Genomic DNA, 113,199 nt, shown 5'->3' with positions numbered 1-113,199 from the left:
CACCGATGCCCTGTGCGGCGCGCGCCGACAGCCGGGCCGCCAGATCCTGCGACATCCAGTCCATCCCCACCTCGCGCACCAGTTCGCTGGCGCCAGCGAAAGCGATATTCAGCAACACCAGGCGAAACAGTCGCAGACGACTGTAATACCCGAGCTCAATGCCGTACAACGTGGCAATTCGGTTGATCAGCCGCAGGTTACGCCAGGCGATAAACGCCATATCCACCAGCGCCAGCGGGCTGACGGCAATCATCAGCGTCGACTCCGCCGCCGAACGGCTGATTTCCCGCCGCGCCTGGGCATCGAGCACCGGCTGCACCAGCTGCGCATAAAGGCTCACCACTTCGCGATCGCTTTGCGTTTCGTGGATCGCGGCATACCAGCGCTGCAGCGCCGGATGCGATTGATCCAGCCCGGCCTGCTGCGCCAGCTTCTCACAAAAGGCTTTCGCTTTGCCGACCGCGTGACTGTGCAGCATATCGCGCGCTTCATCGCGTTCGTGGGCGCGCTGGCGCAGTCGCCACAGACGGCGCCACTCGGTGGCTACCGATCCGACGCCGGCCCCGACGATCAGCGCCCCGGCGACGCAGCCGCCCAGCGCAATCCAGTCCTGGGTCTGCCAGGCGTTAGCCGTCCACTGCACGCCTTGCGCCACGACGCTGACGCCGAAGATCGCCAGTCCGGCGCTGACCATCCGCCGCCACAGGCTGCGTTTGGGTCGCAGGACCGACTCCACCACCGCTTCCGCCGCCCCCTCTTCCTCTTCGCCGGTCACCAGCCGCGCTGGCGCGAAGTTGTCCGCCTCCAGGGTGTCGAAGGCGCGGGCGCTTTTCAGCGGCGGAATTTTTTCCGCTTGCAGCGGACCATCAAAATCAATCCGCGGTTTTAACGGTTCGCTCATCGCAGTTTATCTCCAATCAAAAATTCCAGCGCCGCGTCGAGGCGAATGTGCGGTAAAGGCCGATCGACATCCATGACCTGCGGACGAAAGTTTTCAAACTGAAATCCCTGCTGCTGCCAGAAGGCCTGGCCCGGCAGACGCGCCGGCACCTCGCCGGGATAGATGGTCAACGGCTGGCCGTCGCTCAGCCGATCGCCGCGCAGGGCGGGAATTTTCTCGCCATTCACCTCAATCAGCCCGCTCTGGGTCGCCTGAATGGACGCCAGCCCCAGGCAATCCATACTGATCCCCTCAAAGGCGGCGTTCTGCCACGCGTCCTGAATCAGTTGCTGCAGGAGCGACACCATATTGCTGTGCTGATCGACCGTGACGTGGTCAGCTTTGGTGGCGGCAAACAGCAGCTTGTCGATAACCGGCGAAAACAACCGGCGGAACAAGGTGCGCTGCCCGTAATGGAAACTTTGCATCAGCTGGGTCAATGCCAGACGCATATCGTTAAAAGCCTGCGGCCCGCTGTTGAGCGGCTGCAGACAGTCCACCAGCACAATCTGCCGGTCGAAGCGCAGGAAGTGCTCTTTGTAGAACCCCTTCACCACCCTTTCGCAATAGTATTTGTAGCGTTCGCGCAGCATGCCGGCGTTGCTGTGTTTATCGGCCTGCGCCAGCTTGGCTTCGCCGATGGCGTCGACGTCAGGCCACGGGAAAAACTGCAGCGCCGGCGCACCCGCCATTTCACCGGGCAGGACAAAGCGCCCGGGCTGGATAAAGTGCAGCCCTTCGCGCTTACAGGCGTGCAGATAGTCCGTCCAGGCGGCAGCGATATCTGCCAGACGGGCCTCATCGGCAGGGGCCAGCGGATCCAGCCCGGCGCACAGCTGCCGCCAGCGGGCCGACCACTCCGCACGCTGTCCCTGCAGGAGCCCGGTCATCTGTCGTGACCAGCTCAGATAATCCTGTGCCAGCATCGGCAGGTCGAGCAGCCACTCGCCCGGATAGTCGACGATCTCCAGATACAGCGTGGAGGTATCTTTAAAATGGCGCAGCAGGGAGTCATTCGAACGGTAGCGCAGCGCGAGACGGATCTCGCTCACCCCGCGCGTCGGGGTTGGCCACATGGGGGGCTGGCCGTACAGCTGGGCCAGCCCTTCGTCGTAGGTGAATCGGGGAATGCCAAAGTCCCGCTGCGGCACGCGCTTGACGCCGAGCAGCCGCTCTTCGCGTGCGGCGCTCAGCAGGGGCAGGCGGGCGCCCGTGTGGATATTCAATAGTTGATTGACCAGCGCGGTGATAAACGCCGTTTTACCGCTCCGGCTCAGGCCGGTCACCGCCAGACGTAAATGCCGGTCAACCCCGCGGTTGACCAGCGCATTCAATTCAGTTTTCAGTCGCTTCATCGCCAGTCCGTTATGCCCTGAAGGTATGTCTCGTCATCATAAGCTATCTGCCGGGGATAAGCAGGACAACGTTAATCCTTTTGCGCCTTCCCCACGGCGGCATTATTTCATCCCGCGCGTGACGCGGTTGGCCAGCCGGCTGAGCAGCGGCTCCAGCGCCACCGCCAGCAGCATTTTCAGCGGCCGACGCGCGACCGATTTAACCGCCCAGCCGGCAACGCCCGCCGGGCCGTAACGCAGCGCGGTCAGCAGCGCCAGCTTACCGACGATTTTCAGACCGGGCTTCACCTGCTGCCCGGCGCGTTGCCATTTGCTATTCATGCGTTGCCTCACTCGTTAAAAACAGGATTTACAGCTGGCGAAAGCGGCTGCGCAGCGTAAAGGTGTCGGAGGTCACATACCGCTCCATTTCACGCAGGCGCTGTTCACCGGAGGCCAGTTCGGCATCCACGGCGGCCAGCAGATCGCCATTGCTCGGCGCCTTGTGACCGTACAGTTCACTGTCCGGCATCGGATCCAGAGCAAAAGTCAAAATGATGTAGGCCACCAGGACAAAGAAAAAGAGGCCGAAAATCATCGCCAGCACGGTAATCAGACGCACCAGCTTCACCGGGACATCAAGATGCTGAGCAATGCCCGCGCAAACGCCCTTCACCATCCCGCGCTGCGGGATACGCCACAGTTTTTTATTCAGATCCAGTCCGGCCATTATTTGTCTCTCCAGTTCGGATGTTCAGCATCCAGGATCGCTTCCAGCGCCTGAATACGTTCGCGCATCCGCTTCGCGTCATCGGTCAACTGCAGCAGCCGTTGCTGCTCATTTTGCGTCAGACTGCCGTTGGCGCCGCGATTGTTGTAGTGCAGCCACAGCCAGACCGGCAGAACAAACAGCACAAACAGCGTCAGCGGAATGGCGAGAAAAAGCATGCTCATGTGTACTCCTTACAGGGGGTGAGCCGCGGCGCAACGCCGCGCCGCGCAATCATACTTACTGGTTGGACTGATTCATTTTGGCTTTCAACGCCGCCAGCTGCTCGCTGATTTCATCGTCCGCTTTCAGTTCGGCAAACTGCTGATCCAGCGTCTGCTGCTTGCCAAAGCGGTGGCTCTCCGCTTCCGCTTCCATCTGATCGATGCGACGCTCAAAGGATTCAAAGCGGGCCATCGCCTCATCCAGTTTACCGCTGTCCAGCTGGCGACGCACATCGCGGGACGAACTCGCCGCCTGATGGCGCAGCGCCAGCGCCTGCTGACGAGCGCGGGTTTCGCTGAGTTTGTTCTCCAGCTCGCCAATCTCTTTCTTCATGCGCGCCAGCGTTTCATCCACCAGCTGCACTTCATGATCAAGTTGAGCGATAAGGTCGGTCAGCTTCTGCTTTTCGATCAGCGCCGCCCGGGCCAGATCCTCTTTCTCTTTACGCAGCGCCAGCTCGGCTTTTTCCTGCCATTCCGCCTGCTGGGCGACCGCCTGCTCAATACGACGGGTCAGCTGTTTCTTTTCCGCCAGCGTGCGGGCCGACGTGGAACGCACTTCCACCAGCGTGTCTTCCATCTCCTGGATCATCAGACGCACCAGCTTTTGCGGGTCCTCCGCTTTCTCCAGCAGGGAGTTGATGTTGGCGTTCACGATGTCGGCAAAACGAGAAAAAATACCCATAATTTCAATCCTCATAGTTCTGGTTTCAGGCATTCACCTGTGGCTTAGCTAATACAAATGACGTGCCAACTTTTTATCTTATTGATTTTAAACAGAGTGGTTGCGAATTGTGCAGGGCATTGCTACAGTCACCTGGTTAATCACACTACTTAATGGCGAAATTCATCATGGCGCAGTACAAGGATAATCTGCTGGGCGAGGCCAACAGCTTTCTCGAGGTGCTGGAACAGGTTTCCCGGCTGGCCCCGCTGGATAAACCGGTGCTGGTCATCGGCGAGCGCGGCACCGGGAAAGAGCTTATCGCTAACCGTCTCCACTACCTCTCCAGCCGCTGGCAGGGACCGTTTATCTCGCTGAACTGCGCGGCGCTGAACGACAATTTGCTCGATTCGGAACTATTCGGCCACGAAGCCGGGGCCTTCACCGGGGCCAGCAAGCGCCATCCTGGGCGCTTCGAGCGCGCCGACGGCGGGACGTTATTTCTTGATGAGCTGGCGACGGCGCCGATGCTGGTGCAGGAGAAGCTGTTAAGAGTGATTGAATATGGCGAGCTGGAGCGCGTGGGCGGCAGCCAGCCGCTGCAGGTCAACGTCCGGCTGGTGTGCGCCACCAACGCTGACCTGCCGCGGATGGTGGAAGAAGGCCATTTTCGCGCCGACCTGCTCGACCGTCTGGCCTTCGACGTGGTGCAGCTTCCGCCGCTACGTGAACGGCAGAGCGACATCATGCTGCTCGCCAACCAGTTTGCCATTCAGATGTGCCGCGAGCTCGGTTTGCCGCTGTTTCCCGGCTTCAGCGAACGTGCCACCGCAACGCTGCTCGGCTACCGCTGGCCGGGGAATATTCGTGAACTGAAGAACGTCGTTGAGCGCTCGGTCTATCGCCACGGCGACAGCGAGCACGAGCTGGACGCCATTATCCTTAACCCTTTCCGTCAGACCGCGGCCTCCGTGCCGGAGGCCGCGTCCGGGGACGAGCTGCCCGCTCTGCCGCTGGATTTGCGCGATTTTCAGCTCCAGCAGGAAAAACGCCTGCTGCTGCGGAGTCTGCAGCAGGCGAAGTATCATCAGAAGCAGGCGGCGGAGCTGCTGGGGTTAACCTATCACCAGCTCCGCGCGCTGCTGAAAAAACATCAGCTGTGAGAGGCGCGCGGCAGCAGCAGCGCGCTCACCGCCATCGCCCCCAGGCATAAGACGGCGTTGAACCACAGGGCATACTGGGCGGCATGGGCCATGCCCAGCGGCAAAAACAGCGCGAAAAGTGACGCCGTCACGGCAATACCCATCGCCCCGCCCAGCGAGCTGCCCATCTTGTAGATCCCCGAGGCGACGCCGATTTTGTTCTCCGGCGCGTTGGCCACCGCCGTATCCGTTGAGGGTGTGGCGTAGCAGCCCAGCCCGAGGCCAAACAGCACGTTGCTGGCGAACACCACCCCGATATACAGCGCCTTATCGAGAAAAGTGCAGGATATCAGGCCGATGGCAATGGCGGTCAGCACCGGCCCGGCCATCATCGGCAGCCGGGCGCCATAGCGCTGCAGCAGCTTCTCGCCCACCCGGATCATCGCCAGGACGGTCACCAGATAGCCGAGGGTCATCATCCCGCTCTCCAGCGGCGTCAGGTGGTGCCCCTGCTGCAGCCAGATGCTGGCGATCATCATGGTGCCAATCGCCCCATTGAGCAGAAAGTTCGACAGCACTGCCGCGCCGTAGGCCCGGTTACGAAACAGCGCAAAATCAATCAGCGCCGCCTCGCCTTTGCGCATGCCGTTGCGGATAAATACCGCCCCCGCCGCCAGCGCCCCGACCAGCATGGTCAACGACAGCGGACTGCTCCATCCCCAGCCATGGCCCTTGCTGATAAACAAATTCACCAGCACCAGAGCGGCAATCAGGCTCAGCAGACCGCCGACGTCCAGCTTATGCTGGCTGGCGCTGGCGCTGCGGCTCTCCGGCGTGCCGCGCAGCAAAAACAGCGCCAGCAGAGCGACGGCAATGGAGAAGACGAAGATCCAGCGCCAGCCGAGCCCGGTGGCGATGGCCCCGCCAACGAAGGAACAGAGACCGCTGCCGCCCCACGAGCCGATGACCCAGAAGCTGACCGCCCGCTGCCGCGCACGCCCTTCATACCAGGTCTTAATCAGCGCCAGCGTCGCCGGCATAATGCAGGCCGCCGACAGCCCCTGCAGCACCCGGCCGGCCAGGAACAACCCCGGTCCCTGAGCGACCACCAGCATGGCGCTGCCGACGATACTCAGCCCCAGCCCGAGGGTGGTCATCCGCATCCGGCCAAACTTGTCCGCCAGGCCGCCGCTGGCAACCACGAAACAGCCGCTGAACAGCGCGCTGAGACTGACGGCCAGGGTTAAGGTTTCAAGGGAGATATCAAGACTGCTTTTCATCGCCGGCACCACGTTAATCACCGACTGGGCAAACAGCCAGAAGGTTAAAACGCTTAGCACAATCCCCACCAGCAGGCGATCGTTGCCGACAAAGGGGGTGTCGCTCACGGTGACAGTGCTCATCGCATGGCCCTCCTGTTTCCGGTGATTAACGCAAATAGTGTTCCGCCAGACCGCACCACAGCGCCGCCCCGGTCAGCAACAGCGCGTCGTTGAAGTCATAGCCCGGGTTATGGACCATGCAGCGATCCGGCTCATCGCCAGCGCCGATGGTGAAATAGCTGCCATGCGGGTGCTGTTCCAGCATGAAGGCAAAATCTTCACTGCCCATAAACGGCTTCACCTCGCCCACCTGCTCTGCGCCAAACAGCGATGTCGCCACCTCCCGCACCATCGCGTTGGCCGCCGGATCGTTACGCAATACCGGGCTGCCGTTGACGTGCGTCAGCGTGGCCGTGGCGTTGAAGCTCTCCGCCTGAGCCACGGCGATATCATGGATCCGCTGCAGCACGGTCTCGCGCACCTGCTCATTGAGGGTGCGCACCGTGAGCTTCATCAGCACGTGATCGTTAATGATATTGGGCGCGTGTCCGGCCTGGATGCTGCCGACGGTGACCACCGCCGGTTCGAACGGGGTGATATTCCGCGAGACGATCGACTGCAGCGCGAGGGTGATATGGCAGGCGACCAGCGTGGCATCCACGGTATGCTCCGGTACCGCGCCGTGGCCGCCAACGCCTTTCACCTCAATATGCAGCGTATCGGAGGAGGCCATCATCGCCCCGTCGCGCAGGCCGATCTTGCCCAGCGGCTGACCCGGCATATTGTGCAAGCCGAAGATGGCATCGCAGGGGAACCGGTCAAACAGACCGTCCTCGACCATCACTCGCCCGCCGTACAACAGCTCTTCCGCGGGCTGGAAAATCAGCTGCAGCGTCCCGGTAAACTGGCGGGTGCGCGCCAGATATTCAGCCGCGTAGAGCAGCGTGGTGGTGTGCCCGTCATGGCCGCAGCCGTGGAAACGCCCGTCAACCTGGCTTGCCCACGGCTTCCCGCTCCGCTCCTGCATCGGCAGGGCATCCATATCCGCCCGCAGGCCGAGGCGTTTTTTTCCGTGGCCGACGCGCAGCGTGCCCACCACTCCGGTGCCCGCCAGGCCGCGGTGAACCTCGTATCCCCACTCGCCAAGCAGTCGGGCGACCTCGCTGCTGGTCTGATGCTCTTCAAAGCCGATCTCCGGCTGCTGGTGGAACCGGCGACGTAAGGCAATAAATTGCGCCTCGTTGACCTGCAAGGCTTCAAGCAACGGATGTGTCATTTTTTTTATTCCTGTGTTGTGTTTGCACGACACTTTCGAGTTTATGCGGGTGAAACAGCTTTCAGGCGCGGTTTTTTGTTTTATATTGACGAGAAATCAATGAGTGTTTTTCATACATATCGGTTATGACAAAAAACAACCGGTTGCTTTTTGTCGACAGAGGAGAGCCATGTGGAGCAGCATTCAGGCGACTTTAGCGTCACCGTGCGCGATGTGCGTCAGCTGAGCCAGCCGGAAAGCGATCTGCTGACGCTGCTGTGGGTGCTGGAAGGGAGCGTAAATCTAACGGAGGCGGAAGGTGCGCCGCAGCAGCTTGCCGTCGACGAGCTGGCGATCGTTAACCGCAACCGTCGCTGGAGCCTGCGCAGCGCCGGGGGCAACGCGGTGATGATCCTGACCCTCGCCGCCAGCTGGCTGGCCCGCCTCGACACCACTTTTTTTGCCGTCGACTACCAGATATCGCCGCGCACCCGGGATGCCGATGACGGCCTGCGCCGCCTGATGCGCCAGCTGCTGGTGAGCGGTCTGGTCAATCATCCCGGCCATTACCGGCTGGAGGCCAACCGCTGGTTGAGCGAGATAGCGCTGCTGCTGGCCACGCGCTTCAGCCAGCCCATCGTCTCCACGCCGCGGCGCGATTCAGAAAAATGGAGCCGGAGGATAGCCAGCGTGGTGGCGCGGATCGACGCCAACTATCAGCGCCGTCTCTCTTTACAGGAGGTGGCGGCCGCAGAGTTTGTCTCCGAGGCCTGGCTGTCACGCCTGTTTCACAAGGAGGTTGGGGTCAGTTTTGTTCAGTACCTCACCGCGCTGCGCCTGCGCCACGCCGCCGACCAGCTGTTAACCACCCGCAAACCCGTTCAGCAAATTGCCCGCGAACAGGGGTTCGCCAGCACGCGAATGATGAGCGATCTGTTTAAGCGCCACCATGGCGTGACGCCGCGCCAGTATCGCGAGCAGTCCCCCCGGGAGCCTGGCCGACCGCGCCCGCCGCAGGGAGATCGCTGGCAGCCGGTGGCCGTGGACCGGCTCTACGCCCGCCTTAATGAGCCGGAACCACCCGACAGGGAGAGCCAGCCGCTGCTGATCAATCCGCCGCAAACCCGGGAGATCAACCTGCACCAGCGACCGGCGCGCGCCGCAGTGCTGCGCCATACCCGGATGGTGGTGACCGTGCGCGAGCTGGACGATCTGCTGCGGGAGGACGTGCGCCGGGAACTGGAGCAGTTGCACCGCGTCCTGCCTGTGTATGCCATCGATATCAACGACGCCTTTCTCAGCAGCCGCCTGTTCGGCACCGGCTGGGACGATCCGCAGATGGCCGGCTACGCCTGCTGGTACAACCTGCAGCAGATCTTCAGCTGGCTGGCGGTGATGGGCTGGCAGGTGATCCTGCATACCGGGGTCACCACTCGCAGCGACCTGCTGCAGCGCTTCCTGCAACTGGCTGCCAACCATTTTCCGCCGGCGACGCTCAGCAGTTGGCGCTTTGTCTGGCACTGGTCGCCGCAGGCGAGCGAAGCGGCTCGCCAGGCCGCCTGGCGCCAGCAGCGCGAGGTTCTTCACCGCCTGCTGCCGCAGCCGCAGCTGGGGATCTGGCACCGCTTTGCTCCCAGCGATCCCGGTAACGATCCGTTGTTTCACTCACCGCTGCTGGCGGAGGCGGATTTTCTCGCCTGCCAGGCAGATGCCAACGAACAACTGGATCTGGCGCAGGCAGACAGCAGCCGCCTGGCCTCCAGCGAACATTATCCGCTGCACAAGCTGCGGCAGATCCACAGCGCCCTGCGCCAGCGACAGCTTAACCTGCCGCTGTGGCTGCTCTCCTGGAATACCCTGACCGGCGATACGCGGGATACCAACGGCCGCTTTTTTCGCGGCGCGCTGTTGATGGATAATCTGCTGGGGGTGGCGGACCAGGTCTGGCTGGCGGGCTTCTGGTTAAATTCAGGCCTCCAGGGCGAAGCCCGCGCTAACGGGAAGCTCGATACCTCCAGCCTGGCGCTGCACTATCTGCACGGGCTGCCTCGCCCGGTTTACTGGGTACTGTGGCTCTGGCGGCGGCTGCGCGGCGAGATCCTGTTTCAGGATAAAAACCTGCTGTTGCTTCACCACCAGGGGCACTACCAGCTGCTGCTGCGCAATACGGTGGTCTACAATCCCTGGCTCTCCAGCGAAGCGGCCTTTATCCAGCGTTTCAGCCAGCCCTACAGCGTGCGGCTGCAGGGCCTGGAGGGCGGCTGGCGCGTCAAACAGCACCTGTTCGATCAGCATCATGGCGCGTTATTCCCGCTGGTCGACGCCTTTCGCAGCCGCAGCGGCCCCGACGCTGAGGATTACCAGTGGTTGATGCATCGGGCTCGTCCGGCGCTCAGTGTGGAAGATGCCCGGCTTGACGGACACTGGCTGCGGGTCGACTCGCTGGAAAGCAACGCTTTGGCGCTGTACGAATTTACGCCTCAGCGCGCTCCCGGCGAGGATCCCGTCCCCGCAAGCAATCCGTGAATTTTGCGCTGGCTCTCCGTCGTCGCCGGGTTGAAAACCAGCAGCGACAGATCGGGGCGGCCTTCCACGGCAAAAGAGGTGAACTCCAGATCGAGCGGGCCCATCTGCGGATGGTGAATGCGCTTATAGCCTTCTCCGTGGCCGGCGACGTCATGGCTTTGCCAGAAACGGGTGAACTCAACGCTCTGCTGCGTGAGTTCAGCGATCAACTGGTCAGTTTCCGTCGTCGCCCCCATCCGGGTGACGTCGGCGCGAAAAGCGTTGACGATAAGCTGCCCCACCGTCTGCCAGTCCTCCAGCGTGCAGCGGGCTTCAGGTCGGGTAAACAGGCGACGCAGTACGTTGCGCTCCGCCAGCGGTAGCTGGCTGTAGTCGGTCAGCACCCTGGCCGCCGCCGCGTTCCAGGCGATGACGTCCCAGCTGGCGGTGCGGATAATCGCCGGAATGGTAAAAGCGTCAAGCACCCGTTGCAGCCGCGGCGTCATATCATCTGTCACCGTCAGACGCGTCTGCGGCGGATGGCCAAAGGCGAGAATAAACAGATGCTCGCGCTCCGGGGTGGTCAGCCGCAGACCGCAGGCGATCCGCTCCAGCACCTCGCGGGAGGGCGCCCCGCCGCGCCCCTGTTCAAGCCAGGTATACCAGGTCGGGCTGATACTGGCGAGCTGCGCGACCTCTTCGCGGCGCAGCCCCGGCGTGCGCCGACGTCCCGGCGGGAAGCCAAACGTCGCCGGATCGAGGCGCTGGCGCCGGGCGCGGAGAAAATCGCCTAAAGCATGGTTGTCAGAAGTGTTCATCATCTGCCTGTGGGTTCTGCCTGTTAGAATTTATACCCCGATAATGTCTCTACTTTTATAGTATGACATCGCAGGTAGGATACGCCTGAAACCCGTTCAGGAGATCCATGATGCGTATATTTCTTACCGGCGCGAGCGGATTTATCGGCTCACGTATTCTTCCGGCCCTGCAGGCGTCGGGCCATCAGGTTATCGGCCTCGCGCGCAGCGACACCGCAGCGCAGACCCTGAAGGCGCTTGGCGTCGAGGTGCACCGCGGCACGCTGGACGCTCCGGACTCGCTACTGGCTGGCGTCGAGGGCGCTGACGCGGTGATCCATACCGCCTTCGACCACGACTTCAGCCGCTTTGCCGCCAACTGCGAGAAAGACCGCCAGGCGATCCTGACCATGGGTCGGGCGTTGCAAGGCAGCGCGCGGCCGCTGGTCATCACCTCCGGCACATTGATGGGCGACGACGGGAGCGGCGTCCCGGCCCGGGAGTCGTTCTTCAACTCAGGGCACCCCAGCCCGCGCACCGCCTCTGAGCTCGCCGGTCAGCAACTGCTGGAGGCGGGAGTGGATGTTCGGGTGGTTCGCCTGCCGCAGGTGCATGACACCGTGCGCCAGGGGCTACTGACCAGCTATATCGAACGCGCGGTCGCCAACGGGGCGGTGGCCCTGCGCGGCGAGGGAAGCAACCGCTGGTCCGCCGCCCATGTCAATGACGTCGCGCGACTGTACGTTAGCGCCCTGCTGCAGGGCGCGGCCGGCGAGCGCTACCATGCGGTGGACGAAGAGGGGATCGCGTTACGCGATATTGCTACGGTAATTGCTCAGGGATTAAACCTGCCGCTGACCCACCTGGATGAGTCGCAGGTCGACGCCTGGTTCGGCTGGTTTGCGCCGTTTACCGCCCTTGACCTGCGCGCCAGCTCAGCATGGACCCGTGAGCGATTGCAGTGGCAGCCGGTTGGCCCCGGGCTGCTGGAGGACCTGCGGAATATGGATTACCAAAAAGTGACGTTGTCACGATAAGCGAGCGAAACCCTCTGTTTAATTTTCTGACGGGCTCGCCCTCTGCCCGTCAGTCCCTCTGCTTTCTCCCCGCTATACTGAATATATCTCCCCGGCGTCAGCGTCTGTTTCATCGTCTGGCAAACCGTGGCCAAACAGACCTGACTGGCGATATCGGCGATAAAAAGTTACCATGTTTCAATATACAGACTCGGTTCCGCTACTATTTTAATCAATTGACTGAATACTATACGCTCCCGGTAACCGCATTATCCCTCAGGCTTGTTGAAGGCGGTGGTGAATGTCTATAAATCTTAATAAGATAGAGTTCAACTCTATAATCAAACAGAAAATATGCGCCTGAAATTGTCATCTCTCCTGGCAGCCGTTTCCCTGCTGTGTGGGCAGGCCTTTGCCGCCCCTGTGCTCCCTGACCGCGCCGATATCCGCGACAGCGGTTTCGTCTATTGCGTCAGCGGCCAGGTGAATACCTTTAATCCGCAGAAAGTCAGCAGCGGCCTGATTGTCGATACGCTGGCCGCTCAGATCTACGATCGTCTGCTTGACGTCGATCCCTATACCTACCGGCTGGTCCCCGAGCTGGCGGAGAGCTGGGAAGTCCTTGATAACGGCGCCACCTACCGCTTCCACCTGCGCCGCCATGTCCCGTTTCAACGCACGGCATGGTTTACCCCGACGCGGGACTTCAACGCGGATGATGTGATTTTTACCTTTGGCCGTATTTTTAACCGCGACCATCCGTGGCACAACGTCAACGGCAGCAGCTTCCCTTACTTCGACAGTCTGCAGTTTGCTGACAGCGTGGAGAGTGTGCGTAAGCTGGATAATCAGACCGTGGAGTTTCGCCTCAAGCGGCCGGACGCCTCGTTCCTCTGGCATCTGGCCACTCACTATGCGTCAATTACCTCTGCCGAATATGCCGCCCGCTTAACGCAAGACGACCGCCAGGAGCAGCTGGATCGCCAGCCGGTCGGTACCGGTCCGTTCCAGTTGTCCGAGTACCGCTCCGGGCAATATATCCGCCTGCAGCGTCACCCCGACTACTGGCGCGGCAAACCGTTGATGCCGCAGGTGGTGGTGGACCTCGGCTCCGGTGGTACCGGCCGACTGTCGAAACTGCTCACCGGGGAATGCGACGTGCTGGCCTGGCCCGCCGCCAGCCAGCTGACGATCCTGCGCGACGATCCGCGCCTGCGCCTGACGCTGCGCCCGGGAATGAACATTGCCTGGCTGGCCTTCAACACCGCCAAGCCGCCGCTGGACAACCCTGAGGTGCGGCATGCGCTGGCGCTGGCTATTAACAACCAGCGCCTGATGCAGTCCATCTACTACGGCACCGCAGAGACGGCGGCATCCATGCTACCGCGCGCCTCGTGGGCCTACGATAACGACGCTAAAATTACTGAGTACAATCCCCAGGAAGCCCGCGCCCGCCTGAAGGCCCTGGGGCTGGAAAATCTGACCCTCAAGCTGTGGGTGCCCACCAGCTCTCAGGCATGGAACCCCAGCCCGCTGAAAACGGCGGAGCTGATCCAGGCGGATATGGCGCAGATTGGCGTCAAGGTGATCATCATGCCGGTGGAGGGGCGCTTCCAGGAGGCGCGGCTGATGGACATGAACCATGACCTGACGCTCTCCGGCTGGGCAACGGACAGTAACGATCCGGACAGTTTTTTCCGGCCGCTGCTGAGCTGCGCGGCGATCGCCTCACAAACCAACTTTGCCCACTGGTGTAACCGGGAATTTGATGACGTGCTGCAAAAAGCGCTGCTTTCGCAACAGCTCTCCTCGCGGATGGACGCTTACAAAGAGGCACAGCGGATCCTCGCCCGCGAACTGCCGGTCCTGCCGCTGGCCTCCTCGCTGCGTTTGCAGGCCTATCGCTATGATATGAAAGGCCTCGTGCTGAGCCCCTTCGGTAACGCTTCGTTCGCTGGCGTATCGCGGGAGAAAACCGAAGAGGTGAAAAAACCATGATTATTTTTACCCTGCGTCGTCTGCTGTTGCTGCTGGTCACCCTCTTTTTTCTGACCTTTATCGGCTTCAGCCTGAGTTATTTCACCCCTCATGCGCCGCTACAGGGCGCCTCCCTGTGGAATGCGTGGCTGTTCTGGTTTCAAGGGGTGCTGCACTGGGATTTTGGCGTCTCCAGCATTAACGGCCAGTTGATTTCTGAGCAGCTGCGCGAGGTGTTCCCGGCGACCATGGAGCTGTGCATCCTCGCCTTCGGCTTTGCCCTGCTGATTGGCATTCCGGTGGGCATGATCGCTGGCGTAATGCGCAACAAATGGCCTGATACCCTGATCAGCGCCGTCGCGCTGGTCGGTTTCTCGATCCCGGTGTTCTGGCTGGCGCTGCTCCTGACCCTCTTCTTCTCGCTGACTCTTGGCTGGTTTCCGGTCTCTGGCCGCTTCGATCTGCTGTATGAGGTGAAAACCGTCACCGGTTTTGCGCTGATTGACGCATGGATCTCGGACTCGCCATGGCGCCATGAGATGATCGTCAGCGCCGCACGGCATATGGTGCTGCCGGTGCTGACCCTGGCGGTGGCGCCCACCACCGAGGTGATCCGCCTGATGCGCATCAGCACCAGCGAGGTGTATGACACCAACTATGTCAAAGCGGCTGCCACCCGCGGCGTGTCGCGACGCAAAATTTTACTGCGCCATGTACTGCACAACGCCCTGCCGCCGGTGATCCCGCGCCTCGGCCTGCAGTTTTCCACCATGCTCACCCTGGCGATGATCACCGAGATGGTGTTCAGCTGGCCCGGACTGGGACGCTGGCTGATCAACGCGATCCGCCAGCAGGACTATGCGGCGATTTCCGCCGGCGTCATGGTGATTGGCGCACTGGTTATTATCGTCAACGTGATTTCCGATATTCTCGGTGCCATGGCTAACCCGCTGAAACATAAGGAATGGTATGCCCTACGATAGCGTTTATCTGGAAAAGCGTCCGCCCGGCGCGCTACGCACCGTATGGCGTAAATTCTATGGTGACACCACGGCGATGATCGGCCTGTACGGCTGCGCGGGCCTGCTCCTGCTCTGCGTCTTCGGCGGCTGGTTCGCCCCCTATGGCATCGATCAGCAGTTCCTTGGCTATCAGTTGCTGCCGCCGTCGTGGTCGCGCTATGGCGAAGTCTCCTTCTTCCTGGGGACCGATGACCTGGGCCGCGATGTGCTGAGCCGGCTGCTGAGCGGCGCGGCGCCAACCGTCGGTGGCGCTTTTGTCGTCACCCTCGGCGCGACGCTGTTTGGCCTGGTGCTGGGCGTGATTGCCGGGTCGACTCACGGCCTGCGCTCGGCAGTGATGAACCATATTCTCGATACCCTGCTCTCTATTCCCTCGCTGCTGCTGGCGATTATCGTCGTCGCCTTTGCCGGGCCGCACCTCAGCCATGCGATGTTCGCCGTCTGGCTGGCGCTGCTCCCGCGCATGGTACGTTCAGTCTACAGCCTGGTCCACGATGAGCTGGAGAAAGAGTACATCATCGCCGCCCGCCTCGATGGAGCCTCGACGCTGAACATTCTGCTGTTCGCCATCCTGCCCAATATCGCCTCCGGTCTGGTGACCGAGATCACCCGCGCCCTGTCGATGGCCATTCTGGATATTGCCGCGCTGGGCTTTCTTGATCTCGGCGCCCAGCTGCCTTCGCCGGAATGGGGAGCCATGCTGGGCGATGCGCTGGAGCTTATCTATGTCGCGCCGTGGACCGTGATGCTCCCCGGGGCGGCGATTATGCTCAGCGTACTGCTGGTCAACCTGCTGGGCGACGGTATTCGCCGGGCGATCATTGCCGGGGTACAATAATGCCGTTACTCGATATTCGTCACTTAACTATCGAATTTAGAACCAACGAAGGCTGGGTGAAAGCCGTCGATCGCGTCAGTCTGACCCTGACTGAAGGCGAGATCCGCGGCCTGGTGGGCGAATCCGGTTCCGGGAAAAGCCTTATTGCCAAAGCTATCTGCGGGGTGACCAAAGACAACTGGCGGGTCACCGCCGACCGCATGCGTTTCGATGACATCGACCTGCTGCGACTGTCGAACCGCGAGCGGCGGAAACTGATCGGCCATAACGTGTCGATGATTTTTCAGGAGCCGCAGTCCTGTCTTGATCCCTCTGAGCGCATCGGCCAGCAGCTGATTCAGAGTATCCCCGGCTGGACCTATAAGGGCCGCTGGTGGCAACGGCTGGGCTGGCGTAAGCGCCGGGCCATCGAGCTGTTGCACCGCGTCGGCATTAAAGATCACAAAGATGCCATGCGCAGCTTCCCCTATCAGTTGACCGAAGGCGAGTGCCAGAAGGTGATGATTGCCATCGCCCTGGCCAACCAGCCGCGCCTACTGATCGCCGATGAACCGACCAACGCCATGGAGCCAACGACTCAGGCGCAGATTATCCGCCTGCTGACGCGGCTCAATCAGAACAACAACACCACCATTTTGCTGATCAGCCACGATCTGCAGATGCTCAGCAAATGGGCGGATAAAATCAACGTCATGTACTGCGGGCAGACGGTGGAGAGCGGGCCCAGCGAAGAGCTGGTCACCCTGCCGCATCACCCCTATACCCAGGCGTTAATCCGCGCGATCCCGGATTTTGGCAGCGCCATGCCGCATAAAAGCCGCCTCAACACCCTGCCAGGGGCGATCCCTCTGCTGGAGCAGCTGCCCATCGGCTGCCGTCTGGGGCCGCGCTGCCCTTACGCCCAGCGCGAGTGTATCGAAACGCCGCGTCTTACCGGGGCGCGCAACCATCTGTACGCCTGTCATTTCCCGCTGAACATGGAGAAAGAGTGAAATGGTCGAAACATTGCTGGAAGTTCGCCAACTCAGTAAGACCTTTCGCTACCGCACCGGCTGGTTTCACCGCCAGACGGTGGAGGCCGTCAAGCCGCTGAGTTTTACCCTGCGTGAACGGCAGACGCTGGCGATTATCGGCGAGAACGGCTCCGGGAAATCCACCCTCGCCAAGATGCTGGCGGGCATGGTGGAACCCACCAGCGGCGAGCTGCTGATCGACGACCATCCGCTGACCTTCGGGGATTACTCCTACCGCAGCCAGAAGATTCGTATGATCTTTCAGGATCCGTCGACCTCACTGAACCCGCGCCAGCGCATCTCGCAGATCCTCGATTTTCCACTGCGGCTGAATACCGACCTCGACGCCGAGGCGCGGCAGAAGCAGATTATCGACACGTTGCGCATGGTCGGTCTGCTGCCGGACCACGTCAGCTATTACCCCCATATGTTGGCGCCCGGGCAGAAGCAGCGTCTCGGCCTCGCCAGGGCGCTGATCCTGCGCCCGAAGGTCATCGTCTGCGATGAGGCGTTGGCCTCGCTGGATATGTCGATGCGCTCCCAGCTCATCAACCTGATGCTGGAGCTGCAGGAGAAACAGGGCATCTCCTATATCTATGTCACTCAGCACCTGGGAATGATGAAGCACATCAGCGATCAAGTGCTGGTGATGCATAACGGCGAAGTGGTCGAGCGCGGCAGCACTGCCGATGTGCTGGCCTCACCGCTGCACGACCTGACCCGACGCCTGATCGCCGGCCACTTCGGTGAAGCTCTCACCGCCGATGCCTGGCGCAAAGACGGGAAATAGCCCCGTCTCACTTATCTCGCTGGTGACGTCATGCCGGCGCGTGGCCAGCGTTCCGCTTGAGGATAGCCACTGCGCTGGCGATGTCCGGTGCCAGCCAGCGATCCTCCTCCCAGCCAGGCACGCTTTGGCGCAGCAGATCGCGCGCCCGACGCGTACCCGCCGCCAGCGTCTGCGGCTCGTGAAAATCGAGCCCCTGGGCCGCGAGTAAATATTCGATACCCAGGATCTGATAGAGGTTGCCGAGCAGGCGCTGCAATTTCAGCGCAGCACTGGTACCCAGGCTTAAATGATCCTCCTGCAAAGCGGAGGTAACAAAATTATCCAGCACCGCCGGCTGCGCCAGCTGCTTATTTTCCGCGCACAGCGACGCGGCGACGTACTGGGCAATCATCATGCCTGAATTCACCCCGGGTCGGGCGACCAGAAACGCTGGCAAGCCGCTCACCAGAGGATTCACCAGCCGGTCAAGGCGTCGTTCGGCGATAGCGCCCAGCTCAGCCATGGCAATAGCCAGCAAATCGCAGGCCATTGCCACCGATTCACCATGGGGATGCGCCTGGGACACCACCCGCCACTGCTCAAGGGTGCCCAGGATTAGAGGATTATCGGTACAGGCGTTAAGTTCGATATTTATCTGCGTCTGCGCATGGCTAAACTGATCGCGGCAGGCGCCATGCACCTGAGGCATCGAGCGGAGACTCAGCGCATCCTGGGTGCGAAGACCTTCGCTTTCGGCCAGCAGACGGCTGCCCGCCAGCAGCTCACGCAGCCGCTGGCCGCTGGTCTGGATCCCGGGACTGGCTTTCAGCGCCAGGATCTCGGCATCAAACGCCACAAGCTGGCCGCGCAGCGCTTCAAAGCTCATCGCCCCGGTCACATCGGCCCAGTTCATTAAGCGCTCGGCGTCGTCTAAGGCCAGGCAGGCCAGGCCGGTCATGCACGGCGTACCGTTGACCAGACTGAGCCCCTCTTTCGCTCCCGGCGCGATGGGCTGCAGATTCAACTGCGACAGGACCTCTGCCGCAGACCACGTTCGTCCTTGCCATAGCACATCGCCGACTCCCATCAGGGCCAGGCCAATGTGAGCCATATGCGTTAAATAGCCAACCGACCCCTGAGAGGGCACCTGGGGGGTGACGCCATGCTGCAAGAACATCAGCAGTTGCTGCACTATCCTGGCGGAAATACCGGATTTACCGTGGCTGAAATTGGCCACCGCGGCGCACATAATGGCCCGGGTTGGGGCGACCTCCAGCAGCGGCCCCACCCCGCAGGCATGACTGAGCAGCGTATTGCGCGACAACTGGTGTAACTGCGCTTCCGGCAGCGTAATGTTGCACAGCGCCCCCAGCCCGGTGTTGATCCCATAGGCCACCTGACCGGCGCTAACGATATGCTGGACAATCGCCCGCCCCTGCTCGATACGCGCCCAGGCGCTTTCGCTGAGGCTCAAGATCGCCTCGCCCCGGGCGACACAAGCCACCTCCTGCCAGCGTATCGGTGCATCGCCCCACTGGATTATATTCATACGACCTGTCCTGGCTGTTGATGGCTGGAGATAAATTGCTTAAAGCGCGCGGAACCCTGAGTGCCAAATAGCGCCTCAGGCGCACCGTCGCAGTCAATCGTCCCCTGGTGCATAAATACCACCCGGTTGGAGACATGGCGGGCGAATCCCAGCTCGTGGGTGACCACCAGCATCGTCCGCCCCTCTTCCGCCAGGCTGCGCATGACCTTTAACACCTCGCCGACCAGTTCGGGATCCAGCGCTGAGGTGGGTTCATCAAAGAGCATGACGTCTGGCTCCATCGCCAGCGCGCGGGCTATTGCCACGCGCTGCTGTTGGCCGCCGGAGAGCTGTGCCGGATAGAAATCCTTTCGGTTCAACATCCCCACCCGCTCCAGAAGCTGCTCCGCCTGTTCAATGCAGGTCCGTTTATCCCGTTTGAGCACATAATGCGGCCCCTCAATGACATTCTGCAGGACCGTCATATGCGACCACAGGTTAAAACTTTGAAAGACCATCCCCAGCCGCGAACGCAGGCGCTCTATCTGCCGGGGATTCGCCGCCAGCCGATGCCCGCGGGCGTGGTGCTTCATTTCAATCGTCTCGCCACCGACGCTGACCACCCCGGCATCGGGCGTTTCCAGCAGATTAATGCAGCGCAGCAGCGTACTTTTACCGGAGCCGCTGGCGCCGAGGATCGAAATGACATCGCCCTGCCGGGCCTGGATGGTGATCCCCTTCAGGACATCCAGGGAGCCAAAGGACTTATGAATATCGCTGACCGATAAGGTCACCGGACGTGAATCGAGCATCTTACTCTCCTTTGGTTATCGGCTTGAGCGACACGGTCGCCGGGTTTTGCCGGGTATGCGGCGTTAATCGCCGTTCTAGCAGGGCGTACAGCTGCACAATGATGAAATTAAGCAGCAAATAGATGGCCGCCGCGCAGAGGAATACCTCCATCGTCCGGTAGGTACGCTGAATAATCTGTTGCGCCACCCCGGTGACGTCCCAGACGGTCACCAGGCTTGCCAGCGCCGTCGACTTGACCAGCAGAATGGCCTCCGTGGAGTAGGCTGGCAGTGCATAACGTAGCATCACCGGGGCAATGATCCGCCGCAACAACAGCCAGCGCGACATGCCGCAAGCCTGACCGGCTTCAATCTGACCCGGCGGTATCGCCAGCAACCCGCCGCGAAGAATTTCCGCGGTGTAGGCCGCTGTACAGAGCGCCAGCGCCAGAACGGCGCAGATAAAGGGTTCGCGCAGCAGCGGCCACAGGAAACTGTGACGGATCACCCCAAACTGACCCAGCCCGTAATAAATGAGAAACAGCTGGATCAGCAATGGCGAACCGCGAAAGATCAGGATATAGCCTTTGGCGAAACCGCTAGCCAGCGGCCAGTGGCTCATTCGCAGCGCTAAAACGCCGAGGGCCAGTACGCCGCCGAGGATAAAAGAGCAAATAAAGAGCCCCAGCGTCACCGGCAGCGCCGCGCCGAGCTTCAATAACGTCTCACCGAGGAAGGCAAAATCGATAAACATACGGGCTCCTTACGCCTGCGCGGCGCTGCGACGCAGCCAGGCGCGGTTGAGATGGCTCTCCGCCCGGGTAAACGCGCGGTTAGAGAGCAGCGTCAGGATCAGATAACAGCCGCCGCCGATCAGATAGAACAGGAAATAATCGCGGGTCGAGCCAGCGGCAATCTGGCTGGCGCGCATCAGCTCAACGATGCCGGTCACCGATACCAGCGCCGAATCTTTGAGGCTCATTTGCCACACGTTGGATAACCCAGGCAGCGAATAACGGATAATCTGCGGCAACAGAATGCGCTGCAGGATCCGCCAGTGCGGCATGCCGATAGCGGTAGCCGCCTCCACTTCACCGGGCATCAGCGCCAGGCGAGCAGCACGGTAGACTTCCGCCTGATACGAGGAGGAGATCAAACCAATCGCCAGGGCGCCAATCAGAAAGGGCGGAACCTCAATAAAACCGTCAGCGCCAAACAGTCGCCCCACCCATGAAATCATCCCTGAGCCGCCAAAATAGAACAGGTAGATCACCAGTAACTCAGGGATACCGCGGAATACTACCGACCAGGCGGCGCCAAACCAGCGCGCTGGCGCATGCCGGGACAGCTTTGCGGCGGCAATGACGCCGCCTACCCCGGCACCGACGGCCAGCGCGGCGAGCGACAGCAGCAACGTGGTCAGCGTGGCACTGAGGATCAGCGTCCCCCACCCGTTTTCACCAAAACTCAGAAGATTCAACATGAGAGCCTCACTCAGGGGGTAACGTCGCTTTTAAACCATTTCTCGCTCAGTTTTTTTACCGTCCCATCGGCCAGCGCCGCCTGAATGGCGCTATCCAGTTTCGCTTTGAGATCGGTATCGATGAGGCGCACGCCCATCGCCTCACCGCCTCCCCAGATCGGCCCGCTCATCAGCGGACCGCTCAATGCCAGATTGTTATTCTCCGGTCGCGACAGGGTGGTGTTGGCAAAGGTAATATCATCAAACACCGCATCGATGCGCTCAGCCTGCAGGTCGAGGATCGCATCCGCTGAGTTGTTATATTCCCTGATGTCAGCGATATCCTTGAAATACTTATCAATAAACGGGGTGTACACGGTGCCGGAAGCGATGCCGATAGTTTTCCCTTTCAACGCCGCGCGCAGAGGCGCAATCGCCGCCTGAATCTCTTTCTCATCATCATGAAGCTTGACCGTCGGAGACGGAGGGAGCAGCGACCCTTTTACCGCAATGAAAGAGGCCGGCGTGGCAGCGTAGGCCTGGGTAAACGCCACGACCTTCGATCGCTCCGGGGTGACGACAATAGCGTCCATGATCACGTCATATTTTCCGGCGTTAAGTCCGGCAATCATGCCATCCCAGTTCTGTACCACCAGCTTGCATTCGATCTGCATCCGCTGGCATAAATTCGCCATGAGCTCAGGTTCGAAGCCGCTCAACTTCCCTCCGGGAAGCGTCAGGTTCCAGGGTTCATAGCCGCCTTCCGTAGCGATGGTGATTGATTTCCACTCTTTAGCGTATGTTGAGCCACCAGACAGCAGTAGCCCCGAAAACAGGGTGACCAGGCAGGCCTGGCGGAAAGTAATACGCTGTTGCATTTTCATTCTCCCGATCGCGTTTTGTCATGATGGCTCTGGTCACTGCGATAAGATAATTCGTAGATGACTGCTCATGTATATACAAGCATTGACAAACCCACACACGCGCTCGATGATGGATTTGTGAGCCCTGTTGTAAATAATTTGTAAGCATGTTGCGACACGCTTGTAACAAAAACCATCCACCCTCTGAATTCCGCCGAGCAGACCATGATCTTTTTTTTTGATATCGCCACCTTACCCATCACGCCGTGGAAGAACGGTGCCGGTGCCACCCGGGAAATTATCGCTGTTCCTTCCACAGACGCCCCCTTTCTCTGGCGAGCCAGCATCGCCACTTTGCAGGCGGATGGTCCTTTTTCCCCCTTCCCCGGCGTCGACCGGGTGATCATCCTGCTGGCGGGACAACCGCTACGACTGTGCGGCGGGGACATCGACCATCCGCTGACGCTCTGGCAGCCGTGGGCGTTCCCCGGCGAATGGGCGCTGTCCAGCGTCGGGATCGTTGAGCCAGGGCTGGACTTCAATATCATGACCCAGCGCGGACGTGCCTCGGCGAGAGTAAAGGTGATAAACGACCAGCAACGCCCTGCTACTGAGGGAGTCGCTTATGTTCTTCAGGGCGAGTGGGATCTGGCCGGGCAGCGAAGCGCGGCCGGCAGCGGTCTCTGCTGGCGCGGTGAATCCCCTGGCGAGCTGCAGCCCCTCAGTGCCAACGGGTGTCTGCTGCTGGCGGAGGTCGCGCTCAAATAATCATCAGAAGAGAGAGTATACTGGAGCTATCGCGATACGCTTTTGCTCCGCACGCCGCGGGCGCGGCTGAAAAATATCGTGACACAAGGGGTCGTCAGTGGGATATAATTCCCGGCTAAATTTGAGTTATTTTGAAATAACAATGTTAACGTTATGATTGTTAAAGTAAAAATAAGCAATAACGATAAGGATTAAAGCTATGGGTTTTCTTTCCGGTAAGCGCATTTTGATCACTGGCGTCGCCAGCAAACTGTCCATCGCCTACGGTATTGCGCAAGCAATGCACCGCGAAGGCGCGGAACTGGCATTCACCTATCAGAATGAAAAACTGAAAGGTCGCGTAGAAGAATTTGCTGCCGCGCTGGGTTCTGACATTGTGCTGCCGTGCGACGTTGCTGAAGATGAGAGCATCACCGCGCTGTTCACCGAGCTGGAAAAAGTCTGGCCGAAATTCGATGGTTTCGTCCACTCTATCGGTTTTGCCCCGGCTGACCAGTTAGACGGCGACTACGTTGACGTTGTCACCCGCGACGGTTTTAAAATCGCGCACGACATCAGCGCCTACAGCTTCGTGGCGATGGCCAAAGCCTGCCGCAGCATGCTGAACCCGGGCTCTGCTCTGCTGACGCTCTCCTACCTGGGCGCAGAGCGCGCGATCCCGAACTACAACGTAATGGGTCTGGCCAAAGCCTCTCTGGAAGCTAACGTCCGCTATATGGCTAACGCCATGGGTCCGGAAGGCGTTCGCGTTAACGCCATCTCTGCCGGTCCGATCCGTACGCTGGCTGCTTCTGGCATTAAAGATTTCCGTAAAATGCTGGCGCACTGCGAAGCGGTCACCCCGATCCGTCGCACCGTCACCATTGAAGATGTGGGCAACAGCGCAGCCTTCCTGTGCTCTAACCTGTCCGCGGGTATCTCCGGTGAAGTCGTTCACGTTGACGGCGGGTTCAATATCGCCGCCATGAACGAGCTGGAACTGAAGTAAGTTCTTTCCCTCCTCACCCCGGTGAGGAGGGTACTTCCTTCCCCCCATCCCTTACGCTCCCCCTGTTATTCCAATCGGCTATTTGTTAGCACGTATCAATATTTTCTCCTGCTTCCGGGTTACGCCAGGATAGTTCTGCATAAACGATCCGCGGAACGGCGGTTCGCCACATACCGAACAAGGAAAGCCCATGGAGCCACACCGCGTGAATGGCAAAAACCACTGGTATCACGAAACCCAGTCAACAATCTGCCCGGTGGATGTTCTACCGCTTGTCCCTGAAGCCGCCCATGTTGAAGACCGCTTTTTGCTGGACCTGACGCTGCCGGAAGCCTGGCTACACATCCACGCAGGCTGGCTGCACCCCGCTCGCCAGCTGGCAGAGCGGTTGTTTCCCGACCAGGTGGCGGTGAGTCGCCTGCAGACCTTTACCGCCTACGATCGCCTGAGCACCGCGCTGACTGTCGCCCAGGTTTATGGTGTCCAGCGGTTGTGTAACCACTATGCCGCCCGCCTGGCTCCCCTCCCTGGCCCTGACTCTTCGCGCGAGAGCAACCGTCGCCTGGCGCAGATCACTCAGTATGCTCGTCAGCTCGCCAGTTCGCCCTCCGTCATTAACGCCCTCTCGCGCAGCCAGCTGGACGAAGTGGGTTTAACCAGCCGGGATATTATCCTGATCAACCAGATTATCGGTTTCGTGGGCTTCCAGGCCCGGGCGATTGCCGTCCTGCAGGCGGCGCTGGGCTATCCGGTGCGCTGGATCCCCGGCATGCCTCAGCAAGAGGAGGCCCCTGCCGAACTGTTCACCGCGCCACCAGGAGAGTGGCAGAGCGACCTTGAGGATCCCGATCTGCAGTATGCCGATGATGAGCGCCAGCGGCGCATCGCCGGCTGGCAGTCGCTGCCCGGTCTGGGTGAGCTGGCCCCACTGCTGGCCTGCGACCCACCGTTGTTCACGCCTCTGGAGACCTTGATCCGCCAGCTCAGCACGGATGATACCTTTGGCCCGCAGGTCGCCTTACTCGCGGCGCGCACCAATGGCAGCCCCACCTGTTTTGACGCCTGGCTCCCCCACTGGCAGGGTGAAGAGGAGTTCGCCAGCCATCTGCGGGAGGGCGACCAGGCCCTCCATCACTGGCTCCAGCAGCATCCTCAGTCCCGGTCTCTCGTGACCGCGGTGCAGCTGTTAACCCGCTCGCCGGACCGGTTTAGCGCCGCCCAGTTAACGCCCCTCGCGGAATATGGACTCTCTGCGGAACAAGCGATCGATCTGTTGACCTGGAGCGGGCTGTGCGGATGGATGAATCGTCTGAAAATCGCCCTCGGCAATGTGCGTCAGCAGACGTAAATTGCTGAAACAGCGCTTGCTGCGGCAGGCATATTCGCGTAAAAATGTCAGCCGCTCTTTTAGCCACGAAAATACCTAATTATGTTTCAGGATAACCCGCTGCTAGCGCAGCTTAAACAGCAACTGCATTCCCAGACGCCGCGCGCGGAAGGGGTCGTTAAGGGCACGGAAAAGGGCTTTGGCTTCCTCGAAGTGGACGCTCAGAAGAGCTACTTCATTCCGCCGCCGCAGATGAAAAAAGTGATGCATGGCGACCGTATCGTCGCGGTGATCCATTCTGAAAAAGATCGCGAAAGCGCCGAACCAGAAACCCTGGTTGAGCCGTTCCTGACCCGTTTCGTCGGTAAAGTCCAGAAGAAAGACGATCGCCTCGCTATCGTTCCTGACCATCCGCTGCTGAAAGATGCCATTCCCTGCCGCGCCGCCCGTGGCGTTGAGCATGATTTCAAACAGGGTGACTGGGCCGTCGCCGAGATGCGCCGTCATCCGTTAAAAGGCGACCGCGGGTTTTACGCGGAGCTGACCCAGTTCATCACCTTCAGCGACGATCACTTCGTCCCCTGGTGGGTAACCCTGGCGCGCCATAACCTCGAAAAAGAAGCGCCGGACGGCGTGGCCACGGAAATGCTCGATGAAGGGCTGACGCGCCGCGATTTAACCGCTCTCGACTTCGTCACTATCGACAGCGCCAGCACTGAAGATATGGACGATGCGCTGTATGCCGAATCCACTGCTGATGGCAAACTGCTGCTGACGGTCGCCATTGCTGACCCGACCGCCTGGATTGCCGAAGGTAGCAAGCTGGATAAGGCCGCAAAAGTGCGCGCCTTTACCAACTATCTGCCGGGCTTCAATATTCCGATGCTGCCCCGCGAGCTGTCAGACGACCTGTGCTCCCTGCGCGCTAACGAAGTGCGCCCGGTGCTGGCCTGCCAGATGACTCTGGCGGCCGATGGCACCATCGAAGACAACATCGAATTCTTTGCCGCCACCATCGAGTCGAAAGCCAAGCTGGCCTATGACGATGTCTCTGACTGGCTGGAAGGCCGCGGCAGCTGGCAGCCGGGCAGCGACGCGATCGCGCAGCAAATTACACTGTTGAAGGACGTGTGCCAGCGTCGTAGCGAATGGCGTCAGACCCATGCGCTGGTGTTCAAAGACCGTCCGGACTACCGTTTCGTTCTTGGCGAAAAAGGCGAAGTGCTGGATATCGTCGCGGAACCACGTCGCATTGCCAACCGTATTGTCGAAGAGTCGATGATCGCCGCCAACATCTGTGCCGCCCGCGTTCTGCGCGACAAGCTCGGCTTCGGCGTTTATAACGTCCATACCGGCTTCGACCCGGCGAATACCGAACAGCTGGCGGCGCTGCTGAAAACCCACGACGTGCACATCGACCCGACGGAGGTGCTGACGCTGGAAGGGTTCTGCAAGCTGCGCCGGGAACTGGACGCCCAGCCGACCGGATTCCTCGACAGCCGCATCCGCCGCTTCCAGTCGTTTGCGGAAATCAGCACCGAGCCAGGCCCGCACTTTGGCCTCGGCCTTGAGGCCTATGCCACCTGGACCTCGCCGATCCGTAAATATGGCGACATGATCAACCACCGTCTGCTGAAGGCCATCATCAAAGGCGAGACCATTGCGCGCCCACAGGATGATGCCACCGTACAGATGGCGGAGCGCCGTCGTCTTAACCGGATGGCAGAGCGCGACGTCGCCGACTGGCTGTATGCCCGTTTCCTCAACGATAAAGCCGGGACCGATACCCGTTTTGCGGCGGAGATCATCGACATCAGCCGCGGCGGGATGCGCGTGCGCCTGGTGGACAATGGCGCGGTCGCCTTTATTCCGGCCCCCTTCCTCCACGCCGTTCGCGACGAACTGGTGTGCAGCCAGGAGAACGGCACCGTGCAGATCAAGGGCGAGGTGGTCTACAAAGTGACTGACGTTATCGATGTCACCATCGCCGAAGTCCGCATGGAAACCCGCAGCATTATTGCGCGTCCGGCAGTCTGACGCCTCTTCACAGCGGTTCCTCCGGGAACCGCTGCTTCTTTCCTCTCCATCCTGCTATTTCCGTCGCACCGATTAAGGTTGTGCGTTTTTTTCGCTTCTCTTTTTCATCCATTTTTAGCATCATTGATTTCATTCGTTTTTGTTACCAGGATAATGCCATGTCAGATGTGAATGCCCACCTGCTCGCCCAACGTATCGATACCGTGCTGGATATTCTGGTTGCCGGTGATTACCACTCTGCGATCCATAATCTGGAAATCCTCAAAGCGGAGCTGCTGGCACTGGCGGCGGACGACGCTGAGCAAAAAAACCAGCCCAAGGCTCCCTGGGAAATCTGATTATCGCCCATGCCGCAACCGGTGACTCATACCGGTTGCTCGCCATATAGCCCCCTAACAGTGATGTTGCTATGAACGCCCGACAACAAAGTATTTTGCAAGTGGTCATTGATAAAGGCCGGATGAGCGTCGCCGATCTGGCGAAGATGACCGGTGTCTCAGAGGTCACCATTCGCCAGGATCTGAATCTGCTGGAAAAGCAGAGCTATTTGCGCCGCACCCATGGCTATGCAGTCCCACTGGACAGTGAAGATGTTGAAACCCGCATGATGACCCATTTCGCCATTAAACGTGAACTGGCCAGCCGGGCGGCGGCGCTGGTGAGCGCCGGCGAAACGGTATTCATCGAAAACGGCAGCAGCAACGCCCTGCTGGCGCGCACCCTCGCCGAACGCGGCGATATCACCATCATAACCGTCAGCAGCTATATCGCCCATCTACTGAAAGAGACGCCGGGAGAGGTGATCCTGCTGGGCGGGATTTACCAGAAACGCAGTGAAAGCATGGTGGGCCCGCTGACCCGCCAGTTCATCCAGCAGGTGCATTTCAGCAAAGCCTTCATCGGGATCGATGGCTGGCAGGCAGAAACCGGCTTTACCGGTCGCGATATGATGCGTGCGGATGTGGTTAACGCCGTGCTGGAAAAGCACTGTGAAGCGATTATTCTCAGCGACAGCTCGAAATTCAGCGCAGTTCATCCCTATCCCCTCGGTCCCGCCGGGCGCTTTAACCGCGTTATTACCGACGATCGCCTGCCGGCCGCCTGCCGCGACCAGTTACTGCACAGCGGCCTGACCGTCGATATCGTGCCATACGTCTGATCTTTACCCGCCCCGAGCCATGCCAATGCGCCATTCGGGGCGATATTACGCTCTGAGAGTATTCCGAGCCGCTAATTAAGATTTTTTACCTGACGATACATTTAAAAAAAAGTAAAATTATTATTAGCGATATAACAGGAAGTGACTATCACCTGCGTGATTTTCGTGACACCTGCGCACCCTAACTTCATGGAATTGCCCTAAAGCTGCTATTTCAGGCTATGCTTAAAGGAGCGTAGTATCCATGAATAGATTATTCAGGAGAAAAAAATGATGACTTCAACGAGCAAAAAAATGGCTGCCGTCGTTCTGGCTGTCACTGTAGCAATGTCTCTGAGCGCTTGTTCTAACATGTCTAAACGTGACCGTAACACCGCTATCGGTGCTGGCGCCGGCGCCATCGGTGGTGCGGTGTTAACTGACGGTAGCGCACTCGGAACCCTGGGTGGCGCGGCGGTCGGTGGTATTATTGGTCACCAGGTTGGCAAATAATATAATTACCTGACGAAATAAAAGAATAATTCACACGAATTGACTTACGCACGTTAAATCATTCAAGGCCGCGGCATTCACCGCGGCCTTGTTATTTCAGCATTACTTTAATTATTGCCGAAATAGCACTCAGCCACCGGCTAACTTAACCTTCATTCCTTTCGCCTCGAGCAGCGATTTGAGCAAATCCCGTTTGTCACCCTGGATCTCGATCACGCCATCTTTCACCGCGCCGCCGCAGCCACATTTCTTTTTCAGCTCTGCAGCCAGGGCGTTCAGCGCGGCATCGTCAGCATCGATGCCGCTAATCAGGCACACGCCTTTGCCCTTGCGACCGCTGGTCTGGCGCTGAATACGGACAATACCATCGCCTTTAGGCCGCACCGGCGCCGGTTTCGCTTCGTCGATACGCCCGGTTTCCGTGGAGTAGACCAGGCGGCTATTGGAATCGCTCATTATGCCTCCTTTGACAACGAGACGTTGATTGCCCGCAGCGTTGCGGCAGGATCGGCCGACTGAGTGACCGGGCGACCAATAACCATATAATCCACCCCCGCCGCCTGGGCCTGCTCGGGGGTCATAATCCGCCGCTGATCCCCGGCCTCGCTCCCCTGCGGACGGATCCCCGGGGTCACCAGCTTAAACGCCTGCCCCAGCGCCTGTTTGAAGCGCACCGCCTCCTGAGCTGAGCACACGACCCCGTCAAGACCACAGCGTTGGGTCAGCGCTGCCAGCTTCGCCGCGTAATCAGCCGGGGATAAGGTAATGCCCAGATCCTGCAGGTCGCTGGCCTCCATGCTGGTGAGTACGGTGACAGCGATCAGCAGCGGAGCCTCTTTACCAAACGGCAGCAGCGCTTCACGCGCGGCGGTCATCATCCGCGCGCCGCCGGAGGCATGGACATTCACCATCCATACGCCGAGTTCGGCCGCCGCCGCCACCGCGCGGGCCGTGGTATTGGGGATATCGTGAAACTTAAGGTCAAGGAACACCTCAAACCCGCGCTGGTGCAGATCGCGAACAAACTGCGGGCCCAACAGGGTGAACATCTCTTTGCCCACCTTCAGGCGGCAGTCTCGCGGGTCGATGCGGTCGACAAATGCCAGCGCTTTATCGCGATTATCATAGTCGAGCGCAACCACAACGGGAGAGGATGTGACAGCGCGGGAAGATGTGATAGCTGTAGACGTCATGACCAGACCTTAGTGTTGATGGGCGCCAGGGCGGCGCAAAAAAGGTAAACGGGCAGCATTCTACCTGTGATGCTAACAAAATAACAGACTGCTGTAGTAGCGCTGGCCGGACGATGGCGCTGCCGGGGCCGCGTCTGGAGAGGAGAAAAACGATGAGTATGTTGTAACTAATGGAGGGATTTTTTTTTGACTTTATTGGCCGTCGAGACCGCGAATGGGTTTGATGGTGGCCCACGAGCGGCAGGATGGGCAGTGCCAGTAGAGCGTATGAGCAGTAAAGCCGCATTTCTGGCAGCGATAGCGCGGTTTGCTGCGCACCTGCTCGCCGACCATGTTTCTTAGCACCCCGAGGCTTTCTTTCGCGCGCCCTTCTTCCGCTTCGTTGAGATGGTAGTCCATCAGCTTATGGAAGACGCGCATGGTCGGGTGACGTTCCAGCTGCCGGGTAACGTAGTTTTGCGCGGCTTCGACCCCTTCCCGTTGCTCGAGGATCTGCGCCAGCATCAGTTCAGCGGTGGCCCCGGTGTTCTCATCCACACAACGGCGCAGGAAAACCTCCCACTCTTCGGCTTTACCCAGTTGCTGGTAGCAGGTCTGCAGCATCTCCAGCGTCTCACCGACCAGCTCTTTATCCTGATCGATAACCCGCTCAAGGCTCTCTACCGCTTTGGCGTAATCACCCTTTTCCATCCACACCCGGCCCATCATTATTGAGACCCGGGCGCTGTTGCGGTCTGCTGCGGCGCCTTTCTTCAGCAGCGCCATCGCTTTATCCAGATCGTTGGCCGCCATCTGCTGCAGGGCCAGCTCACACCAAAAGTTGGCGATTTCGCCACGATGTTTCTCTTTACCCAGCTTCACCAGCCGTTCAGCGACTTCGATCGCTGACTGCCAGTCGCTGGTCGCCTGGTAGATCTGCAGCAGCTGCTGCAGAGCGCTCAGGCGGAAATCGGTCTCATCCACCAGCTGTTTGAACATATCTTCCGCACGATCGTACAACCCGGCGGCCATATAGTCGCGCCCCAGCTGCTGGACGGCCAGCAGGCGCTGATCGTAGGTTAACGATGCGCTTTCCATCAGGCTCTGATGAATACGGATCGCGCGGTCAACCTCGCCGCGCGAGCGGAACAGGTTACCGAGCGTCAGGTGGGCCTCAACGGTGCCGGTATCCTCTTTCAACATATCAAGGAACAGATCGACGGCTTTATCCTGCTGGTTGCTGAGCAGGAAGTTAACCCCCGCCACGTAATCCCGTGACAGGCGGTTCGCATCGTCCTGTTTGGACTGTTGTGCACTTCTGCGCCCCATGTACCAGCCGTAGGCGGCGGCAACGGGTAAAAGCAGAAACAACAACTCCAGCATAAGAGGTTATTCCTTCACGGCAGGCACGCCTGCGTCGACAGCGACCGGGCTGACGGGGGCAATCTGGTGCTCAAGGCGCTTAATTTTCCGCTCCGCGCGCGCCAGCGAGACACGCACCCGCAGCCAGAACAAGCCGCAGATCAGCCAGCCAATGGCAAAGCCTGCGGCGAACAGCACCGCCAGCAGTGTCGAAATGCGGAATTCACCCTGCGCGAGTAAATAGTTGAACGTGACCTGTTGGTCATTCTGCGCCCCCAGCGTCACTGAAATGACGAAGATTGCTAGCACCAGTAAGAAAATGAGTAAATATTTCACATGACTTCCCGTTATGTGGGTTGCGCGAAAAAAAGCCCGCTTTCAGCCCTATAAAGTATCATTTTCGCCGCAGCGGTGGAATGAAAAAGCATGGCAACTGTACAGGATATGCGGTCGGATGCCGCTAAAATCAACATTATTCTGCTTCGGGCATCCGTTTTTTAATATCCTGCGCCTCTTCTCCCGGCGGCGAGAGCGGCCCGCACAGGCGCTGCGTCAACCAGCAGGCCACCGTGACCAACAGCCAGGAGATCAGCGTGGCGACAATGAGATCCAGCGGCCAGTGCATGCCCAGCGCCAGGCGACTGCCCATCACCGCCGTCGCCCATACCAGCAGCACGGCGACCGTGCCCCAACGCCGACGCGGCCACAGCAGCCCGGCGGCCAGCAGCGCCCAGCTGGCGGCGAACATCGTGTGACCCGACGGGAAAGCAAAGCCTGTCTCTTTCTGCCAGTGCTTGCGTAAAAACGGCGGAATGTCCTGCGCCTGCGCCAGCTGGGCATGCACCAGTTTAGCGCGTTCTTTACGCTTCAACGCATAGAATTGCGTCACCGGCACCTGTCTTGAGTTTTCCAGCCAGATGACAAAGGGTCTCGGCTCCTGAACCCGCGCTTTGACCCAGGATTTAACCCCCTGTCCCACCAGGATGGCGGCGGCAAGAATCAGGAACAGGATCAGTGCCGCGCGCAGCCGGTAGCGAAGACACCAGAGAAACCAGCCGCACAGAGCAACATGCGTGATAATTCCCCACGGCTGCGTCACCGTTTCCGTCACCCACCAGAGGGTTTTCAACATAGCAACCGGCAGTCCTGGCTGCCACAGCCAACCAGACAGCCAGACCGTAACAGGCATAACAAGCAGCAGCGCCGCCGCGAGAGCGGTTCGTCGGGCAATCAACAGCATTTTCTCTCCTTCTCCTTGTAGATGAACATCATAGCGGAAAGTAGTTCGTTTGTGCGCTTTCCACGCGGCTAACCGTTCGCGATTAGGAGAACGTCCCGGCCTTGTGGCAAAATAGCGGCAAACAGAAAGCACATTCAGGTGCTGACAGAATCTGGAGAATCACATGCAGCTTAAACGTGTGGCAGAAGCCAAACTGCCAACCCCATGGGGCGATTTCCTGATGGTGGGTTTTGAAGAACTGGCTACCGGACAAGATCATGTCGCGCTGGTGTATGGCGATATCTCGGGGCAGTCGCCGGTCCTGGCCCGCGTCCATTCAGAGTGTTTGACGGGCGATGCCCTGTTTAGCCTGCGCTGTGATTGCGGCTTTCAGCTGGAAGCGGCCCTGTCGCATATCGCCGAAGAAGGTCGGGGGATCCTGCTCTATCACCGCCAGGAAGGACGCAACATTGGTTTATTGAATAAAATCCGCGCCTACGCGCTGCAGGATCAGGGCTACGACACCGTTGAGGCGAACCATCAGCTGGGCTTCGCCGCCGACGAGCGCGACTTCACCCTGTGCGCCGATATGTTCAAACTGCTCAACGTTGAGCAGGTTCGGTTATTAACCAATAACCCGAAAAAAGTGGAAATTCTTACCGAAGCCGGGATCAACATTGTGGAGCGGGTACCGCTGATCGTCGGGCGTAACCCGAAAAATGCTCACTACCTGGATACTAAAGCCGCCAAAATGGGCCATTTGCTGAACAGCAAGCCGGCGGAATAAACCGATTGAATAAAAGAGAAAGGGCCAGCGATGCTGGCCCTTTGTTTTACAGCATATTGCGGATAACGTAGTGCAGGATGCCGTCGTTGCGGTAGTAGGTGAGCTCGGTCGCGGTGTCGATACGGCACCGACAAGGGATCACTTCCTGCGAGCCGTCAGCGCGAGTCAGGGTCACCGGCACCGTAGCTCCAGGCTGAAGCGACTGCAGATTGCTGATATCAATCCGCTCTTCCCCGGTCAACTGCAGCGTTTTACGGGTGACGCCCTGCGGGAACTCCAGCGGCAAAATCCCCATCCCGATCAGGTTGGAGCGGTGGATACGTTCGAAGGACTCGGCGATCACCACCCGGATCCCCAGCAGGCGCGGCCCCTTCGCCGCCCAGTCGCGGCTGGAACCTGAGCCATACTCCTTACCGGCAATCACCGCCAGCGGTATGCCTTCCGCTTTATACTGCATCGCCGCATCGTAGATCGCCACCGGTTCGCGGTCCGGCAGATGTCGGGTCATACCGCCTTCCACTCCCGGTACCATTTCGTTACGAATACGGATATTGGCGAAGGTGCCGCGCATCATCACCTCATGGTTACCGCGACGGGAACCATAGGAGTTAAAGTCGCGCCGGGCAACCCCATGCTCCTGCAGATAGCGGCCTGCCGGGCTATCGGCTTTGATGCTCCCCGCCGGCGAAATGTGGTCAGTGGTCACTGAATCGCCCAGCATGGCGAGGATCCGCGCGCCATGAATATCCTCTACCGGCAGCGGTTCGACGCCCATCTCGTCAAAGAACGGCGACAGGCGAATATAAGTCGAGTCCTCCTGCCAGTCATAGGTATCTGACGCCTCCACCTTGATTGCTTTCCACTCCTCGGTACCGGAAAACACTTCCGCGTACTCTTTGCGGAACATCTCAGTGGAGACCTGTTCCACCGCACGGGCAATCTCCTCCCCACTCGGCCAGATATCTTTCAGATAAACCGGTTCGCCATCGCTGCCCTGCCCCAACGGCTCGCGGGTAAGATCGATATTCATGTTCCCCGCCAGGGCGTAAGCGACGACCAGCGGCGGCGAGGCCAGCCAGTTGGTTTTCACCAGCGGATGGATACGCCCTTCGAAGTTACGGTTACCGGAAAGCACCGCCCCGACGGTCAGATCGCCCTTTTTGATCGCCTCTTCGATAGGTTCCGGCAACGGACCGGAGTTACCGATACAGGTGGTACAGCCATATCCCACCAGATTGAAGCCGAGCTGGTCGAGGTAAGGCGTCAGGCCGGCATGAGCCAGATAATCCGACACCACTTTCGAGCCTGGCGCCAGGGAAGCTTTTACCCACGGCTGCGGCTGCAGGCCACGCTCGACGGCTTTTTTCGCCAGCAGACCGGCGGCCATCAGCACGCTGGGGTTGGAGGTATTGGTACAGGAAGTAATGGCCGCAATGGCCACGGCGCCGTCCGGTAGCGAATAGTGATGCCCGTTCAGCGTATAATCCACCGGCTGGCGCTGACGCTGAGGATGGTTAACTTCCAGCTCGCCGCTGGCAGCAAAGGCTTTCGGCACATCGCCGAGCGCCACGCGATCCTGCGGCCGTTTCGGCCCGGCAAGGCTTGCCTCAACGCTGCCCATGTCCAGCGCCAGGGTGCTGGTAAAGACCGGCTCATCGCCCGGCTGGCGCCACATGCCCTGCGCTTTGGCATAGGCTTCCACCAGGGCGACCTGTTCTTCGCTACGGCCGCTCAGACGCATATAGCTAAGCGTCACATCATCGATCGGGAAGAAACCACAGGTGGCGCCATATTCCGGGGCCATATTGGCGATAGTGGCGCGATCGGCCAGGGGTAAGGTATCCAGGCCATCGCCGTAGAATTCAACAAATTTGCCGACGACACCGTGCTGGCGCAGCATCTGGGTGACCGTCAGCACCAGATCGGTGGCGGTGATGCCTTCGCGCAGTTTGCCGCTGAGCTTAAAGCCCACGACATCCGGGATCAGCATCGACACCGGCTGACCCAGCATGGCGGCTTCCGCTTCAATCCCGCCCACGCCCCAGCCCAGTACGCCGAGACCGTTAATCATGGTGGTATGAGAGTCGGTGCCCACCAGGGTATCCGGCCACGCCATCCACTTCCCATTCACCTCTTCGCTCCAGACGGCCCGACCGAGGTATTCCAGGTTGACCTGGTGACAAATACCGGTGCCCGGCGGCACTACGCTGAAGCGGCTGAAGGCCTGTTGTCCCCAGCGCAGAAAAGCGTAACGTTCGTGGTTACGCTCCATTTCCAGACGGACGTTATCTTCGAAGGCCTCGTCATCGCCGAAACGGTCGACGGTGACCGAGTGGTCGATCACCAGATCGACGGGCGACAGCGGGTTCACTTTCGCGGTGTCGCCGCCCAGGCGCTTCACCGCCTCGCGCATGGCGGCCAGATCCACGACTGCCGGCACGCCGGTAAAGTCCTGCATCAGGACGCGCGCGGGACGGTAGGCTATCTCGCGGTCGGCATGGGCCTGTTGCAGCCAGCCGGCCAGGGCACGAATATCTTCTTCTGTCACCGAGTCACCGTCCTGCCAGCGCAGCAGGTTCTCCATCAGCACCTTCAGCGACTTAGGCAGTCGACTGAGATCGCCCAGCTGTTTCTCTGCCAGCGGCAGACTGTAGTAATGCCAGGTTTTCTCGTTGACCAGCAGCGTGTCCTTACTGTCTTCTCGTAGGGTTGACGACATAGCTCCTCCTTTATCTCAGGGATGGCATACCCTGATTCTCCTCAGGGTCTCCATTAAAGATAACACATACCGAGCATAACACTTTGATAACAACCCAAATTGCTAAATGCGCCGAGGTCGACAGTGATTAATCGGGAATTATCCTGGAATCGGAGAAATAGCACCAAAATAGTGCAGAAGCGATGATTAAGCCGATATTGTATTAGTACACGAGGACAAAAAAAGAGCTAATCGGCCAGCTGGCTATGATTAGCTCTTGTGAGTGATTTCAGATTGGATGAATCCAGCGGCAAAATATATTCTCCCTGTATTGCCGGTCACTGATTTTATATTACAGTTTCCTTTCACTGTCATAAAAATGACATGTATCTACAACGATGACCTACAGCTTTAGCTGACAATCCAGATGTTGCAGATGGTAAGCGCGATGATGCTCCAGAACATCGCCAGCCCTACCAACACTACGCCCCATACGCGACTACGCAGAACGGGATCGATTTCGGTTTTGTCATTCTCGTATGACATCGCCAGTTTCATGTAATCGATATTACTTATCATATTGTCACCACCAATTGCTCAAATCATCAGGTACAGATAAATCTTAATTATGGATAAAAGATTAATCCAGTGAATTTAGGCCTGATGGAATATATTTAACCGGTTATTTGATCGCGGCGGGCATAATGACAAACGTGTTGCCAGAAATTATTAATTTTGTGATTGGTTCGAGGTTTAAGATGTTAAATTAGGACCATGATAGTCAATGGCACTCCCCACAGGGAATGCCATTATTTTTTTAAGGGTTATTTTTCCGGAAGTTTTATATCTTTAAACATCGCTTCAATATCTTCATTCGACCGCAAAGCCACCGCGGTATCCACGACATCCCGGGTCAGATGGGGTGCAAAACGTTGAATAAAATCATACATGTAGCTTCGTAAGAAGGTGCTACGGCGGAAACCAATTTTGGTGGTGCTGTGGCTGAATATGCCGTTCGCATCCAGCTTCACCAGGTCCGGGTCAGAGACCGGATCGACTGCCATGCTGGCTATCACCCCGACCCCAAGCCCCAGGCGAACATAGGTTTTGATCACGTCGGCGTCAGTGGCGGTGAAGACAATGCGCGGCGTCAGACCCGCTCGGTTAAACGCGGTATCCAGTTCCGAACGGCCGGTAAAGCCAAAGGTATAGGTCACCAGCGGGTACTGCGCCAGCTCTTCAATGGAAACCGAGCCCTTCGCGGCCAGAGGATGCTCAGGCGTCACCACAATCGACCGGTTCCAGTGATAGCATGGCAACATCACCAGATCGTCATACAGATGCAGCGCCTCGGTGGCGATGGCGAAGTCGGCGTTGCCTTTCGATACGGCTTCTGCAATCTGGGTTGGCGAGCCCTGATGCATATGCAGCGACACGCGCGGGTAGCGTTCAATAAAGCCCTTGATGACCCCCGGTAACGCATAGCGCGCCTGAGTATGGGTCGTCGCCACATATAACGACCCTTTATCAGGCCAGGTATGCTCCCCGGCGACAGATTTAATCGCATCGACTTTCGATAATACCTCGCGGGCGATACGGATGATCTCCTGCCCGGCAGGTGTCACCTGAGTTAAATGTTTGCCGCTGCGGGCGAAAATCTGGATGCCCAGCTCATCTTCCAGCATGCGGACCTGCTTACTGATGCCCGGCTGGGAGGTATAAAGCCCTTCGGCGGTGGATGAAACATTCAGGTTATGGTTCACCACCTCAACGATGTAGCGAAGCTGTTGTAGTTTCATGCTGATATCCGTTTGCGCGTAAAATGAAGCCGCTTAATACACTTTACGTTCAGGCAACTTGTCGACCGTGAGGCCAGCCTCCCGGCAGTTGGCCGTAGTGGCGCCGCAACGCATCCTGAAAGCGATGATGTATAAGACGTTTTAATAATAAAAAAGGGATTAGCTATAACCACTATATCATTTATATCAACAGTGTATAGATACTAACGAAAAATAATATAGGTGGTTATAAGGGGAAGAAAAGATCATCCAGAAGGGGAAACGACGCGGCAGAGGCATCCACTGCCTCTGCCGGCCGTTAGTGCAGGAAAAGCGCGCTTTTCCTGCCTGATACTGCACGATTACTTTTTGGCTTCAGTCCATTTACCGTCAATAAAGAAGGCTGACCAGCCGGTCGCTTTGCCCTCTTTTTCGGAAGCCACATACTGCTGTTTCGTTTTACGGCTAAAGCGCACCAGCGTTTTATTACCTTCCGGATCCTGCTGCGGCGCATCAGCGAGATAGCGCAGTTTTTCCGGCAGACGATCGCGGAAGCGGTACAGCTCTTCCACCAGCGGCGCACGCGTTTCCCGTGATTTCGGGAAGGTGTTGGCCGCCAGGAAGACACCCGCCGCCCCGTCGCGCAACACAAAGTACGCGTCAGACTTCTCGCACGGCAGCTCCGGCAGCGGCACCGGATCTTCCTTCGGCGGAGCCACTTCGCCGTTGCGCAGGATCTTACGCGTGTTCTTACACTCGTCGTTGGTACAGGCCATGTACTTGCCGAAACGCCCCATTTTCAGGTGCATTTCAGAACCGCACTTCTCGCACTCCACTACCGGACCGTCATAGCCCTTGATGCGGAACTCGCCCTCTTCAATCTCATAGCCGTCACAGGTCGGGTTATTACCACACACGTGCAGTTTACGCTTAGGATCGATAAGGTAGCTGTCCATTGCGGTCCCGCACTTCTGACAGCGACGTTTGGCACGCAGCGCGTTGGTTTCCGCGTCATCGCCTTCCAGCACGTTGAGGACTTCGTTTTCCGGCACCAGGTTGATGGTGGTTTTGCAACGCTCTTTCGGCGGCAGAGCATAGCCCGAACAGCCGAGGAAAACACCGGTGCTGGCGGTACGGATGCCCATTTTACGTCCACAGGTCGGGCAGTCGATGCTGGTAAGCACCATCGGGTTCGGCTGCATGCCGCCCTCTTCCGGATCTTTCTCTGCGGTCTCCAGCTGAGTAGTAAAATCGCCGAAGAAGTGGTTCAGCACCTCTTTCCATTCGGCCTGGTGGTTGGCTACCTGGTCGAGACGATCTTCCATCTGCGCGGTGAAGTCGTAGTTCATCAGATCGCGGAAGTTTTCTTCCAGCCGATCGGTGACGATTTCGCCCATTTTCTCCGCATAGAAACGACGGTTTTCCACCCGCACGTAGCCGCGATCCTGAATGGTCGAGATGATCGAAGCGTAGGTGGAAGGACGGCCGATACCGCGTTTTTCCAGCTCTTTGACCAGCGAAGCTTCGCTGAAGCGCGCCGGCGGCTTGGTAAAGTGCTGCGCAGGCGTCAGCTCCACCAGGCTCAGGCGGTCGCCCTGTTTAACCACCGGCAACGTCCGGTCTTCATCGCCCTTGCGCAGCGCCGGCATCACTTTGGTCCAGCCGTCGAAACGTAAGGTACGACCGCGCGCTTTCAGTTTGAAATCGCCCGCCGCCACGGTCAACGTGGTGGAATCGTATTGCGCCGGCGTCATCTGACAGGCGACAAACTGGCGCCAGATCAGCTGATAGAGCTTCTGCGCATCGGCTTCCATATCTTTCAGCGTTTCCGCCAGCACGCTCACATCAGAAGGACGAATCGCTTCGTGCGCTTCCTGCGAGTTTTCTTTGCTGGCGTACTGGTTAGCGCTCTCCGGCAGATATTTTTTGCCAAAGTTGTCGCTGATATAACCGCGAACCATGTTCAGCGCGTCCTGACTCAGGTTGGTGGAGTCGGTACGCATATAGGTGATGTGCCCCGCCTCATAGAGACGTTGAGCCATCATCATGGTCTTTTTCACGCCGAAGCCGAGACGGGTGCTGGCCGCCTGCTGCAGCGTGGAGGTGATGAACGGCGCGCCCGGCTTGCTGCTGGTCGGCTTGTCTTCTCGCTCCAGCACGCTGTAGCTGGCTTTTTCCAGCAGCGATACCGCCGCCATGGTCTCATCACGGCTGACCGGACGGAACGGCTTATCGTCTTTATGGGTCACCTGCAGAGGCAGCGCGTCGCCGCCCGGCGTGGTGGTGCTGGCATCAACTTCCCAGTACTCTTCCGGGACGAAGGCTTTGATTTCACGCTCACGTTCCACCACCAGGCGGACCGCAACGGACTGCACGCGCCCGGCAGAAAGACCACGGGCAATTTTCTTCCACAGCAGCGGCGAGACCATATAGCCCACCACGCGGTCCATAAAGCGGCGCGCCTGCTGGGCGTTAACCCGATCGATATTCAGTTCGCCCGGCTTTTCGAAGGCCTGACGAATAGCGTTTTTGGTGATCTCATTGAACACCACGCGGCTATAACGCTGTTCATCGCCGCCGATCACTTCCCGCAGGTGCCAGGCAATGGCTTCCCCTTCGCGGTCAAGGTCGGTTGCGAGATAGATGTGGTCAGCTTTTTCCGCCAACTGTTTGAGTTCTGAAACTACCTTTTCTTTACCCGGAAGTACTTCATAGTGCGCATTCCAGTCATGCCATGGGTCCACGCCCATGCGGTTAACCAGAGCACCACGTTCGTCCTTTTTAGGCTTTTTAGCCCCTTTGGTGGCGGTAGAGTCGGTGCTCTTTTTGGAAGCTGATCCACTGGTCGGCAAATCGCGGATATGACCGACGCTGGATTTCACCACGTAGTCATTACCCAGATACTTATTGATCGTTTTGGCTTTTGCCGGGGACTCAACGATAACGAGAGCTTTACCCATATTCACCTTTACCTAATTTGATTCATCCAGGAATACATCGCACATTCATACACCCTCCACTGGCGACTGCCTCATATGTTGCGGCACCGTCGGTGAATATCAACCCTGAACACCCGCTTCATCTCCGTAAAACCAGGCGTTTGAGTTTGCTGACTTTTTTTCGTCAGGTGACATAGCACGAAGAATTTTTGGCCGAATGTCAAGCAAATCTGTTGCCAGATCGCCGAAAGCGTCACACTGTACCTGATAAAATTCGTTACGCAACTTTATTAGCATGCAAAAGCGAAACCCGCCAGTAAACGGCTGTTTCTCCACTGGTTACGATTACCCCTGTTTTGTCCATGGAAAATTTGCCCCACGCCGCCGCGCGGCGTAAACTACGCGCGGAGAAAAAGAGGAGTCCGTTATGCAAGGTACAACCCAACCTATCGATCGCCAGACGCTGCTCGAAAAAGCCAACAAACTTATTCGCGAACATGAGGATACGTTAGCCGGTATCGAAGCCACCGACGTCGTTCAGCGCAACAATGTCCTGGTGTTTAGCGGTGAGTTTTATCTTGACGAGCAGGGTTTACCGACGCCGAAGAGTACGGCGGTATTTAACATGTTTAAGTACCTCGCCCACGAGCTGTCGGACAAGTATCACCTGGTCGATTAAGGCCGGTGGAAACGATAACGCGAGGCCCTGGCCTCGCGTTATGTTGTTTACATCAGCGGTTTCTGACCGCGCTGCCACCAGCGCAGCAGAAGTCGATCGGCGCTCTCCGCGGCGCTACCGGTGAAGCGGTCGAGCATTTTCTTACGCTGTTGATAACGCACCCCGATCACCTCGTGGCTCTCCATGAGCCCCAGCAACAGCTCATCACTGGTTTCAACCGCATCCACCAGCCCTTTTTCCAGCGCCTGCACCCCGTACCAGTGCTCGCCGGTAGCTACCTGCTCAATATCAAGTCCCGGACGCATCCGATGGACGAAATCCTTGAACAGATGGTGCGTCTCATTGAGATCCTCACGGAACTTGCGCCGCCCTTCTTCGGTATTTTCGCCCAGCATAGTGAGGGTTCGTTTGTACTGCCCGGCGGTATGCAGTTCGATATCAATATCTTTGTTCTTAAGGAAGCGATGGAGGTTAGGGATCTGCGCCACCACGCCAATGGAGCCAAGGATCGCAAACGGCGCCGACACAATTTTGTTGGCCACGCAAGCCATCATATAGCCGCCGCTGGCCGCCACTTTGTCAACCGCCACCGTCAGCGGGATCTGTTTGTCGCGCAACCGCTGCAGCTGAGAGGCTGCCAGCCCGTAACCGTGCACCACCCCGCCGGGGCTTTCCAGACGAATCACCACCTGGTCACGCGCTTTCGCCGCCGCCAGTACCGCCGTGATCTCTTCCCGCAGGCTGTTGACCTCATGGGCATCCATACTGCCTTTGAAATCCAGCACCCAGGCGCGCGGCTTGCCTTCCGGCTCCACGTTACCCAGCTTCGCCCGCGCTTTCGCGGCCTTCGCCTCTTGTTTTTGCTTTTTTTTCTGCGCCTTATGCCACTGTTTCTGCTGCGGGCCGTCAAGCAGCGCCACCGCCAGCGATTCCTTCATCTCTTTGTAATGCTCGCTAAGATTGGTCACCCGCAGTTCGCCGCGCTGCTTCTTACGCTGGGCCAGGTTGACGATAATAGCGGCAATCACCGCGATAGCGACGACAACCGTCGCGATCTTGGCTAAAAATAAGCCGTACTGAGCAAGTAATTCCACGTTTTCACCTTGTGTAAAGCACTGACGTTGCTGCACAGTGTACATCAGCCCCTGGCGAGAAGTCTTTGTGCTTTGTGTCTTGTGCGCAGCGGATTCCGTTTTTTTTCAGCGAGGCTGAAATCGTTGCAAGATATTAATTTTCTGAATACTTTCCGCTTCGCCGATTGCAATGGCGAGCACTTTCAGGCATAACAGCGCAAAAGTGAGATACCAAAGATGAAGCGCGATCGGGAACCGATCGCCCAAGGAGTCGCCGTGCATTATCAACCGCAACGCCACTTGCTGAAAGATCGCATCATCCTGGTCACCGGCGCCAGCGACGGGATTGGTCGTGAAGCGGCCCTGACCTACGCGCGCTACAGCGCCAGCGTGATTCTTCTTGGCCGCAACGACGAAAAACTGCGCGCCGTCGCCCAGGAGATTGAACGCGAGGGCGGCATTCCCGCCCGCTGGTTTACCCTCGACCTGCTAACCTGCACGCCGCAGGAGTGCCAGCAGCTGGCGCAGCAGATAAGTATGCACTATCCCCGTCTTGACGGCGTGCTGCACAACGCCGGCCTGCTCGGCGACATCTGCCCTATGGACGAGCAGAAGCCGGAGGTCTGGCAGCAGGTGATGCAGGTGAACGTCAATGGCACCTTTATGTTGACCCAGGCGCTTCTTCCTTTATTACTCCGTTCGGATGCGGGCTCGCTGGTCTTCACCTCGTCCAGCGTTGGCCGTCAGGGCCGCGCCAACTGGGGCGCCTATGCGGTCTCCAAATTCGCCACCGAAGGGATGATGCAGGTGCTGGCCGACGAGTACCAAAGCCGCCATCTGCGGGTGAACTGCATCAACCCCGGCGGCACCCGCACCGGGATGCGCGCCAGCGCCTTCCCGACGGAAGATCCGCTAAAACTGAAGACCCCCGCTGACATTATGCCCGTCTATCTGTGGCTGATGGGTGACGACAGTCGCCGCAAGACGGGAATGACCTTTGACGCCCAACCGGGCCGTAAGCCAGGAATTGCCCAATGAGTGATGAACGCTACCGCGAACGCCAGCAGCGGCTGAAAGATAAAGTTGACGCCCGGGTGGCGGCAGCCCAGGACGAACGCGGCATTGTGATGGTCTTTACCGGCAACGGCAAAGGCAAAACCACCGCCGCCTTTGGCACCGCGACCCGCGCCGTCGGCCACGGCAAAAAGGTCGGCGTGATCCAGTTTATCAAGGGGACCTGGCCTAACGGTGAGCGTAACCTGCTGGAACCCCACGGCGTCGAATTTCAGGTGATGGCGACAGGCTTCACCTGGAACACCCAGGACCGCGACAGCGACACCGCCGCCTGTCTGGCGGTCTGGGAGCATGCCCGCCGTATGCTTGCTGACGACCAGCTCGATCTGGTGTTGCTGGATGAGCTGACCTACATGGTGGCGTACGATTACCTGCCGCTGGAGTCGGTGCTGAGCGCCCTGCGTGAGCGTCCTGTCCATCAGTCGGTGATCATCACCGGCCGCGGCTGCCATCGCGATATTATTGAACTGGCGGATACCGTCAGCGAACTGCGTCCGGTCAAGCATGCGTTTGATGCCGGGATCAAAGCGCAGATGGGAATTGACTACTGAGGGCCTGATACGGCGAAAGGCAGTACGCGTTCCGGCGGCAATCCACCGGAACGCACAACATTAACCGTTGGTCTTATTGCGAGTACTGGAACGACGATTGCTGTTGTTACCCTGGCGCGGGTTAGCGCTGGTCTGGCTGTGACGCTTCACCGCCCGACGGATCTGATTGGCTTTCATCCGGCGACGGTCTTTCTCGACGGCAACTTTAGAACTGGTTTCCGGCGTCAGCTCCACCAGCTCGCGCAGGTAGTTGGTCTGCGCCAGGTCCAGTTCGGTATAGCCGCCGCGCGGCAGGCCTTTCGGCAGCAGAATATCGCCATAGCGCACGCGGATCAGACGGCTGACCTGCACGCCGACCGCTTCCCACAGGCGACGCACTTCGCGGTTACGCCCTTCGGTCAGGGTGACGTTGTACCACTGGTTAATCCCTTCACCGCCGGTGAATTTGATGGTTTTAAATGCTGCCGGACCATCTTCTAACTGCACGCCGCGAGACAGCTGACGCAGCTTATCATCATCCACCTGGCCGAAAACGCGAACGGCGTACTCACGCTCGACTTCACGGCTCGGATGCATCAGGCGGTTTGCCAGTTCGCCATCGGTGGTGAACAGCAGCAGGCCACAGGTGTTCACGTCCAGACGGCCAACGGCAATCCAGCGCGCGCCGCGCAGTTTTGGCAGGCGATCAAACACCGTCGGGCGCCCTTCCGGATCGTTACGGGTGCACAGCTCGCCTTCCGGCTTATAGTAAGCCAGCACGCGACAGATCTGCTCAGCAGACTCTTTCACCGAGATCAGATGACCATCGATACGAATTTTTAAACCGGGGACGATTTCCACACGATCGCCGAGGGTGGCGATTTTTCCGTCGACGCTGACGCGGCCAGCTTCGATTTTCGCTTCAATTTCACGGCGGGAGCCGTGGCCGGCGCGGGCCAGCACTTTTTGCAGTTTCTCGCTCATTGAGCTTCCTTAAGGTGTCGCCTTCCCAGGCGTCTGGTATGCTTTCAAAAACAACGAGTTAGCCTAAAACTCAACTTAACTCACTGATCTGTAAATATTTCATGGCACACAGCATGGCAAACAACGTATCACACAAGCTGTCACACAATGATTCGTGGGCGCACATACTACACGAATTTTAGACTAAATGATTCAACAAGTTTTGTGCGCCTGAGTCTTTCTGAACTTGGACGTATAACGATGAGCAATCCGGAACAGTCAAGCACAGCGAACGGGAAAACGCTGTGTGTCTACTCCAACAGTATCTACACATTTACCTTCGTCACGGAGTCGCAGCATTGCCCGTACAGCAAAAGCTTCGACATAGTCGATAGTAAATGAATCGCGCCATAACATTCACAAAATAAATATTTTAAAACGCAGTTTCATTTTTATGAAAAACAACTTCCGGCACATGGGTGTTATTTGTACAATGAATTACGTATGAAGATTAATTCACAACAAGCAGAGGGACTTATGCAGCAATATACCAACGAAATCACACCCGAAATTAATGAGGCCCAATCACAACCGCCTTACGACGAAGAGCTTTTGTCACTCTGCGATGACAAAACCCGGAAAGAACTTGAGGAAATTAAAAAACAGCATCTAAGCCGCCCGTTAGCTCACATTTTCCGGTTTGCAGTCGTTGGAAGTCTGACCCGTCGCGGTGGAGTCATTCGCCATGCTTCAGGCGGTGCGACTACCGGAGGATTACAAGTTGCTCGGGTAGGTGACAAGGTTGTATATGCTGATGGCAGCGAGTCCACTATTATTTCCGGTGCTGGCAAGGCCCGAATCATGCAGGGCGCATCCGCTGCACCCGTTGGCAGTATGCTTGATAATGGTGATGAAATAATCTCTACCCCACAATCGTGCAGCAAACTGGTTTTTCGTGAAGGCTGCGAACTCCCGGAAGGATTCTTGACCGTGTCAGGGAGTAAGCACTGATGGGCGTTAAGGGATACTATTTATTCAGAGGTGATAAGACACGATGTGGTGGCGTTATCACTGAAGGATGGAGCGACCACCAGCATTTTGACAGAGATATGTCCTGTGAAGGGCATAAAGTAACTTGTGGCAAACATCCAGGGCTTTACCGTATTTGTGGTGGGCTTGATGATGACATACACGGCAAAAGGATTGCCGGAACACTACACAGTTATAGCTCCTGCCCCTGTAAATCCAAATTCATCAATTCAAACTGGGATGATGATTACGAACTTGGTGGAGAAGCAACGGTAACGCACACTGATCTACCTCACCTCGTCAAGATGCCTGAACTTCCAGGGCCGATTGAGTCAGAACCGGAACAGAACGCCCAAACAGCAAAAAAGAAAACAGGTATAGATGCAGGTTTTGCCGTTATCACTTATGGCGGTACTACGGAAGCGTGGCAACGTCTGTTATTCACTGAAAACCCACCAGCAGGGGCAAAAGAGCTATTCTCTATTCTGAACGGCCCGGATGAAAGATACAAAGCTGGTTCGATTATGCTTCTGGTTGATCCAGATAAACAGGACGACGAGCAGATTGCCCACATGAAAGCCGCGAAAGCGCGAGTTGATGCGGCGTTAGAACCGCTGACAATCCAGGAAGCTAACTTGCTGCACAAACACTACGCAACCATAGCTAATTTCACCAGCTACGCTGATACAGGAATTGGCCTTGCTGCTGATCCTGTTGGAAAATACTTTGAGAGTATCGAAAAAATACTCAGAGAGATTCAAGAAACGTATAAGAATACCTACATAACGAGAGGCTCGTTGATAGGAGAACAATTTTACATTCAACGTAGCCTGTTGTTTAAAGAGCTTGAATCAATACTTAAAGTCAGATTCCTGAATAAGGCTATGAAATTCGGAGAGTATACAAAAATAAAAAAAGCACTTGGCCTATCCAGCAGTTCTATTACCCACAAATGGAATGAAACGGGGATCAGTGACATTGAAGGCTATGCTACCCACATCGAACGGGCAGCTAAATACGTAAAAGCAATGCGTTACACTGGTTATTTAGGCATTGGTTTTAGCGGACTGCATTCACTAAATGAAATAAATGAGGCTTGTTCTGTTGGTCGCGAAGCTGAATGTACCAAGAAAAAGTATACTGAGATTGGTAGCTTTGCTGTAGGTACGGGGGTTGGTGTTGCTGGTGGCTATTTAGCAATACCTCTTTGTATCGCTATCGGTGTTGGTACTGCTGGTGTCGGAGGGCTTGCTTGCTCTGTGATTGCTGGGGCTGGTTTAGGCTATGTCGGTAGTAGTGCAGGTGGCGCATTCGGTGAATGGGGTGGAGAGCAGCTGTATGAAACTTTCGGTAATTAATTTTATAATTATGCATCGTAACTCGATTGGATTGGTATTGTGTCTATGCCTAATACTTACGGGGGTTATTTCAATTATTTACGATCGCATTTCGAAAAATAAATTCATTACTCTCTGTTCGCTATTTGTTGAAAAATTTGGCGCAAGACCAGTAGAGGCTTTAATTTATCAGGATGGGGGGTTCTTTTTCTCGTTTATGCGTGATGCATTTTTTATTAAAGCATTATATTTTAAAGAAAACTCATTTCATACGCGAGGAATGGATAATGAACAAATTCGATTCATTAAAGAACTTCCTAATCAGTATACCGATTGGTTACGTGTAAAAGTACGATTTTCCGTGGTCGGTATTATTTTTCTATTCATGATGTTATCAGTTTTCTATTTACCATTATTCATTTAATTGAAATAAATAGCCAAGAGCAAAACTTGGCTATTTTATTCACTCCCAATCAGTATCATCAATTACATAAGAAACTGAGGATAAGGGAAACGTATGCAATTAGCGCATAGCGATCCCTCATATTGATCTTTGGCAAAAAGTCTATTCAGAGAAAAAATGATGATGTCGATTATATACGGGAGCTACCTGCAAACATCAAATACTGGTTTATCGCCGAATTGTTGTGTTCATTGGTAGGTTTTATTGCCCTACTAATTGGTGGTATCTGTCTTTGGGTCGATAAATGATTAATTCAGCAGAACTGATCATCTGCGGGTTAGGAAGATTAAGCCTCATCTGCGGTATAGCTGTTACGGTGCTCTCATTTATCAACAAAAAGCGCTTCTCCGCGACCTGTACGCTGTAAAAAGAAAAACTTCGTCGGGAAAGCTTCTGTTCGCCGCGCCCCGTCTTTAGTATGGAACAGATTTTCCTCATTCTCCTGTGCCCATTCACGCATACGGATCTTTATCGGACAGCGCCCCCCTCACTGCGCGCCCTCCTCAACAACAGCCGGGCGCTGGCCGAGCAGCCAGTCGCGAAAACAGCGGTTGGCAGGCGCCAGCAGCGCGGTCTCGTGGTAAACCAGATGATAGGCCAGCGGACAGGCGATGGGCTGCGCCAGAGGATTAACCAGCCGCCCCTGCGTCAGCGCAGACGCTATGAATGAACGTCGCAGTAATGCCATCCCCATACCAGCGAACGCCGCCTCCGTCACGCCGTTGGAATCAGTGAACACCGGACCGCGGCGCGCGCGGTCCGGCTCCAGCCCCACGGCCTCACACCACAGCGCCCAGTCTTCACGATGCTCATCGTGCAGCAGCGGATACTGCAGCAGATCGCCCGCACCGGCGAGGGACCGGCGCGGAGCAATCAGTTGCGGACTGCAGACCGGGATAAGGTCGTCATCCAGCAGGCGGTAAGCCTGCAGTTCCGGCCAGCCGCCGACACCATGACGCACGGCAAAATCGATCCCTTCACTCAGCAAATCTACTCGCCGGTTGGTGGTGCCGATCTGGATCTCAATCTTTGGATAACGTCGTTCAAAATCAGCCAGCCGCGGCAGCAGCCACTGAATGGCGAAGCCGCTGGTACAGCTGAGCGTCACCTTTTCTGGCCCCGCGGGCACCTGCAGGCGCTGGGTGGCGGCGGCTATCTGGAGAAAGGCGGGCTGAACGGCCCGCAGGTAGATCTCCCCCACCTCCGTTAACTGTAACTGTCGGGGAGTACGAATAAAAAGCGGGGTATTCAGCGCTTCCTCGAGGCGGGCAATTTGCTGGCTGACGGCGCTTGCCGTAACGCAAAGCTCACTGGCGGCCTGCTTCAGACTAAGCAGCCTTGCCGCCGCTTCAAAGCAGCGCAGCGCATTCAGCGGTGGAAGTTTCATCGACATGGCATCTCAGTTAAGAATAACTTAATCATGTAAGCATAACGCGTTTGTCGGACGCTGCACGTGAGTTCTACAGTTGACTTCCTTCGTGAATACAAGGAGTCAATCATGCGTGTTATCGACTATGGCCGCCTGCTGCTGCTCGCCGCTCTCTGGGGCGCCAGTTTTTTGTTTATGCGCATCACCACCCCGGCCTTCGGGGCGATGATCAGCGCTTTTCTTCGCGTACTGTTCGCCGCTATCGCGCTCGGGCTGTTACTCGGCGTGCAGGGTAAATGGAGCGGGTATCAGGGAAAATTCATATCCACTCTGAAGCTGGGGGTCATTAATTCAGGCCTTCCTTTTCTGATGTACTGCCTTGCCGCACAGTGGCTGCCGGCAGGGTACTCCGCCACGCTCAACGCCACGGCGCCGATGATGGGAATGCTTATCGGCGCGTTATGCTTTGCAGAACCGTTAACCCTGCGCAAAGGCGGCGGCGCGTTACTGGGCGCCATTGGCGTGGCAGTTATTGCGCGCCCAACCTCCAGCCTCAGCGCCGCCCTCCTGCTGCCAGGGATCGGGGCCTGCCTGATCGCGACCGCTTGTTACGGTCTGGCCGGCTTTCTGACCCGCCGCTGGATCCAGCAGCGGGGCGGCCTTGAGGCTGAGCGCGTTGCGTTGGGCAGCCAGGTCGGCGCCACGCTGTTTCTGTTGCCTTTCTTTCTCTGGTCAGGCTGGTATGGTCCGGTCATAGACTGGCGGCAGAGCCTGCCGTGGATAGCGATAGTCATGCTGGGCGTGGTCTGTACGGCAGCAGGGTATATTCTCTATTTTCGCCTGATTGCTGATATAGGACCGCTGCGTTCGCTGTCCGTGACCTTTTTGATCCCACCTTTTGCGGCGCTGTGGGGCTATTTGTGCCTCGGAGAGACCATACAAAAAGGGCTGATTCTCGGCGCACTGCTGATCGGTCTGGCGCTGTGGTTGATTGTCGTGCCGTCAGGAAGGAAACGCGGGGTGCCGGGCGGAGCATGAACCACCGCCCGACGATGACGATCAGAGGAAAGGCTTCACGTCGCCGACGCCTTCGCGCAGCACCACTGGGGTATCTTCCGTCAGGTCGATAACCGTGGTCGGCTGCTGCCCGAGGAAACCGCCGTGAATGATGAGGTCCACCACTTTCTCCAGACGATCTTTGATCTCTTCCGGGTCGGACTCGGTAAAGTCGCTGCCGGGCAGCATCAGCGACGTGGACAGCATCGGTTCGCCTAAAGTCTCGAGCAACGCCTGAGCAATAGGGTTAGACGGGACGCGCATGCCGATGGTTTTACGTTTCTCCTGCAGCAGCCGGCGCGGCACTTCTTTGGTCCCCTTGAGGATAAAGGTGTAGTTGCCCGGCGTGTTGTTTTTCATCAGACGAAACGCCACGTTGTCGACAAAAGCGTAGGTTGACAGCTCGGACAGATCGCGGCACATCAGGGTAAAGTTGTGGCCGTCAGGCAACTGACGGATACGGCAGATCCGCTCCATCGCGCCCTTGTCTTCAATTTTGCAGCCCAGGGCGTAGCCGGAGTCGGTCGGATAAACGATCACCCCGCCCTTACGCACAATCTCCACCGCCTGGTTAATCAACCGCGCCTGCGGGTTATCCGGATGGATATAAAAAAACTGGCTCATACTTCCCTCTCAATTTTTATTCGGCGGCCGCTTCCCAGCTGTGCCAGACGCCTTCCACGCCGGCAGGAAGCCAGAGCTTACGGCCAAGCTCGATCCACGCACAGGGCTGATGAAAATCGGAGCCCAGTGACGCCAGCAGACCAAACTGCACGGCCAGGGTGGCCAGCTGGGCGCGTTCATGGGGCGCCTGCTGACACTGGGCCACTTCCATGGCATCACCGCCCTGCTCGCTAAAGTGGGCCAACAGCCGCTTCAACCACTTGGCGGAGAGATCGTAGCGCCCGGGATGGGCTATCACCGCCTTGCCGCCAGAATGATGAATGACATCAATCGCTTGTTTTATTGTACACCACTGCGGCGGCACGTAACCGGTTTTCCCGCGGGCAAGGTATTTTTTGAAGACCTCCGCCATGTTTTTCGCATGGCCGGCCTCCACCAGAAAACGGGCAAAATGGCCGCGGGTGACGGCGCCACCGTCCGCCAGCCGCAGCGCCCCTTCCCAGGCGCCAGGGATCCGCGCCTTCTCCAGACGCTCGGCAATCATCTGGCCCCGCAGCTGGCGTCGCGCTTTCTGCTCCTCCAGCAGCGCGGTCATCGTCGGGTGCGCAATATCAATATTCAGACCCACGATATGTATTTCGTGATTCTCCCAGAGCGTCGAAATCTCGACGCCGTTTACCAGCGTTAAGGGTAATCCGGCACGGGCGATCTCTTCCCGGGCGGCCGGGATCGCCGCCACGCTGTCATGGTCGGTGATCGCCAGGGTGCCTACGCGCATCTCATGGGCGCGATGGACCAGTTCCTGCGGAGTCAGCCGCCCGTCAGAGGCGGTGGTATGGCTGTGCAGATCGTAAATCACTGCGTATTGGCTGTCGCTCAAAAGGACTCCTGCTGGACATCAACGTAAATAAGCGCATTATCATACCGACAGGCAGAGAAAATCTGCAAACAAGGGTTGACTTTATTCCATTGAACTAGTTAACTAGTACGCAAGTTCACATGAAGGGGTATCACGATGAAAATGCACTTTATCACTCTGCACAGCTGGTGGCGCACCTCCTGATAACGGGCGGCGTGATCGCGTTTTGCATTCAGCATACAGATACCCGGCCCGCCAATGAGCGGGCTTTTTATTGGACAAAAAATAATACGAACAGGCGAGAACAATAATGCAAACATCCAAACCGGCACTCGAGCTTCTCACCAGCGACGCCATCTACCGGGAGAACCCGACGGCGTTATTCCACCAACTGTGTGGCGCCCGTCCGGCCACGCTGCTGCTGGAATCCGCTGATATCGACAGCAAAGATGACTTAAAAAGCCTGCTGCTGGTCGACAGCGCGCTGCGCATCACCGCTCTTGGTGACACTGTCACTATTCAGGCACTTTCCGCTAACGGCGCCGCGCTGCTGGAACTGCTGGACGGCGCGCTGCCCTCCGGGATCGCCAATCAGCGCCAGCCCAACGGCCGCATCCTGACCTTCCCCGCGGTCAGCACCCTGCTCGATGAAGACGCCCGCCTCTGCTCACTGTCGGTGTTTGACGCCTTCCGTCTCCTGCAGGAGCTGGTGACCGTCCCGGCCAACGAGCGTGAAGCGATGTTCTTCGGCGGCCTGTTCGCCTATGACCTGGTCGCCGGCTTTGAAGATCTTCCACCGCTGCAGAGCGACACCGCCTGCCCGGACTACTGCTTCTATCTGGCTGAAACTCTGCTGGTCATCGACCATCAGACTAAGCATACCCGCATTCAGGCCAGCCTGTTCACCCCGCTGGAGAGTGAAAAACAGCGCCTGGAGCAGCGCCTGAGCCAGCTGCGTCAGCAACTGAACGAGCCGCCGGCGCCGCTGCCGGTTACCACTGTGGCCGAAATGCAGTGCGACGTTGACCAGAGCGATGAAGAGTACGGTGCGGTGGTGCGCAAAATGCAGCGCGCGATCCGCGCCGGGGAAATCTTCCAGGTGGTTCCTTCCCGTCGCTTCTCGCTGCCCTGCCCGTCGCCGCTGGCCGCTTATGATGTGCTGAAGAAGAGCAACCCCAGCCCGTACATGTTCTTTATGCAGGACAACGATTTCACCCTGTTCGGCGCCTCGCCGGAGAGTTCGCTGAAATATGACGCCGTCAGCCGTCAGATTGAGATCTACCCGATCGCCGGCACCCGGCCACGCGGCCGCCGCGCCGACGGCTCGCTGGATCGCGATCTTGACAGCCGCATCGAACTGGAAATGCGCACCGACCATAAAGAGCTTTCCGAACACCTGATGCTGGTGGATCTGGCGCGTAATGACCTGGCCCGCATCTGTACCCCGGGCAGCCGCTATGTCGCCGATTTAACGAAGGTTGATCGTTACTCCTTCGTGATGCATCTGGTCTCCCGCGTGGTCGGCGAACTGCGTCAGGACCTCGATGTGCTGCACGCCTACCGCGCCTGCATGAACATGGGCACCCTCAGCGGCGCACCGAAGGTCCGCGCCATGCAGCTGATTGCCGCCGCCGAAGGTAAACGCCGCGGCAGCTACGGCGGCGCGGTGGGCTATTTCACCGCCCACGGCGACCTCGACACCTGCATCGTCATCCGTTCCGCCTACGTGCAGGAGGGTATCGCTACCGTCCAGGCCGGAGCCGGCATTGTGCTCGACTCGGTTCCCCAGTCGGAAGCGGATGAGACCCGAAATAAAGCCCGCGCGGTGCTGCGCGCCATTGCCCAGGCCCATCACGCGAAGGAGATTTTCTGATGGCTGACATTCTGCTGCTCGATAATATCGATTCTTTCACCTATAACCTGGCAGACCAGCTGCGGGCCAATGGTCATAACGTGGTGATTTACCGTAACTCCGTCCCGGCGCAGGCGCTGATTGAGCGTCTGGGCACCATGGACAACCCGGTGCTGATGCTCTCCCCGGGCCCGGGTACGCCGAGTGAAGCTGGCTGCATGCCGGAACTGCTGACCCGTATGCGTGGCAAGCTGCCGATCATCGGCATCTGCCTCGGTCATCAGGCCATTGTTGAAGCCTACGGCGGCTATGTCGGCCAGGCGGGCGAGATCCTCCATGGCAAAGCATCCAGCATTGAGCACGACGGCCAGGCTATGTTTGCCGGTCTGGCTAACCCACTGCCGGTGGCGCGTTACCACTCGCTGGTTGGCAGCAATATTCCCGCCGGGCTGACGATTAACGCCAATTTCAACGGTATGGTGATGGCGGTGCGTCACGATGCGGACCGGGTGTGCGGCTTCCAGTTCCATCCGGAATCGATCCTTACCACTCAGGGCGCACGGCTGCTGGAGCAGACCCTGGCCTGGGCGCTGCAGAAGCTGGAGCACACTAACACCCTCCAGCCGATCCTTGAGAAGCTGTACCAGGCGGAAACCCTGAGCCAGCAGGAGAGCCACCAGCTGTTCTCCGCCGTCGTGCGCGGTGAAGTGAAACCTGAGCAACTGGCCGCCGCGCTGGTCAGTATGAAAGTGCGCGGCGAGCAACCGCAGGAAATTGCCGGCGCCGCCACCGCGCTGCTGGAAAACGCCGCGCCGTTCCCGCGCCCGGACTACCTGTTTGCTGACATCGTCGGCACCGGTGGCGACGGCAGCAACAGCATCAATATCTCCACCGCCAGCGCCTTTGTCGCTGCGGCCTGTGGATTGAAAGTGGCGAAACACGGTAACCGCAGCGTCTCCAGTAAATCAGGCTCTTCTGACCTGCTGGCGGCCTTCGGCATCAATCTCGATATGAACGCCGATAAGTCCCGCGCGGCGCTCGATGAGCTGGGGGTTTGTTTCCTGTTCGCGCCGAAATACCACACCGGTTTCCGCCACGCGATGCCAGTCCGTCAGCAGCTGAAGACCCGCACCCTGTTTAACGTGCTGGGGCCGCTAATCAACCCGGCGCATCCGCCGCTGGCGCTGATTGGCGTCTACAGCCCGGAACTGGTGTTGCCGATCGCCGAGACCCTGCGCGTGCTGGGCTATCAGCGCGCGGCGGTGGTGCACAGCGGTGGGATGGATGAAGTCTCGCTGCATGCGCCCACGGTGGTCGCCGAACTGCATAACGGGGAAATCAAAAGCTATCAGCTGACCGCTGACGACTTCGGCCTGACGCCTTACCATCAGGCGCAGCTGGCGGGCGGCACGCCGGAAGAAAATCGTGACATTCTGACGCGCTTGCTACAAGGTAAAGGTGAAGCCGCTCACGAAGCCGCCGTCGCCGCCAACGTCGCCATGTTGATGCGTTTACACGGGCATGAAGATCTGAAAGCTAACGCTCAGCAGGTACTGGATGTGCTGCACAGCGGCGCGGCCTATGACAGAGTGACCGCCTTAGCGGCAAGAGGGTAAAGAATGCAGACCGTTTTAGCAAAAATCGTTGCCGACAAAGCGATTTGGGTAGAAGCCCGCAAACAACAACAACCATTAGCCAGTTTTCAGAATGAGGTCGTTCCGACGCAGCGCAATTTCTATGACGCGCTGGCCGGCACCCGCACCGCGTTTATTCTCGAGTGCAAAAAGGCCTCGCCGTCGAAGGGGTTGATTCGCGAAGATTTCGATCCGGCGGCGATCGCCAGCATCTACAAACACTACGCCTCGGCGATCTCAGTGCTGTGTGATGAGAAATATTTCCAGGGCAGTTTCGATTTTCTGCCGATCGTCAGCAAGGTCGCGCCGCAGCCGATCCTGTGTAAGGACTTCACCATCGACCCTTACCAGATCTACCTGGCGCGCTACTATCAGGCCGATGCCTGCCTGCTGATGCTCTCGGTGCTCGACGATGAGCAGTACCGCCAGCTCTCCGCGGTGGCGCACAGCCTGAATATGGGCGTGCTGACCGAAGTCAGCAATGAAGAGGAGCTGGAGCGCGCCATCGCCCTGAAGGCGAAGGTGGTGGGCATTAACAACCGCGACCTGCGCGATATGTCGATTGACCTTAACCGCACCCGTCAGCTGGCGGCGCGTCTCGGCCCGGATGTCACGGTGATCAGCGAATCCGGCATCCATACCTATGCTGAAGTGCGCGAGCTGAGCCACTTCGCCAACGGCTTCCTGATCGGCTCCGCCCTGATGGAGCAGGCGGATCTGGAAGCGGCGGTTAAACGCGTGCTGCTCGGCGAGAATAAAGTGTGCGGCCTGACGCGCCCGCAGGATGCCCAGGTGGCCTGGGAGTCCGGCGCCATCTACGGTGGCCTGATTTTCGTCCCGACTTCGCCGCGGGCGGTGAATGACGCCCAGGCCAAAGCGGTGATCGCCGCAGCGCCGCTGCAGTACGTCGGCGTGTTTCGCAATGCGCCGCTGGACGAGGTGGTCGCCCGCGCGCAGGCTCTGGGGCTGGCCGCCGTGCAGCTGCACGGTGATGAGGACCAGGCCTATATCGACGCGCTGCGCGAAGCCCTCGCGGACAACGTCCGTATCTGGAAAGCGCTGAGCGTTGGTGAAACCCTCCCGGCCCGTACGCTCCGCCATGTCGACAAGTACCTGTTCGACAACGGCCAGGGCGGCAGCGGCCAGCGCTTTGACTGGAGCCTGCTGCAGGGCCAGGATCTGCGCAACGTCATGCTGGCGGGTGGCCTGGGTGCCGATAACTGTGTGGAAGCGGCCAAAAGCGGCTGTGCCGGACTCGATTTCAATTCAGGCGTAGAGTCGCAACCCGGGATGAAAGACGCCAGCAAACTGGCCTCCGTATTCCAGACGCTGCGCGCATATTAAGGAGCAATAATGAGCACTTTACTGAACCCCTACTTCGGCGAATTCGGCGGCATGTATGTGCCGCAGATCCTGATGCCCGCCCTGCGCCAGCTGGAAGAAGCCTTTGTCAGCGCGCAGAAGGACCCGGCCTTTCAGGCGGAATTCACTGACCTGCTGAAAAACTACGCCGGACGTCCGACGGCCCTGACCAAATGCCGGAATCTGACCGAAGGTACTCGCACCACCCTGTACCTGAAACGCGAAGATCTGCTGCACGGCGGCGCGCACAAAACCAACCAGGTGCTGGGCCAGGCCCTGCTGGCCAAACGGATGGGCAAAACCGAAATTATCGCCGAGACCGGCGCCGGTCAGCACGGGGTCGCCTCAGCGCTGGCCAGCGCCCTGCTCGGCCTGAAATGCCGTATCTACATGGGCGCCAAGGACGTCGAGCGCCAGTCGCCGAACGTCTTCCGTATGCGCCTGATGGGCGCCGAGGTGATCCCGGTGCACAGCGGCTCCGCCACGCTGAAAGATGCCTGTAATGAGGCGCTGCGCGACTGGTCTGGTAGCTACGAGAAGGCGCACTATATGCTGGGCACCGCCGCCGGTCCGCATCCGTTCCCGACCATTGTACGTGAATTCCAGCGCATGATTGGCGAAGAGACCAAAGCGCAGATCCTCGAAAAAGAGGGACGTCTGCCGGACGCGGTGATCGCCTGCGTTGGTGGTGGGTCAAACGCCATCGGCATGTTTGCCGACTTTATTGATGAAACCAACGTCGGCCTGATCGGCGTGGAACCGGCCGGGCACGGTATCGAAAGCGGCGAGCACGGCGCGCCGCTGAAGCATGGCCGCGTGGGGATCTACTTCGGTATGAAGTCGCCGATGATGCAAACCGCCGACGGCCAGATCGAAGAGTCTTACTCCATTTCCGCCGGGCTGGACTTCCCGTCCGTTGGGCCGCAGCACGCGTTTCTGAACAGCACCGGTCGCGCTGACTATGTGTCGATCACCGACAACGAAGCGCTGGACGCGTTTAAAGCGCTCTCCCGCCACGAAGGGATTATCCCGGCGCTGGAGTCCTCTCACGCTCTGGCCCACGCGCTGAAGATGATGCGCGAGAACCCGGAAAAAGAGCAGCTGCTGGTGGTTAACCTCTCCGGTCGCGGCGACAAAGACATTTTCACCGTACATGACATCCTGAAAGCGCGAGGGGAAATCTGATGGAACGCTATGAGACGCTGTTTGCCCAACTGAAAAATCGCCAGGAAGGCGCCTTCGTTCCCTTTGTCACCCTCGGCGATCCGGGACCGGAGCAGTCGCTCAAAATTATCGATGCGCTGATCGAAGGCGGCGCCGATGCCCTTGAGCTGGGGATCCCTTTCTCCGACCCGCTGGCGGACGGCCCGACCATCCAGGGCGCGGCCCTGCGCGCCTTCGCCGCCGGAGTGACCCCGGCGCAGTGCTTTGAGATGCTGGCGGCGATCCGCCAGAAGCATCCGACCATCCCAATCGGCCTGCTGATGTACGCCAACCTCGTCTTCAGCCCGGGCATCGATGCGTTCTATGCCCAGTGCGCCCGCGTCGGCGTCGACTCGGTGCTGGTGGCCGACGTGCCGGTGGAAGAGTCCGCCCCGTTCCGCCAGGCGGCGATGCGCCATAACATCGCGCCGATTTTCATCTGCCCGCCCAATGCGGATGACGATTTACTGCGCCAGATTGCTTCTTATGGCCGCGGCTACACCTATCTGCTGTCGCGCGCCGGAGTGACGGGTGCGGAAAATCGCGCCGCACTGCCGCTGCACCACCTGGTGGAGAAGCTGGCGGAATATCACGCCGCGCCGCCGCTGCAGGGCTTTGGTATCTCCGCGCCGGAGCAGGTGAGCGCCGCCATTGACGCCGGGGCCGCCGGGGCTATCTCCGGTTCCGCCATCGTCAAAATCATCGAACGCCACCTCGATGAGCCGCAGACCATGCTCGACGAACTGAAAGCCTTCGTCCAGAGCCTGAAGGCGGCGACCAAAACCGCCTGACCGTTAGCCGCCTGGTATTGCGCCAGGCGGCGATTTCCTCGCGTTACCTTCCCCTCCATGTCATCTTGCACGCCAACACATCAGACGGAACGATGATCGACACCTTGGCGCCAGGCGATGCGCTTTAACGTGGAAATGGATGGCGGGCGGATGCCGAAGATTTGAACTATGTTGAAAGGGAAAAATATCGCTCTCCCTGGCACAGGAGAGCGATACAGTCAGGCAATCAATATTGCCCGAATATCATTGACGTTGGTTAACGTCGGGCCGGTGATCAGCAAATCATTAAGCGCGTGAAAATAGCAGTAACTATCATGGCCATCCAGATATTGCACTGCATTAAGACCGCTCAGCTTGCCGCGCGCAAGCGTATCCGGGAAGACGATCGCACCTGCGGCATCTTCTGTGCCATCAATACCATCGCTATCTCCCGCCATGGCCCAGATACCGTGTTCCCCCTGGAGCGCACAGGCCAGACTGAGTAAAAACTCGGTATTGCGGCCCCCTTTTCCAGGCGGAGTGTTGTTTACTGTCACCGTGGTTTCGCCACCTGACAACAGTACAGCAGGCCCTGAAATCGGGTGACCATACTGCTTCGCCGATTTCGCCATACCGGCCATGACCACCGCCACTTCCCTGCTTTCACCTTCTATCGCATCCCCCAAAATAAGGGGGGTGACCCCATGTTGTCGTGCGGCCAGCCCCGCCGCCGCTAACGCCATCGCCGGCGTGGCGATAAGCCTGACCTCGCCTGTCGCGGCGTTTTCCACCGGGCCGGCCGGCTGGTTTAGCCGTTCGCTAACGGGCTTCGGGATCGCAATGCCATACCGCTGCAGTACCCGGAGCGCATCACGTGGTGCGCTGTTATCGGCAACGGTGGGGCCAGACGCTACGTCCGTCGGATCATCGCCAGGCACATCGCTGATAATCAGTGATACGATGCGCGCTGGTTGCGCCATGGTCGCCAGCTTTCCGCCTTTCACCGCTGAGAGATGACGACGTACCAGATTCATCTCTTTGATGCTGGCCCCGCTATGGAGCAGGGCCCGGGTGATGGTCTGCTTATCTGCCAGCGTTAACCCCGGGGCGGGCAGCGCCATCAGCGCCGATCCTCCCCCTGAAATCAATGCCAGCACCAGATCATCGGCAGTTAAACCGCGCAGCGTCTCCACAATCAGCATTGCGGCAACCTCGCTCATGGCATCTGATACGGGATGAGCCGCCTCAATAATGCGGATGCGGCCCGCAGGAACCGCGTAACCGTAACGCGTCACCACCACGCCCGACACCGCCACATCCGGCCAGGCCGCATCCACGGCAGCCGCCATTGCCGCGGACGCTTTACCCGCACCGATCACCACACAACGGCCGCGAGGTTTTTCCGGCAGGTTAGCCAGGGTCACCGGCCCGGCGCGGGCACTGTTGACCGCATGTTGAAAGATATCCTGCAGGATCTCTGCAGCCTGTTCGTTATTCATGGTTATGCGGTCTCGGCAATGTCAGCTTTAGCGTCAATGTAGTGCACCACGGCGCGTGTCACCTCCGCGGTATTGGCTGAGCCACCGACATCTGGCGTCAGAATGCCTTTTTCACACACATACTCAATGCTTTCCATAATCAGCGCAGCGGCATGGCGTTCGCCCAGATGTTCAAGCATCTGTACCGCGGTCCAGAAAGTGGCAATGGGGTTCGCAATCCCTTTGCCGGTGATATCGAATGCGGAACCATGGATCGGTTCGAACATGGAAGGGAAGCGGCGTTCAGGATCAATATTCGCGGTCGGCGCTACGCCCAGACTACCCGCCAGCGCGCCAGCCAGATCGGAAAGGATATCGGCGTGCAGATTGGTGGCAACGATGGTATCCAGGGTCTGGGGATGCAACGTCATACGGTGCGTCATGGCATCGACCAACATTTTGTCCCACTGCACATCCGGGAATTCCTGCGCCACTTCAGCGGCAATCTCATCCCACATCACCATACCATGGCGCTGGGCGTTGGATTTGGTCACCACGGTCAGCAGCTTACGTGGACGGGACTGCGCCAGTCTGAAGGCATAGCGCATAATGCGTGTCACCCCAACACGGGTAAAGATTGCCACTTCGGTACCGACTTCTTCAGGTAAACCACGGTGCGTACGGCCGCCGTTACCAGAATATTCACCTTCGGAGTTTTCGCGCACGATGACCCAGTCAAGATCGCCAGGCCCGCGGTTGCGCAGCGGTGAGGTGACGCCCGGCAGAATTTTGGTGGGTCGCACATTGGCGTACTGGTCAAAGCCCTGGCAAATAGGCAGCCGCAGGCCCCAGAGTGTGATGTGGTCAGGGACATCCGGTGCCCCCACCGCGCCGAAGTAAATGGCATCGAATGCTTTCAGCATGTTCAGTCCTTCTTCCGGCATCATCACGCCATGTTTTTTGTAATAGTCTGACCCCCAGTCAAAGGTCTCTATATCAAATTTCAGTTGCGGATCGTGGCGCGCCAGCGCGTGCAAGACTTCAATACCTGCCGAAATGACTTCCGGTCCGATACCGTCCGCAGGGATGGCAGCAATTTTGTAGTGACGCATCGTTACTTCTCCAGTTAATGAGTATGAGGATGTGGAAGCTCTGCCGTCGGCGATTTGTTCGCTCTGGCAGAAAGAATCACGACCACGAGGGCCGAGAGCGCCAGCAATCCGGCGACAAAATACAGGCCCCAGCTGTAGCTACCGGTTTGCTCGCGGATCACGCCAATCATCATCGGGCCGACGAAACCGCCGAGGTTGCCGATGGAGTTGATAGCGGCAATGCCAGCGGCCGCAGCCGGGCCGCTGAGGAACAGGGTTGGCATGCTCCACAGAGGGGGTTTTGATGCGCTAATCCCCACGGTGACCAGCGTTAAGGCAAGCATCACGGTAAACAATGTGCTGACGTTACCGGCGTATATCAGTCCGGCCGCCGCCAGCAGGCAGGCGCCAATGACGTGCCAGCTGCGCTCTTTGGTTCGATCGGAATGACGCGCCCAGAGGATCATGGCGATGACGCCGATCACCGCCGGAAAGGCGTTCAGGAAACCAATCTCCAGCGAGGAAGCACCGAAACTGCGAATGATTTGCGGGGACCAGATGCCAAGCGTATACAGCCCGGCTGAGGTACCGAAATAGACCAGCGCCAGCGCCAGGACGCGTATATCCGCCAGTCCCCGCCATGCGCTGGAATGGCTCTGTTTTGCCGCCCGCGCCCGCTCCTCGTCTTGCATGGCGTTTTCCAGCCAGGCACGCTCTTGATCAGTCAGCCATTTGGCCTTGGCCGGACGATCCGTCAGGAAGAACAGAACCACAACACCGAGCACCAGCGCCGGGAAAGCTTCCAGTACAAACATCCACTGCCAGCCGGCGTAGCCAAGGAAGCCATGCATCTCCAGCAGTGCGGCCGAAACCGGCGATCCCAGTGCTGTCGACAGGGGAGCTGCGGCCATAAAGATGGCAGTGACCTGCGCACGCCTGGCGGCAGGAAACCAGTAGCTGAGATAGAGAATGATACCCGGGAAGAAACCGGCTTCCGCCACGCCGAGCAGAAAACGCAGAATGTAGAAGCTCGTCGTGCCCTGCACAAAAGCCATGCAGCCAGAGACGAATCCCCAGGTAATCATGACGCGGGCGATCCAGATGCGGGCGCCCACTTTATGAAGAATTAAGTTTGACGGTACCTCAAACAGAAAATAACCCAGGAAGAAAATGCCAGCGCCCAGACCAAAAACGGTGGGTGAAAACCCCAGGTCCTGGTTCATGGTCAGGGCGGCAAAGCCAATATTGACGCGGTCAAGGAAGGCAATGAAGTACAGCAGCATGATGAAAGGAATAATGCGCAGGGTAACTTTGCGCATCACCTTCTTTTCGAGGTCGTTATTCATGACGGGATGCTCCATAGTGATGTAGGGTTGTTATCGTTTTGTAATAATCCCAGTATGAAGTTTTGAACCGCTTTATCATCGGCACAGCTTTATATAAATAATTTGTATAATCAGGTTTTGGTGAAAAAATGGATATAAATCAGCTACGTTGCTTTGTGGTATTAGGTGATGAGCTTCACTTTGGCCGGGCTGCCCGTAAACTCGAAATGATGCCTGCGTCACTGAGTCGCTTCATCAAACTGCTGGAAGATGATTTGGGGATCAGGCTACTGAATCGATCGACCCGCAACGTGTCGCTAACACCTGAAGGCGCCGCCTTTTTAAATGAGGCCAAAACGGTCATTGCTGATTTCGATGCGCTACGGCAGCGATTCCGGAAAAATAGCCTGTTGCAGAAAAGAACGTTGCGGATCGGGGCTATCGACAGCGCAGCCAAAGGATTACTTCCTGAATTGCTTAATCTTTTCGTCAGGCGTTTTCCTGAAGCAGATATTCATCTTACAGAAGATAAATCTCACAAACTTATCCCCCGACTCATTTCAGGGTGGCTGGATGTGGTTTTTGTGCGCCCGCCGGAACACATTGATGCCATGCTGACAACGCGATTTATCGCCAATGAAACTTGCGTGCTCGCCGTGCCCACTAACCACCGGCTGGTCAGTTATGATGAAGTCAGTATCGATGACTTTCGGTACGAGCCTGTTATCTTGCCGGAAAGACGCACCCGGCGTCACAGCCATGACCTGACAATGAATATTTTCAAGGAAGGTGGCAGCATGCCTGTTATCGCGCAGTATGCTGAAGAGAAGCAGACTATCCTGAGTTTTGTTGCCGCAGGACTCGGCATTGCTCTGGTGCCTGCGTCCTATAAAGACATGAATGCGGACGGCGTGAAATACCTTGCGCTCACGCCCAAAAAACATATCGAAGGCCTTCCCCTCAGCGCGATGTGGCATCAGGGAAATAACAATATCTATGTACGATCCCTGCTGGAGATACTTTCCGACAACATCGACGAGCTGACCCGTGATTTGTGACGAACAAGATGATTGTTGCGCCAGGGCGGCAGCACGCGAGAATTTAGCTCGGTTGCTGCAAACTGTCGGCGTATTTGCGCGTTAAGCGAAACAGCGCCTGCACTTCATCTTCCGGCCACTGCGCCAGCACCTGATTCATTAACCGCCGCCGCGCTACCGCAATACTGTCGATCATCTGTTGTCCGCTGGCGCTAAGCGTCACTTCACTGATCCGTCGGTCATGACGGTTAGGTTGCTTACAGGCGAGTCCCTGGGCTTCCAGTTTTTTCACCTGGCGGCTGACGGTGGTGTAATCGCGCCCTAAATGATCCGCCAGCTCAACCACCCCTACCGGGCCATGGCGCCCTACCGCCACCAGCAGCGGAAACAGCATCTGTTCCAGCTGGACGCCGGCCGCCTGGAGGATCTGCTCGTCGCGCAGCGGCTGGTTCATCACGCTGATGATATCCAGTAGCGCGCCGTGAAAGTCGGTAATGTCGTAGTCATTATGTGCATCTTGCATATATTAATTTTCCGCGTATAGTGCTGCAAAACAATATGTGTATTTTACACATAATTCCCGACAGGAGATAATTTATGAAAGCAGCCGTGGTTTTTGACCTCGCAGAAGGCCCGGTTTGGGCCGATTTTATCGACCCGCAGCCCGCGCCCGGCCAGACGCTCATTGACGTCCGCGCCGCCGCGCTGAGCCATGTGGTTAAGGCCCGCGCATCCGGACGCCATTACAGCTTCGACGGCAATCTGCCCTTTGTGCCCGGTATCGATGGCGTCGGCACCACACCTCAGGGCCAGCGCGTCTATTTCGCCTTCCCCACCGCCCCCTTCGGCAGTATGGCGCAGCAGGCGCCGGTTGCCCTGCAGAGTTGCCTGCCGGTGCCGGATGCGCTCGATGATGTTAGCGCCGCGGCGATGGCCAATCCCGGCATGTCCGCGTGGGCGTCTCTGGTGACTCGCGCCCAGATCCAGGCCGGTGAAACGGTGCTGATTAACGGCGCCACCGGCAGCGCCGGTCAGCTGGCGGTGCAGATTGCCCGCTATCTGGGAGCGAAAAGAATCATTGCAACCGGACGGAATGCGCAGACGCTGGCGGCGCTGGACGCCGATGAGTGTATTCAGTTAACCGCTGATGATAAAACCTTGAGCGGGCAATTTTCAGCGACCAGCGCTGCGCAGATTGACGTGGTCATCGATTACCTGTGGGGACACAGCGCGGAAGTGTTATTGCCGGCCCTGGCGAAATATACCCCAGCCGGCAGACCGGTGCGCTATGTGCAGGTGGGGTCCCTGGCTGGCGCCGATATCGCGTTAAATGGCGCAGTTCTGCGTTCCGCACCGCTCGTGCTGATGGGCAGCGGTATCGGTAGCCTGTCGATGCCGCAGCTGCTGGCGGCGACGGGTGAAATGCTGCAGGCGGCGGTGCCGGGTAAATTCACCATCGCCACCACCCCGCGGCCGCTGCAGGAGATCGCGGCGGCCTGGCCGCGGGACGACAGTCAGAAGCGTACGGTTTTCACCCTCGGATAAAAAATCGCTTCCGCACAAAAGATGGGGTTGATATCTTAAATGAGAAATATTATCTTTCTCATTACTGAATAGTTGAGTAAATAACTCAGGTATTCAGTACGACATTGCTCACATTGCTTCCAGTATTTTTGCCCGCACTTGTGCGGGCTTTTTTTTACTGGCGACACACCTCACGCACCTGTTGCCGCAGCCAGCAGTGGCCCGGCGCTTGCTCCAGACGACATACGGCGCGGCATTGTTCTCCGTCACGCGGCGGGAGAACGCTCGCTGGTCGTCCCCCCAATAACGCGGTCGCGGAACAGTGCCTGCAGAGGGATCGGTGGGCCGCTATTTTTCATTACACCAATTTCCAGAACGGCGTTCTCCTCGCGCAGAAGGAGGGCATCTTTTATGCCAAAAACCACGAAGCGCCGGGTTAGCCCTGGCGCCTGTCACCTCGCGGAGCGGCCTGTCACCGGCCTCTTCCAGCCGCTCTTTTGCTTCATCCCCGCCCTTTTCGTTCAAAATTTATGAACTATGTAAATCGCGATGAAGAAATATGTTTAAACGTCAACATTTCTATGTAAATATTAAGGCGAATGATAACTATTCTTTTTATCATTTATAGAATCACACCGGGTCAGCGCAAGCCAGACGACGAAAAACGTCGCTTTTGCGCGGTGTGGTATGTGCTCATAACAAAAAATAAGCCTGCATTTATCATGGAAAAAAACGCTTCTCTGCCGTTTGGCAGTTTCAACTCATTGGCATTGTTTACGGGTCTGTGTCTGGGGGCCTCACCGGCAACGGGCATCGCAGCGGAAAAATCAGTCAAAAATAGTGAAGAGACGCTGGTGGTGGAAGCCACTCCGCCCTCACTCTACTCTCCCGGCGCCTCCGCCGATCCCAAGTTCAATAAACCGCTGGTCGATACCACCCGCACCATCACCGTGATCCCGGAACAGGTGATTAAAGATCAGGGCGTCACCAACCTGACTGACGCCCTCAAAAACGTCCCCGGCGTCGGGGCGTTTTATGCCGGAGAGAATGGCAGTTCAACCACCGGGGATGCCATCTACATGCGCGGCGTGGATACCTCTAACAGCATCTATGTGGACGGCATCCGCGACATCGGCAGCGTGACGCGCGATACCTTCAACACCCAGCAGGTGGAAGTCATCAAAGGACCCGCCGGCACGGACTATGGCCGCAGCGCGCCCTCAGGATCGATCAATATGATCAGCAAGCAGCCGCGCCTTGACTCCGGGATCGACGGTTCGGCCAGCATCGGCAGCGCCTGGTCGCGTCGGGGAACGCTCGACCTGAACCAGGCGTTTAGCGACAGCGCCGCGTTCCGTCTGAACCTGATGGGGGAAAAAACCCATGACGCCGGTCGGGATAGCATTGAAAACGAACGCTATGGCATCGCGCCGTCGCTGGCCTTCGGCCTCGATACCCCAACTCGTCTGTATCTGAACTATCTGCACGTCCGGCAGAACAACACCCCGGATGGCGGGATCCCCACCGTCGGCCTGCCGGGCTATTCGGCGCCTTCGCCGAAGTATGCCGCGCTCAACTCCGCCGGTAAGGTCGATACCAGCAATTTCTATGGCACCGACTCCGATTATGATAAATCCACCACCGACAGCGGCACTCTGCGCTTCGAGCACGATCTGACGGACAATACCCCCGTGCGCAATCCCACCCGCTGGTCGCGGGTGAAACAGGAGTATCTTTTGACCGCGGTGATGGGCGGCGCGAGCAATATCACCGCCCCCGATATCAATGACGTCAACACCTGGAGCTGGTCGCGTCTGGTTAATACCAAAGATGTCAGCAACCGCATTCTGACCAACCAGACCAATATCACCTCGACCTTCAATACCGGCTCGATAGGCCATGACGTCAGCGCCGGCGTGGAGTTTACCCGGGAAAACCAGACCAACTATGGCGTGAACGCCATGACCGCGCCGGCGGTGAATCTCTACCATCCGGTGAGCAACCTGTCGATTGGCGGGCTGGACAGAAACGGGGCGAATGCCAACGGCCAGACTGATACCTTCGGGATTTATGCCTTCGATACGCTGACGCTGACCGAACGGATTGAGGTCAACGGCGGGCTACGTCTCGACAATTATCATACTAAATATGACAGCGCCACCGCCTGCGGCGGCAGCGGACGCGGGGCTATCGCCTGCCCGCCCGGCCAGTCGACGGGCAGCCCGGTCACCACCGTGGATACCGCCAAATCCGGCAATCTGGTTAACTGGAAAGCCGGGGCACTGTACCGCTTAACCGAGCAGGGCAATGTCTACGTCAACTACGCCATCTCACAGCAGCCGCCGGGGGGCAGCAGTTTCGCCCTGGCCGCCAGCGGTAGCGGCAACAGCGCCAACCGAACCGACTTTAAGCCACAGAAGGCGAAATCCAGCGAGCTGGGCACCAAGTGGCAAATCTTCGACAACCGTCTGCTGCTCAGCGCGGCGTTATTCCGTACCGATATTGAAAACGAAGTGGCCGCCAACGATGACGGAACCTGGTCGCAGTACGGCAAAAAGCGCGTGGAGGGGTATGAACTCTCCGCAACCGGAAACCTGACCCCGGACTGGACGATCATCGCCGGCTACACGCAGCAGCATGCGACAGTGACGGAGGGACAGAACGTAGCGCAGGATGGATCTTCCGCCCTGGCCTACACCCCGAAACATGCCTTTACGCTGTGGACGCAGTATCAGGCCACCAGCGATCTGTCCGTCGGCGGCGGTGTGCGCTATGTCGGAAGCCTGCGCCGGGGCAGCGATGGCGCGGTCGGTACCCCGGATCACACCGAGGGCTACTGGGTCGCCGACGCCAAACTGGGCTATCGGGTCAACAGCAACCTCGATCTGCAGCTCAATATGTACAACCTGTTTGATACCGATTACGTGGCCTCCATCAACAAGAGCGGCTATCGCTATCATCCGGGCGAACCCCGTACCTTTATGCTGACGGCGAACGTCCACTTCTGAGTCTGTGCGTGGGGCCGTTGCGCCCCACCTTTTAGAGAGAACACCGCGATGATGTATCACATTCCTGACGTGCTATCGGCAGACCAGGTGGCGGAATTTACCCGGCAGCTGGCGCAGGCCGAGTGGGTCGACGGACGGGTTACGGTGGGCAGCCAGGGGGCGGCCGTCAAACAGAACCAGCAGATCGATACCCGTACGCCGCTGTATGCCCGCCTGCAAGCCGCCGTGCTCGACGCGCTGCGCGGCCACCCGCAGTTTTTTTCCGCCGCGCTGCCGCGGACGATTTCCGCACCGTTGTTTAACCGCTATGGGCCAGGGGAGACCTACGGTTTTCATGTCGATGGCGCCGTTCGCCAGAACGGCGAGGCGGGCTGGATGCGCACTGACCTGTCAGCGACGCTGTTTCTTTGCGAGCCGGAGAGCTATGAGGGCGGTGAACTGGTGATTGAAGACACCTATGGCCAGCACCGGGTGAAGCTCCCGGCCGGGCATCTGGTGCTCTATCCCGCCAGCAGCCTGCACTGCGTCACCCCGGTTACCCGCGGCGTACGTCAGGCCTCTTTCCTGTGGATCCAGTCGATGGTCCGCGACGATAAGCAGCGCGCGATGCTTTACGACCTGGACCGCACCATCCAGTCTCTGAAGGCCCGCTTTGGCGACGGAGAAGAGGTCCTCTCCCTGCTCAACATGTATCACAACCTACTGCGCCAGTGGACGGAAGTGTGATCCGCTATCGATGGCGAAGGCTTGCGGCAGACAGGTGTGACGTGACAATGAACTGGCCATCCGTTGGCCAGTTTTCAGCAGGATTTAAAATCGATAACCCGCGGAGAACATAAACACCCACGGATCCAGACGGGTGCTGACTTTCTGGTCCACGCCGCCGGCTTTGAATTTCACATCGGTATCGATATCCATGTACCACACCGACATATTCAGCAGCCAGTCACGGTTAATCAGATAATCGAGGCCGACCTGCCCCGCCGCGCCCCAGGAGTCCTTCAGGCTCAGATCGGAAAGCCCGGCCGCCTTGCCGGTATCGTTAAAGTCTTCATTAAAGAAGGTGGTGTAGTTAATACCCGCCCCCACGTACGGGCGCACCTTGCTTTGCGCATCGCCAAAGTACCACTGCGCCATCAGGGTGGGTGGCAACTGATGGACGGTGGCGATAGTCCCGGTTGGCCCGGTGCCGACCTTATGGCGGAACGGCGTTGCCGCCAGCAGCTCCACGCCAATGTTATCGGTGGCCATATAGGTAAAGGTTAAACCCAGTTGGGTGTTGTTACTGACATTGAAACTGCCAAGGCTGCCTAACACATTGTCAGAGCCCTCCGTCGGTCGGACGGTGGCGGTCCCGGCACGAATGAAAAATTCACCCGCTTCATGCGCCCAGACGCTGCCGGTGGAAAGCGTGCTAAGAATTAATGCCGCCGCTGCTAACTTCTTCATATCCACTTCCTCATTATGGTTTTTCAGCGCGGCCAAATATACCTATAACGAGTTACGTTTGATCTGTTTTAGATCACACTAAAACCTTAGATTTAACATTTATTGATCCAGATTAATTTTTGCTACCGATCGAAACACCCTGAATCCTTCTCACATCAATTTTCACTTTTCGCGAAATAAATATTTCTCCCCCTCTTGCCGCCGCAAAAGCGGCTGGATAAGTTAACTGCCGACAATCTGTGTTGATGCGTTTTTTTCAGGTGTAATTATGAGTGAAATCAACCCGTGCATGACGTGCGGTGCCTGTTGTGCGTATTTTCGTGTCTCTTTCTACTGGGCGGAAGCCGACGACGCGGGTGGCCTGGTGCCTTCCGCGCTGACCGAGCCGCTGACCCCTTTCCTGCGCTGCATGAGCGGCACCAACCAGCGCCAGAGCCGCTGCGCGGCGCTGTCAGGCGACATCGGTGACGCCGTCCACTGCACTATTTATGAAAACCGTCCCTCGCCGTGCCGCGAATTCGCCATGTCCGGTGAGAATGGTGAGGAAAATGACGCCTGCAACCGGGCGCGGGCGCGCTATGGCCTACCGCCATTGCGGCCTCTTTACAAAGATATACCTGCCCTGAATGGTGCAGAGAGTGCTACGAGGGAACGATTTGCGGTACAATCGCCGGCTAGTTAACACCTGCGACACTCAAGGAGAATGCATGTCTATCACGGCGAAGTCCGTCTACCGTGACACCGGGAATTTTTTTCGTAATCAGTTCATTACCATTTTGCTGATTGCGCTGTTGTGCGCGTTTATTACGGTAGTACTTGGCCATGCCTTTTCACCCAGTGACGAGCAGCTGTCGATACTCAGCGAAGGCGATAACCTCGCCGGTAGCGCCGGGCTGTTTGAGCTGGTGCAGAACATGACGCCGGAGCAGCAGCAGGTTCTGCTGCGCGCCTCGGCGGCATCAACCTTCTCGGGTCTGGTGGGCAATGCGATCCTCGCCGGCGGCGTTCTGCTGCTGATCCAGCTGGTCTCCGCCGGTCATCGCGTTAGCGCCCTGCGTGCCATCGGCGCCTCAGCCCCGGTGCTGCCGAAGCTGCTGCTGTTGATCCTCTTCACTACCTTCCTGGTGCAGATGGGGATGATGCTGGTCCTGGTGCCCGGCGTGCTGCTGGCCATCGTGCTGGCCTTTGCGCCGATCATGCTGGTGCAGGACAAAATAGGTATCCTCAGCGCCATGCGCAGCAGCATGCGTCTGGCGTGGGCCAATCTGCGACTGGTGGCGCCGGCTATCATTGGCTGGCTGGTGGCAAAAACCCTGCTGTTACTGTTCGCTTCCAGCTTTGCTGTCCTGACGCCAAACGTCGGCGCGGTGGTCATCAATACCATCAGCAACATGATATCCGCCCTGTTGCTGATCTATTTATTCCGCGTGTATATGCTTATCCGCAACTAATCTTAACCAGGATCGGGGTCTTCCCCGGTCCGTCCTGAAAGACGGGATCGATGTATGAAGCAGTTTCTGGATTTTTTACCGCTGGTGGTCTTCTTTGCCTTCTATAAGCTTTACGATATCTACGCCGCCACCACCGCGCTGATCGTCGCGACCGCTATCGTGCTGATCTACAGCTGGGTACGCTACCGTAAAGTCGAAAAAATGGCGCTGATCACCTTTGTGCTGGTGGCCGTCTTTGGCGGGTTAACCCTCTTCTTCCACAATGATGAGTTTATTAAATGGAAGGTGACGGTGATTTATGCCCTGTTCGCCGGCGCGCTGCTGTTCAGCCAGTGGGTGATGAAAAAGCCGTTGATCCAGCGCATGCTGGGCAAAGAACTGGCCCTGCCTCAGCAGGTCTGGTCGCGGCTTAACCTGGCCTGGGCGGTGTTCTTTATCCTTTGCGGGCTGGCCAATATCTATATCGCCTTCTGGCTGCCGCAGAATATCTGGGTGAACTTCAAGGTCTTTGGCTTAACCGCCCTCACGCTGGTCTTTACCCTGCTGAGCGGGATCTACATCTACCGCCATATGCCGCAGGACGACCACCACTAACTCCTCCGCCGGCGCGCCATCGCGCGCCGCGCGCGCCCCCTATAATCTCACTGCGCTGGCAAACATTCCCTGCAACCACACAACCTCAGCGCATACGCTGACAGCTTCCTGGCCACACTGTGCAGGCTCTCTTCACGATTTCTCTCAACTGCATAAAAAGTTGCGGTAATTGTGAGGATTTTATGGAGATTCATCTCGTTACATTGTAATGATAATGGTTATCATTAATATTCTCGATCTCATTTTGCATTGCTTTGAAAAGGATATTTACATGAGATCGCCGCAATATTCTGTCCCCACGACCCTGGCGCTGGTCATATCCAGTCTCCTCGCCCCTAACGCCTTTGCTGAAGAATCAGAACAAGATACCGAAACGATGATTGTGCGCAGTACGGCGGAAGAGGTGCTTAAGCAACAGCCCGGGGTGTCGATTATCACGGCAGATGATATTGCTAAGCAGCCGCCGGTCAACGATCTCTCAGACATCATCCGTAAAATGCCCGGGGTGAACTTGACCGGCAACAGCGCCAGCGGCAGTCGGGGCAACAACCGCCAGATTGATATCCGTGGCATGGGGCCGGAGAACACCCTGATCCTGATAGATGGGGTACCGGTCACGTCACGTAACGCGGTTCGCTATAGCTGGCGCGGTGAACGCGATACCCGGGGCGACAGCAACTGGGTACCTGCAGAGATGGTCGAACGGATTGAAGTTCTCCGCGGTCCGGCAGCCGCGCGCTATGGTTCCGGCGCGGCGGGCGGAGTGGTCAATATCATTACCAAACGCCCGACCAACAACTGGCACGGTTCGCTGTCTTTCTTTACCAACCAGCCGGAAAACAACAAGGAAGGCACGACCAATCGCGCTAACTTCAATCTCAGCGGCCCACTGGCCGGCGAAGCGCTGACGATGCGCCTGTATGGCAATATCAATAAAACGGAACCCGACGCCTGGGATATTAACCATGCGCAAAACGGCTCTTACGCTGCGGGGCGCGAAGGGGTACGCAATAAAGATATTAACGCCTTGCTGTCATGGAAAATGACCCCGCAACAGATCCTCGATTTCAGCTATGCCTATAGTCGTCAGGGGAATATCTATGCTGGTGATACCCAGTACAGCAACGGCAATCTTAGCCCGAACGGGCTGGTGGACTCCCTGTACGGCCACGAAACTAATCGCCTCTATCGCCAGTCCTGGGGACTGACCTACAACGGTCTATGGGATTGGGGCCAGTCCAAAGCCGGTGTTTACTACGAGAAAACCAACAATACCCGCCTGCAGGAAGGCTCCACCGGCCGCGTCGAGGGCATGATCAACAGTGAGGATTATGCCACCAGCCGTCTGGAATCCTGGCGTACTACCTCGGAATTCAATGTGCCTTTCTTCTGGCTGGCGGACCAGACGCTGACGCTGGGAATGGAATGGAACCATGATCAGCTCGACGACCCGGCATCAATGCAGGCCACTAACAGCAACGGCGAGACTATCCCTGGGACCTCGGGCGACCCTACGCAACGTAGTACCAAAAACAGCGCCACCCTCACCGGTATCTATCTGGAAGATAATATCGAAGCCGTGCCTGGCACCAACCTGATCCCCGGCATCCGCTTCGATTATCATAATCAGTTTGGCAGCAACTGGAGCCCAAGCCTCAATCTGTCTCAGGCGCTGAGCGATATGTTCACGCTGAAGGCCGGTATCGCGCGCGTGTTTAAAGCGCCTAACCTCTATCAATCCAGTGAAGGCTATTTGCTCTCCACCCGCGGCAACGGTTGTCCGAACACTATCGCTGAAGGCAGCTGCTATCTGCTGGGCAACCCTGACCTCGATCCGGAGATCAGTATTAACAAAGAGATCGGTATCGAATTCAACCTTAATGGTTACGCTGCCGGGGTTACCTGGTTCCGCAACGATTACAAAAACAAAATCGTCTCCGGAACCGAGGTGCTGGGCTATACCTCCAGCGGCAATAATATTCTGCAGTGGCAGAACGGCGGCAAAGCCGTGGTCGAGGGGCTGGAAGGAAATCTGCTGATCCCGGTGCTGAGAGATGTCCTCAGCTGGCGGACCAATGCCACCTGGATGCTCAAATCTGAAAGTAAAGAGACTGGCAACCCGCTGTCGGTTATCCCGAAATATACCGTTAACACGATGCTCGACTGGCAGGTAAACGACGCCCTGTCTGCGAATGTGAACTGGACGCTTTATGGCCGTCAGAAGCCGCGTCAGTATGCGGAGATCCGCAACGAAACCGGGACCCTTGCCACCACCGAGGTTGGCGCCTATTCCATCGTGGGTATTGGTACTCAGTATCAGCTAAACCGGGATATTCGCCTGAATGCCGGAATAAGTAATCTATTTGATAAACAACTGTATCGCGAAAACGCCGGCGCCTCGACCTACAATGAGCCTGGCCGCGCGTATTATGCCGGCGTTACCCTCTCCTTCTGAAGTGCCGCGCCCGCCTCTGCGGGCGCTTTCCCCTATTCTCTCCGCCCCGTTTTCATAGTAGCATCCCGCTGATCGTCTTTGACCACAACAGAGTAGAGCATGACAACTACAGATCTTGCCCCGAAGGGCGAAATGGTTTTACGCACCCTGGCAATGCCGGCGGATACCAATGCCAACGGGGATATTTTTGGCGGCTGGCTGATGTCGCAGATGGATATCGGGGGCGCCATCATGGCCAAAGAGATCGCTCAGGGTCGCGTGGTGACCGTGCGCGTGGATGGGATGACCTTTTTACGCCCGGTCGCCGTCGGCGACGTGGTGTGCTGCTACGCCCGCTGCGTGAAGCGCGGCAACACCTCGGTGACGATTAACATCGAAGTGTGGGTGAAAAAAGTCTCTTCTGAACCGATTGGCCAGCGCTATAAGGCGACGGAAGCGCTGTTTATCTACGTTGCCGTCGATAATCAGGGTAAACCGCGGGCTCTGCCGGCAGAATAAGATGGTGCCCGGCTAACCGGGCACCTGGCTTACAGAAAGCCCAGCAGCGAGAAGAAGAAGTAGCCGATAATAATCACGATCACCGGCAGCACATACAGCGGGAAATATTGCACCAGGATGGTATGGCGCGGTACCACGATCCGCTCAGCGAGCTGCTCACGGGATAACCCTTCTGCGCCTTTGGCCTGCTCGAGGATCAGCTGATCCTCAATCCCCTCGCGAAGAAATTTCGCCTGCCTCGCCATCCGCGCGCCGGAGGCCTGCAGCGCCATGCCGACAAACACCAGAATGAAGATGATCCAGAAGCCGATGTTCAGGCTGTGGTGGAAATCCGGCAGCGGCGAGTTGTACCAGAAAAAGTTCAGGAACGGCGTGTTAAAGCGCATCATCTCAATCATGACATGCGCAAAATCCATCATTACCGCGTCAATGCCGGGTTTCTTTTCACTGTGCTCATACATAAATTTGAGCACAGAAATCAGCGTCGACAGCACGGCGGGAATAAAGATAACCCATCCCAAAATGCGTTTGATAACCGCTATGCGTCCAGCTTGTTGGTACGTCATGAGTTCCCCTTGTTAAAGACGCGTTGGTGATTCGCCTGCCGCCTGTTGCGTGGCGCAGGCGCTCCTCGCTTACCCGAATGTGTCGGGTATAAGTCTATCTTCCACGGCGAATTTCGCCCAATAACGCGCGGTATGATATACCATGAATGCCGATTCGTTTATCTGATTACGCAACAGGAGAAGGACATATGTCAGCGAAGCGCCGCATTGAGGCCGCGATTTTTGATATGGACGGGTTGCTGATTGACTCTGAGCCGCTCTGGGATCAGGCGGAGGTCGAGGTCATGGAAAGCCTGGGGGTGGATACCCGCCGCCGCGATGAACTGCCCGACCTGCTTGGTCTGCGAATCGACCTGGTGGTGGATCTGTGGTATGCCCAGCAGCCGTGGCACGGCGTCGATCGCGCAGAAGCCACCGCGCGCATTATCCGTCGCGCCATCGAGCTGGTGGAAGCCTCACGCCCGCTGCTACCGGGCGTACGCGAGGCGGTGGCCCTGTGTAAAGCGCAGGGCTTAAAGGTGGGGCTGGCCTCGGCCTCGCCGCTGGTGATGCTGGAGAAAGTGCTCAACATGTTCGAACTGCGCGACCAGTTTGATGCGCTCGCCTCCGCGGAACATCTGCCCTGGAGCAAACCGCACCCGCAGGTATACCTCAACTGCGCCGCTGCCCTGGGAGTCGACCCGCAGCGCTGCGTCGCGCTGGAGGATTCGGTCAACGGCATGATCGCCAGCAAAGCCGCGCGCATGCGCGCTATCGTGGTACCGGAAGCGGAGAACAGCCGCGACCCGCGCTTCGTGCTGGCGGACGTCAAGCTCCCGTCACTGCAGGCCCTGACTGCCGAAGCCCTGCTCGGGTAAGGACGCTGGCGGGTGACGCGATCGCTGTCACGCCGCCGGCAATGAAATCAAAACGTCGTTTCATTTTTATTGTAATTTTGTTTTCCTGCCTCTATGCTGGTCACAGGTGGCGTCATCGTACGCCTGAAGATCAGCTGACAGAGGTGAATATGGTACTGAACGCCTTCGACCTGACGGGTAAGGTCGCCATCGTGACCGGTTGCGATACCGGACTGGGACAGGGAATGACGCTGGGCCTGGCGCAGGCCGGGTGCGATATCGTCGGCATCAACCGTAAAATTCCCCATGACACGGCAGCACAGGTTCAGGCGCTGGGTCGCCGCTTTCATGCCATTCAGGCGGATCTCAGCCTTCAGGATGAGATGAGCGTGCTGGTCGACCAGGCGGTCGCGGCGATGGGTCGGGTCGATATTCTGGTCAATAACGCCGGGATTATCCGCCGCCATGATGCCCTGACCTTCACGGAAAGCGACTGGGACGCGGTGATCGATCTGAATCTCAAAGCGGTTTTCTTTCTCAGCCAGGCGGTCGCCAGGCAGTTCATTCGCCAGGGCGATGGCGGAAAAATCATTAACATCGCCTCGATGCTCTCGTTTCAGGGTGGGATCCGCGTCCCCTCCTACACCGCCTCGAAAAGCGGCGTGCTGGGTTTGACCCGTCTGCTGGCCAACGAATGGGCCGGCCAACGCATCAACGTCAACGCCATTGCGCCAGGATATATGGCCACCAATAACACCCAGGCGCTGCGCGAAGATGAAGAACGTAACCAGGCGATCCTCGAGCGCATTCCCGCCGGTCGCTGGGGAGAACCCAAAGACCTGCAGGGGCCGGTGGTGTTTCTCGCCTCGGCCGCCGCCGACTATATTAACGGCTATACCCTGGCCGTCGATGGCGGGTGGCTGGCACGCTGAGAATTTGTGACAAAGAGTTACACCGTCACCTCTTCCGTACACTGTATAAAAACCCTATACTGTATGAATCGACAGTTTAGGGTGTGTTATCATGACGGCGGAAGGCCATCTCTTCTTTTCAATCGCCTGCGCAGTATTTGCCAAAAACGCAGAGTTAACGCCGGTGCTGGCGCAGGGCGACTGGTGGCATATTGTGCCCTCTGCGGTATTGACCTGCCTGCTGCCGGATATCGATCACCCTAAGTCGTTTCTCGGCCAGCGGCTGAGCTGGATCTCAAAGCCCGTGGCGCGGGCCTTTGGCCACCGCGGCTTTACCCACAGCCTGCTGGCCGTCTTTGGCGCGCTGACGCTATTCTACCTCAAGGTGCCTGACAGCTGGATTGTCCCGGCGGACGCCCTCCAGGGGCTGGTGCTGGGCTATCTCAGCCACATCCTCGCCGATATGCTCACCCCCGCCGGGGTGCCGCTGCTGTGGCCCTGCCGCTGGCGCTTCCGGCTGCCGATCCTCGCGCCGCGCAAGGGTAACCAACTGGAGCGCGCTTTATGCATGGCGCTGTTCGTCTATGCCGTCTGGATGCCGCAGACGCTGGCGGACAACAGCGCAATACGCTGGTCTTCCGGAGTGATCAATTCCCTGCAAATCACCTTCAATCGCTTCATTAGTCATCAGAGTGGCCGATAAACCGCCGGAAAACACCATTTGGTTATAACCCATTCCATTTGAATATAAGTCCTTGATAACGCCTTCTGCTAACCTTGCCGTCATAAGAGCTGGTTATCCACCAGCCCAGGTTATAAAAATATCAGGAGAACGGGGATGAACTTTCCATTAATAGCGAACGTAGTCGTGTTCGCCGTATTACTGTTTGCGCTGGGGCAAACTCGCCATAAACAGTGGAGCCTGGCCAGGAAAGTGCTGGTTGGTCTGGCCATTGGTGTGGTCTTTGGTCTGGCGCTGCAGCTGATCTACGGGTCTGACAGCCAGGTGCTGAAGGATTCCATCCAGTGGTTCAATATCGTCGGTAATGGCTATGTCCAGCTGCTGCAAATGATTGTGATGCCGCTGGTCTTCGCCTCGATCCTGAGCGCGGTGGCCAGGCTGCATAATGCCTCTCAGCTGGGAAAAATCAGCTTCCTGAGCATCGGCACTCTGCTGTTCACCACGCTTATCGCCGCGCTGGTTGGCGTGCTGGTGACCAATATGTTCGGCCTCACCGCCGAGGGTCTGGTCCAGGGCAGCGCAGAAACCGCCCGTCTGAACGCCATCCAGAGCAACTATGTGGGGAAAGTGGCCGATCTTAGCGTACCGCAGCTGATCCTTTCCTTTGTGCCGAAGAACCCGTTTGCTGACCTGACCGGGGCTAACCCGACCTCCATCATCAGTATCGTCATTTTCTCGGCATTCCTCGGCGTGGCAGCGCTTAAGCTGCTGAAAGAGGATGTGGAAAAAGGCCAGCGCGTGCTGACGGCCATCGATACCCTGCAGGGTTGGGTGATGAAGCTGGTTCGTCTGGTGATGCAGTTGACCCCTTACGGCGTACTGGCCCTGATGACCAAAGTGGTTGCCGGGTCGAATCTGCAGGACATCATCAAACTTGGCGGCTTCGTGGTAGCTTCGTACATTGCGCTGGGCATTATGTTTGTCGTCCACGGCCTGCTGCTGGCGATTAACGGCATCAGCCCGCTGAAGTACTTCCGTAAAGTCTGGCCGGTGATCACCTTCGCCTTCACCAGCCGCTCCAGCGCCGCGTCGATTCCGCTGAACGTGGAAGCGCAGACCCGACGCCTGGGCGTACCGGAGTCAATTGCCAGCTTCTCCGCCTCCTTTGGCGCCACCATCGGTCAGAACGGCTGCGCCGGTATCTACCCGGCCATGCTGGCAGTCATGGTCGCGCCGACCGTGGGCATTAACCCGCTGGATCCGATGTGGATTGCCACCCTCGTGGGCATCGTCACCGTCAGCTCGGCGGGCGTCGCCGGGGTGGGCGGCGGGGCCACCTTCGCCGCGCTAATCGTTCTGCCGGCGATGGGCCTGCCGGTGACCCTGGTAGCGCTGCTGATCTCCGTCGAACCGCTGATCGACATGGGGCGTACCGCGCTGAACGTTAACGGCTCAATGACCGCCGGGACCCTGACCAGCCAGTGGCTGCGCCAGACCGACAAGTCGATTTTCGATAGCGAAGAAGAGGCCGAGCTGGCGCATCGCTAAACGGTAAGCACAAAAAAACCGCTGATTATCAGCGGTTTTTTTATTTCTGCAGCAGACTCAGGCTTCAATCTCACCTTCCTGACGCACCTGGTTAGCCCAGCGCTGGGCCGACTCCGGCACGCTGAACGCTGGCGAGCGGCGAAAATGCTCCCCCATCAGCAGAAAGGCGACATACTTCCCGCGCAAAATCCAGACATCGCGAAAATGGTCCATTTTCACGGCATGTTCCGGAGGCGCAGGCTCCACGCGCGGCACGTAGCTAATGACAGGGCGATTTTGTTGGCGCAATGGTTTCATAACAAATGGATTCACTAAACAGAGCGGGAAACAGAAACCTCTATCATAGCCGATTGTGGGCCCGTTCGTCGCCCCCCTGCCGCCGATGCGCATTTTAGGATAACTCCCTGCCCCTGCGCCGAGCGCAGGCAGCGTAATGTTCTATAGTTAGAAGGGTTTTGGTTTATCAACGACCACTTTTAGCAATGAAAGCAGGAGACGAGTAATGTCTGATAAGCACCCAAACCCTCACCACCAGCAGGCACCGGTCCACGACAGCGAGGAAGCGAAACCGGGGCTCGACTCGCTGGCGCCGGATGACCAGGAGTGGCGCCCCACGCCGAAACCCACCGCCCCAGGCGCCGAACCGACCGCCCCCGGCAGCCTGAAAGTGCCTGATACCCACAGCAGCAAACTTGACGCCCTGGAGCCGCAGCGTAAAGGCGGAGAAGACTATCCGCTGACCACCAACCAGGGCGTACGTATTGCCGACGATCAGAATTCGCTACGCGCCGGCGCCCGCGGCCCAACGCTGCTGGAAGATTTCATTCTGCGGGAGAAGATTACCCACTTTGACCATGAGCGAATTCCGGAGCGTATCGTTCATGCCCGCGGCTCTGCCGCCCACGGTTACTTCCAGCCCTACAAAAGCCTGACAGCGTTGACCAAAGCCGATTTTCTCTCGGCAGCCGATAAGATCACCCCGGTCTTTGTGCGCTTCTCCACCGTGCAGGGCGGCGCGGGGTCGGCGGACACCGTCCGCGATATTCGCGGCTTCGCTACCAAGTTTTACACTGACGAAGGGATTTTTGACCTGGTCGGCAACAACACACCGGTCTTCTTCATCCAGGACGCGATAAAGTTCCCCGATTTTGTCCACGCCGTGAAGCCTGAGCCCCACTGGGCCATCCCGCAGGGACAGAGCGCCCACGATACTTTCTGGGACTATGTCTCCCTGCAACCGGAAACGCTGCACAATGTGATGTGGGCGATGTCGGATCGCGGCATCCCGCGCAGCTATCGCACCATGGAAGGCTTTGGGATCCACACTTTCCGTCTGATCAACGCCGAGGGCAAAGCCACCTTCGTTCGCTTCCACTGGAAACCGGTGGCCGGCAAGGCGTCGCTGGTGTGGGATGAAGCGCAGAAGCTGACCGGCCGCGACCCTGATTTTCATCGCCGCGACCTGTGGGAGGCCATCGAAGCCGGGGACTACCCGGAATTTGAGCTTGGCCTGCAGCTCATCCCCGAGGAGAACGAGTTTGATTTTGACTTCGATCTGCTCGATCCCACCAAGCTGATCCCCGAGGCGCTGGTGCCGGTCTTACGGGTTGGCAAGATGGTTCTCAACCGCAATCCGGACAACTTCTTTGCCGAAAACGAACAGGCGGCCTTTCATCCCGGGCATATCGTACCGGGCATTGATTTCAGCAACGATCCGCTGCTGCAGGGGCGCCTCTTCTCTTACACCGACACGCAAATTAGCCGCCTGGGTGGGCCGAACTTCCATGAAATCCCCATCAACCGTCCAACCTGCCCGTATCACAATTTCCAGCGCGACGGGATGCACCGGATGGACATTGACACCAATCCGGCCAACTACGAGCCCAACTCCATTAACGACAACTGGCCGCGCGAGACGCCGCCAGCGGCCAAACGCGGCGGCTTTGAGTCCCTCGCCGAGCGCGTCGACGGCGAAAAAATCCGCCAGCGCAGCCCTTCGTTCGGCGAATATTACGCCCAGCCGCGTCTGTTCTGGCTGAGCCAGACGCCGATTGAGCAGCAGCATATTATCGATGGTTTCAGCTTCGAACTCAGCAAAGTGGTCCGCACCTGGATCCGCGAGCGGGTGGTCGATCATCTGGCCCACATTGATACTAAGCTGGCGGAAGCGGTCGGGGCGAACTTAGGTATCGAACTGAGCGACGATCAGCGTAACATTACCCTGCCCTCCCCGGTCAACGGCGTGGAGAAAGACCCCAGCCTCAGCCTCTACGCCGACGCCGAAGGGGATGTGAAAGGCCGTGTAGTGGCAGTCCTGCTCAACGAACGCACCTCGGCGCAGGATCTGGTCCATCTTCTGCAGGCGCTGCAGGCCCAGGGCGTGCACAGCAAGCTGCTCTACTCGCGGATGGGCGAAGTCATCGCCGACGATGGCTCTCCCCTGCCGATCGCCGGCACCTTCGCCGGTTCCCCATCGCTGACGGTGGATGCGGTAGTGGTGCCTGGCGGCGACCTCAGCGCCCTGAGCCAGAGCGGCGACGCGCGCTATTACCTGCTGGAAGCCTATAAGCATCTGAAGCCGATTCTGTTGGCAGGGGATGCGCGGCAGCTGACGTCCGTTCTGCAGGTCCCAGCCCAGGGTGAAGAGGGGGTCATCGTCACCGATGCTCTCGACACGCCAGCGGCGGACACACTGCTCGCCCTGATGACGGCGCATCGCGTGTGGTCGAGAAGTCCAAAAATCGCCGCTATTCCGGCGTAGTAAAAAGCCCGGCACACGGTGCCGGGCTTGATTCACTTTCCCTTTCCCCCATCGGGCTTACACGTCGCGGTAGGTTCCCAGACGATAACCCCGGTCGGCTACCGCCGCTTTCAGCGCGGCAGACGTCAGCACATCAAGCTCACCCAGCCGCGGGTAGCAGTAGGCGCTGCCCATAATGGTCTGATCGACAAAAGCCGGATGACACATCACCTCCAGGGAACGCTCCCCGCGGGCGATTGAGGCATCCAGCGTCTGCAGAAACAGTTCCTCAGAGACAGCTTCGCCGTAAAACTCGCTGCTGAAGCCTGCGCTGCTGCGCGCCGCCTGTTGATCGAGCCCACTCTGCGCCGCCACCTGGCGGTCAATACGTAACGCGATACCCTTCTCGCGGGCAAAGGCCGCCACGATGGGATAGATCGGGGCGATCATATGCACATGGTGGTGGCTGTCGAGATGCGTCGGCTCATGACCGAAGAGATCGACAAAACGACGGTACTGACACGCCAGCTCGTGGGCGATCTCCTCCAGCGGCAGGCGACCTTCTTCTGCCTGCTGCCAGATCCATTTGCCCAGCCGGCCTTCGCGGGTTAATCCCGGCATGGCCGACAGCGGCTCGCCCAGCGTCAGCACAAAGTGCATGCCGACCGCCAGCTCCGGGGTACTGCGGCTTAGCTGGGCGGCGTGGTCAATGGCCGCGCCGTTGACCAGCGCCGTGGTCGATGTCACCACGCCGTTGCGGCAGGCCTCGATAATGCCGTAGTTCTGCCCTTTACTGAGGCCGAAGTCGTCGGCATTGACGATCAATACGCGTTCCATTGGCCGCTCCTGTTAAGATTTCAGTTTTTCGATAGTCGCCGCAAAGTTCGGCAGCCATTTTTCATGCGCCAGAATCATCTCCCGCGCCAGCTGCTCGGCGTCACGATCGGAATGGATCAGCGGGCTTAAGTTCAGCGCCAGCAGCACATCATTCAGCTCGCCGCTGATCGCCGCCTGGCTGGCCGCCACTTCGAACCCCTTGATGGTGTAGATAAGCCCCAGAACCTTCTCATCGAAATGGGTGATGCGCGGCGTCGGCTTCGCGCCGTCGCGACCTAAGGTGCAGCTCATCTCGACCGCCCAGTCCGCCGGGATATTATCCACGTGGCCATGATGCGGGATATTCACATAGTGCTCAGTCTGCTTGTCGTTATAGATAGCGTTGATCACTTCGCAAGCGGCATCGGAGTAATAGGCGCCGCCGCGCTGCTCCAGCTCCTTCGGCTTGACCTTGAGATCCGGATTTTTATACAGCTCGAACAGCTGTTTCTCCACCTTCTGCACCACCTGGGCGCGCGCGCCGCCCTTATAGTACTCGCCCATCTCAATCGCCAGCATCTCTTTTGGCTTAAAGTAGTAGAGCAGATAGGAGCATGGGATCAGGCGCAGGGAGCGGATCAGCCCCTCGCTAAACGGCAGGTCGAAAATATTTTTCACAGAGTTCGCGGTCAGGCGGCCAGAGGCCACGCCGTCCAGCAGTTCATCGAAGCGCGAGACGCCGTTAACCAGCACGTCGCGGACGAACACCAGATGATTCAGACCGAACAGGTCGATATTCAGCTCATCGCTCGGGCTGAGCTGCAGCACGTCGGTGATGAACATCTTCATGCCGATAGGAATGTTGCACACGCCGATAAAGCGTTTGAAACTGGTGTGGCGATAGACCGCCTCGGTGACCATGCCCGCCGGGTTGGTGAAGTTGATGATCCACGCGTCCGGGCAAATCTCCTGCACATCTTTTACGATATCGAAAATCACCGGGATGGTGCGCAGCCCTTTAAACAGCCCACCCGCCCCGTTGGTCTCCTGGCCCAGGTAGCCGTGGCTCAGCGGAATACGCTCATCTTTTTCACGCGCCTTCAGCTGGCCCACGCGCAGCTGGGTGGTGACAAAATCCGCGCCCTGCAGCGCCGCACGGCGATCCAGCGTTTTATAGACCTTCATCGGCACGCCGGCTTTTTCCACCATCCGCTCGCACAGCGCATGGATAATATCGAGCTTCTCCTGGCCCTCTTCCACGTCCACCAGCCACAGTTCAGTGACCGGCAGTTCATGGTAACGTTTCAGAAAGCCTTCCAGTAATTCCGGGGTATAGCTGCTGCCGCCGCCAATAGTGACTACTTTTAATTTCTGGCTCATCTTTTTCTCCCTTGGGCGCTACGCCTGGACGCAGGCCGCTCTCCGCAACAATGCGGACAGTTAATTTGAATGATTTACGGTATAAACCTGGCGGCTAAAACCGCACGGGTTTAATTAATACTGGTCAAATGTTTGCGATAACTGCTCGGCGTAAACGACGTCAGTTTTTTAAAGGTTTTAATAAACAGGCTCGGGCTACTGTACCCGGATTCATACGCAATATCCGTCACCGAATAGTTGGTAATTTCCAGCTGCTTTTTGGCAAAGTTAATACGGATATCATTAATTATCTGCATCGGCGTTTTACCATAATAGCGCTGGGTCGCCCGGGTTAAATATTCCTGCGTTTTTCCCGAGAGACGAACCATATTCTCGAGCGCGCCCTCACCGAATTTCAGCTTATCGTGCATGGCCTCAACGGTATTTTTTAGCCATTGCGGAATAACATCGGCAACCGGCTCTTCGCGATAGTGGCGTAAACGGTTAATGACATAAAAGGAAACCAGCTCGATAAATTCGTCAAATTCCGTTTCGCGAAAATTGAGTGAGGCGATGACCGACTCAACGTAGCCGAGAAAAGCGCTCTGCACGGCGTAAACCTGCGAGGCCACCAGGCCAAACGGCAGCAGCGGCAGATAATGTTTCTCAAAGAAGCGTCTGCTGATGCCGACGTTAAGGATGCGCGTCGCCCCAAATTCGTAAAAGCTCTGGTGGTGCGAACCCATCGGGATAAAGACGAAATCCCCGCGCTCCAGCAGCACCCGTTTGCCATTGATCTCCTGGTAATAGCGCCCGGTTAATACCACGGTAAATTCGTAGTAATCATGCTGGTGAAGCCCGCTCACGCTTTCCGTTTTGTTATAGATGACCACATGAAAGTTCTTCCCGTTGAACAGCTGTTGTTCTCTGGCGGTACTGATCTCGGTGGTCATCATCCTGGGCTGCCTCATCGTCGCGATGGCCTATTGTACCTTCTCGTGCAGCTCAATCAATTCGGCGACCAGCTCACGGGCCAGCATCGAGGTCATCAGATGGTCCTGAGCATGCACCAGCACCAGGCTGACCTTCATTTTGCCTTCGCCCTCGTCGCTTTCGATAAGCTGGGTCTGCACGCGATGCGCCTCGCTCAGCGCCTGGCGCGACTGCTCCATCATCGCTTTCGCCGCGGCAAAATCGCCCTGCTTCGCCTGCTTCAGCGCGCCATAGGCCAGGCTGCGGGCCTGTCCGGAGTTGATAATCAACCCCATCACCACCTCTTCGAGGTCATTTTCCGGGGTTTCTACCGCGTCGATGTTGTCCAGATCAAACATAATATTTCCCTCATTTATCAGGCGGTACGGGGCACTGCCCGTACCGCGCGGTATCAGAATTTCAGTGCGTTAGCGATGTCTTCTTCGCTCTCTTCCTGCTCGATGACGGTCTGCGCTTTATTCGACAGCACCACAAACGGCAGGTAGACCAGAGTCGCGACGCCAAGGTTGAACAGGGCCACCAGCAGGGCGGCCACGCTGCCGTTACTGTTAAAGAACGCTCCCAGACCGGTCGGCATGGTCCACGGCGCCAGGTTGGTCACCGGTGGGATAATCCCCAGGCTGTAGGCCGCCAGCGTAATGGCCGCCAGAATCGGCTGGACCAGCACGAAGGGGATGAACATCACCGGGTTCATAATGATCGGCAGACCAAACAGAATCGGTTCGTTAATCTGGAAGATGCCTGACGGCAGTGCCAGCTTCGCCACCTGACGATGGTCAGCGCGACGGGAAGCGATAAAGATGGCGATAATCAGACCCAACGTTGCCCCGGAGCCACCCAGCAGGATGTAGGAGTCGAGCATCGGCTTGGCCCAGAAGTGGAACTGTTTGCCTGCTTCGATAGCCGCATCAACCGAGCCGTACTGGTTGTACAGCGCGATGTTTTCCAGCGCCCACGGGGTCATGATGCCGTTATCCAGCGCCGTCAGCGCCAGGGAACCGTGCACACCGAAGAACCACAGCAGGGAGTTAAAGATAACGTATGCCCAGCCGACCACGCTGCCCATCGCCGCCAGCGGCGTGGAGATCGAGTCCATGATGATCTGGTGGAAGTTGCTGCCGTAGCTCGACAGGGCCCACGAGATAATGCCGAAGATAGAGAGGATCAAGAAGCCCGGGATCAGCGCGGAGAAAGAGCGCGATACTGACCCTGGCACGCTGTCCGGCAGTCTGATCACCCAGTTACGACGGATCACGAAGGTAAACAGTTCCGCGACAACCAGACCGATAATCATCCCGGAGATGATGTTCTGCCCGCCCAGCCAGTTGGCGCCCACCGCATAGGCTTCGCCCACGCTATACGGGGTCACGGTCATGAAGGCCGCCACCGCCAGCAGGCCCGCGGCCATCGGGTCGACTTTGCGCTCTTCCGCCAGCGCGGAGCCGATAAAGAACGGCGCCATCAGCGACATAATGCCGAGGGTACCGTTATAGACGTTCCCGCCGATAGCCTTAAAGCCGTTTAAGGTTTCAATGGTGGAGGCATCCAGTCGAATGCCCATAGAATAAAAGAAAGAGCCTTCGCCGAAGCTCAGAAAAACGTTGTTAATTAATACAAACATGGCCCCGGCGAGGGTCAACGGCATTAACTTAATAAATCCGTTTTTAATCGCATTAATATGCGGCTGCTTTCCTATTTTCACTGCAAAAGGAAGGAGTACCTTTTCAAGCGAGTCGATCACTTTACTCATAGTCAATACCCTTAAAAGCCGCAATAAACTATTACGGCGATGATGTATGAAATTACTCTTTGACGGGAAAATAAACTCTTTATTTTTTGACGTCCGGCAACAGGGTGCCGCCAGGCGTCAAAATACATCGAGTTTTAAAAGTTAAAATTATTGTGCTGCAGCTTTCTTAATGGCCGCGACGGCGGCTTTCAATACACCTAAACCATCCACCTTGCCATACAGAAGAGAATCGATGACTTCTACCGGTTTATTCGGCAGCAGGCGCTGAATTTCCGGTAACATATACGCAATTTGTGGTCCTAATAATACCACGTCGGCTTCCGGTCCCTTTTCACCTGCCAGGGTTTCGGGATAGGCTTCAATAATGACCGGGACTTCGTATTTTTCTGCCTGCGCGCGCATTTTGGAGACCAGCAGTGATGTAGACATGCCTGCCGAGCAGAAGAGATAAATGTGTTTCTTTTCCATGAACGCTTCCTCAATGTGTGAGACCAGGGCCTTCAGCAACCGCTGAGAGCCGGTAAGACTGGTAACATCCGGTTAATTCTGTTTATGGGTTGAGTATACGGCAAGCTGAGCCGCCAGGATAATTCGCTGTTGAACAGAATTGTCTCTCATTGACCTCTGGTTTTGACTACCCTCACATTTTCACCCAAATAATTCGCGCAATTAAATAAGCATCAGTACTCACAAAAAAGCCCGACCAGTGGTCGGGCTTACGTAGGGCTCAGTAAACAGTAGGAAGCTTACTTGGCGTTGCGCGGGTCAGTATCATACTCGGCGCAGGTCTGGTAGCCGGAGTTAATCACATGGCCGGTGTCGTCGAGGGCCACAAAGTAGGTCTCTACTTTACCATCCCGTTGACCGAGGATGTAGGTCTGGCAGGTGCCGCGGGCATGAACCATGGTCACTTCCGTTGAAGGTTTGCCAGCGATCTGCATCACCTGCTGACGCGACATCCCTTTCTTCACATCTTTCACCACCGGCTGGGTAAACTGGTCTTTGGTACGATCGTAAGCGGTACAGCCCGCCAGTAAGGTTAACGCGACGGTGACGCCCAGTATTCCTGATAAGCTTTTGTTCATTTTGGTTCCTCTCTTCTACTGTGTAACGATAAGCCTGGAATAAATAGTGTTATTTTTCAAGCCGAACAGCGAAATCATGTCTGATTGTGTTATTGCGTAAACAGGATTGACGCGCCGCTGTCGACCGGCGGTTTCTCCCGCGTAGTGGCATCTATAATGAAATCCTATGTCATTGATTGCCTTCTTTTCCGGCAGTCAAAACCCCGGTCCTTGTCGTTTCAGCGGCAAAGAGGTAGCTTTAAGCCAACAGCTTGCCAAACAGATTCACTTTCGGAGGGCGCGATGACGCTACAACAAGAGATTATTCAGGCGCTGGGCGCAAAGCCGCAGATTGATGTCGCCGGCGAGATCCGCCGCAGCGTCGATTTCCTGAAGTCCTACCTGCAGACCTACCCGTTTATTAAATCGCTGGTGCTGGGTATCAGCGGCGGCCAGGACTCCACCCTGACGGGGAAACTGTGCCAGATGGCGATTAATGAACTGCGTGCCGAAACGGGCGACAGCAGCCTGCAGTTTATTGCCGTTCGGTTGCCCTATGGCGTACAGGCGGATGAGCAGGACTGCCAGGACGCCATCGCCTTTATCCAGCCTGACCGGGTGCTGACGGTGAATATCAAAGCCTCGGTACTGGCCAGTGAACAGGCGCTCCGCGAAGCGGGGATCGAACTGAGCGACTTTGTTCGCGGTAACGAAAAAGCCCGTGAGCGGATGAAGGCCCAGTACAGCATCGCCGGAATGACCAAAGGGGTGGTGGTCGGCACCGACCATGCGGCGGAAGCGATTACCGGCTTCTTCACCAAATATGGCGACGGCGGCACCGACATCAACCCAATTTTCCGCCTGAACAAGCGTCAGGGCAAACAGCTGCTGGCCCACCTCGGCTGCCCGGAACATCTGTATAAGAAGCTGCCGACCGCCGACCTGGAAGACGATCGCCCCTCCCTGCCGGATGAAGTGGCCCTGGGTGTCACCTACGAGAACATCGACGATTATCTGGAAGGCAAAACGCTGGATCCCAGTATCGCCAAAACGATCGAAGGCTGGTATCTGAAAACCGAACACAAGCGTCGGCCACCGATCACCGTCTTTGACGATTTCTGGAAAAAATAGTCCCTCCCCGCCCCGGCCCGCGCCGGGGTTATTTTTTGCGCTTTTCGCCGCAAAAACCGCCTGCTATACTGGATAGATAGACAGTATCAGGAGTTATTGTGGCCAGAAAGCAATCTGCCCCGCGTCTGGAGTTTGAAGCGGCGGCGATCTATGAATATCCCGAACATCTTCGCCCGTGGCTGGAGGCGCTGCCAAAGCTGCCGGGCGTCTATCAGTTTCACGGCGACAGCGACACAATGCCGCTCTATATCGGTAAGAGCGTCAACCTTCGCAGCCGTGTGTTATCTCACCTGCGCACGCCCGAAGAGGCCGCGATGCTGCGTCAGTCGCGGCGTATCACCTGGCAGCGCACCGCAGGCGAGCTGGGAGCGCTGCTGCTGGAGGCGCGGCTGATTAAAGAGCAGCAGCCGCTGTTTAACAAGCGGCTACGGCGTAACAAGCAGCTCTGCGCCTGGCGACTTGCGGACCACCGGCCGCAGATTGTCTATGCCCGCGAGGTTGATTTCTCGCACCAGCAGCATCTCTATGGCCTGTTCGCCAACCGGCGGGCGGCGCTGCAGATGCTGCAGAGCCTTGCCGACGAACAGCGCCTCTGTTATGGCCTGCTTGGTCTGGAACCGCTCAGCCGCGGCCGCGCCTGCTTTCGCTCCGCGCTGGGCCGCTGCGCCGGCGCCTGCTGTGGAAAGGAGAGCGTGGAGGCGCACAGCGAGCGCCTGCTGGCGCAGATGAGTAAACTGCAGCTGGTGTGCTGGCCGTGGGCGGGGCCAGTGGCGCTGGAGGAGCGCGGCCCGGATATGACGCAGTATCACGTCATTCATAACTGGCTGTGGCTGGGCGCCGTCGACTCGCTCGACCAGGCCGCGGAGTTGACCCGTCTGCCCGCCGGATTCGACCAGGATGGTTACAAGATCCTCTGTAAGCCCCTGCTCAGCGGCAACTACCCGCTGCACCCGCTTGGCTGAGAAACCACCAATAAAAAAACCGCCGGCCCTGCCCAACGCCTGATGGCATTATTGGGCAAGACCGGCGGTCTTGATTCAGTTCGCTACATTATTCAGCAGGTGCAGGCATTTTACCTGCCGGCGCGTTGCGTTCTGTCAGATGCTTCTCAAAATTAGCATTGAACTGTTTTTTCTGCTCTGGAGTCAGAATGTTGTAGATCTTGTTCTGCGTTTCCAGGCGGGACAGCGCCATCGCTTTATGCTGCGCTTCCATCTTATCGATCTGCGCTTCCGCTTTCGCCTTATCGAAGGTGTCGCTGGCGATCAGATCGTGCATCGCGCGGCGTTCGTCGAGGGACGGACGCTTCATGTTCTCACGCTGGCTCTTCATGATGTCGCGGATCTGTTGCTTCTGCGCATCGGTCAGGTTCAGGCCTTTAAACATCATGTCATGCTGACCCGGGCCGCCTTTATGATGCATCATCATCGGCTTGCTGTCGCTCGGCGCGGTGGTGGTATCGGCGGCGTGTGCCAGGTTAGCCGCGCCCAGAGCCAGAGTAGAGGCAACAAACAGTGCAGTGAGTTTCTTCATCATTCAATCCTTACTTTACGTTATTCTTACGGCGCGTTGCCGTGTTGACGAGATTAACTTTACGACGTTAATCGTCAATTAGTCAGAGCAAGAGTAAAACAATGAAAGTGTAAAAAACAGTTTCTCGCCAATTATGGAGAAAATAAGGAATTTAGCCGAAGAATTGCAATAAAAAATAAATAACACACTGTTTTGCAGAGAAATTATGGAGAGTATAAAGGAGGGGAGATTAAAAACAAAGCATTTTACCAGGAATAATCTGCAAATTTACACTGGCGCACGAAAAAATAAGATGGCGAAAAAAGACGCGCGAAATAAAGCAGGCCGCCCGGTGGACGGCTTGCCCTCAGGATAATTTCTCCAGCATCAGGCCGGCGCGCAGTCCCTTCGCCACCGTCGGATTGGGAAACAGGACATACTCCGGCTCAGGCCCCACCACATACCGCGTCTCGCCCTCCTCCGCCAGCAGCGTGCCGGGTTCGAAGGGGGTGAAATTGAGCGTCTGATCCGCCATATGCAAGCGGAAATCATCGCTATGGCGGGTGATCTGCTGTACCACCCGGTAGCGCAGCGGCGCCGGGGCGTCGGCAATGGCCAGATCCCCCACCAGCAGCCGGGAAAGCGCGCCTTCGGCGGCGGCAAACTGCGTCAGATCGTTTTCACCCAACGGCAGCGCTTTGCCCAGCTCAAGGGTGCAGGCCAGCGCCGCGAACCGTTCGCAGCTGAAGTGGGTGAAGGTCCCGCCTGGCTGGCGATGAAACACCAGCGCCTCCAGCCCGGCGCCGCCCAGCCAGTGAAGAAAATCCTCCTCCCACGGCGTATCGCGGGCCGGGAGCACGCCGAAGCGCGGATGTAGCGAGCCGCGGATCGCGGTATGCAGATCGAGGTGCCAACGAGGACCACCGTGGTCGCGATAGAAGCGGGCCACCGCCTGCTCCAGCCGCTGCGCCCGCTGCGTCTCCTCACTGAGCGGAAACTGCCGCCAGCGCTCGCCAAACATCCGGTTCATATCACTGTGCAGATAGCGCTTATTCGCCCGCAGCGCCGGTGGGTTGCCAACGATCACCAGCAACCGCCAGCGCAGCGGGAGTGCCTCCCGGACCAGTCGCTGCACCAGGTGGTCGACTATCTCCACCGGTGCCGTTTCGTTGCCATGAATGGCGCAGGAGAGTACCAGCCCGCGCTCGCAGCGCGCATGCGGCGTCAGCTCGAGGATCCCCTCTCCCAACCAGTGCCAGCGAAAGTGCGCTGTCTCGCCGTGAAAATGGTGGGGCAAACGCCCCGCCAGGGTTAATGCCAGAAAATGTTCCACCGCGCCCCCTTATTGCTGAAATGGATAAACCGAACCGAGCTGCAGGATCTGGGTCAACCGATCCAGCGCGTCACGCCCTTCCCGCAGCAGTTGCGGGTCGGCGAGGTCGGCCTGGGTAAGGCGATCGCGATAGTAGCGATCCACCCAGTCATTGAGGGTGGCAAACAGCGTATCGTTCATCAGGACGTGCGGATTGACCGCCTGATACTCCTCGGCCGTCAACACCACCCGCAGGCGCAGGCACGCCGGACCGCCGCCGTTGGCCATACTCTCGCGCAGATCGAACACCTGTAGCGCGGCGATGGGGTTGTCCCCGGCCAGCAGCTCATTGAGGTATTCCCAGACGCCGGCATGCTCCTGCGCTTCGTGGGGCAGGATCAGCGCCATGCTGCCATCCGCCCTGCTCAGCAGCTGGCTGTTGAACAGATAGGTGGCAACCGCCTCTGCCACCGTGACCCGACTGGCGGGGACCACCAGCGGCGTAAAACCCGGCACCCGCTGCGCCAGCTGCTGGAGAAGCGCGGTCTGGTCGGCAAAGGCCTGCTCATGGCAGAACAGGACCTGACGATTGCTCACCGCGATGACATCGTTATGAAAAACCCCCGTGTCGATCGCCGCCGGATGCTGGCGAGCGAAGATCAGTTGGCGAGGATTGACCTGATTGAGGCGCGCCACCGCCTGGCTGGCCTCAAGGGTTTGCCGCGCGGGATAGCGACGCGGCGCCTCATCGCTCCCCCGGCGGCGGCCATAGACAAAGAGCTGGACGCCGGGGGCGCCATACTCGCCGCCGAGACGGTTATGGTTCGCCGCCCCTTCGTCGCCAAACCAGGCCGAGGCGGGCAGCGCCGGGTGGATGGCAAATCGCGTGCGGTCGGGGAATATCGCCTGCAGCAGCACCTCTGTGGTCGGTGCTTCGCTGGCGCGGTGGAATTTATCCTGCAGATTCGCCACCGTCAGGTGCACCAGGCCATCCAGCGAATCGGCGGAGGGACAGACCGTCGCCGCGTTCGCCACCCACATCGCCGAGGCCGAACTTACCGCCGACAGCAGATCCGGATCCTGCTGCGCCGCCCGGGCCACCACCTGCTCATCGCCGCCGCTAAAGCCCAGCTGGCGCAGGAGCGGCACGTTCGGTCGCTCGTGCGGCGGGATCACTGCCTGCGGGTAGCCGGCGTCGGCGAGGGCTTTCATTTTTTTCAGCCCTTGCTTTGCCGCCAGCTGCGGGTTCGACACCCGGTGGCGGTGCCGGGTGGAAGCCTCGTTGCCAAAGGAGAGCCCGGCGTAGTGATGGGTCAGCCCGGGCAGACCGTCAAAGTTGACTTCGCGGGCGGTCATGACGCCTCCCCGGCCAGAAAGTCGAGCCCCGGGTTCAGGCTGGCGGGCAGCGTCAGGGTCGGCGATTCAAGGCTGGCCATCGGCCAGGCGCAATAATCGGCGGCATACCAGGCCCCCGGACGATGGTTACCGGACGCCCCGGTGCCGCCGAACGGCGCGGTACTCGCCGCCCCGGTCAGCGGTTTGTTCCAGTTGACTATCCCTGCCCGCGCCTCGAGCAGCAGTCGATCAAACTTCTCCCGTTCCGGAGAGATTAACCCACAGGAGAGGCCGAAGCGGGTGGCGTTGGCTAAGGCAATCGCCTCCTCGAACGTGTCGTAGCGCCAGACGCCAAGCAGCGGGCCAAACACCTCTTCATCTTCAACATTGGCCATGTCGCTCATGTCGACAATCCCCGGCGTTAGCAGCGACGTTCCGGCCTGCAATAAACGTGGCTCCAGCAGCGTGACCGCGCCAGCGGCGACCCGCTGCAGCCAGGCCTGATGCACTTTCTGCGCGGCCGGTTCAGAGATAAGCCCGCCGAGAAACGGCTGCGGCTCGGCGTCCCACGCCGCCGGGATCAGCCGCTGGCTCACCGTCACCAGCCGGGAGAGGAAGGCATCGCCCGCCTCGCCGCGCCGGACCAGCAGACGGCGGGCGCAGGTGCAGCGCTGGCCGGCGGTAATAAAGGCGGACTGGATGGTCAGATGCACCGCGGCATCCACGTCCCGCGGATCGTCGACGATCAGCGGGTTATTACCGCCCATCTCCAGCGCGAGGATCTTCTGCGGCTGCCCGGCCAGCTGGCGATGCAGATGAAAACCGGTGGTTGAGCTGCCGGTAAACAGCAGCCCGTCGATATCCGCCTGACTGCTGAGCGCCTCGCCGGTTTCCCGACCGCCCTGCACCAGGTTGAGCACCCCGGCGGGCAGGCCGGCCTGCTGCCATAGTTTCACCACCGCTTCGCCGCTGCACGGGGTGAGTTCGCTGGGTTTAAAGACCACAGTATTGCCCGCCAGCAGCGCCGGCACGATGTGCCCGTTCGGCAGATGGCCGGGAAAGTTATAGGGGCCAAACACCGCCAGCACGCCGTGCGGCCGGTGACGCAGCGTGGCGGCACCGTCGGGCAGATCGCTGTGCTGTTCGCCGGTGCGGACGTGGTAGGCCTTCACCGAGATCGCCACCTTGTTGATCATCGCCGTCACTTCCCCGGCCGCCTCCCAGCGCGGCTTTCCGGTCTCGGCGCCGATCATCGCCGTCAGCTCCGCCTTACTGGCCTCCAGCAGGGCGGCAAACTTTTCAACGATCGCCTGACGGGCGGCAAACGGCAGCCGCGCCCAGGCCGGGAACGCCTGGCGGGCAGCCGCCACCGCCTCAGCAACCTGCCCGGCATCCGCCGCTTCGCCCTGCCACACAACCTTCAGGTTAACCGGATCCTGTTTACTGAAACCTGGCCCACGACCGGGCCGCCACTCGCCGTTAATCCACAGACTCATGCGGTTTTCTCCTCAGGGATCAGGCGCACCATGCGTACCTGGTCGCCGGCATGACACTTCAGCATATCCAGTTCGCGGGCGCTGAGGGTCAGGGTGTCGCCATCCGGGTCGGCATGCACCAGCAGAGCGCGGAACTGGTGATACTGTTCATTCGCCACCAGGCACAGCGGCCAGTCACCGGGTGGGGTTTCACCGGCCTCAGTGGTCACCAGACGGCTTTTGCGGATCGCCCGCACCCTGTCGATGTCGCACTCCAGAGTCGGGCCGCCGTCGAAAATATCGATGTAGTTCAGGTAGCGGAACCCCTCTTTCTCCAGCACCGTCCGGGCCGGGGCGGTCTGCGGATGAACCTTGCCGATCACCGCCTGCGCCTCAGGGGAAAGGAAATCGATATACAGCGGATGCTTGGGCATCAGGGCGGCAATGAAAGCCTTCTGTCCGGTACCGCACAGGTAGTCGGCGCGGGAAAACTCCATGGCGAAAAAGCGTTTGCCCAGGCTCTCCCAGAACGGCGAGTAGCCCTGCTCGTCAATCACCCCGCGCATCTCGGCGACCACCTTCTCATTGAAGCGCTCGCGAAAGGCGGCCATAAATAAGAAGCGCGATTTCGACAGCAGATAGCCATTGCCCTCTTTGCGCCACTGCGGGTCGAGGAACAGGGTACACAGCTCACTGCTGCCGGTATGGTCGTTGCTGAGAAACAGCGTCGGCAACGCCTGATAGACGTTGAGCTCCTTCGAGGCATGGACCTGGGTGCCGACCCGGTAGTTATACCAGGGATCGTTGAGCCCCACCGCCACCTCGATCGCGCAGATGCCCACCACCGCGCCGCTTTCGCTCTCCTCCAGCACAAAGACATAGCCCTGCTCGCTTTTCGGTAGCTCGCCGCGCCAGGTCTGCTGCGAGCGGGCGATCCGCGCCGCGAGGGTCGCTTCATCCACCGGCAGCGAGGTCAGCCCGCCGCCGGTCTCCGCTGCCAGCTTCAGCAGCCCGGGCAAATCGCCCGGCTCCACCGGTCGAATAACCATCATGATGAGACTCCTGCCACGAAACGCGCGCAGGCCCGCTCGACGCGATCCAGCCCGTTATTCACCTCTTCTTCACTGACGTTCAGCGCCGGCGCAAAACGCACCACATTAGCGCCGGCGATCAGGATCATCACCCCCTCTTCCGCCGCCAGGTTGCTGAGCGTTTTCGCCTTCCCGGCCCAGGCGTCGTTCAGTACGCAGCCGAGCAGCAGTCCCAGGCCGCGGATCTCCTTGAACAGACCATAGCGGGCGTTGATCGCCTGCAGACGCTCGCAAAACCACTGGTGGCGCTGTCTGACGCCGGAGAGGACTTCCGGGGTGTTGACGATCGACAGCAGCTCGCCGGCCACCGCCCCGGCCAGCGGGTTGCCGCCGTAGGTGGTGCCGTGGGTACCGACGGTCATCACGCTGGCGCAGGCCTCTGTCGCCAGCAGCGCGCCGATAGGGAAACCGCCGCCCAGCGCTTTGGCGGTGGTCAGCACATCGGGCGTCACGCCGTAGTGCATATAGGCATACAGCTCGCCGGTGCGCCCGACCCCGGTCTGCACTTCATCGAAAATCAGCAGAGCGTTGTGCTGGTCGCAAAGCTGGCGCAGGCCGCGTAAAAATTCGCCGCTGGCCGGCACCACGCCCCCTTCGCCCTGCACCGGCTCGACGATCACCGCGCAGGTCTGGTCATTGATTAAGGCCTTTGCCGACTCGAGATCGTTAAACACCGCATGCTGGATCTGCGGCGGCAGCGGGGCAAAATCCCGGGAGTAGGCCGGCTGACCGCCCGCCGAGACGGTGAACAGCGTCCGCCCGTGGAAAGCGTTCTGAAAGGCGACGATGCCGCTTTTCTCACTGCCAAAGCGATCGTGGGCATATTTACGCGCCAGCTTGAGCGCCGCCTCATTGGCCTCAGCGCCGGAGTTACAGAAGAAGACCCGGTCGGCGAAGGTGGCATCGATAAGCATTTTGGCCAGACGCAGGATCGGCTCATTGGTGTAGCCGTTGCCGGTATGCCAGAATTTGCCGGCCTGGTCAGTCAGGGCTTGCACCAGACGCGGATGGGCGTGCCCCAGCGCGTTCACGGCGATGCCGCCGGCAAAATCGATATACTCTTTGCCCTGCTGATCCCACAGCCGCGACCCGGCGCCCCGCACCGGAATAAACGCCGCTGGCGCGTAGACCGGCATCATCCATTCATCAAAGTGGTTACGCGTAATTGACTGAGACATATCGACCTCTTCCGGTAAATTAAAAGTAGCAATAATGTTAATAAATATGAGTTATTACGCTGTAAATGTAGATTGCACGGTTCGTGCCAGCCAGCGATAAAAATGCATAAACCGGTTGAGATAACGCAGAATCAAGGAGTTACAGCCGAACGCTATTCACATAAAATGCATATTTAGTGAATAAGTATCCGATAAATGGGGATAAACAGTGATTAAATAAGATAAGTTATGCAACGGTAAGATATAATTCTGTAATTGTGATCCTCTGCGAAATTTATCGTAGATATTTGCCCTTTTTTGGCGCGGCATGCCCGTAAAAGGGGCAACTACGGCACGCTCATGCGCAGCGATTGGCAGAATGACGCATCCGGTGGCAGCCAGCCAGGCGAATTTCTGCTACCATCCCTGCACTATTCACCTTGCACAGTGGCAGCGACTATGAAATTCGTCTCTTTTAATATCAACGGCCTGCGCGCCCGCCCACACCAACTGGCCGCCATCGTCGAAAAACACCAGCCGGACGTGATTGGCCTGCAGGAAACCAAAGTTCACGACGATATGTTCCCTCTCGAAGAGGTCGCCAAACTCGGCTATAACGTCTTTTATCATGGACAAAAAGGCCATTATGGCGTCGCGCTGCTGACCAAAGACACGCCGATTGCCGTCCGCCGCGGTTTCCCGGACGATGGCGAAGAGGCTCAGCGCCGCATCATCATGGCGGAGATCCCGTCGCCTTTCGGCAACGTCACGGTGATTAACGGTTATTTCCCACAGGGTGAAAGCCGCGATCATGAAACCAAATTCCCGGCCAAAGCGGCGTTCTATCAGAATCTGCAGAACTATCTGGAGACCGAACTCAACAAAGAGAATCCGGTGCTGATCATGGGCGATATGAACATCAGTCCCACCGATCTCGATATCGGTATTGGTGAAGAGAACCGCAAACGCTGGCTGCGTACCGGCAAATGTTCCTTCCTGCCGGAAGAGCGGGAGTGGATGGATCGCCTGCTGGGCTGGGGCCTGGTGGATACCTGGCGTCAGGCTAATCCGGACAATCAGGAGCACTTCTCGTGGTTCGATTACCGCTCCAAAGGCTTCGACGATAACCGCGGGCTGCGCATCGACCTGCTGCTGGCCAGCCAGCCTCTGGCCCAGCGCTGCGTGGAGACCGGAATCGATTATGAGATCCGCGGAATGGAAAAACCGTCCGACCACGCGCCGGTGTGGGCCACCTTCCGGCCATAATTTACGCCCTTCTCTCGCCTCCCGCTGTGCGGGGGGCAGAATTTCCTGAGCAAAATCAACAAAGCGACGGTAAACCATTGTGACGGTCGTCGGAACAGGATACTGTCGCGCGCACTTTTTGATGTCCACTGCGTCCAGACTGTACAGGAGCACCCCTCATGCAAAAGAAGCCGTCATCCGGCCACTGGTAAAGGGCTGGGACTTCTCGCGCTGGTGGCCACGCTGGCCGTTATCAGCCATCGCGTCGGTCTCCACGATCTGCTGACTCACCTTCATCTGCTTCAGGACACCCTGCGCCATCAGGGCGCCTGGGGGTATCTGGTCTATGTCGCGCTGTTTATCATTGCCACCCTGTGTCTGATCCCCGGCAGCCTGCTGGTGATCGCCGGCGGGATGCTCTTCGGCCCGCTGACAGGTTCCCTGCTCTCGTTTGCCGCCGCCACCCTCGCCTCTTCGCTGTCGTTTTTAATCGCCCGCTGGCTTGGGCGTGACCTGCTGCAGCGCTATGTGGGCCATACCGCCGCCTTTCAGGCGATTGAGCGCGGTATCGCCCGCAGCGGCTGCGATTTCCTGATCCTCACCCGCCTGGTGCCGCTCTTTCCCTACAACATTCAGAATTACGCCTACGGCCTGACGGCGATCCCTTTCTGGCCCTTTACCCTGATCTCCGCCGTGACCACCCTGCCGGGCCTGGTCATCTATTCGGTAATGGCCAGCGAGCTGGCCCGCGAGGGCGTAACTCTCGCCTTCGCGCTCAAACTGAGCCTCGCCGGCGGGCTGCTGTTTGCCCTGGTGCAGATGGGCAAACGGTTTGCCCGCGCCCGCCGTATGGCAACGCCCGGCGAGGAGGTGCGCCATGACTCAACCTGATCGCCGTCACCTGCGCCGCGCCCGGCTGGCCCTTGCCGTGGTGGCCGTCGCCGGGCTGGCCGCCTGGTGGTGGTTCCCCGGCGGGCGAACCTTTCTGCAGCAGAGTCTGACGGCGTTAGCCTCCCTGGATCCGCAGCAGGTCAGAGGGTTTATCGCCGCCTGGGGGCCGCAGGCCGCGCTGGTCTCATTTGCGCTGATGATCCTCCAGGCGATCGTCGCTCCGCTGCCGGCTTTCCTGATTACCCTGGCGAACGCCGCCCTGTTTGGCGCCTTCTGGGGCGGGGCGCTGTCATGGTTCAGCGCCATGGTCGGGGCCGGGCTCTGCTTCTGCATCGCCAGAGCGCTGGGGCGCGAAGTGGTGGAAAAACTCACCGGCCGCGCGGTGCTGCGCAGCGTCGACGGCTATTTCACTCGCTTTGGCCCGCAGACGATCCTGGTCTGCCGCCTGCTGCCGTTTGTGCCGTTTGACCCGGTCAGCTATGCCGCCGGACTAACCTCGCTGCGCTTCTGGCCCTTTATGCTGGCCACCGGCGTGGGCCAGCTGCCGGCGACTATCGTCTATTCCTGGGCCGGGAGTCTGCTCACCGGGGGCACCTTCTGGCTGGCCACCGGGCTTTCGCTGCTTTTTGCCCTGGCGGTGGTCATCTCTATCGCCAAAAATATTTACCGTGAACGTCATAAGAGATCGTCGCCATGAGCTTACCCCCGCTGGATTCTGTCCCCCTGATCCTTCGTCCGCAGGCCTGGCTGCACCGCCGGCATTACGGCCAGGTGCTAAGCCCCATTCGCTGGTGGGGACGGATCCCATGGCTGTTTTACCTGGTTTCGCTGTTCGTGGGCTACATTGAACGCCGCCGCTCGCCGCTGGATCCGGTGCTGCGGTCGCTGGTCAGCGCCCGCATCGCCCAACTGTGCCACTGTGAATTCTGTATCGATATCACCAGCATGACCCTCGCGGCGCGGAGCGGCAGCCAGGACAAGCTGCTGGCGGTCGCCGACTGGCGCAGCAGTACGCTGTTCAGCGAAAAAGAGCGTCTGGCGCTGGCCTATGCCGAAGCCGCCACCCAGACGCCGCCGGAGGTGGATGATGCCCTGCGCAGCGCGATGGCCGCGCATTTTGACGCCAGGGCGCTCACCGAGCTGACCGCCCTGATCGGCCTGCAAAATTTATCAGCGCGGTTCAATGCCGCGATGGCGATCCCGGCCCAGGGGTTGTGTCAGATGCCCACCTCTTCCCCGCAGAATAAGGAGTAACGATGCGCCGTTTGCGTGATTTCAGCCTCTGTCTGTGCCTGCTGCTGCTCTGGCCGCTGGCGGTTAATGCCAACGACAGCTGGCGGCAGATCCAAACGGAAGCCCGCGGGCAGACCGTCTGGTTTAACGCCTGGGGCGGGGACCCGGCCGTCAACCGCTATCTGGCGTGGGTCAGCGAGGAGGTCAAACGCCACTACGCGATCGACCTGCGTATTGTCCCCATCGCCGACGCCGCCGACGCAGTGAAACGCATCCAGAGCGAGGCGCAGGCCGGCCGTCGCCGGGGCGGGTCGGTGGATCTGCTGTGGATCAACGGCGAAAACTTTCGCACGCTTAAGCAGGCCAACCTGCTGCTCACCGGCTGGGCCGAATCGCTGCCCAACTGGCGCTATGTCGATCTGCAAAAGCCGGTACGGGAAGATTTTTCTGTCGCCACCGAGGGTGCGGAGTCGCCGTGGGGCAGCGCCCAGCTGACGTTTATCGCCCGCCGCGGGCAAACGCCGCAGCCACCCACCAGCCCGCAGGCGCTGCTGGCCTTCGCCAGAGCCCATCCCGGCAGCGTGACCTACCCGCGGCCGCCGGACTTCACCGGCACCGCCCTGCTGGAGCAACTGCTGATCGCCCTCACCGACCAGCCGGCCGCCCTGCGCCAGCCGCCGCAGACGGCGACCTTCGCGGCGGTCACCGCCCCGCTGTGGCGCTATCTCGATGCGCTGCACCCGGCCCTGTGGCGGGCGGGCAAGGATTTCCCGGCGTCGCCGGCACGGATGGATACCATGCTCAACAATGGCATCCTCCGCTTATCACTCACGTTTAACCCGCTGCACGCCCGGCAGAAAGCCGCCAGCGGCGAATTACCGACGGACAGCTACAGCTTCGGCTTCACCGCGGGGACCCTCGGCAACGTCCATTTCGTTACTATCCCGGCTAACGCCCGCGCCGTCGCTGGCGCCAAAGTGGTGGCCAATTTCCTGCTCTCGCCTGAAGCGCAGTTGCGCAAGGCCGATGCCGCCGTCTGGGGCGATCCGAGCGTACTGGACCCGCAGCGTCTGCCTGACGGCCAGCGCCAGGCGCTGGCGGCTACCGTGCCGCAGGATCTGCCGCCGATGCTCGCCGAGCCGCACGCGGCATGGGTTGACGCGCTGGAGCAGGAATGGCTGCGCCGCTACGGTACCCACTGATCCTGCTGGCCTGGGGGACGATGGCGGCGATCTATCTGCCGTTGCTCCCCGCCGCCGGGGAACTGGTGGGCGCTGCGCGCTCCCCGGCCCACTGGCGGGCGCTGTTCGCCGACCCGCAGCTGGGCCAGGCGCTGGCCGCCACGCTCGTCTCGACGCTGCTGTCCGTCGGCGGCGCGCTGCTGATCGCCCTGACCGTCGTCGCTGCCCTCTGGCCCTCGCTCCGCTGGCGGCGACTGGCTTCCCGTCTGCCGCTGCTGCTGGCGGTACCCCATCTTGCCCTGGCGACGGCGGCGCTGCTGCTGTTCGCCGAAGGGGGTTGGATCTGGCAGTGGCTGCCGCTTCTGACGCCGCCGGTCGACCGGTATGGCATCGGGCTTGGCCTGACGATGGCCCTGAAAGAGAGCGCCTTTGTGCTGTGGGTGATCTATGGCCTGCTGGGGGAGAAACGCCTCGCCGACCAGGCGACCGCGCTGAAGAGCCTCGGCTACGGCCGCTGGCAGTGCCTGCGCTGGCTGGTGCTGCCCGCCCTGCTGCCCGCCCTCGGCATGGTGCTGCTGGCCGCCACCGCCTGGAGTCTGTCGGCGGTCGATGTCGCCCTGGTGCTGGGGCCCGGCAATCCGCCCACTCTCGCCGTGCTGGCGTGGCAGTGGTTAAGCCAGGGCGATGACCTGCAGCAGGCCAAAGGGGCGCTGGCCAGCCTGTTACTGATGACGATCCTCGGCGGGCTGGCGCTGGTGGCCTGGGGAGGGTGGCGGATACAGCGCCAGTACCAGCCCAATCTGCGCGGTGTTCGTCACCCTCATCCTCATGCCCTGCCCGGCCGCCTGCTGGCGGCGCTGCTGCCGCTGAGCGGTCTGCTGGGCGCGCTATTGCTGGCGGGGCTGGCGCGCTCGGCGCCACCGCAGATGGATGCCCTCGGCAACAGCCTTGGCCTGGCGCTGGCGGCCTGCGCCCTCGGCGCGGCTGTCTGCCTGCTGTGGCTGGCCTGCGGCCCGACGCGTGGAGATGGCTGGGTCTGGCTGCCGCTGGTCCTGCCGGCCCTGCCGCTGGCCGCTGGCCAGTACCGGCTGGCGCTGTACGCCTGGCTAGACGGCGAATGGTGGACCGTCCTGTGGGGCCATCTGCTGTGGGTGGTGCCATGGATGCTGTTTATTTTGCGCCCGGCCTGGCGCCAGCGCGATCCGCGGATGGCGGTAATCGCCCGCACGCTCGGCTGGGGGCCCACGCGTATTTTCTGGCTGCTGACCCTGCCCTCGCTGACCCGCCCGCTGCTGACCGCGCTGGCGGTGGGCTTTTCCGTGAGCATCGCGCAGTATCTGCCGACGCTATGGCTGGGGGCAGGCCGTATCCCGACGCTCACCAGTCAGGCGGTGGCGCTCAGCAGCGGCGGCGAGGTGCAGACGCTCGCCGCCCAGGCGCTGTGGCAATTACTGCTGCCGGCGGTATGCTTTACCCTGACGGCCCTTCTCGCCTGGCTGGCGGGCCGCTATCGACGAGGACTTCGCTAGTGCTAACCGTAAACCATCTGACCCTGAGCGTGAAACGCCAGCCGCTGCTGCGGGAGGTCGCCTTTTCGGTGGCGCCTGGAGAAGTGCTGACGCTGATGGGCCCTTCCGGCAGCGGGAAATCGACACTCTTTGCCTGGATGATTGGCGCCCTGGCAGGCGATTTTCGCGCCGAAGGCGAGCTGTGGCTCAATGGACGTCGCTGCGATACGCTGCCGACGGAGCATCGACGCATCGGCATCCTGTTTCAGGACCCGTTACTGTTCGACCATTTCAGCGTCGGGCAAAATTTACAGCTGGCGCTGCCGGAGAGTGTGCGCGGCGAGGCGCGAAAAGCCGCAGTGGAGCAAGCGCTCAGCCGCGCCGGGCTGCATGGCTTCGCCCCACGCGACCCGGCCACGCTCTCCGGCGGGCAGCGGGCGCGGGTGAGCCTGCTGCGCGCCCTGCTGGCGCGCCCCGAGGCGCTGCTGCTCGATGAACCCTTCAGCCGTCTGGATGCCACCCTGCGCGCCGCGTTCCGCCGCTGGGTTTTTGAGGAACTGGCCCGCCAGGCCATTCCGGCGATCCTGGTGACCCACGATCGCGAGGACGGTCCGCCGGCGGGACGCTGCCTGGCGATGGAGACCTGGCAATGAAGAGCAATAGCGTGCAAACCTGCGTTACCGCAAAGAAATCGGCGCCTGGCGAGCGGAGAATACGCCCTCCACTTTTTACCGTCGGGCATTTCGATGAAACGTGTTTCTCAATTGACCGCACTCGCCCTGCTTATGGGGCTTGCTGCTTCCACCACCTGCGCCGCTGAAACCATGCCAGCGCCCACTCTCTCCCACCTGCAACAGCAGCACGGCGTGGCCATTGACACCCGCCTGAGCGCTTATTACAACGGCTGGCCTCAGCGCGCCAACGGCCCCGAAGGTCATGAGCCGCAGGCCCTGAATCTTTCCGCCCGCTGGCTCGGCGCCATGAGCGACGATCAGCTCCGCGCCTGGGCTAAGCAGCACCAGATCCAGCCGGATACCCCCGTCGCGCTGTACGGCAACCCGGAAGATAATGCCAGCGTCGCGGCGCGGCTGAAACAAGCGGGCTTCACCCGGCTCAGCACCCTGAGCGATGCGCTGAGCCAGACCGACCGCCTGCAAAAGCTGCCGCACTTTGAACAGCTGGTCTACCCCCAGTGGCTGCACGACCTGCAGCAGGGAAAACGCGTAGCCGCCGCCCCGACCGGCGACTGGAAAGTGTTCGAAGCCGCCTGGGGAGCGCCGAAACTCTATCTGCTGAGCCATATCCCTGGCGCGGGCTATATCGATACCAATGAGGTGGAAAGTGAACCGCTGTGGAATAAAGTGTCCGACGCACAGCTGAAAGCGATGCTGGCGAAGCACGGCATCCGGCATGACACCACGGTGATCCTCTACGGTCGCGACGTCTACGCCGCAGCGCGGGTGGCGCAGATCATGCTGTACGCCGGGGTCAAAGACGTGCGCCTGCTTGACGGCGGCTGGCAGACCTGGTCCGACGCCGGGCTGCCGGTCGAGCGCGGCATGCCGCCGGCGCAGCAGCCGGCGCAGGACTTCGGCGCGCCGATCCCCGGCCAGCCGCAGCTGATGCTGGATACCGAACAAGCCCGCGGGCTGCTGCATCGTCAGGACGCCTCGCTGGTCAGCGTCCGCTCGTGGCCGGAGTTTATCGGCACCACCAGCGGCTACAGCTATATCAAGCCGAAGGGTGACATCGCCGGCGCCCGCTGGGGCCACGCCGGGAGCGACTCCACGCACATGGAGGATTTCCATAACCCGGACGGCACCATGCGCAGCGCTGACGATATCGCTACCCTGTGGCGCCAGTGGAACATTCTGCCGAGCCAGCAGGTGGCGTTCTATTGCGGGACCGGCTGGCGGGCCTCGGAAACCTTTATGTATGCCCGCGCCATGGGCTGGCCGCACGTCGCGGTGTACGACGGCGGCTGGTACGAATGGAGCAGCAACCCGCACAATCCGCTCGCCCGCGGCGAACGCGGCCCGGAAAGCAGTCAGTAACTCGCCCCGCCTCAGCGCGTCGCCCTTTGTCGGCGACGCGCGATACCCCGTTTACGCTGTGGTCGTCACCCGCTTTAAGGTCTGGTAGCCACTGCAGATGCGCGTCGCCGTCGTCAGCCAGCACAGCGCGCCAAACAGCCACGCCAGCCAGGCGAAATGCGCCGGAAACAGGCAGCAGAGGACAAACAACAGGATGGTCTCCGTCCCCTCCGTCAGGCCCCCAAGATAGTACAGCGATTTATGGGCGTAGCCGGGATTGGCGATCTGATGCCTGGCCGCCAGTGCGGCAAAAGCGAGAAAGCTGCTGCCGGTGCCGATAAAGGCAAACAGCAGCCAGGCCCCCGCCAGGGCATTGTTCAGCGGATCTGCCAGAATAAAGCCGAACGGCACCAGGGCGTAGAAGAGAAAATCCAGCGCAATATCGAGAAAGCCGCCCGCGTCCGTGAGCCCGCGCCGCCGCGCCAGGGCGCCATCCAGACCATCCAGCAGGCGGTTGAGGAGAATAGCGACCAGCGCCGCGCTATACCACCCCAGCGCCAGAAAGGGTAGAGCCAGCACGCCGATGGCAAAACCGAGGAGCGTCAGCCCGTCCGGTGAAATACCCGGGCGGTCAAGCGCGCCGGCGACAGCATTAAGCAGGGGTTTGAGGCGCGGATGCAGGTGGCTATCAAGCACGGAGGTCTCCAGCAGGGTTGGCGGTTGTCAGTCAAGGTCTATGGCGGTGATAATAGGCCAGATTCGTCTTATTCACCTTGATGCTTATGCTAAAAATGATTGATGTTGTCGCAGCCATTATTGAACAGGATGGCAAGATTCTGCTGGCGCAGCGTCCGCCCCACGCCGACCAGCCGGGGATGTGGGAGTTCGCTGGCGGCAAAGTGGAGCCTGGTGAAAGCCAGCCGCAGGCGCTGGCCCGCGAGCTACAGGAGGAGATGGGCATCATCGCCCACCCGGCATGCTATATCGCCAGCCATCAGCGGGAAGTCTCCGGCCGCCAGATCCATCTGCACGCCTGGTGGGTGCCGCACTTTCAGGGCATACCGCTGGCCCACTATCACACTCAGCTGCGCTGGTGCCTGCCCGCTGACGCCTTAACCCTCGATCTCGCCCCGGCCGATATTCCTCTGCTGCATGCCTTTATCGCCCAGCGCCCGACCCTTTCCGGCCGCTGATCCGCCCGCCGCCTCGTCATCGTTTTTAGTTATGACGGGCGGACAATTATAAATTTTGTTGTCGGCTTAATTTTTCCTTGCTTGCCTAAGGATTAGCGGTGTTATAGTCGGAAAATCGGTTTTTTCAAGGACCGAATCATAATAAATACATGCAACCACAACCATAAGGGGAACTTATATCTATGGATCAGACGTGCACTCTGGAAGGCTTTCTCACCCGCGTTCAACAGCGCGATCCTCATCAAACCGAATTTGCTCAAGCCGTCCGGGAGGTGATGACCACCCTGTGGCCTTTCCTTGAGGAAAATCCGCGCTATCGTCAGCTTGCTTTGCTGGAACGTCTGGTGGAACCGGAGCGCGTGATCCAGTTCCGCGTGGTGTGGGTGGATGACCGCAATCAGGTCCAGGTCAACCGCGCGTGGCGCGTGCAGTTCAACTCGGCCATCGGCCCGTATAAAGGCGGGATGCGTTTCCACCCGTCGGTTAACCTGTCGATTCTCAAATTCCTTGGCTTCGAGCAGACCTTCAAAAACGCCCTGACCACCCTGCCGATGGGCGGCGGGAAAGGCGGCAGCGATTTTGATCCTAAAGGCAAGAGCGATGGCGAAGTGATGCGCTTCTGCCAGGCGCTGATGACCGAGCTCTATCGCCACCTTGGCCCGGATACCGACGTACCGGCGGGCGATATCGGCGTCGGCGGCCGCGAAGTCGGCTTTATGGCCGGGATGATGCGCAAGCTCTCCAACAACAGCGCCTGCGTCTTCACCGGTAAAGGCCTCTCCTTTGGCGGCAGCCTGATCCGTCCGGAAGCCACCGGTTACGGTCTGATCTACTTCACCGAAGCGATGCTCAAACGTCACGGTCTCGGCTTCGAAGGCGCTCGCGTGGCGGTTTCCGGCTCCGGCAACGTCGCGCAATACGCCATTGAGAAAGCGATGGAGCTTGGCGCGCGGGTGGTCACCGCCTCCGACTCCAACGGCACCGTCGTTGACGAAGCGGGCTTCACCAAAGAAAAACTGGCCCGCCTGATCGACATTAAAGAGCGTGCCCATGGCCGCGTGGCCGACTACGCCCGCGAATTTGGCCTCACCTATCTTGAAGGCCAGCAGCCGTGGTCAGTGCCGGTGGATATCGCCCTGCCTTGCGCGACCCAGAACGAACTGGACGTCGATGCCGCCCGCCAGCTGATTGCCAATGGCGTGAAGGCCGTGGCGGAAGGCGCCAACATGCCGACCACCATCGCCGCAACCGACCTGTTCCTGGAAGCTGACGTGCTGTTTGCCCCGGGCAAAGCGGCCAACGCCGGCGGCGTGGCGACTTCCGGTCTGGAGATGGCGCAGAACGCCGCGCGCATGGGCTGGAAAGCGGAAAAAGTGGATGCCCGTCTGCATCACATCATGCTGGATATCCACCACGCTTGCGTGCAGTACGGCGGCGAAGCGAAGCAGACCAACTACGTGCGCGGTGCGAATATCGCCGGTTTCGTGAAAGTCGCGGATGCCATGCTGGCCCAGGGCGTGATTTAACCTCCCCTGACGCATCCCGGCGGCTGCCCGCCGGGATGCGTCTCACGACGTCATCGTGATCACCACTTTCCCCAGATGCTGACCACTGTCCAGACAAGCATGGGCCTCGGCAACCTCCGCCATCGGGTAGCTGGCGTAGATCATCGGCTTGCATTTCCCTGCCTCAAGCAGCGGCCAGACGTGGCGCCGCAGCGCCTCGGCAATCTCCTGTTTCTCCGCCGCCGTCCGGCCGCGCATGGTTGAGCCGGTGACGGTGGCTCGCTTGAGCATCAGGGTCTGAATATCAACCTCATGAGCGATTCGTCCGCCCATAAAGCCGATGATCACCAGCCGTCCATCCTTTTTCAGTAGTCCAAGGTTGCGGTTAAAGTAAGGGCCGCCAACGATATCCAGAATGACATCCACGCCTTCATCGTGGGTCAGCTGGCCGATTTTCTCTGCAAAATCATCGGTTTTGTAGTTAATCGCCGTAGCATAGGGACGTAGGGCAGCGATTTTTTCGTCCTGGCCAACGGTGGCATAGACGGTCATCCCCAGCGCATGGCACAGCAGGACCGCGGTGGTGCCAATCCCGCTGGCGCCGCCGTGGATCAGGATGCTTTCGCCAGGCTGCAGCTTACCCAGCTGGAAGACATTCGCCCAGACGGTGAAGAACGTTTCCGGAATGGCGGCCGCTTCGCTAAAGCTGAGGCCCGCCGGGATCGGCAGCGTCTGGCCTGCCGGCACGGCGCAGTATTCGGCATAGCCGCCGCCGTTGGTTAGCGCACAAACGCGATCGCCGGGCGTAAACGCTGTGACCTGCGCGCCGACCTCAACCACAACGCCCGCCACCTCCAGGCCAGGTACGGGGGTGACGCCCTTGGGCATAGGGTACAGCCCCTGGCGCTGCAGGATATCCGGCCGGTTGACGCCGGCGGCCTTCACCGCAATGAGCACCTCATTCTCCTCAATAGCAGGGATTTCTCCTTCGCGGATCTGCAATACCTCCGGGCCGCCCGGTTGGCTAATAGCGATATATTTCACGGGTCCTCCTTATCGCCGGTGAGAGAAATGAGCAACATTATCGGCAAGCGCGAAGACGCATTCAGGGGGGAAGTCGTCAAGCCCTGCCCGGCTGTTTAGTGTAGACCATTGACCTGGCTGGCGGAGAAGCGGTGGCCGCGGGGATTCGCATCCTCGCGATCACCGGCGGGTTACTGCGGCGGCGGCGCAGCATCGTCTGCCGCTTTTTTCCCTTTCGGCTTGCCTTTACCTTTGCTGAACGACTTTTTCACCCCGCCCGGCGCGGCCAGGCCGCGGAACTGGCGCACTGGCGTGCTCCGTGCCTGATCGATCAGCTGGAACAGCGTCCCCACCAGCGGCTGCATAAAGTCCTGATAGCGGCACTGCTTTTCGCTGATCTGCGTCAGGACCGATTCCCAGTGGGCGGTCATATCCGGACGCGCGGCCATCTCCGGCAGGGAGTGAATCAGCGCCCGGCCAGCGTCCGAGGAGTGGATATAACGCCCCTTTTTGGTCAGGAAACCGCGCTTGAACAGCAGCTCGATAATCCCGGCGCGGGTCGCTTCTGTGCCGAGACCGTCGGTGGCGCGGAGGATCTTCTTCAGATCTTTATCCTGCACGAAACGGGCAATCCCGGTCATCGCCGACAGCAGCGTGGCGTCGGTGAAGTGGCGCGGCGGCTGCGTCTGACGCTCCACCACTTCGCCCTTCTCGCACAGCAGTTCATCGTCTTTGGCCACCACCGGCAGCGGCGTGCCGTCGTTCTCTTCATCGCGCTCTTTGCTGCCCAGCAGCGTCCGCCAGCCAGCCTCTGCCAGAAAACGCGCCTTGGCGACAAACTTGCCGTTGGCGATCTCGAGGTCAATCTGGCATTTGCGGAACACCGCGTCCGGGCAGAACTGCATCAGATACTGCCGGGCGATCAGGTGGTAGACCTTCGCTTCGTTATCGGTGAGCTTGACCAGGCTGCTGCGGGCGGTCGGGATAATCGCATGGTGCGCATCGACCTTTTTATCATCCCAGCAGCGGTTGCGGATCTCCGGATCCATCACCGGCTGCGGCAGCAGGTCCGCCGCATGGACGGCAATCGCATTCAGCACCGCATGACGGCCGGCGAAGTGCTCTTCCGGCAGGTAGCGGCTATCCGAACGCGGGTAGGTAATGAGCTTGTGGGTTTCGTACAGCTTCTGGCAGATATCCAGCACGTTTTGCGCGCTGAAGCCGAAACGTTTGGCCGCCTCAATCTGTAGCGCCGACAGCGAGAATGGCAGCGGCGCGGGTTCGGAATCGCGCTTATCGTTATAGCCGGTCACCAGCGCCGGCTGGCCTTCGATGCGCTTAACCACGTGCTCAGCCAGTGGACGATGCAGCAGACGCCCTTCTTCATCCTGATAAGGTTCGCAGGCTTCGCTTGGCACCCAGGTGGCGACAAAACGTTCCTCCTGTGGCGTGACGATATGCGCCTTCACGTCGAAGAAGTCTTTGGCGACGAAGTTTTCAATCTCTTCATCACGGCGAACCACCAGGCCAAGTACCGGGGTCTGCACCCGCCCCACGGAGAGTACCCCCTGATAGCCGGCGTTGCGCCCCAGCAGGGTGTAGGCGCGGGTCATATTGATGCCGTACAGCCAGTCGGCACGCGCCCGCGCCAGCGCCGACACGCAGAGCGGCACGAACTCGCTGTTGGCGCGCAGACGGTTGATCGCCCGCTCCACCGCCTGCGGGTTGAGATCGTTAATCAGACAGCGCTGCACCTGCTGACGCTTCTCCGGCGCCAGCTGCAGGTAATCGAGTACTTCGTCCACCAGCAGCTGCCCCTCACGGTCGGGGTCGCCGGCATGGATCACTTCCTGCGCCTCGCCAAGCAGACGCTTGATCACATTGAGCTGTTTGGTGACCGAGGGTTTGGGTTGTAGCTGCCATTTCTCCGGCACAATCGGCAGGTCGGTGAGATTCCAGCGGGCATAGCGGCTGTCATAGACGTCCGGCTGCGCCTGCTCCAGCAGATGGCCGATACACCAGGTGACCACCTGCCCGTTGCCGCACTCAATATAGCCATCGCCTTTGCGGTGCGGTTTAGGCAACACATCGGCGATAGCCCGACCGAGACTCGGTTTTTCCGCAATAAACAACCGCATCGAATCAACGGATCTCGATCATGGGTCGTCCGCCGCGGGCGGTGACCAGCTCGCCGATGGCGGCCAGCTTAATGCCGAACTCCGCCGCAGCGGCCTGGACTTCGGCTTCCGCTTCCGGAGTCACCGCCAGCAGCAGGCCGCCGGAGGTCTGCGGATCGCACAACAGGTCCCGCCACTCCGCCGGCATCTCGCCCATCAGATGGCCGTAGCTGGCAAAGTTGCGCCCGGTGCCGCCCGGCACCGCGCCGGCGGCAATATAGCCTTCCACCCCCGGCAGTTTTGGGATATCGGCATAGCGCAGCTGCGCCTGCACGCCGGCCCCGCGGCACACCTCGCTAAGATGGCCGAGCAGGCCAAAGCCGGTGACGTCGGTCATCGCCTTCACCCCGTCGATGGCGGCAAACGCGGCGCCGGCGAGGTTCATCTGGCACATGGTCTCCGTCGCCAGTCCCTGATGCTCTGGCTTGAGCAGCGATTTTTTCTCCGCGGTGGTCAGCACACCGATCCCCAGCGGTTTGGTGAGATACAGTTTGCAGCCCGCCTGCGCAGTGCTGTTTTTCTTGATGCGCTCGGTGGGCACCACGCCGGTGACCGCCAGACCGAAGATCGGCTCCGGAGCGTCAATGGAATGGCCGCCCGCCAGCGCGATCCCGGCCTGCTGGCAGGCAAAGCGCCCGCCCTCCACCACTTCACGGGCAATTTCCGGCGCCAGGGTGTTGATCGGCCAGCCAAGGATGGCAATCGCCATAATCGGTTTCCCGCCCATGGCGAAAATATCGCTGATGGCGTTGGTGGCGGCGATGCGGCCAAAGTCGAACGGATTATCGACAATCGGCATAAAGAAATCGGTGGTGCTAACGATTGACGTGCCGTTACCAAGATCATAGACGGCGGCATCGTCGCTGGTTTCGTTGCCGACAAGCAGGTTCGGATCGACAAACTTCGCCTGCTCGCTATGCAGGATGGTTTCCAGCACCTTCGGGGAAATTTTACAACCACAACCGGCTCCGTGGCTGTATTGCGTTAAACGAATGGCTTGCTCGCTCATGGACATCTCCTGTCATTGCAATCCCGCTATGTTAGCGCCCAAACGCCAGGGTGGTAAGTACGACAGTCTGAAATCGCGTATGGTTGCTCATTAAGCAGACAAAAAGCCGTTTTTGCGAGACACGGCAATTTTTTCCCGACCATTTTCACTTTTACTTAAAGATGACAGAAATGTGACAACACAGGACTGTCTTCTCTGGAATGATTATGACGTAAGGAAATTCTAATGAAAAAGCGTGTTCTTGCCCTTTGCCTGGCCAGTTTCTTCTCCGTTAACGCCTTTGCTCTGGTTCCCCCCGGGAACGATGTCACCACCAAGCCCGATCTCTACTATCTGACCAATGCCCAGGCCATCGACAGCCTGGCGCTGTTGCCGCCGCCGCCGGCGGTGGGCAGTATCGCGTTCTTAAACGATCAGGCGATGTATGAGCAGGGGCGTCTGCTGCGCAATACCGAGCGCGGGAAGCTGGCGGCAGAAGATGCCAACCTCAGCGCGGGCGGCGTGGCCAATGCCTTCTCCAGCGCCTTTGGTTCCCCAATCACCGAGAAAGACGCGCCTCAGCTCCACAAACTGCTGACCAATATGATTGAAGACGCCGGCGATCTGGCGACCCGCGGCGCGAAAGAGAAATACATGCGCATTCGCCCGTTTGCGTTCTATGGCGTCTCCACCTGCAACACCACCGAGCAGGACAAGCTGTCGAAAAACGGCTCTTACCCGTCCGGGCATACCTCTATCGGCTGGGCCACCGCCCTGGTGCTGGCGGAGATCAACCCGCAGCGGCAAAATGAAATTTTGAAGCGCGGCTATGAGCTCGGCGAGAGCCGGGTGATCTGCGGCTATCACTGGCAGAGCGATGTCGATGCGGCGCGCATCGTCGGCTCCGCGGTGGTCGCTACGCTGCACACCAACCCGGCCTTCCAGCAGCAGTTGCAGAAAGCCAAAGACGAATTCGCCAAAACGCAGAAGTAACGTCATCGCCGTTGAACTCCCGGATGCGGCGCCTGGCGCGCCTTGTCCGGGCGACAAAAACCGCGATTGATTCGAATGGTAGGGGTTGTAGGCCGGGTCAGGCGCGAGCTGCCACCCGGCATAGATGCGGCTCCGAGCCTGCTTCCATCGCCCGGCGGCGCTGCGCTTGCGCGGCCAGCCGGACGGTTCCCTCTCCCTCCGGGAGAG

General features: G+C 58.9%; 109 protein-coding genes and 1 other annotated feature (1 of these 110 only partly in view). Of the genes, 56 read left to right on the top strand and 53 right to left on the bottom strand.

All coding sequences use genetic code 11. The annotated features are described in order from the left end of the window. The 6 genes from HMPREF3142_RS19525 to pspA form a co-directional block, all read right to left on the bottom strand. A protein-coding gene (locus HMPREF3142_RS19525) for a YcjF family protein (protein WP_008805232.1) crosses the window boundary here: on the bottom strand, positions 1-901 show its 5' portion. 161 nt of this gene lie to the left of the window's left edge; the window shows 901 of its 1,062 coding nt (coding positions 1-901); the start codon lies at positions 899-901; its stop codon lies off the left edge, out of view. Then, positions 898-2,295 (bottom strand): YcjX family GTP-binding protein, encoded by a 1,398-nt coding sequence (locus HMPREF3142_RS19520; RefSeq protein ID WP_008805233.1) that lies wholly within the window; start codon positions 2,293-2,295, stop codon positions 898-900. The genes HMPREF3142_RS19525 and HMPREF3142_RS19520 overlap by 4 nt, the downstream gene beginning before the upstream one ends. A 102-nt stretch (positions 2,296-2,397) precedes the next feature. Continuing rightward, entirely contained in the window at positions 2,398-2,616 is a 219-nt protein-coding gene (pspD, locus tag HMPREF3142_RS19515) for a phage shock protein PspD (protein ID WP_002901915.1), read from the bottom strand. Positions 2,617-2,644: 28 nt separating this feature from the next. Beyond that, positions 2,645-3,004, bottom strand: a complete 360-nt coding sequence (pspC, locus tag HMPREF3142_RS19510) for an envelope stress response membrane protein PspC (protein WP_004203911.1) — start codon at positions 3,002-3,004, stop codon at positions 2,645-2,647. After that, the gene (gene pspB / locus HMPREF3142_RS19505) at positions 3,004-3,228 is read right to left on the bottom strand and encodes an envelope stress response membrane protein PspB (protein WP_002901911.1); all 225 of its coding nucleotides are present in this window, start codon (positions 3,226-3,228) and stop codon (positions 3,004-3,006) included. The genes pspC and pspB overlap by 1 nt, the downstream gene beginning before the upstream one ends. Before the next feature lie 55 nt (positions 3,229-3,283). After that, entirely contained in the window at positions 3,284-3,952 is a 669-nt protein-coding gene (pspA, locus tag HMPREF3142_RS19500) for a phage shock protein PspA (protein ID WP_070612376.1), read from the bottom strand. Positions 3,953-4,104: 152 nt separating this feature from the next. Between pspA and pspF the strand changes: the two genes are divergently transcribed. Next, a complete protein-coding gene (gene pspF, locus HMPREF3142_RS19495) occupies positions 4,105-5,094 on the top strand; it encodes a phage shock protein operon transcriptional activator (protein WP_162494435.1) in 990 nt (329 codons plus the stop codon). On the opposite strand, the gene HMPREF3142_RS19490 is transcribed toward pspF, so the two are convergent. Both HMPREF3142_RS19490 and HMPREF3142_RS19485 read right to left on the bottom strand, forming a co-directional pair. Next, positions 5,085-6,476, bottom strand: a complete 1,392-nt coding sequence (locus HMPREF3142_RS19490; protein WP_070612373.1) for an MFS transporter — start codon at positions 6,474-6,476, stop codon at positions 5,085-5,087. The two genes, pspF and HMPREF3142_RS19490, sit on opposite strands and share 10 nt — an antisense overlap. Before the next feature lie 25 nt (positions 6,477-6,501). Beyond that, positions 6,502-7,671 (bottom strand): M20 aminoacylase family protein, encoded by a 1,170-nt coding sequence (locus tag HMPREF3142_RS19485; protein WP_070612372.1) that lies wholly within the window; start codon positions 7,669-7,671, stop codon positions 6,502-6,504. A 171-nt stretch (positions 7,672-7,842) separates the two neighbouring features. Here HMPREF3142_RS19485 and HMPREF3142_RS19480 point away from each other — a divergent pair, with 171 nt between their 5' ends. Beyond that, complete coding sequence (locus HMPREF3142_RS19480; protein ID WP_070612370.1) at positions 7,843-10,176, top strand: helix-turn-helix domain-containing protein; 2,334 nt, start codon at positions 7,843-7,845, stop codon at positions 10,174-10,176. Here HMPREF3142_RS19480 and HMPREF3142_RS19475 read toward each other — a convergent pair. Next, positions 10,131-10,973: a helix-turn-helix transcriptional regulator gene (locus tag HMPREF3142_RS19475; RefSeq protein ID WP_063266945.1), complete on the bottom strand. Its 843-nt coding sequence runs from the start codon at positions 10,971-10,973 to the stop codon at positions 10,131-10,133. The two genes, HMPREF3142_RS19480 and HMPREF3142_RS19475, sit on opposite strands and share 46 nt — an antisense overlap. Before the next feature lie 107 nt (positions 10,974-11,080). Here HMPREF3142_RS19475 and HMPREF3142_RS19470 point away from each other — a divergent pair, with 107 nt between their 5' ends. The 6 genes from HMPREF3142_RS19470 (at position 11,081) to sapF (ending at position 17,608) form a co-directional block, all read left to right on the top strand. Further along, the gene (locus HMPREF3142_RS19470; protein ID WP_162535945.1) at positions 11,081-11,989 is read left to right on the top strand and encodes an SDR family oxidoreductase; all 909 of its coding nucleotides are present in this window, start codon (positions 11,081-11,083) and stop codon (positions 11,987-11,989) included. A gap of 333 nt (positions 11,990-12,322) precedes the next feature. After that, positions 12,323-13,966 (top strand): ABC transporter substrate-binding protein SapA, encoded by a 1,644-nt coding sequence (gene sapA, locus HMPREF3142_RS19465; protein WP_008805240.1) that lies wholly within the window; start codon positions 12,323-12,325, stop codon positions 13,964-13,966. Beyond that, a complete protein-coding gene (gene sapB / locus HMPREF3142_RS19460) occupies positions 13,963-14,928 on the top strand; it encodes a putrescine export ABC transporter permease SapB (protein ID WP_008805241.1) in 966 nt (321 codons plus the stop codon). Before sapA ends, sapB begins: the two co-directional genes overlap by 4 nt. Further along, a complete protein-coding gene (sapC, locus tag HMPREF3142_RS19455) occupies positions 14,915-15,805 on the top strand; it encodes a putrescine export ABC transporter permease SapC (protein WP_008807805.1) in 891 nt (296 codons plus the stop codon). The genes sapB and sapC overlap by 14 nt, the downstream gene beginning before the upstream one ends. After that, a complete protein-coding gene (gene sapD / locus HMPREF3142_RS19450; protein WP_008807804.1) occupies positions 15,805-16,797 on the top strand; it encodes a putrescine export ABC transporter ATP-binding protein SapD in 993 nt (330 codons plus the stop codon). The genes sapC and sapD overlap by 1 nt, the downstream gene beginning before the upstream one ends. A gap of 1 nt (position 16,798) precedes the next feature. Beyond that, complete coding sequence (sapF, locus tag HMPREF3142_RS19445; protein WP_004140269.1) at positions 16,799-17,608, top strand: putrescine export ABC transporter ATP-binding protein SapF; 810 nt, start codon at positions 16,799-16,801, stop codon at positions 17,606-17,608. Positions 17,609-17,636: 28 nt separating this feature from the next. Here the strand turns inward: sapF and HMPREF3142_RS19440 are convergent, their stop codons facing one another. From HMPREF3142_RS19440 to HMPREF3142_RS19420, 5 genes are read right to left on the bottom strand one after another with little or no spacing between them, the layout of a single operon-like run. Beyond that, positions 17,637-19,136 carry an HAL/PAL/TAL family ammonia-lyase gene (locus tag HMPREF3142_RS19440; RefSeq protein ID WP_070612368.1) on the bottom strand — a complete coding sequence of 500 codons (1,500 nt, stop codon included), beginning with the start codon at positions 19,134-19,136 and terminating at the stop codon, positions 17,637-17,639. Further along, complete coding sequence (locus HMPREF3142_RS19435; RefSeq protein ID WP_008807802.1) at positions 19,133-19,927, bottom strand: ABC transporter ATP-binding protein; 795 nt, start codon at positions 19,925-19,927, stop codon at positions 19,133-19,135. The genes HMPREF3142_RS19440 and HMPREF3142_RS19435 overlap by 4 nt, the downstream gene beginning before the upstream one ends. Before the next feature lies 1 nt (position 19,928). Then, positions 19,929-20,660, bottom strand: coding sequence for an ABC transporter permease (locus HMPREF3142_RS19430; RefSeq protein WP_012968438.1), 732 nt, complete (start codon positions 20,658-20,660; stop codon positions 19,929-19,931). 9 nt (positions 20,661-20,669) lie between these two features. Continuing rightward, the gene (locus tag HMPREF3142_RS19425; protein ID WP_038422376.1) at positions 20,670-21,389 is read right to left on the bottom strand and encodes an ABC transporter permease; all 720 of its coding nucleotides are present in this window, start codon (positions 21,387-21,389) and stop codon (positions 20,670-20,672) included. A gap of 11 nt (positions 21,390-21,400) precedes the next feature. Further along, positions 21,401-22,246, bottom strand: coding sequence for a transporter substrate-binding domain-containing protein (locus HMPREF3142_RS19420; protein WP_070612366.1), 846 nt, complete (start codon positions 22,244-22,246; stop codon positions 21,401-21,403). A 210-nt stretch (positions 22,247-22,456) separates the two neighbouring features. Here HMPREF3142_RS19420 and HMPREF3142_RS19415 point away from each other — a divergent pair, with 210 nt between their 5' ends. From HMPREF3142_RS19415 to osmB, 7 genes are all read left to right on the top strand, one after another. Further along, entirely contained in the window at positions 22,457-22,999 is a 543-nt protein-coding gene (locus HMPREF3142_RS19415; RefSeq protein ID WP_070612361.1) for a HutD/Ves family protein, read from the top strand. 199 nt (positions 23,000-23,198) lie between these two features. Next, complete coding sequence (gene fabI, locus HMPREF3142_RS19410; RefSeq protein ID WP_008807797.1) at positions 23,199-23,987, top strand: enoyl-ACP reductase FabI; 789 nt, start codon at positions 23,199-23,201, stop codon at positions 23,985-23,987. Positions 23,988-24,177: 190 nt separating this feature from the next. Continuing rightward, positions 24,178-25,335, top strand: coding sequence for a carboxymuconolactone decarboxylase family protein (locus HMPREF3142_RS19405; protein WP_008807796.1), 1,158 nt, complete (start codon positions 24,178-24,180; stop codon positions 25,333-25,335). Between the two features lie 81 nt (positions 25,336-25,416). Next, positions 25,417-27,351 carry an exoribonuclease II gene (locus HMPREF3142_RS19400; protein WP_032732848.1) on the top strand — a complete coding sequence of 645 codons (1,935 nt, stop codon included), beginning with the start codon at positions 25,417-25,419 and terminating at the stop codon, positions 27,349-27,351. A gap of 158 nt (positions 27,352-27,509) precedes the next feature. Beyond that, positions 27,510-27,689 (top strand): protein YciZ/DeoL, encoded by a 180-nt coding sequence (locus HMPREF3142_RS19395; protein ID WP_012542045.1) that lies wholly within the window; start codon positions 27,510-27,512, stop codon positions 27,687-27,689. A 71-nt stretch (positions 27,690-27,760) separates the two neighbouring features. Beyond that, a complete protein-coding gene (locus HMPREF3142_RS19390) occupies positions 27,761-28,510 on the top strand; it encodes a DNA-binding transcriptional regulator YciT (RefSeq protein ID WP_008807793.1) in 750 nt (249 codons plus the stop codon). Between the two features lie 273 nt (positions 28,511-28,783). After that, entirely contained in the window at positions 28,784-29,002 is a 219-nt protein-coding gene (osmB, locus tag HMPREF3142_RS19385) for an osmotically-inducible lipoprotein OsmB (protein ID WP_002901783.1), read from the top strand. A gap of 129 nt (positions 29,003-29,131) precedes the next feature. Here osmB and yciH read toward each other — a convergent pair whose 3' ends face one another. From yciH to pgpB, 5 genes are all read right to left on the bottom strand, one after another. Further along, positions 29,132-29,458, bottom strand: a complete 327-nt coding sequence (gene yciH, locus HMPREF3142_RS19380) for a stress response translation initiation inhibitor YciH (RefSeq protein WP_008807792.1) — start codon at positions 29,456-29,458, stop codon at positions 29,132-29,134. Continuing rightward, positions 29,458-30,195: an orotidine-5'-phosphate decarboxylase gene (gene pyrF / locus HMPREF3142_RS19375; protein ID WP_047666423.1), complete on the bottom strand. Its 738-nt coding sequence runs from the start codon at positions 30,193-30,195 to the stop codon at positions 29,458-29,460. Before pyrF ends, yciH begins: the two co-directional genes overlap by 1 nt. Before the next feature lie 192 nt (positions 30,196-30,387). Continuing rightward, positions 30,388-31,557 carry a lipopolysaccharide assembly protein LapB gene (gene lapB, locus HMPREF3142_RS19370; protein ID WP_008807790.1) on the bottom strand — a complete coding sequence of 390 codons (1,170 nt, stop codon included), beginning with the start codon at positions 31,555-31,557 and terminating at the stop codon, positions 30,388-30,390. A 6-nt stretch (positions 31,558-31,563) separates the two neighbouring features. Further along, entirely contained in the window at positions 31,564-31,872 is a 309-nt protein-coding gene (locus HMPREF3142_RS19365) for a LapA family protein (protein ID WP_012542047.1), read from the bottom strand. Positions 31,873-32,008: 136 nt separating this feature from the next. Next, entirely contained in the window at positions 32,009-32,776 is a 768-nt protein-coding gene (gene pgpB, locus HMPREF3142_RS19360; RefSeq protein WP_008807789.1) for a phosphatidylglycerophosphatase B, read from the bottom strand. Between the two features lie 163 nt (positions 32,777-32,939). Here pgpB and ribA point away from each other — a divergent pair, with 163 nt between their 5' ends. Continuing rightward, the gene (gene ribA, locus HMPREF3142_RS19355) at positions 32,940-33,542 is read left to right on the top strand and encodes a GTP cyclohydrolase II (protein ID WP_008807788.1); all 603 of its coding nucleotides are present in this window, start codon (positions 32,940-32,942) and stop codon (positions 33,540-33,542) included. A gap of 46 nt (positions 33,543-33,588) precedes the next feature. Here the strand turns inward: ribA and acnA are convergent, their stop codons facing one another. The 4 genes from acnA to topA all read right to left on the bottom strand — a co-directional run bounded on the left by acnA (position 33,589) and on the right by topA (position 40,978). Beyond that, positions 33,589-36,261, bottom strand: a complete 2,673-nt coding sequence (acnA, locus tag HMPREF3142_RS19350) for an aconitate hydratase AcnA (protein ID WP_070612359.1) — start codon at positions 36,259-36,261, stop codon at positions 33,589-33,591. 390 nt (positions 36,262-36,651) lie between these two features. Then, positions 36,652-36,819 (bottom strand): YmiA family putative membrane protein, encoded by a 168-nt coding sequence (locus tag HMPREF3142_RS28280; protein WP_002901776.1) that lies wholly within the window; start codon positions 36,817-36,819, stop codon positions 36,652-36,654. A gap of 245 nt (positions 36,820-37,064) precedes the next feature. Beyond that, a complete protein-coding gene (gene cysB / locus HMPREF3142_RS19345; protein WP_008807786.1) occupies positions 37,065-38,039 on the bottom strand; it encodes an HTH-type transcriptional regulator CysB in 975 nt (324 codons plus the stop codon). A gap of 341 nt (positions 38,040-38,380) precedes the next feature. Then, complete coding sequence (gene topA / locus HMPREF3142_RS19340; RefSeq protein ID WP_008807785.1) at positions 38,381-40,978, bottom strand: type I DNA topoisomerase; 2,598 nt, start codon at positions 40,976-40,978, stop codon at positions 38,381-38,383. 406 nt (positions 40,979-41,384) lie between these two features. Between topA and HMPREF3142_RS19335 the strand changes: the two genes are divergently transcribed. Beyond that, complete coding sequence (locus HMPREF3142_RS19335) at positions 41,385-41,636, top strand: YciN family protein (protein ID WP_002901761.1); 252 nt, start codon at positions 41,385-41,387, stop codon at positions 41,634-41,636. Between the two features lie 47 nt (positions 41,637-41,683). On the opposite strand, the gene sohB is transcribed toward HMPREF3142_RS19335, so the two are convergent. Then, on the bottom strand, positions 41,684-42,730 hold the full coding sequence (sohB, locus tag HMPREF3142_RS19330) for a protease SohB (protein ID WP_008807783.1): 1,047 nt from the start codon (positions 42,728-42,730) through the stop codon (positions 41,684-41,686). Positions 42,731-42,985: 255 nt separating this feature from the next. Between sohB and HMPREF3142_RS19320 the strand changes: the two genes are divergently transcribed. Both HMPREF3142_RS19320 and cobO read left to right on the top strand, forming a co-directional pair. After that, complete coding sequence (locus tag HMPREF3142_RS19320; RefSeq protein WP_061154908.1) at positions 42,986-43,747, top strand: YciK family oxidoreductase; 762 nt, start codon at positions 42,986-42,988, stop codon at positions 43,745-43,747. Further along, complete coding sequence (gene cobO, locus HMPREF3142_RS19315) at positions 43,744-44,334, top strand: cob(I)yrinic acid a,c-diamide adenosyltransferase (RefSeq protein ID WP_070612357.1); 591 nt, start codon at positions 43,744-43,746, stop codon at positions 44,332-44,334. Before HMPREF3142_RS19320 ends, cobO begins: the two co-directional genes overlap by 4 nt. Before the next feature lie 60 nt (positions 44,335-44,394). Here the strand turns inward: cobO and rluB are convergent, their stop codons facing one another. Further along, complete coding sequence (rluB, locus tag HMPREF3142_RS19310) at positions 44,395-45,297, bottom strand: 23S rRNA pseudouridine(2605) synthase RluB (protein WP_008807781.1); 903 nt, start codon at positions 45,295-45,297, stop codon at positions 44,395-44,397. A 147-nt stretch (positions 45,298-45,444) separates the two neighbouring features. Between rluB and HMPREF3142_RS29940 the strand changes: the two genes are divergently transcribed. The 4 genes from HMPREF3142_RS29940 (at position 45,445) to HMPREF3142_RS28270 (ending at position 48,066) form a co-directional block, all read left to right on the top strand. Continuing rightward, positions 45,445-45,678, top strand: coding sequence for a hypothetical protein (locus HMPREF3142_RS29940; RefSeq protein ID WP_071527864.1), 234 nt, complete (start codon positions 45,445-45,447; stop codon positions 45,676-45,678). A gap of 102 nt (positions 45,679-45,780) precedes the next feature. Next, complete coding sequence (locus HMPREF3142_RS19305) at positions 45,781-46,287, top strand: PAAR domain-containing protein (protein ID WP_070612354.1); 507 nt, start codon at positions 45,781-45,783, stop codon at positions 46,285-46,287. Beyond that, entirely contained in the window at positions 46,287-47,663 is a 1,377-nt protein-coding gene (locus tag HMPREF3142_RS19300) for a PAAR domain-containing protein (RefSeq protein WP_070612352.1), read from the top strand. Before HMPREF3142_RS19305 ends, HMPREF3142_RS19300 begins: the two co-directional genes overlap by 1 nt. Further along, on the top strand, positions 47,644-48,066 hold the full coding sequence (locus tag HMPREF3142_RS28270; RefSeq protein ID WP_077270054.1) for a hypothetical protein: 423 nt from the start codon (positions 47,644-47,646) through the stop codon (positions 48,064-48,066). The genes HMPREF3142_RS19300 and HMPREF3142_RS28270 overlap by 20 nt, the downstream gene beginning before the upstream one ends. A 526-nt stretch (positions 48,067-48,592) precedes the next feature. On the opposite strand, the gene gcvA is transcribed toward HMPREF3142_RS28270, so the two are convergent. Beyond that, positions 48,593-49,492, bottom strand: coding sequence for a transcriptional regulator GcvA (gcvA, locus tag HMPREF3142_RS19290; RefSeq protein ID WP_032691360.1), 900 nt, complete (start codon positions 49,490-49,492; stop codon positions 48,593-48,595). A gap of 111 nt (positions 49,493-49,603) precedes the next feature. Between gcvA and HMPREF3142_RS19285 the strand changes: the two genes are divergently transcribed. Beyond that, positions 49,604-50,512: a DMT family transporter gene (locus HMPREF3142_RS19285; protein ID WP_064142474.1), complete on the top strand. Its 909-nt coding sequence runs from the start codon at positions 49,604-49,606 to the stop codon at positions 50,510-50,512. Positions 50,513-50,533: 21 nt separating this feature from the next. Here HMPREF3142_RS19285 and HMPREF3142_RS19280 read toward each other — a convergent pair whose 3' ends face one another. Beyond that, positions 50,534-51,154, bottom strand: a complete 621-nt coding sequence (locus HMPREF3142_RS19280) for an L-threonylcarbamoyladenylate synthase (RefSeq protein WP_008807778.1) — start codon at positions 51,152-51,154, stop codon at positions 50,534-50,536. Positions 51,155-51,170: 16 nt separating this feature from the next. After that, positions 51,171-52,034, bottom strand: coding sequence for an RNase RNM (rnm, locus tag HMPREF3142_RS19275; protein WP_070612350.1), 864 nt, complete (start codon positions 52,032-52,034; stop codon positions 51,171-51,173). Positions 52,035-52,193: 159 nt separating this feature from the next. After that, positions 52,194-52,289, top strand: a sequence feature (Trp leader region). A gap of 34 nt (positions 52,290-52,323) precedes the next feature. Between rnm and HMPREF3142_RS19270 the strand changes: the two genes are divergently transcribed. The 5 genes from HMPREF3142_RS19270 to trpA are packed head-to-tail and all read left to right on the top strand — an operon-like array spanning position 52,324 to position 58,855. Then, positions 52,324-53,886, top strand: coding sequence for an anthranilate synthase component 1 (locus tag HMPREF3142_RS19270; RefSeq protein WP_012542057.1), 1,563 nt, complete (start codon positions 52,324-52,326; stop codon positions 53,884-53,886). Then, positions 53,886-55,481 carry a bifunctional anthranilate synthase glutamate amidotransferase component TrpG/anthranilate phosphoribosyltransferase TrpD gene (gene trpD / locus HMPREF3142_RS19265; protein WP_004148109.1) on the top strand — a complete coding sequence of 532 codons (1,596 nt, stop codon included), beginning with the start codon at positions 53,886-53,888 and terminating at the stop codon, positions 55,479-55,481. Before HMPREF3142_RS19270 ends, trpD begins: the two co-directional genes overlap by 1 nt. A 3-nt stretch (positions 55,482-55,484) precedes the next feature. After that, positions 55,485-56,843 carry a bifunctional indole-3-glycerol-phosphate synthase TrpC/phosphoribosylanthranilate isomerase TrpF gene (gene trpCF, locus HMPREF3142_RS19260; RefSeq protein ID WP_070612348.1) on the top strand — a complete coding sequence of 453 codons (1,359 nt, stop codon included), beginning with the start codon at positions 55,485-55,487 and terminating at the stop codon, positions 56,841-56,843. Between the two features lie 9 nt (positions 56,844-56,852). Then, on the top strand, positions 56,853-58,046 hold the full coding sequence (gene trpB, locus HMPREF3142_RS19255) for a tryptophan synthase subunit beta (RefSeq protein WP_012968449.1): 1,194 nt from the start codon (positions 56,853-56,855) through the stop codon (positions 58,044-58,046). After that, a complete protein-coding gene (gene trpA / locus HMPREF3142_RS19250; RefSeq protein WP_002901728.1) occupies positions 58,046-58,855 on the top strand; it encodes a tryptophan synthase subunit alpha in 810 nt (269 codons plus the stop codon). Before trpB ends, trpA begins: the two co-directional genes overlap by 1 nt. A gap of 218 nt (positions 58,856-59,073) precedes the next feature. On the opposite strand, the gene HMPREF3142_RS19245 is transcribed toward trpA, so the two are convergent. Genes HMPREF3142_RS19245 through HMPREF3142_RS19235 form a run of 3 tightly spaced genes read right to left on the bottom strand, consistent with a single transcriptional unit; the run spans position 59,074 to position 62,749 of the window. Next, on the bottom strand, positions 59,074-60,333 hold the full coding sequence (locus HMPREF3142_RS19245) for a glycerate kinase type-2 family protein (RefSeq protein WP_070612346.1): 1,260 nt from the start codon (positions 60,331-60,333) through the stop codon (positions 59,074-59,076). A 2-nt stretch (positions 60,334-60,335) separates the two neighbouring features. After that, complete coding sequence (locus HMPREF3142_RS19240; RefSeq protein ID WP_064170172.1) at positions 60,336-61,424, bottom strand: tartrate dehydrogenase; 1,089 nt, start codon at positions 61,422-61,424, stop codon at positions 60,336-60,338. A 14-nt stretch (positions 61,425-61,438) separates the two neighbouring features. Then, positions 61,439-62,749 (bottom strand): MFS transporter, encoded by a 1,311-nt coding sequence (locus tag HMPREF3142_RS19235; RefSeq protein ID WP_023322425.1) that lies wholly within the window; start codon positions 62,747-62,749, stop codon positions 61,439-61,441. A gap of 128 nt (positions 62,750-62,877) precedes the next feature. Between HMPREF3142_RS19235 and HMPREF3142_RS19230 the strand changes: the two genes are divergently transcribed. After that, the gene (locus HMPREF3142_RS19230) at positions 62,878-63,786 is read left to right on the top strand and encodes a LysR family transcriptional regulator (RefSeq protein WP_008807770.1); all 909 of its coding nucleotides are present in this window, start codon (positions 62,878-62,880) and stop codon (positions 63,784-63,786) included. Positions 63,787-63,829: 43 nt separating this feature from the next. On the opposite strand, the gene HMPREF3142_RS19225 is transcribed toward HMPREF3142_RS19230, so the two are convergent. Next, the gene (locus tag HMPREF3142_RS19225; RefSeq protein ID WP_008807769.1) at positions 63,830-64,288 is read right to left on the bottom strand and encodes a MarR family winged helix-turn-helix transcriptional regulator; all 459 of its coding nucleotides are present in this window, start codon (positions 64,286-64,288) and stop codon (positions 63,830-63,832) included. 74 nt (positions 64,289-64,362) lie between these two features. Between HMPREF3142_RS19225 and HMPREF3142_RS19220 the strand changes: the two genes are divergently transcribed. From HMPREF3142_RS19220 to ybiX, 3 genes are all read left to right on the top strand, one after another. After that, the gene (locus HMPREF3142_RS19220) at positions 64,363-65,310 is read left to right on the top strand and encodes a quinone oxidoreductase family protein (RefSeq protein WP_070612344.1); all 948 of its coding nucleotides are present in this window, start codon (positions 64,363-64,365) and stop codon (positions 65,308-65,310) included. 668 nt (positions 65,311-65,978) lie between these two features. Next, on the top strand, positions 65,979-68,297 hold the full coding sequence (locus HMPREF3142_RS19215) for a catecholate siderophore receptor Fiu (RefSeq protein WP_416376792.1): 2,319 nt from the start codon (positions 65,979-65,981) through the stop codon (positions 68,295-68,297). 48 nt (positions 68,298-68,345) lie between these two features. Next, positions 68,346-69,023 carry a PKHD-type hydroxylase YbiX gene (gene ybiX, locus HMPREF3142_RS19210; RefSeq protein ID WP_008807765.1) on the top strand — a complete coding sequence of 226 codons (678 nt, stop codon included), beginning with the start codon at positions 68,346-68,348 and terminating at the stop codon, positions 69,021-69,023. An 84-nt stretch (positions 69,024-69,107) separates the two neighbouring features. Here ybiX and ompW read toward each other — a convergent pair whose 3' ends face one another. After that, positions 69,108-69,746 (bottom strand): outer membrane protein OmpW, encoded by a 639-nt coding sequence (gene ompW, locus HMPREF3142_RS19205; RefSeq protein ID WP_012542066.1) that lies wholly within the window; start codon positions 69,744-69,746, stop codon positions 69,108-69,110. Positions 69,747-70,014: 268 nt separating this feature from the next. On the opposite strand from ompW, the gene HMPREF3142_RS19200 reads away from it, so the two are divergent. The 5 genes from HMPREF3142_RS19200 to yciA all read left to right on the top strand — a co-directional run bounded on the left by HMPREF3142_RS19200 (position 70,015) and on the right by yciA (position 74,744). Then, the gene (locus tag HMPREF3142_RS19200; protein ID WP_008807763.1) at positions 70,015-70,428 is read left to right on the top strand and encodes a YkgJ family cysteine cluster protein; all 414 of its coding nucleotides are present in this window, start codon (positions 70,015-70,017) and stop codon (positions 70,426-70,428) included. A 25-nt stretch (positions 70,429-70,453) separates the two neighbouring features. Continuing rightward, entirely contained in the window at positions 70,454-71,197 is a 744-nt protein-coding gene (locus HMPREF3142_RS19195) for a YciC family protein (RefSeq protein WP_070612341.1), read from the top strand. A gap of 54 nt (positions 71,198-71,251) precedes the next feature. Beyond that, a complete protein-coding gene (locus HMPREF3142_RS19190; protein ID WP_008807761.1) occupies positions 71,252-71,791 on the top strand; it encodes a septation protein A in 540 nt (179 codons plus the stop codon). A gap of 271 nt (positions 71,792-72,062) precedes the next feature. Further along, complete coding sequence (locus tag HMPREF3142_RS19185; RefSeq protein WP_032730986.1) at positions 72,063-74,246, top strand: TonB-dependent siderophore receptor; 2,184 nt, start codon at positions 72,063-72,065, stop codon at positions 74,244-74,246. A 99-nt stretch (positions 74,247-74,345) separates the two neighbouring features. After that, on the top strand, positions 74,346-74,744 hold the full coding sequence (gene yciA / locus HMPREF3142_RS19180; RefSeq protein ID WP_008807759.1) for an acyl-CoA thioester hydrolase YciA: 399 nt from the start codon (positions 74,346-74,348) through the stop codon (positions 74,742-74,744). A gap of 29 nt (positions 74,745-74,773) precedes the next feature. Here yciA and HMPREF3142_RS19175 read toward each other — a convergent pair whose 3' ends face one another. Continuing rightward, positions 74,774-75,310: a YniB family protein gene (locus HMPREF3142_RS19175; RefSeq protein WP_008807758.1), complete on the bottom strand. Its 537-nt coding sequence runs from the start codon at positions 75,308-75,310 to the stop codon at positions 74,774-74,776. A 188-nt stretch (positions 75,311-75,498) separates the two neighbouring features. Between HMPREF3142_RS19175 and hxpB the strand changes: the two genes are divergently transcribed. The 4 genes from hxpB (at position 75,499) to HMPREF3142_RS19155 (ending at position 79,287) form a co-directional block, all read left to right on the top strand. Next, positions 75,499-76,167, top strand: coding sequence for a hexitol phosphatase HxpB (gene hxpB, locus HMPREF3142_RS19170; RefSeq protein ID WP_012968454.1), 669 nt, complete (start codon positions 75,499-75,501; stop codon positions 76,165-76,167). A 149-nt stretch (positions 76,168-76,316) separates the two neighbouring features. Next, a complete protein-coding gene (gene kduD, locus HMPREF3142_RS19165; protein WP_032730134.1) occupies positions 76,317-77,078 on the top strand; it encodes a 2-dehydro-3-deoxy-D-gluconate 5-dehydrogenase KduD in 762 nt (253 codons plus the stop codon). A gap of 91 nt (positions 77,079-77,169) precedes the next feature. Beyond that, positions 77,170-77,760 carry a metal-dependent hydrolase gene (locus HMPREF3142_RS19160; RefSeq protein ID WP_002901611.1) on the top strand — a complete coding sequence of 197 codons (591 nt, stop codon included), beginning with the start codon at positions 77,170-77,172 and terminating at the stop codon, positions 77,758-77,760. Between the two features lie 135 nt (positions 77,761-77,895). Further along, on the top strand, positions 77,896-79,287 hold the full coding sequence (locus HMPREF3142_RS19155) for an L-cystine transporter (RefSeq protein WP_008807755.1): 1,392 nt from the start codon (positions 77,896-77,898) through the stop codon (positions 79,285-79,287). A 57-nt stretch (positions 79,288-79,344) separates the two neighbouring features. On the opposite strand, the gene cedA is transcribed toward HMPREF3142_RS19155, so the two are convergent. Continuing rightward, a complete protein-coding gene (gene cedA / locus HMPREF3142_RS19150; protein WP_004151919.1) occupies positions 79,345-79,584 on the bottom strand; it encodes a cell division activator CedA in 240 nt (79 codons plus the stop codon). 205 nt (positions 79,585-79,789) lie between these two features. Here cedA and katE point away from each other — a divergent pair, with 205 nt between their 5' ends. After that, on the top strand, positions 79,790-82,048 hold the full coding sequence (gene katE, locus HMPREF3142_RS19145) for a catalase HPII (protein ID WP_070612339.1): 2,259 nt from the start codon (positions 79,790-79,792) through the stop codon (positions 82,046-82,048). A gap of 57 nt (positions 82,049-82,105) precedes the next feature. Here katE and chbG read toward each other — a convergent pair whose 3' ends face one another. The 8 genes from chbG to osmE form a co-directional block, all read right to left on the bottom strand. After that, a complete protein-coding gene (gene chbG / locus HMPREF3142_RS19140) occupies positions 82,106-82,864 on the bottom strand; it encodes a chitin disaccharide deacetylase (RefSeq protein WP_012542072.1) in 759 nt (252 codons plus the stop codon). Between the two features lie 12 nt (positions 82,865-82,876). Then, positions 82,877-84,223, bottom strand: coding sequence for a 6-phospho-beta-glucosidase (locus tag HMPREF3142_RS19135; protein ID WP_008807751.1), 1,347 nt, complete (start codon positions 84,221-84,223; stop codon positions 82,877-82,879). Positions 84,224-84,333: 110 nt separating this feature from the next. Further along, positions 84,334-85,158: a transcriptional regulator ChbR gene (chbR, locus tag HMPREF3142_RS19130; RefSeq protein ID WP_012968458.1), complete on the bottom strand. Its 825-nt coding sequence runs from the start codon at positions 85,156-85,158 to the stop codon at positions 84,334-84,336. A gap of 27 nt (positions 85,159-85,185) precedes the next feature. Continuing rightward, positions 85,186-85,533, bottom strand: a complete 348-nt coding sequence (gene chbA / locus HMPREF3142_RS19125) for a PTS N,N'-diacetylchitobiose transporter subunit IIA (protein WP_004140356.1) — start codon at positions 85,531-85,533, stop codon at positions 85,186-85,188. 53 nt (positions 85,534-85,586) lie between these two features. After that, positions 85,587-86,945: a PTS N,N'-diacetylchitobiose transporter subunit IIC gene (chbC, locus tag HMPREF3142_RS19120; RefSeq protein WP_008807749.1), complete on the bottom strand. Its 1,359-nt coding sequence runs from the start codon at positions 86,943-86,945 to the stop codon at positions 85,587-85,589. 11 nt (positions 86,946-86,956) lie between these two features. Next, positions 86,957-87,073 (bottom strand): hypothetical protein, encoded by a 117-nt coding sequence (locus HMPREF3142_RS29515; protein ID WP_012542074.1) that lies wholly within the window; start codon positions 87,071-87,073, stop codon positions 86,957-86,959. Between the two features lie 19 nt (positions 87,074-87,092). Next, complete coding sequence (gene chbB / locus HMPREF3142_RS19115) at positions 87,093-87,413, bottom strand: PTS N,N'-diacetylchitobiose transporter subunit IIB (RefSeq protein ID WP_002901547.1); 321 nt, start codon at positions 87,411-87,413, stop codon at positions 87,093-87,095. A 278-nt stretch (positions 87,414-87,691) separates the two neighbouring features. Beyond that, positions 87,692-88,030, bottom strand: coding sequence for an osmotically-inducible lipoprotein OsmE (osmE, locus tag HMPREF3142_RS19110; RefSeq protein ID WP_070612337.1), 339 nt, complete (start codon positions 88,028-88,030; stop codon positions 87,692-87,694). 282 nt (positions 88,031-88,312) lie between these two features. On the opposite strand from osmE, the gene nadE reads away from it, so the two are divergent. Beyond that, positions 88,313-89,140: an ammonia-dependent NAD(+) synthetase gene (gene nadE / locus HMPREF3142_RS19105; RefSeq protein ID WP_008807746.1), complete on the top strand. Its 828-nt coding sequence runs from the start codon at positions 88,313-88,315 to the stop codon at positions 89,138-89,140. A 98-nt stretch (positions 89,141-89,238) separates the two neighbouring features. Next, positions 89,239-90,102 carry an excinuclease Cho gene (gene cho, locus HMPREF3142_RS19100; protein ID WP_022065122.1) on the top strand — a complete coding sequence of 288 codons (864 nt, stop codon included), beginning with the start codon at positions 89,239-89,241 and terminating at the stop codon, positions 90,100-90,102. A gap of 88 nt (positions 90,103-90,190) precedes the next feature. Here the strand turns inward: cho and spy are convergent, their stop codons facing one another. From spy to HMPREF3142_RS19070, 6 genes are all read right to left on the bottom strand, one after another. Beyond that, complete coding sequence (gene spy / locus HMPREF3142_RS19095; RefSeq protein WP_008807744.1) at positions 90,191-90,676, bottom strand: ATP-independent periplasmic protein-refolding chaperone Spy; 486 nt, start codon at positions 90,674-90,676, stop codon at positions 90,191-90,193. A gap of 343 nt (positions 90,677-91,019) precedes the next feature. Further along, entirely contained in the window at positions 91,020-91,985 is a 966-nt protein-coding gene (gene astE / locus HMPREF3142_RS19090) for a succinylglutamate desuccinylase (protein WP_008807743.1), read from the bottom strand. A 9-nt stretch (positions 91,986-91,994) separates the two neighbouring features. Next, positions 91,995-93,320 carry an N-succinylarginine dihydrolase gene (astB, locus tag HMPREF3142_RS19085; protein ID WP_070612335.1) on the bottom strand — a complete coding sequence of 442 codons (1,326 nt, stop codon included), beginning with the start codon at positions 93,318-93,320 and terminating at the stop codon, positions 91,995-91,997. Further along, positions 93,317-94,795: a succinylglutamate-semialdehyde dehydrogenase gene (gene astD, locus HMPREF3142_RS19080; RefSeq protein WP_070612332.1), complete on the bottom strand. Its 1,479-nt coding sequence runs from the start codon at positions 94,793-94,795 to the stop codon at positions 93,317-93,319. The genes astB and astD overlap by 4 nt, the downstream gene beginning before the upstream one ends. Then, the gene (gene astA, locus HMPREF3142_RS19075; RefSeq protein WP_002901491.1) at positions 94,792-95,826 is read right to left on the bottom strand and encodes an arginine N-succinyltransferase; all 1,035 of its coding nucleotides are present in this window, start codon (positions 95,824-95,826) and stop codon (positions 94,792-94,794) included. The genes astD and astA overlap by 4 nt, the downstream gene beginning before the upstream one ends. After that, positions 95,823-97,043 carry a succinylornithine/acetylornithine transaminase gene (locus HMPREF3142_RS19070; RefSeq protein WP_070612330.1) on the bottom strand — a complete coding sequence of 407 codons (1,221 nt, stop codon included), beginning with the start codon at positions 97,041-97,043 and terminating at the stop codon, positions 95,823-95,825. Before HMPREF3142_RS19070 ends, astA begins: the two co-directional genes overlap by 4 nt. 438 nt (positions 97,044-97,481) lie before the next feature. On the opposite strand from HMPREF3142_RS19070, the gene xthA reads away from it, so the two are divergent. From xthA to HMPREF3142_RS19030, 8 genes are all read left to right on the top strand, one after another. Continuing rightward, on the top strand, positions 97,482-98,288 hold the full coding sequence (gene xthA / locus HMPREF3142_RS19065; RefSeq protein WP_012968464.1) for an exodeoxyribonuclease III: 807 nt from the start codon (positions 97,482-97,484) through the stop codon (positions 98,286-98,288). 213 nt (positions 98,289-98,501) lie between these two features. Then, positions 98,502-99,158 carry a TVP38/TMEM64 family protein gene (locus HMPREF3142_RS19060; RefSeq protein ID WP_070612328.1) on the top strand — a complete coding sequence of 219 codons (657 nt, stop codon included), beginning with the start codon at positions 98,502-98,504 and terminating at the stop codon, positions 99,156-99,158. Next, positions 99,145-99,855, top strand: coding sequence for a TVP38/TMEM64 family protein (locus HMPREF3142_RS19055; RefSeq protein ID WP_012542083.1), 711 nt, complete (start codon positions 99,145-99,147; stop codon positions 99,853-99,855). Before HMPREF3142_RS19060 ends, HMPREF3142_RS19055 begins: the two co-directional genes overlap by 14 nt. Then, complete coding sequence (locus HMPREF3142_RS19050; RefSeq protein WP_008807736.1) at positions 99,852-100,412, top strand: carboxymuconolactone decarboxylase family protein; 561 nt, start codon at positions 99,852-99,854, stop codon at positions 100,410-100,412. Before HMPREF3142_RS19055 ends, HMPREF3142_RS19050 begins: the two co-directional genes overlap by 4 nt. Positions 100,413-100,414: 2 nt before the next feature. Beyond that, a complete protein-coding gene (locus HMPREF3142_RS19045) occupies positions 100,415-101,593 on the top strand; it encodes an ABC transporter substrate-binding protein (protein ID WP_070612326.1) in 1,179 nt (392 codons plus the stop codon). Beyond that, positions 101,566-103,101 (top strand): ABC transporter permease subunit, encoded by a 1,536-nt coding sequence (locus tag HMPREF3142_RS19040; protein ID WP_064171132.1) that lies wholly within the window; start codon positions 101,566-101,568, stop codon positions 103,099-103,101. Before HMPREF3142_RS19045 ends, HMPREF3142_RS19040 begins: the two co-directional genes overlap by 28 nt. Then, the gene (locus HMPREF3142_RS19035; RefSeq protein WP_023297432.1) at positions 103,101-103,733 is read left to right on the top strand and encodes an ATP-binding cassette domain-containing protein; all 633 of its coding nucleotides are present in this window, start codon (positions 103,101-103,103) and stop codon (positions 103,731-103,733) included. The genes HMPREF3142_RS19040 and HMPREF3142_RS19035 overlap by 1 nt, the downstream gene beginning before the upstream one ends. Positions 103,734-103,826: 93 nt before the next feature. After that, positions 103,827-105,134 carry a sulfurtransferase gene (locus HMPREF3142_RS19030; protein ID WP_070612324.1) on the top strand — a complete coding sequence of 436 codons (1,308 nt, stop codon included), beginning with the start codon at positions 103,827-103,829 and terminating at the stop codon, positions 105,132-105,134. A gap of 51 nt (positions 105,135-105,185) precedes the next feature. Here the strand turns inward: HMPREF3142_RS19030 and HMPREF3142_RS19025 are convergent, their stop codons facing one another. After that, entirely contained in the window at positions 105,186-105,809 is a 624-nt protein-coding gene (locus HMPREF3142_RS19025) for a CDP-alcohol phosphatidyltransferase family protein (RefSeq protein ID WP_070612322.1), read from the bottom strand. Positions 105,810-105,895: 86 nt separating this feature from the next. Between HMPREF3142_RS19025 and HMPREF3142_RS19020 the strand changes: the two genes are divergently transcribed. Further along, positions 105,896-106,306, top strand: a complete 411-nt coding sequence (locus tag HMPREF3142_RS19020; RefSeq protein ID WP_038422809.1) for a pyrimidine (deoxy)nucleoside triphosphate diphosphatase — start codon at positions 105,896-105,898, stop codon at positions 106,304-106,306. A gap of 182 nt (positions 106,307-106,488) precedes the next feature. Continuing rightward, positions 106,489-107,832: an NADP-specific glutamate dehydrogenase gene (gene gdhA / locus HMPREF3142_RS19015; protein WP_008807617.1), complete on the top strand. Its 1,344-nt coding sequence runs from the start codon at positions 106,489-106,491 to the stop codon at positions 107,830-107,832. A gap of 42 nt (positions 107,833-107,874) precedes the next feature. Here gdhA and HMPREF3142_RS19010 read toward each other — a convergent pair whose 3' ends face one another. The 3 genes from HMPREF3142_RS19010 to selD form a co-directional block, all read right to left on the bottom strand. Next, entirely contained in the window at positions 107,875-108,855 is a 981-nt protein-coding gene (locus HMPREF3142_RS19010) for an NAD(P)H-quinone oxidoreductase (RefSeq protein ID WP_070612320.1), read from the bottom strand. Positions 108,856-109,025: 170 nt separating this feature from the next. After that, a complete protein-coding gene (locus tag HMPREF3142_RS19005; RefSeq protein ID WP_070612319.1) occupies positions 109,026-110,972 on the bottom strand; it encodes a DNA topoisomerase III in 1,947 nt (648 codons plus the stop codon). Between the two features lie 4 nt (positions 110,973-110,976). Next, positions 110,977-112,020, bottom strand: coding sequence for a selenide, water dikinase SelD (gene selD / locus HMPREF3142_RS19000; protein WP_012542093.1), 1,044 nt, complete (start codon positions 112,018-112,020; stop codon positions 110,977-110,979). Positions 112,021-112,245: 225 nt separating this feature from the next. Between selD and phoC the strand changes: the two genes are divergently transcribed. Further along, on the top strand, positions 112,246-112,992 hold the full coding sequence (gene phoC / locus HMPREF3142_RS18995) for an acid phosphatase PhoC (RefSeq protein WP_008807621.1): 747 nt from the start codon (positions 112,246-112,248) through the stop codon (positions 112,990-112,992). Positions 112,993-113,199: the final 207 nt, after the last annotated feature.

This window comes from Klebsiella sp. HMSC16C06 (assembly GCF_001808325.1).
In the GTDB taxonomy this organism is placed as follows: Bacteria; Pseudomonadota; Gammaproteobacteria; order Enterobacterales; family Enterobacteriaceae; genus Klebsiella; species Klebsiella variicola.
This window is presented reverse-complemented; position numbering and strand designations above follow the sequence as displayed.

Excerpts from the sequence above, each read along its gene's own strand:
- HMPREF3142_RS19050 (WP_008807736.1), top strand. The coding sequence starts at position 99,852 with ATGAGCTTACCCCCGCTGGATTCTGTCCCCCTGATCCTTCGTCCGCAG.
- trpD (WP_004148109.1), top strand. The coding sequence starts at position 53,886 with ATGGCTGACATTCTGCTGCTCGATAATATCGATTCTTTCACCTATAAC.
- yciA (WP_008807759.1), top strand. The coding sequence starts at position 74,346 with ATGACAACTACAGATCTTGCCCCGAAGGGCGAAATGGTTTTACGCACC.
- HMPREF3142_RS19520 (WP_008805233.1), bottom strand. The coding sequence starts at position 2,295 with ATGAAGCGACTGAAAACTGAATTGAATGCGCTGGTCAACCGCGGGGTT.
- cysB (WP_008807786.1), bottom strand. The coding sequence starts at position 38,039 with ATGAAACTACAACAGCTTCGCTACATCGTTGAGGTGGTGAACCATAAC.
- HMPREF3142_RS19240 (WP_064170172.1), bottom strand. The coding sequence starts at position 61,424 with ATGCGTCACTACAAAATTGCTGCCATCCCTGCGGACGGTATCGGACCG.
- HMPREF3142_RS28280 (WP_002901776.1), bottom strand. The coding sequence starts at position 36,819 with ATGATAAGTAATATCGATTACATGAAACTGGCGATGTCATACGAGAAT.
- HMPREF3142_RS19490 (WP_070612373.1), bottom strand. The coding sequence starts at position 6,476 with ATGAGCACTGTCACCGTGAGCGACACCCCCTTTGTCGGCAACGATCGC.
- selD (WP_012542093.1), bottom strand. The coding sequence starts at position 112,020 with ATGAGCGAGCAAGCCATTCGTTTAACGCAATACAGCCACGGAGCCGGT.
- osmE (WP_070612337.1), bottom strand. The coding sequence starts at position 88,030 with ATGAACAAAAGCTTATCAGGAATACTGGGCGTCACCGTCGCGTTAACC.
- kduD (WP_032730134.1), top strand. The coding sequence starts at position 76,317 with ATGGTACTGAACGCCTTCGACCTGACGGGTAAGGTCGCCATCGTGACC.
- HMPREF3142_RS19005 (WP_070612319.1), bottom strand. The coding sequence starts at position 110,972 with ATGCGGTTGTTTATTGCGGAAAAACCGAGTCTCGGTCGGGCTATCGCC.
- gdhA (WP_008807617.1), top strand. The coding sequence starts at position 106,489 with ATGGATCAGACGTGCACTCTGGAAGGCTTTCTCACCCGCGTTCAACAG.
- HMPREF3142_RS19485 (WP_070612372.1), bottom strand. The coding sequence starts at position 7,671 with ATGACACATCCGTTGCTTGAAGCCTTGCAGGTCAACGAGGCGCAATTT.
- HMPREF3142_RS19395 (WP_012542045.1), top strand. The coding sequence starts at position 27,510 with ATGTCAGATGTGAATGCCCACCTGCTCGCCCAACGTATCGATACCGTG.
- HMPREF3142_RS28270 (WP_077270054.1), top strand. The coding sequence starts at position 47,644 with ATGAAACTTTCGGTAATTAATTTTATAATTATGCATCGTAACTCGATT.
- HMPREF3142_RS29940 (WP_071527864.1), top strand. The coding sequence starts at position 45,445 with ATGATTCGTGGGCGCACATACTACACGAATTTTAGACTAAATGATTCA.
- chbA (WP_004140356.1), bottom strand. The coding sequence starts at position 85,533 with ATGTTTGATCTGGACAACATCGACGCGGTAGAAACCCCGGAAAATGAC.
- yciH (WP_008807792.1), bottom strand. The coding sequence starts at position 29,458 with ATGAGCGATTCCAATAGCCGCCTGGTCTACTCCACGGAAACCGGGCGT.
- HMPREF3142_RS19155 (WP_008807755.1), top strand. The coding sequence starts at position 77,896 with ATGAACTTTCCATTAATAGCGAACGTAGTCGTGTTCGCCGTATTACTG.
- HMPREF3142_RS19230 (WP_008807770.1), top strand. The coding sequence starts at position 62,878 with ATGGATATAAATCAGCTACGTTGCTTTGTGGTATTAGGTGATGAGCTT.
- HMPREF3142_RS19280 (WP_008807778.1), bottom strand. The coding sequence starts at position 51,154 with ATGAGCCAGTTTTTTTATATCCATCCGGATAACCCGCAGGCGCGGTTG.
- pgpB (WP_008807789.1), bottom strand. The coding sequence starts at position 32,776 with ATGCTGTTGATTGCCCGACGAACCGCTCTCGCGGCGGCGCTGCTGCTT.
- rluB (WP_008807781.1), bottom strand. The coding sequence starts at position 45,297 with ATGAGCGAGAAACTGCAAAAAGTGCTGGCCCGCGCCGGCCACGGCTCC.
- HMPREF3142_RS19040 (WP_064171132.1), top strand. The coding sequence starts at position 101,566 with ATGGCTGCGCCGCTACGGTACCCACTGATCCTGCTGGCCTGGGGGACG.
- chbB (WP_002901547.1), bottom strand. The coding sequence starts at position 87,413 with ATGGAAAAGAAACACATTTATCTCTTCTGCTCGGCAGGCATGTCTACA.
- osmB (WP_002901783.1), top strand. The coding sequence starts at position 28,784 with ATGACTTCAACGAGCAAAAAAATGGCTGCCGTCGTTCTGGCTGTCACT.
- trpA (WP_002901728.1), top strand. The coding sequence starts at position 58,046 with ATGGAACGCTATGAGACGCTGTTTGCCCAACTGAAAAATCGCCAGGAA.
- sapC (WP_008807805.1), top strand. The coding sequence starts at position 14,915 with ATGCCCTACGATAGCGTTTATCTGGAAAAGCGTCCGCCCGGCGCGCTA.
- HMPREF3142_RS19415 (WP_070612361.1), top strand. The coding sequence starts at position 22,457 with ATGATCTTTTTTTTTGATATCGCCACCTTACCCATCACGCCGTGGAAG.
- trpCF (WP_070612348.1), top strand. The coding sequence starts at position 55,485 with ATGCAGACCGTTTTAGCAAAAATCGTTGCCGACAAAGCGATTTGGGTA.
- HMPREF3142_RS19475 (WP_063266945.1), bottom strand. The coding sequence starts at position 10,973 with ATGAACACTTCTGACAACCATGCTTTAGGCGATTTTCTCCGCGCCCGG.
- HMPREF3142_RS19175 (WP_008807758.1), bottom strand. The coding sequence starts at position 75,310 with ATGACGTACCAACAAGCTGGACGCATAGCGGTTATCAAACGCATTTTG.
- sapF (WP_004140269.1), top strand. The coding sequence starts at position 16,799 with ATGGTCGAAACATTGCTGGAAGTTCGCCAACTCAGTAAGACCTTTCGC.
- pspD (WP_002901915.1), bottom strand. The coding sequence starts at position 2,616 with ATGAATAGCAAATGGCAACGCGCCGGGCAGCAGGTGAAGCCCGGTCTG.
- HMPREF3142_RS19045 (WP_070612326.1), top strand. The coding sequence starts at position 100,415 with ATGCGCCGTTTGCGTGATTTCAGCCTCTGTCTGTGCCTGCTGCTGCTC.
- HMPREF3142_RS19440 (WP_070612368.1), bottom strand. The coding sequence starts at position 19,136 with ATGAATATAATCCAGTGGGGCGATGCACCGATACGCTGGCAGGAGGTG.
- cobO (WP_070612357.1), top strand. The coding sequence starts at position 43,744 with ATGAGTGATGAACGCTACCGCGAACGCCAGCAGCGGCTGAAAGATAAA.
- topA (WP_008807785.1), bottom strand. The coding sequence starts at position 40,978 with ATGGGTAAAGCTCTCGTTATCGTTGAGTCCCCGGCAAAAGCCAAAACG.
- HMPREF3142_RS19425 (WP_038422376.1), bottom strand. The coding sequence starts at position 21,389 with ATGTTGAATCTTCTGAGTTTTGGTGAAAACGGGTGGGGGACGCTGATC.
- HMPREF3142_RS19055 (WP_012542083.1), top strand. The coding sequence starts at position 99,145 with ATGACTCAACCTGATCGCCGTCACCTGCGCCGCGCCCGGCTGGCCCTT.
- trpB (WP_012968449.1), top strand. The coding sequence starts at position 56,853 with ATGAGCACTTTACTGAACCCCTACTTCGGCGAATTCGGCGGCATGTAT.
- astB (WP_070612335.1), bottom strand. The coding sequence starts at position 93,320 with ATGACCGCCCGCGAAGTCAACTTTGACGGTCTGCCCGGGCTGACCCAT.
- HMPREF3142_RS19335 (WP_002901761.1), top strand. The coding sequence starts at position 41,385 with ATGCAAGGTACAACCCAACCTATCGATCGCCAGACGCTGCTCGAAAAA.
- HMPREF3142_RS19235 (WP_023322425.1), bottom strand. The coding sequence starts at position 62,749 with ATGAATAACGACCTCGAAAAGAAGGTGATGCGCAAAGTTACCCTGCGC.
- astD (WP_070612332.1), bottom strand. The coding sequence starts at position 94,795 with ATGAGTCTGTGGATTAACGGCGAGTGGCGGCCCGGTCGTGGGCCAGGT.
- HMPREF3142_RS19405 (WP_008807796.1), top strand. The coding sequence starts at position 24,178 with ATGGAGCCACACCGCGTGAATGGCAAAAACCACTGGTATCACGAAACC.
- sapD (WP_008807804.1), top strand. The coding sequence starts at position 15,805 with ATGCCGTTACTCGATATTCGTCACTTAACTATCGAATTTAGAACCAAC.
- HMPREF3142_RS19190 (WP_008807761.1), top strand. The coding sequence starts at position 71,252 with ATGAAGCAGTTTCTGGATTTTTTACCGCTGGTGGTCTTCTTTGCCTTC.
- HMPREF3142_RS19420 (WP_070612366.1), bottom strand. The coding sequence starts at position 22,246 with ATGCAACAGCGTATTACTTTCCGCCAGGCCTGCCTGGTCACCCTGTTT.
- HMPREF3142_RS19470 (WP_162535945.1), top strand. The coding sequence starts at position 11,081 with ATGATGCGTATATTTCTTACCGGCGCGAGCGGATTTATCGGCTCACGT.
- HMPREF3142_RS19270 (WP_012542057.1), top strand. The coding sequence starts at position 52,324 with ATGCAAACATCCAAACCGGCACTCGAGCTTCTCACCAGCGACGCCATC.
- phoC (WP_008807621.1), top strand. The coding sequence starts at position 112,246 with ATGAAAAAGCGTGTTCTTGCCCTTTGCCTGGCCAGTTTCTTCTCCGTT.
- hxpB (WP_012968454.1), top strand. The coding sequence starts at position 75,499 with ATGTCAGCGAAGCGCCGCATTGAGGCCGCGATTTTTGATATGGACGGG.
- pspF (WP_162494435.1), top strand. The coding sequence starts at position 4,105 with ATGGCGAAATTCATCATGGCGCAGTACAAGGATAATCTGCTGGGCGAG.
- chbC (WP_008807749.1), bottom strand. The coding sequence starts at position 86,945 with ATGAGTAAAGTGATCGACTCGCTTGAAAAGGTACTCCTTCCTTTTGCA.
- HMPREF3142_RS19390 (WP_008807793.1), top strand. The coding sequence starts at position 27,761 with ATGAACGCCCGACAACAAAGTATTTTGCAAGTGGTCATTGATAAAGGC.
- HMPREF3142_RS19135 (WP_008807751.1), bottom strand. The coding sequence starts at position 84,223 with ATGAGCCAGAAATTAAAAGTAGTCACTATTGGCGGCGGCAGCAGCTAT.
- HMPREF3142_RS19020 (WP_038422809.1), top strand. The coding sequence starts at position 105,896 with ATGCTAAAAATGATTGATGTTGTCGCAGCCATTATTGAACAGGATGGC.
- HMPREF3142_RS19400 (WP_032732848.1), top strand. The coding sequence starts at position 25,417 with ATGTTTCAGGATAACCCGCTGCTAGCGCAGCTTAAACAGCAACTGCAT.
- HMPREF3142_RS19185 (WP_032730986.1), top strand. The coding sequence starts at position 72,063 with ATGAGATCGCCGCAATATTCTGTCCCCACGACCCTGGCGCTGGTCATA.
- pspC (WP_004203911.1), bottom strand. The coding sequence starts at position 3,004 with ATGGCCGGACTGGATCTGAATAAAAAACTGTGGCGTATCCCGCAGCGC.
- katE (WP_070612339.1), top strand. The coding sequence starts at position 79,790 with ATGTCTGATAAGCACCCAAACCCTCACCACCAGCAGGCACCGGTCCAC.
- ybiX (WP_008807765.1), top strand. The coding sequence starts at position 68,346 with ATGATGTATCACATTCCTGACGTGCTATCGGCAGACCAGGTGGCGGAA.
- gcvA (WP_032691360.1), bottom strand. The coding sequence starts at position 49,492 with ATGAAACTTCCACCGCTGAATGCGCTGCGCTGCTTTGAAGCGGCGGCA.
- sapA (WP_008805240.1), top strand. The coding sequence starts at position 12,323 with ATGCGCCTGAAATTGTCATCTCTCCTGGCAGCCGTTTCCCTGCTGTGT.
- HMPREF3142_RS19305 (WP_070612354.1), top strand. The coding sequence starts at position 45,781 with ATGAAGATTAATTCACAACAAGCAGAGGGACTTATGCAGCAATATACC.
- chbR (WP_012968458.1), bottom strand. The coding sequence starts at position 85,158 with ATGATGACCACCGAGATCAGTACCGCCAGAGAACAACAGCTGTTCAAC.
- HMPREF3142_RS19285 (WP_064142474.1), top strand. The coding sequence starts at position 49,604 with ATGCGTGTTATCGACTATGGCCGCCTGCTGCTGCTCGCCGCTCTCTGG.
- chbG (WP_012542072.1), bottom strand. The coding sequence starts at position 82,864 with ATGGAACGCGTATTGATCGTCAATGCCGACGACTTCGGCCTCAGTAAA.
- pspA (WP_070612376.1), bottom strand. The coding sequence starts at position 3,952 with ATGGGTATTTTTTCTCGTTTTGCCGACATCGTGAACGCCAACATCAAC.
- spy (WP_008807744.1), bottom strand. The coding sequence starts at position 90,676 with ATGATGAAGAAACTCACTGCACTGTTTGTTGCCTCTACTCTGGCTCTG.
- xthA (WP_012968464.1), top strand. The coding sequence starts at position 97,482 with ATGAAATTCGTCTCTTTTAATATCAACGGCCTGCGCGCCCGCCCACAC.
- HMPREF3142_RS19245 (WP_070612346.1), bottom strand. The coding sequence starts at position 60,333 with ATGAATAACGAACAGGCTGCAGAGATCCTGCAGGATATCTTTCAACAT.
- HMPREF3142_RS19160 (WP_002901611.1), top strand. The coding sequence starts at position 77,170 with ATGACGGCGGAAGGCCATCTCTTCTTTTCAATCGCCTGCGCAGTATTT.
- HMPREF3142_RS19195 (WP_070612341.1), top strand. The coding sequence starts at position 70,454 with ATGTCTATCACGGCGAAGTCCGTCTACCGTGACACCGGGAATTTTTTT.
- fabI (WP_008807797.1), top strand. The coding sequence starts at position 23,199 with ATGGGTTTTCTTTCCGGTAAGCGCATTTTGATCACTGGCGTCGCCAGC.
- HMPREF3142_RS19435 (WP_008807802.1), bottom strand. The coding sequence starts at position 19,927 with ATGCTCGATTCACGTCCGGTGACCTTATCGGTCAGCGATATTCATAAG.
- HMPREF3142_RS19300 (WP_070612352.1), top strand. The coding sequence starts at position 46,287 with ATGGGCGTTAAGGGATACTATTTATTCAGAGGTGATAAGACACGATGT.
- HMPREF3142_RS29515 (WP_012542074.1), bottom strand. The coding sequence starts at position 87,073 with ATGTATTTTGACGCCTGGCGGCACCCTGTTGCCGGACGTCAAAAAATA.
- pyrF (WP_047666423.1), bottom strand. The coding sequence starts at position 30,195 with ATGACGTCTACAGCTATCACATCTTCCCGCGCTGTCACATCCTCTCCC.
- HMPREF3142_RS19200 (WP_008807763.1), top strand. The coding sequence starts at position 70,015 with ATGAGTGAAATCAACCCGTGCATGACGTGCGGTGCCTGTTGTGCGTAT.
- pspB (WP_002901911.1), bottom strand. The coding sequence starts at position 3,228 with ATGAGCATGCTTTTTCTCGCCATTCCGCTGACGCTGTTTGTGCTGTTT.
- HMPREF3142_RS19430 (WP_012968438.1), bottom strand. The coding sequence starts at position 20,660 with ATGTTTATCGATTTTGCCTTCCTCGGTGAGACGTTATTGAAGCTCGGC.
- nadE (WP_008807746.1), top strand. The coding sequence starts at position 88,313 with ATGACGCTACAACAAGAGATTATTCAGGCGCTGGGCGCAAAGCCGCAG.
- sapB (WP_008805241.1), top strand. The coding sequence starts at position 13,963 with ATGATTATTTTTACCCTGCGTCGTCTGCTGTTGCTGCTGGTCACCCTC.
- HMPREF3142_RS19220 (WP_070612344.1), top strand. The coding sequence starts at position 64,363 with ATGAAAGCAGCCGTGGTTTTTGACCTCGCAGAAGGCCCGGTTTGGGCC.
- astA (WP_002901491.1), bottom strand. The coding sequence starts at position 95,826 with ATGATGGTTATTCGACCGGTGGAGCCGGGCGATTTGCCCGGGCTGCTG.
- HMPREF3142_RS19030 (WP_070612324.1), top strand. The coding sequence starts at position 103,827 with ATGAAACGTGTTTCTCAATTGACCGCACTCGCCCTGCTTATGGGGCTT.
- cedA (WP_004151919.1), bottom strand. The coding sequence starts at position 79,584 with ATGAAACCATTGCGCCAACAAAATCGCCCTGTCATTAGCTACGTGCCG.
- HMPREF3142_RS19225 (WP_008807769.1), bottom strand. The coding sequence starts at position 64,288 with ATGCAAGATGCACATAATGACTACGACATTACCGACTTTCACGGCGCG.
- HMPREF3142_RS19070 (WP_070612330.1), bottom strand. The coding sequence starts at position 97,043 with ATGTCTCAGTCAATTACGCGTAACCACTTTGATGAATGGATGATGCCG.
- ompW (WP_012542066.1), bottom strand. The coding sequence starts at position 69,746 with ATGAAGAAGTTAGCAGCGGCGGCATTAATTCTTAGCACGCTTTCCACC.
- lapB (WP_008807790.1), bottom strand. The coding sequence starts at position 31,557 with ATGCTGGAGTTGTTGTTTCTGCTTTTACCCGTTGCCGCCGCCTACGGC.
- acnA (WP_070612359.1), bottom strand. The coding sequence starts at position 36,261 with ATGTCGTCAACCCTACGAGAAGACAGTAAGGACACGCTGCTGGTCAAC.
- ribA (WP_008807788.1), top strand. The coding sequence starts at position 32,940 with ATGCAGCTTAAACGTGTGGCAGAAGCCAAACTGCCAACCCCATGGGGC.